Raw genomic sequence first — 115,343 nt, forward strand, 5'->3', positions numbered from 1 at the left:
TTGGTCAGTGATCGCTGCCGCCAGTTGCGCTGCGGTCAATTTGAACCCCTGCGCCATATCACAGGTCAGCACCACCGGCGTACCACCCGCCATTGCGACAATATCAGAATAGCTGGTCCAGTAAGGCGCGGGCATGATCACCTCGTCCCCGGGATCGAGGGTGGCCAACATGGCATTGGACAGCACTTGTTTCGCACCTGTGGACACAATCACCTGCGCAGCGGACACCCCTGCCTGATCGGCAATCGCCGCGCGCAAATCGACGGTGCCCATCGTTGGCGGATAGGTGGTTTTCCCGTCCAGCGCGGCGCGGTGTGCAGCAGCAATCACATTGTCGGGGGTTGGGAAATCCGGTTCCCCTGTTGAGAGGGCCACAACATTCCGCCCCTCGGCACGCAAAGCGCGTGCGCGTTCGCTGATCTGCACAATCTCGGACAGCTGAATCCCAGACATCCGTGCCGACCGGCGGAAGGAATGTGAGGGATCTGTTTGGATCTGGGACATGGGGCAAACCTAGTATCTTTTCTATTTGCGCAAGATAACACTTCGGCACAAAGAAAAATAACGCTAAGAAATCGCAGAAGTTGGAGAAAAACTCACATGATAGCATCGCGCCGGTTTCTGCCCTCGATCAACTCTCTTACCGCGCTGGAGGCTGTAGACCGCCTTGGCAGCGCCACAGCCGCAGCGCAGGATCTGTCGCTGACCCATTCAGCAGTGTCGCGGCAGCTGAAAGTGTTGGAAGATCAACTGGGCGTCACCCTGTTTGTGCGTGAAGGAAAGGGTTTGAAACTGACCTTGGCCGGTGAAACCTACGCCCAATCCGTGCGAGAGGTTTTAAAACAGCTGGCGCAAGCAAGCCTGAAAGTAAAAGCAACCGGATCACGCAGCAGCCTGAACCTTGCCGTATTGCCGACCTTTGGCATGTACTGGCTGACACCGCGCTTGCGCGCCTTTTGTCAGGCGAACCCTGGCATTCAGATCAATCAGGCGACCCGAGTGTTGCCATTTGATTTTCAGCAAGATCCCTTTGATGCTGCTCTGCATTTTGGAACGCGCAACTGGCCGGGCGTGCATTACCTACCACTGGCGCCAGAACGGGTCATGGCTGTTTGCGCACCTGATTTTACATCCAAGCTGCCAATGGCGCCTGAACACTTGCTGGAATACCCCCTCCTACATCTCGAAAGCCGCCCCGGTGCATGGGAGAACTGGTTTTCACAACAAGGGCTGACCGCAAGTCGATTGCGCGGAATGCTGTTCGATCAGTTCACCAACATGACCGAAGCCGCCGCCGCTGGTTTTGGCGCGGCGCTTCTGCCGGACTTTCTGGCACAGGCGGAAATCGCCCGTGGGCGTGTGGTCGCCGCCTGCGATGAAACCAGTGATGCCGACGGCACCTACTATCTGGTCTGGCCCAAAACCGGCGACCAGAGCGATGCGTTGTCCAAATTGATCGACTGGCTCAAGAATGATGGAAAGATCGCACCATAGCCTATATAATGTCTCCACCATGTGCAGCTGCTGCGCTTGGATTAATTGATTTTAAATATAGGACATAAGCCCATCGGTGTGCAGATTGCACAGAGCCGCCGTCTGGTGCTGTCCGTCAGTCCCGAAAACGAGACAGAAATGACTACCACTCAAAGACCTTTTGTCATCAGCCTGACAACTACCCCCCCTCGGATCGACAAAATCGCCCCAACCTTGCGGGACCTGTTGAACCAGACAGCCAAACCGATCGAAGTTCGCCTAAACCTGTGTCGTAATTATCGGCGTTTCCCGGGCGAACAAGTATCAACCGACAGCCTGCCCGAGGGCATCACCGTGCGCTGGCAAGACGAAGATTTCGGGCCCGCAACCAAAGTGCTGCCTGCGCTCCGCGACTATCAGGGGCAGGACATCGACATCCTATTTTGCGATGACGATCAGAAATACGAACGCGACTGGGCAGCGAAATTTCTAGCTGCACGTCAGGAACACCCCGACAAGTGCCTCGTTGGCAAAGGCTATGATCTAGACGATCGCCCCGTCGGACACCGTTACCTGCGCGACTTTGAAAATCTGCCCCGAGCAAAACGCCGCGAGAAGGGCCGCATCTATCGACTGGCGCGCGCTGCCTCCTTGCTGGCTTACAAACCACAGCCTTACGTCGAAAGCGGCTATGTCGATATCCTCGAGGGGTATCGCGGCGTTATGGTGCGACCGTCGTTTTTCGACGAACAGGTTTTTGACATCCCTGACATCCTGTGGACCGTCGATGACCCATGGCTGTCAGGACATTTGACCCGACGCGGTGTGCCCATCTGGCTGGTGCAGCCCGCCAGCATCCTTAAATCGCCCTATGGGGCACATTACACACATCGCTTGGGCAAGTTTGTCTACCGTGACCACGGCCGTTTGGCCGCGGACAACGCTTGCATTGAATACTTCAGGAACAATTACGGTATCTGGCCCGGGCAACACGAAGCTCCACGTGCAGACTATAAACGCCCGATCTTCCACTGGCTCTATCCGCCAGAACCGATCCTGATTGAACAGGGCGGCAAAACGGGCAGCTGACGCTGCCCGTGTACAAAACAGCGTCAGACCTGTGCGCCATGTCGTTTTAGGAAGGCCGAGATTCGTGCCAGCCCGGCTGTCAGATCGTCAGTCGGGTTGGTATAGCCAATGCGCAGCCATCCCTCCATATCCATTGCGGAACCGGGGGTCAGCATCACGCCTTCCTCTTGCAGTAGCGTGACACAGAAATCACGCGATGACATATCAAGGTCATAACGCAAAAGCGCAGTGGTACCGGATTTCGGCTTCACCCAGCTGATCAGCGGCTCGCCCGCAATCCATTCCTCAAGGATCGCAAGGTTGTCGCGGGTGATCTGACGTGAACGGGACAGAATCTTGTCCCGGTTTTCCAGTGCGATTGCGGCCAGAAACTCGTCAATCTTACCCACTGAAATGGTGTTGTAATCGCGGTGCAGCATCACCTCGTGCAGCATATCCTTGGGCCCAGCAACCCAGCCAACACGCAGTCCCGCCAGCGAATAGGCCTTGGACATGCCCGCGGTGCTGATACCCTTTTCATACAGATCAGCAATCGCAGCCGTCATGCCATCGCCCACCTGATCCGTGCCGCGATACACCTCATCACATAGCAGCCACGCATCGACGGAACGTGCAATTTCCACGATCTGTTCCAGACACGCGCGATCCATCAGCGCGCCAGTGGGGTTGTTGGGATTGTTGATCGCGATCAACTTGGTGTCAGGGCGCACCATCTGGCGCAACTCTTCCAGATCGGGGAGGAAATCGTTTTCCGCCCGCAGGTGCAGCAGCTCAACCTCGGCCCCGATGCTTTCGGGGATGGAGTAGTGTTGCTGATAGGTGGGAATGACGGAAATCACATGATCACCGCGCGCCACCAGCGTCTGATGCACCAGCGAGTTGGCACCAATGGTGCCGTGGGTGGTCAGGATGTTGTCGCGGGTTTGGCGATCATACAGACCGCAGATCGCATCGCGCAGGCGGTCTGATCCTTCGATCGCGCCGTAGGTCATCTGCATCGCGGTCAGTTGCGGCCACAGGGCATCGCCCTGCCCCGACAGTTCTGCCAGATCGCCAAGGGTCATGGCGGTGACACAGGTTTCGGCCAGGTTCAGTTCGCATTTCGTCTCGAACTCATTCATCCACATCTCAACGCCAAAGGGTCGGATATACATGTGCTTGGTCCTTTCGTCCTATGGGGCGTTTCCGCCTTATTTCTGTGCAGCGCGCGCTGCGGTATAAACCGCGCGGGCCATAAAGATGTCTTCCAACCCCAACCCGATGGAGCGGAAGAAAACAGGCGCATCGCCTGTGGGGCGGGCGCAGGCATCGGTTTGCAATTCGGCCAGATCGCCCTTGATCGCGTCAGGGGACCAACCGGCCTCAGCCGCCAGTCGCATTTCACCGGCCGAGGCAGGCGTGGTGGCGCGGTAATCACAATAGACCTCAGCCGCCGACAGGAAGGCCGGATCGACCTCATGTGCGTTGGCCACATTGGTGCTGATTGAGGTGACAAGCGTACCCGGCGCAATCGCGCCCGCGTCAATCACCGGCTGACCGGAGGAGGTGCACAGCATCACAACTTCTGCACCCTCAATCGCCTCTGCCGCGCTGGCAGCAGCCGTCGCGCCCAGATCCTGCCACGCCGTCTGGCGATCCGCATTGCCCGACAGCGACGGCGAATAAACCCGCACATCCGCCCAGTCGCGCAAACCCTTCACGTGACGCAGGTGCGCCTCTGCCACGGCGCCGGACCCGATGATGGCCAAACGTGTCGCCGCAGGGCGCGCCAGATGATCCACTGCCAGCGCGGTGGTGGCAGCGGTGCGTTCGGTGGTCAATCGGCCAGAATCGCACAACATCAGCGGCTGACCGGTTTCTGTGGACATCAGCAGCGTCCATGCGGTGATCAACGCGCCGTCGGGCTGCGGCAGGTAGGGCGACAGTTTGGCGCCAAAGACACCGGCGCCAGTGCTGCCCCCCTGATAGGTGATGAAATCACCCTTGTCTGCGGGCAGCAGGGTCAGGGTTTGGCCGGGCTGAACCGCCTGCCCCTGTCCCAATTCAGAAAACAGATCGCGCATCGCCTGCAACACATCAACCTGCGGCAACAGCTGCGCAACCGCTGGCGCATCAAGGACGAGGGGGGCATTCGGCGAGGTAGGGGCATGTGTCGACATGGGGCATTCCTGCAAGTGGTATTTTGCCCTGCCTACCCCCGATATTCATCACGGAAAATCAGAAACATAAAATGTTTACATCAAATTTTCCGATGCAAATTAGCGATCCAGCGGCACCACGGCCCCTGTGTTCAACAGCGCGCCCTCTAACAGCGGTTGCTGACGTACCTCATCAACAAAACGGCGTAGGATCAGGCTGGGCGCGGATTGGGTGCGATAGACCAGATAGATCGGCGACAGATATTGCAGATCCGGCCCCGTAGGTAGCTTGCACAGATCCGCCAGACTGGCGCCGAAGTAGTCAGGCAGAAAGCCGACGAAACGCCCTGATCGGATCAAGATCGCATGGGTTTCCATCTGATCCACCGTCGCCGCCGGGTGGATATTGCCTGCCTCGCCCCGCGTATCTGTCTTGCGGCGGATAAAGGGGAAGCGGCGCAATTCACCAGCGGTGACAATCAGGGCATGACGGCTCAGCGCCTCAAACCCGATGGTGCCCGCCGCGGCCAGCGGATGATGCGCCGCCGCATATAGGGAATGGCGCTCCTGAAACAGCGGCACATAGCTAAGGCCCGGACGCTTTTCCGGGAACGGACCAATGACCGCGTCGCGTTTACCGCTGTGCAACTGCTCCTCCATCACGGCGGGGGAGACAAGTGCCAGATCCACATGGGTTTGCGGTGCCTTGGTGCTGAACCGCCCCAGCACCTCTGGCAGAGGCCAGGCGCTGTTGTTGAGCATCGCATCCATAATGCCCACCCGCAACACGCCGCGCATGTCGCCTGATATGGTGGCCGTGGCGTTCTGGAACCTGTCAGCGGCGGCGAACAGATCCTCTAACGCCGCCAAAACCTGCTGACCTTCGGGCGTCAGTGCAAAGCCGCCGCGTCCGCGCTGGCACAGGCGAAAACCCAGCCGCGTTTCCAGATCAGACAGTTGGGTCGACAGTGTCGACTGCGACACGTTCAGCGCCGCCTGCGCGGCCACCAGACTGCCCGCGTCAGCAATGGCGCGAAAGGTGCGCAGCAGTTTCAGGTCAATATCGTGAAGGGATCGCATAGATCCTGCCTAATACATCGGCCATGCCGATGCAAAGGCAGGACAAGCCAACAATCACGCAGGATAGGCCTTGGTCATGTAGCCATCCATCGGGGCGCGGTAAGCAGCAAATTCATCCGCGACCGCAGGATGCGCCATCAGCCGTGCCTCATAGGCCAGCACCCCTTCGGGCCATGTGACCTGCAAACCGCAGCCCTTTTCAAATTCGCGGATCCAGCCCAGCGTCACCGCAAACCCACAATCCGCGATATAAAGCGCATCTGGATCCAACGGGCTATGCTCCAACAGCAGTTCCAGCGCCACCATGATGGTGCTGAGGGCATCGCCCAGTTCCTTGACCTTGGCAGGATCGCGCCCCTCATAGGCCACCTGAGGGAAAAACGCGCGTACAGCGGGTTCCAGTTTGGTATCGTGAAAACGGCTCTTCTCTCGTGCCTTGGCGCGCAGCTGCAGATCCTCTGGCATCATCGGCACGTCTGGAAACGCTTCATTCAGGTATTCGGCAATCGCCTCAGAATCCGCCAGCTGCATGCCCTCATGCAGGATCGCAGGCAGGGTGCCCGACGGCACGATCCGGCGGTATTCGGCAGAGCCATAGCCACCGGGCGGGGGCAACTCTTCAAACTCGATGCCTTTGTGGCGCATCAGAATGCGCAGTTTCGCACAATAAAGGGACACCGGATCGGAATACATCTGCAACATGGGGGATCTTTCGTGGTCGTGGAAAATGGAAACGGGGCAGAGGTTCCCCCCTGCCCCGTTCTGTCAGATTAAGAAACGGATCACTCCGCCAGCAGCTGCCATTTGCGGCCCAGCTCATCAAAGAAGCCGCGCTCCTCTTTCAACGCGATCCAGGTGTTCACGTAGTTGATCCAGACCTGATCATCCTGCGGCAACAGCATCGCGATCGGGGTGGGCGAACGGCCTTCGCTTACGGGGACGATCATCAACTGGTCATATTTGGCCACCAGTTTGTTCGCCTCAACGTTAGAGGTGATGTTGGCATCCGCGCGGCCTGCCAGCACCTCTTGGAAGTCACGCGCAGGCGCTTCGACGATGCGGTGGTTGGCGTTGGGGAAATACTGCTTCACCTGCGTTTCCTGCGTGGTGCCCAGCGTTGCGGCAACGGAAACGTCGGCAGTGTTCAGATCGTCCCAATCGTTGAAACGGCCTTCGTTCTTCTTCAGCGTCAGCGGCACGGTCGCCAGCGAGAAGTAGCTGTTGGAATAGCCCGCAGTCTTCGCGCGCGACGGCGAAACAGAGGCGGACCCGGTGATGTGATACTGACCAGAGGTCACACCAGCGACCAGCGTTTTCCAGTCTGTGGGGACAAATTCGACCTCAACCCCCAGATCAGACGCCAGTTCGGTCATCACATCTATGTCATAACCTTCATAGGAATTGGTGGCGACATTGCGCATGGTCATCGGGTTCCAATCGCCCGTTGTGCCCACTTTTAGCACGCCAGTGCTAAGGATTTCGCTCAATGCGGACTCTGCCGAAGCCTGAACACCAGACACAGCCATGACCGCAACCGCGGCAGCAATCTTGAAGAATTTCATATCTTTCCCTTTTCAACCGTTTGCGCATAGCTAGTTTGGCAGAGAGCCGTGGAAAGAGCGACCTTTTAAGGTATCAAATTTTTGTGGCGTAAACTGCACACTGCCAATCCTGCCAAAAGGCCGACCCATCCAATGACCGTAGCCGCCCCCGTACCCGCGCCTGATCACACCGCAGACACACCTCCGGTGATTTCGATGCGCGATGTGTCCAAGTATTTTGATGATTTTCAGGCGCTGAAATCCGTGTCCTTTGACGTGCAGAAAGGCGAGCGTGTGGTCGTCTGTGGCCCATCCGGTTCGGGCAAATCGACCCTGATCCGCTGCATCAACCGCCTAGAGGCGCATGAGGCCGGTGAGATCATGGTCGAAGGCACCACGCTAGACGACACCCGCGCCAGTCTGGACCAGATCCGCGGCGCCGTTGGGATGGTGTTTCAACAGTTCAACCTGTTCCCGCACCTGACCGTTTTGCAAAACCTCACCCTTGGCCCCCGTCGTGTGCTGGGGTTAAGCGAGGAAGAGGCACGCAAACGTGCCATGACCTATCTGGAACGGGTGCAGATTCCCGATCAGGCGGAAAAGTTCCCCCGCCAACTGTCCGGCGGTCAGCAACAGCGCGTCGCCATTGCGCGCTCCCTGTGCATGGAACCGCGTATCATGCTGTTTGACGAACCCACGTCGGCCCTTGATCCCGAAATGATCGCCGAGGTGCTGGAAGTGATGACCGAACTGGCAGACAGCGGCATGACCATGATCGTCGTCACCCACGAAATGGGATTTGCCCGCCGCGTAGCCGATCGCATGGTCTTTATGGACAAGGGAGAGATCGTCGAAACCGGCACGCCCGAAGCGTTCTTTACTGCGCCAAAATCCCAGCGCTGCGCCACCTTCCTGCAACAGATCCTGAACCACTGAGGCGCAGATATGAAACGTTTCCTCCTTCTTCTGCCTGTGCTGTTTTTGCTGTCTGGCTGTTCCGGCAACTGGGGCTGGTATGTCGTTGACCCCAGCACGTCCAACGGCGCGGCGAACCTGCGGTTTCTGATCAGCGGCGCCTATAACACGGTGCTGATGTCGGTCACCGCAATCCTGATTTCCATCACGCTGGGTCTGTTGATCGCACTGCCCGGTCTGTCGGACAAACGCGGCTGGCGGGCGCTGAACCGCACCTATGTCGAGATCGTGCGCGCCGTGCCCATTCTGGTGCTGATCCTATGGGTCTACTACGGTCTGCCGCAGCTGAGCGGTATCACCCTGAACGTGTTCTGGGCCGGTGTACTGGCGCTGGCACTATCAGACAGCGCCTTTCAGGCCGAGATTTTCCGCGCAGGCATCCAATCGATCCACAAAGGCCAGTATGAGGCGGCGCAATCCATATCCCTCAGCTACCGCGACACCATGCGTTATGTGATCCTGCCACAGGCCATCCGCCGCATCCTGCCCGCACTTGGCAACCAGTTGGTTTATATGCTGAAAATGTCATCCCTTGTGTCGGTGATCGGCATGCAAGAATTGACGCGCAAGGCAAACGAACTGGTCGTATCTGAATACCGCCCGTTGGAAATCTACACCGTGCTGGTGCTGGAATATCTGGCACTGATCCTGATCGTGTCGGCCGGTGTGCGCTGGCTGGAACGCCGGATGAACGCAGCAGAAAGCTGACGCCTGACAAAGAAATGCGGGCTGGCGCACTCACTCACCAGCCCGCATTCAACAATTTACGCAAAAGTTCTGCCCGATAATTGCCAGAACCATACCTTCTACAAAAACTCGTCACACATTCCGACCGCCCCCCTAAGGCTGCGCCGCAACGGCACTCTTACCGTGCAGCTTGTATCCAAATTGAATTGCATTAGACATACCGGAAAGCTGTATTCAGCTTGGCAAAGACACGGAATAGAAGCGTCAAAGAATGAGCATTTCTGAAACAGACCAAGAACATGCAGGACATGCTCTCTCCAACATTCGCAACACCTTTGGCTGGTCACAGGATGAACTGGCGGATGCGCTGAAGATCTCGCCTTCGACTTTGTCGCGCTGGGAGCGATCCCCCAAAGTGCTGAACCATCTGGCCGTATCACGGCGCCACCCGAACCGAACGCTGGCCTATCTGCGGGCGATGATTGAACCCAGCATTCTGGACGGGGTGATGGAATCTGACCGGATCGGCGGGCTGTTTTATGGCGAAAACTACGTTCTGGTCGCGGTGACGCAAGGCATGGCGCGGCGCTATCACCTGACCAATGCGGCTGTCGGGTTTCCTGCGATGCCCTTTGTGCGGGGTGTCGCGGCGAAGGTGATTGAACAGCATATCGACCAAATCCGCAGCGTCGCCAAAACACCCGGCGCGGGCGCGATCTGGCGCATTCCTGCGGATCTGTCGATGATCGTCAAGGATGGCTGGACCATCTCCTTCAACGCTATCGGTCAGGGCCTTGTCTCTGCAGATGTGGAACTGATGCGCGACGACGAGGCCCACCTGCACGACGGCGCACCCGTCGAATTTTTCGGGCTGTGATAACCCCATAGCCTGACGACATTTTATCACCGTCAAAGCGATCCAGACACGGCGGCGCTGCGTATAAGGTACAACGTTCCTGAATTCCGGTGCAGCCCATGCCAGACGCCCCCGCCCGCCTGATCCTGATCCTTGGCGATCAACTGTCCCCCGATCTGTCGGCGCTGAAACAGGGCGATCCTGCCCGCGATGTCATCCTAATGGCCGAAGTCTCGGCAGAAGCCACCTATGTCAAACACCACAAGAAGAAGATCGCCTTCCTCTTCGCCGCGATGCGCCACCGCGCCGCCGAATTGCAGGCGGCGGGCTGGCAGGTCCGATACGCGCGGCTGGATGATCCTGAAAACAGTGGCACGCTGCCGTCCGAAGTGGCCCGCGCAATGGCGGATTTCAACTGCGCCGACGTCCTGATGACCGAACCGGGGGAATATCGACTGAAGGCCGCGCTGACAGATTGGGCCGCAGGTACAGGCACCACGCTAGATATGCTGCCGGATGATCGGTTCCTAAGTGATCACGCGCAATTTCAGGCCTGGGCCGCAGGGCGCAAACAGTTGCGGATGGAATACTTCTATCGCGATATGCGCCGCCAGACCGGCCTGTTGATGGCGGGGGATCAGCCAGAGGGCGGGCAGTGGAACTATGACGCCGAAAACCGCAAACCGGCCAAAGGTGATCTGTTCATGCCGCACCCGCTGCAGTTTGCCCCTGATGAAATCACGGCAGAGGTTCTGGATTTGGTTGCGGACCAGTTTGATGATCACTTTGGCACGCTGACACCGTTCTGGTTTGCAGTCACCCGCGATCAGGCGCTAGCGGCGCTGGATCATTTTGCCGACACCGCACTGCCGCTTTTTGGCGATTATCAGGATGCGATGCTGACGGGTGAGGCGTTCCTATACCATTCCGTTCTGGCGCAATATCTGAACGCAGGCCTCCTAACCCCGATGGAGATCTGCCGCCGTGTTGAACGCGCCTATTACGACGGCCACGCGCCACTCAACGCGGTGGAGGGCTATATTCGCCAGATCATCGGCTGGCGCGAATATGTGCGCGGGATCTACTGGCTGAAAATGCCGGGGTATACAGCGGAAAATGCGCTGGGGGCACAGCGCCCCCTGCCCCAGTATTATTGGAGCGGTCAGACCGATATGGCCTGCATGAAATCCGCCATCACCCAAACACAGGAAGAGGCCTACGCCCACCACATCCAACGCCTAATGGTGACCGGTAACTTTGCCCTGCTGGCAGGTGTTGATCCCCATGAGGTGCATGAATGGTATCTGGCCGTCTACGCCGACGCCTACGAATGGGTCGAGGCGCCGAATGTGATCGGGATGAGCCAGTTTGCAGATGGCGGCCTGCTGGGATCCAAACCCTATGCGGCCAGCGGCAACTATATCCACAAAATGTCCGATCATTGCGGCAGCTGTCGCTATAACGTGCGGCACAAGACAGGCCCGCAAGCCTGCCCGTTCAATCCCCTGTATTGGGATTTTCTGATCCGCAACCGCGACACGCTGGGCAAGAACCCGCGCCTAGGCCATCCCTATCGCACATGGGACCGGATGAGCGCTGAAAAACAGCAGGACTACCTGACCAGCGCCGCCAAAGTGTTGGACAGGATTGAAACCCTTTAGCCCGCCAGGCCCTAACCGAACGCGCCTGCCACATCCTTGGCCTTAACCAGTGACCGCCCTTCGCACAGCACCGTGCCATCCGGCGCGGTGCAACTAGCCCACAGATCAACAAGATGCTTTTCAGGTCGCAGACGGGTGATTTCGACCCGCGCCAACAGGGGCGTATCCAGCGGTGCGGGCGCTTTGAACGCCAGTTCCTGCTTTAGATAGTTCGTGCCCGACCCCGGCAGATCGACCCCCAAGAGGTAGGAAAACAGCGCCGCAATCAGCGGTTCCGGCACGGTATCACCGACGCTGCCGCTGAGGGCGGCAAACTCTGCCAGATCGGATTGCGTGTAGGTGCGACGGATTTCTGCCGCCTGTCCAACTGTCAGCATGTGACTTCTGCCTCCCCAATCAGACACTCTGCGCCATCTGCACTGCGCGTCACGCGCATCGTCAGGATGTTGGGGCGCTCTTCGGTAATTTTTAGCTGCAACTCCTCACCGGTGAAGGCGGGGTTGGGGAACATCATCTGCTGGCTGACCTGCCGCAGCGACGGATCAATGCGCCGCACCATACCCCAGAGTTTTGAGTAGATCAGCATCCCGTGACTGACCGTGCGCCCGAAGGTGGTCGCGGCACAGAACGCTGGGTCAACGTGGATCGCGTTGTCGTCACCAGACACCCGCGCGAATGCGTCGAAATCGCCCTGCGTCGGGGTCCATACCTCTGTCAGATCAATCATGGTCAAAAGCCTCTCGCAAATCAGGTTTGCAGATCTTGCCCGCCGCGGTGCGCGGGAAATCGTCGACGATGCGCACATGGGCGGGCACCTTGTAGCCCGCCAGCCGCTCACGACACCACGGGCGCAGGCTGTCTGCATCAAGCGTCGCCTCGGGGCGCAGCATCACATGGGCGGCCCCCACTTCGCCCCAGCGCTCATCCGGCACGCCAATGACCGCCGCCTCTAGGATCGCGGGGTGGGCGTTCAGCACCCGCTCCACCTCTGCCGGATAGACGTTTTCCCCACCAGAGATGTACATGTCCTTGATCCGATCCACGATGTAGTAATACCCATCCGCATCGCGCCGCGCGACATCACCGGTGGCCAGCCAGCCATCATCGGTGAAGGTTTTGGCCGTAGCCTCGTCGTTCTGGAAATAACCGGGCGTGATGCCGGGGCCGCGCAGGTGCAATTCGCCTGCCCCCTCTACCCCGTCGGGCACACCGTCCAGCCGCACCTCGGCCATAGATTGCGGCTTACCGACCGACCCGATCTTGTCGCCTGCATGAGCGGCATCCATCAGGAAAACGGTTGGCCCGCTTTCGGTCATGCCCATGCCGTTCAACACATCCGCGCCGCGTTCGGCAAAGAAGCGGATCAACGGTTCCGGCAAGGGCGCACCGCCGCAACCACAGCGCACCTTGGACCAGTCCACATCGGCAATTTCAGGCATCAACGACAGCGCCTGATAGACCGCAGGCACGCCAAAAAACTGGTTGATCCGCCCCGAGGCTACGAGCGTTTGAACCGGCCCCTCCTCAAACTTCGCCAGAACGGTGGAGCTGCCACCCCACAGAAACACCGGCAGCGTGTAAAGGTTGATGCCAGCGGTATGAAACAGCGGCAGGAAACACGCCGCGCGATCACCCGCCGCGATATCAATCGCCTGCCCGATGCTGATCGCATTGGCCCAGGCCATGCGCGCGGTCTGGATCACCGCCTTGGGCGTTCCCGTGGTGCCAGAGGTGAACAACAGATACCAAGGCCGCGTTGCCGGAATGGCCGCGTTCAGCGCAGGCCCACCTGCGTCGATCCATGCCGCCAGATCGGTTTCGATACTTAGGGTCGCGGTTTCCGTCGCCCCCGCGACCTCCGCCGCGACATCGCTAAACCCTGCATCGCTGAGGATCAAAGACACGCCGACCTGGGCCACGATCTCTACCAGTTCAGGTGCAGGCAGGCGCCAGTTGAGCGGGCAGAGGATCACGCCGGTTTTCTGGCAGGCAAAAAGCGTGATGAAAAACTCCACCCTGTTCTGGCACAGGATGGCCACGCGGTCGCCCTCTGCCAAACCGCGTGCGGTCAGGCCAGCAGCAACAGCATTCGCTGCCGTATTGACCTCGGCAAAGGTCCAGTCTCGGGCAGTCGCCAGATCGTGAAAGGCCAGCGCATCGGGGCTCAGCTCCGCCCGTTTGGCGGCCATATCGGGGATCGTATCAAACATCACTCAGCCCTTTTTGGGTGTCAGAAAAGCAGCCATGCGCGTCAGGGTGTCCTGCCGCGTGATCAACCGGCGGAAGGCGGCGGTTTCCGCGTCCAAACCTGCACGTACGCGCGCGCGGCGTTCATCCGTCCAGATCATCGCCTTGGTCGCCAGCGCAGTGCCTGCATCTGTATCGTCAAGCAGCGCCAGCGCGCGTTCCTCTGCCGCGTCATCCACCGCCTGCACCAGACCCAGCGCTAAGAGCTGATCCGCATCATGGCGCAGGTTTGCGTGCAGCCAGCCCTGTGCAGGTCCTGCGCCGATCAGCTCCGGCAACACGGCCGTCCAGCCACCATCGGGAGCGAAACCCATGACGCCATAATAGGGCTGCAAAAACGCATCCTGCGCCGCCACCACGAGGTCGGAGGCAAAGATCAGACCGCCAGATCCCCCCGTCGTTGCGCCGCGCATGGCAGCGGCAAACAGAACAGGCATGTCAATCATCCGCATCACCAGATCCTGCAGCACCGGCACCACCTGATCGGCATAGACATCCGCGCGGCCTTCTTGTGCGGCGCGATAGAACCCCGCTACATCGCCGCCGGACGAAAAGTTGCGCCCCGCAGTCCGCAGCAACGCCTTGGCTGCGCCGGACTGCTGCAGCGCATCAAGTGCTGCATGCAGATCGCCCAGCACTTCAGGCTCCAACGCATTGGCGCGCGGTGCTTGCAGGGTGATCTGAAAACAGATCTCCCCACTTGGCAATGCCCCCTCTGTGTAGGCGACCTTTTCCCCAATGATGTCAGCCATATCCCCCCCTATGGAGCCAAACCGTTGCAGATAAACTGATGCGCCTCTGCCACCACACGTTCGATATCCACCTCGCCCTCTTCCCAGAGGACAAAACGTTCACCGAGTGTCTTTGCGATGCCCATCAAAGCCCAGGCGCGCACTTCGGCGTCGCCTGCCGAAATCTCGCCGCGTTCGGCGGCCTGTTGCAGTTGGTCTGCGTAGGCCTTGCCGAATTCGCTGTAGTAAGTGCGGTAGGCATCTGGATCGACGAAACGTGCCTCTTCGACGATGCGGTATTGCATCGGACGGTCGCGCACGACGATCAGATAGGCCTCTAGACCCGCGCGCTCTGCCTCTAGGCGATTGGCCGCTGTAGCGATGCGTTCAGCGGCCTGCGATCTGGTGGCGCGGCCCATGTCTTCGACCAGTTCGCGGAACAAAACGTCCTTGCCGGAGAAGTAGATGTAGAAGGTGCCAGATGCCGTGTCGGCCGCGCGGGTGATGTCCGCGATAGAGGCGGCGGCAAATCCCTTTTCGCCGATCACCTGTTCGGCAGCGGCAAGGATTTTGGCGCGGCGTTCGATACCGCGTTTGGTTTTAGGTTGGCTAGAAACAGCTTTGGTCATGGGGTCGGGGCTTTCTGTGCAGGCTGGGTCTGTGAGGATGCCAGCCCTTTTGCCGCAACAAAGCGGCGAATGGCATCACAAAACGCCTCTGGTTGTTCCAGATGCGGCGAATGGCCTGCCTGTTCGATAAGGGCGAGGGTTGCATCCGGCGCAGCGTCAACCAGCCACTGGGCGGTGGTTCGCGGGTAAAGGCCGCTTTGCCCGCCTGCGCAGACCAGATAGGGCACATCGATTTTTCGAACGACATCGCGCGCGTCAGCCTCCACCAGTTCCTCCCAGACGGGGCGTAGATTAGCTGGATCTTGGGCGCGCAAGAAAAGCGTGATCTCTTCGCGCGTCGGAACAGGATCGCTGACGTCTGCAAACATGCTGTTGACGATGCTGCTGGCCATGCGGCTCCAACCCGGCACGATGCGGGCGGCGGTGGCGTGGATGGCTTCCGCATCCCGCGCGATCAGCCCTTGCGTCCAGCCCTGATCCGGCAACATGCGTGGGCTCATATCGATGGTGACAAGCCCGCGCATGCCGCTGGAGCCGATCCGTTCGATCAGCCGCCATGCAATCGCCGCCCCCATCGACCAGCCCACAACGATGGGCCGATCCAACCGATCAATCCACGCCGCTGCCACATCGGCGCAGGCCTCCAGCCCGCCGGCCTGATCCGCTGCTGCGCCGTGGCCGGGCATATCGGGCATATGGCAGTCAAAATCAGGGCCAAGGCGGCGGGCGACATCGGCAAACAGATCACCGCGCATCGCCCAGCCATGTAGGAATAGTACCGGTGTTGTCATGCCTTGCCACGCTCCCGCAGGCGGCCAACGATACCGGTGGGGAAGAAATACACGCTGAGGATAAACAGGATCCCCAGCCACATCAGCCAGCGGTCCGGTTCCAGCAGATGCGGCAGTAGCGGCAGGTTATGCGTTGCTTCGGACGCCACGCCCATCAGGTTTTGCAGATAGGTCTGCGCCATGATGAACAGGGTCGCGCCAATCACCGCGCCATACATCGTTCCCATACCGCCGATCACCACCATCAACAGGATGTCCAGCATGATCTCAAAACTCAGCGTGGTGTCCGGCCCGACATAGCGCAGCCAGATCGCAAACAGGCTACCGGCCAGCGCCGCCGTGGCCGCCGACAGGCAGGTGGCGGCGGTGCGATACCAGACCACGCGATAGCCAATTGCCTCGGCCCGGAAATCGTTTTCACGGATCGCCTGCAAGACCCGCCCGAAAGGGGAATTCACGATGCGCAGCAGCAACAGGAACAGTGCCAGCGAGGCAAAGAAGATCAGATAGTAGTTCAGGATCTTACCGCTGATGCGGGTGCCCAGGAATTCGCCCATCCGGTTGGCAGAGGTCAGCACGCGCGGGATCTTGTAGGTCAGCCCGTCCTCACCCCCCGTCAGGCCGGAAAACTGCGACACCAGAACCGCCACGGCTGACGCAACCGCCAACGTGATCATCGCGAAAAAGATCGCCCTGACCCGCAAACTAAACAGCCCGATCATCAGCGCCAGCACCACTGCCGCCAGCGCGCCCGCGACGCTGCCCACGATCAGCGCATCAAACCCGCGCCCCATATGGGTCGAGGCCAGCGCAACACCATATGCGCCAAGGCCGAAGAACATCGTATGGGCAAAGCTGACGATGCCCGCATAGCCCAAAAGCAGATCATAGCTGGCCACCAGCACGATAAAGATGCAGATACGCGCCGCCGTATCCAAAGGACGCACCCCGTCAAACAGGAAGGGCGCACCGGCCAGACAGATCAGGATCAACAGCAGGATCGCCGTCAGCGCGCGGGACCGGGGTTGATCGCCGGAAAGAAGTTTCGTCAGCATATTATTTCGCCTTCACAACAGGCAGCATCCCCTGCGGGCGCCACATCAGGATTGCGGTCATCAGCGCGATATTGGACACCAGCGCCAGTTTCGGTTCCAAAAAGGCCACATAGTTCTGCGTCAGCCCGACCAAGAGCGCACCGATGAAGGCGCCTTCGACCGACCCCAGTCCGCCGATGATTGCCACGATAAACACCAGCACCATCATCCGTTCGCCCATGCCTGCGGTGATCACCTCTTGGTACAGCCCCCACATCACCCCGCCGAGGCCGGCCAGCGCCGATCCGGCGATGAACACCCCGACAAAGACCATGCGCAGGCGATACCCCAGCGCCTCGACCATCGGGCCATTTTCAACGCCTGCGCGCACGATCAGCCCGACCTTGGTGCGGCGCAGGACCATGCGCATGGCGATGAACAGGACCAGCCCGATTGCCACGGCCAGCAGGCGGTATTTCTCCATCGCGGCGCCGGCGAAGGTGATCGCGCCTTTCAGGGTTTCGGGGCGGTTGATGAAAATCTCATCCGGTCCCCAGACCACATGGATCAACTGTTCCACCACGATCAGCCCGCCAACAGTGACGAGGATCTGTTTCAGGTGGGCGCCATAAACGGGTTTTACGATCACCCGTTCAAACCCCCAGCCCATCACGCCAGTGACCGCCATCGCCGCAACCACCGCCAGCAACACCGCCGCGATATTGAGAAGGAGCGAAGGCGTTCCAGTCCAACCGCCTAGCGCGATCAGGACAGACACGCCCACAAAGGCCCCAACAGAAACAAAGGCGCCATGGCCAAAGTTGATGACATCCATCAAGCCAAACACCAGCGTCAGGCCAGAGGCCATGATGAAAATCATCATCCCCATCGCCAGCCCCGACACCGTCAACGTCAACCACGAAGACGGCGCGCCAATAGCAAAGAAGCCCAGCACAACAAGGATCGGGATCAGCAGAACAGGCATCGCCTTGTCCAGCTGTTCGCCCAGCGACATCTTGGCGAATGTCGGTTTATGATCGGGTGCAACAGTCATCTTAATGCGCCTCCATGCTGAGACCCATCAGCTGTTCTTGCAGGTCTTTGTTACCGGCCAGTTCGGCCATGGCGCCGGACCAGACCACCGCGCCGTCATCCATCACCACCGCGCTGTCACCCAGCGCCCGCGCGACGGAGAAGTTCTGTTCCACCAAGAGGATCGACGCGCCCTGCTCTTTTAACTCGCGCAGCGCCTGCGCCATGGTCGACACAATCGCTGGCGCCAGACCCTTGGTCGGTTCATCAATCAGGTAAAGCTGGCGATCCTCTGCCAGCGCGCGGGCGATGGACAACATCTGTTTCTGCCCGCCAGAGAGGTTTCCTGCCTCACTCTTCCAGAAGGTGGCCAGCGCGGGGAAGGCTGCAAGCAGCCAATCCTTGCGCACAGCGTCCAGCGGGCCAGAGGTACAGCCGAGGATCATGTTTTCCTCTACCGTCAGGTCGCCAAAAATGCCCATGTCTTCGGGCACAAACCCGATGCCAGCACGCGCACGGGTGGCGGTGGGCAGGGTGTTGATATCGCGTCCCTCAAACAGGATGGCGCCAGATTTGGCGCGCCACTGTCCCATGATGGTTTTCAAGGTCGTTGTCTTGCCCACGCCGTTGCGGCCGAGCAACATCGTCACCTGCCCGCGCGGCACGGTGAAATTCACGCCCTGCAGGATGTGGTATTGCGCAATGTCGGTATAAATATTGTCCAGTGTCAGGATCGGGTCAGACATGATCCAGCTCCTTGCCCATATAGGCTTCTTGCACCACGTCAGAGGCCATCACCGTTTCCGGTTCCCCATCTGCGGCCAGTGCGCCGTTGTGCAAAACAATGATCCGATCTGCGAGGGTGCGGATCACGTCCATCTTGTGTTCAACCAGCAAAACGGTGCGTTCGCGGTCGGCCTTAATCTCGGCGATCAGGTCCAGAATGACAGGGGCTTCGTCCACGCTCATCCCAGCGGTGGGTTCGTCAAACATGTAAACCATCGGGTCGAGGCCGATCATCAGCGCCACCTCCAGCTTGCGCTGGTCGCCATGCGACAGTTCCGACACCAGAAGATCCTTTTGATGATCCAACCGAACCCGTTCCAGAATAGCCATCGCGGCCACGGTCAGTTCGGTGTGGCTGTCGGCCATGGAAAACAGGCCAAACCCCTTGTGCTGACGCGACTGGATCACCAGCCGGATGTTCTCCAAAACCGACAGGCTGGGAAACAGGTTGGTCAGCTGAAAGGCACGGCCCAGCCCACGACGGCAACGGTCCGCAACGCCGAGGCGGCTGATATCCTCACCCATCAGGGTGACGCGGCCTGCGCTGGCAGGGATCTGGCCAGAGATCAGGTTGAAATAGGTGGTCTTGCCCGCGCCGTTTGGGCCGACAATGGCGGTCAACTCGCCCGCGTGGAAGCTGCATGAAACGGCATCCACCGCCACATGCCCCCCAAAGCGCACGGTCAACCCGTCCGTCTGAAGAAGTGTCTGTGTCATGGTCCTGCTCTCAGAGGTCCTGCGTTTGGGGTAATGTCTTTCAATCGGCACAAGGCGCGTGCCTGAAATGTGACCTGCGGCACACGGGGTCGCCCGCCGCAGGTCCATCGCATCCAAGCAACGGGATTACTTGTTGCGCACGGGGATCGCCATTTCGTCCATCCCAATCTCACGCACCAGAACCGGCACGCCGTAATCTTTGCCCTCCTGCACCTCGGTGCGGAAGTGGTACATGGTCTGCATCGCCTGATGGTCATCCGCGCGGAAGGTCATCTGCCCCTTGGGTGTATCCCAGGTCATGCCTTCCATCGCTTCGATCAACGCCTCTGTGTCTTCGGCGCCACCGGCCTTTTTGATCGCCTCAACAATCGCCATGCCCGATGCCATGCCACCCGCAGTGAAGAAATCCGGCGGGCTATCGAAACGTTCGAAATGGGTTTTCACCAGCCAGTCGTTCACCGGGTTCTGCGGGATTTCGTAGTAATAGTAAGTCGCACCTTCCATGCCCGGCAGCTCTTTGTATGCCTTGAGCGCGGCCAGAATGTTGCCGCCTGTCGCGATCTCCACCCCGAAACGGCTGGGCTCCATCGCGTTGATCTTGCTCATCGGGTTGCCGCCACCGGCCCAGATGATGAACAATTTCTTTTCGCCCTCAACATCGCCCATCGCGGTAAAGATACGTTCTGCCGCCGCGGTGAAATCGGTGGTGTCGGTGGGCACGTATTCCTCGTGCGCGACCTTGGCGCCAGTGGCTTCCAGTGCTTCCTTGAAGGCGGCAACGCCGTCACGGCCAAAGGCATAATCCTGCGCCAGCGTCGCGATGGTGACACCCTCGCCGCCCAGCGCTACGGCGTTTGCAATCGCATCCTGAGAAGAGTTGCGGCCAGTGCGGAAAATGTAGCGGTTCCAGTTCGATCCGGTGATCGAGTCAGCCACTGCAGGCTCGACAATCAGCACCCGTTCGTATTCTTCGGCCACCGGCAGCATCGCCAATGCCACACCCGAGCTGACCGGCCCCACAGCGATATGCGCGTCGTCATCGCCATAAGCCTCTTCCAGCTGGGCACGCCCGATATCCGGTTTTAGCTGAGTGTCCTTTTCGATCAGCACGATCTTTTCGCCGTTCACCTCCATGGTGCCGCCAGTGGCATATTCCAGCCCCAGCTTCAGCCCGTTGTGAGACTGCGCGGCGTAGGCCTCAAACGGGCCGGTCTTGCCGTAAACATGGGCAATGCGAATTTCTGCACTGGCTGCGGTTGCCATCAAGGCACCGATCGCCGTCATCGCGAATGTACGAAACATTTGTCTTCCTCCCTGGGTTCTCCTCTTTCGCGATATGAAATGTGAATCATGATTCATGTCAACGATGTTTTCGCCATCACCGTGTTTTCCACAGCCTTGGTTCAACGATGAAAAAATGCGCACAGGACCAGCAGGCGCAGAAAGCCGCGCCAACAATTGTGGCCCCAAATAACTGATATTATTTTATTTAGTGACAGTTACGCAGCTAAGGATCACCCACGGCTGGTTCGTTAGCCCAGCACTGTGACCTCTTTGGCCCGCTCACTTAGGATCTTGCGAATTTCATCGCCCAACTCACCATATTCAGCCCCGCGTACAGATGTGCGCCGCCAAACCATGCCAACGGTCCGCGATGGCGGCACCCCTTCAAAGGGCAGTGCCGCAACCAGGTTTTGGGTCGCAACCTCGGACTTCACATAAAGGGCGGGCAACAATGATACGCCCATCCCCATCGCGACCATCTGCCTGAGCGTATCAAGGGATGTGCCAGCGAAATCATTCGACACCCGCGCACCGTAACGATCACAGATCCGCTCCACCTGTTCATTCAGACGATGCCCTGCCTCCAGCGCCATAATCGTTTCACCCTTCAACATTTCAGCCCGCACCGCTTGTTCAGTGGTAAAGGGATGATCCTGCGGCACCACCACGGACAGCGGCTCGCGAAACAGAGGCAGCGTTTCAAAGTCGGTCTCTTTGACAGGCAACGGATAGAACAGCAAATCCAATGCACCATCTTTCAGGCTGTTCAGCAGATTGGCGGGCAAACCTTCGCGAATATAGAGTTTCAGGCGCGGGTGGCTTTGGTGCAGGTCGGGCACGATCAACGGCATCAGATACGACCCTAGCGACTGGACCACACCGACCCGTATCGTACTGGCAAGGTTCCCCCCCTGCAGCTGCGCAAGGGCGCGAATTTCCTCAACCTCGTTGAGCGCGGCGCGGGCGCGGGCGACAATTTCGGCCCCTAGCGGGGTCAAAAGGATACGGCTGCCCCCCCTCTCTACCAGCGTTGCGTTCAGTTTCTCTTCGAGCAGTTTCAACTGCGCACTCAGCGTCGGCTGTGTCACGTTACAGCGTTCAGCGGCGCGGCGGAAATGGCGGGTATCGGCCACGGCGACCAGATAACGCAATTGTTGCAGTGTCGGCATCAGATCCCCCAAGTGATAGATAAAATCTATCAAGATCATGCAAAAATTCAATTTGAAACTGTCAGCCGTCGCTCCTTTTTAAAGGGCAGACAGGAGGTAACGGTGAAACGTTTCAAAAACATATTGGTCATTTTGAACAGCGAAGGCCTATCGCACGCCGTGCTAGCGCGCGCGGTTTGGCTGGCACACGCCAATGCCGCAACCCTGACCCTGTTTGCCGTGCAGGAAAGCGGTGACGTGGACCTGAACTGGCTTGCCGCCAACCTGTCGGGATCCGGGGCGCCGGGTCTATCGGCGCGGTTGGCGGCTGCATTGCAGGATGATCTAAACGAAATCGCCCATAGCCTGACCACCGCTGACGGCATCGCACCAGACCGGATCCGCACCGTGGTCACCAGAGGGTCGGGCCACACGGAAATCATCCAGCAAGTGCTACGTGCCCAACACGATCTGGTGCTGAAGGGTGCAGATCAATCGTTTGACTGGCGTACGCTTGGCGGGGCGGATTTGAACCTACTGCGCAAATGCCCGTGCCCGGTTTGGATCCTGAACAGCGCCGTGGAACCCAAGGCCGAACGGATCATGGCAACCGTGGTGCCCGATAGCGAAAACACCATGCGCACAGCCCTCAATCACAAGGTCATGCAAGTTGCGACCTCTCTTGCCGTTCAAGATAGCGCGCGGTTGGATGTCCTGAACGCTTGGTACCTCTACGAAGAACACCTGCTGCGCGGTCGACGCAGCTATACCCCCGGCAAAGAGGTTGACGCCCTGCTGGAAGAAACCCGCCGCCAAAGCCGCTGGGCACTAAACCAGTTAACGCAGGACTATGGCGGAATTGCCCCTGAAACACAGGTGTTGCACGTCAAAGGCCTGCCTGCAGATGTCATCACCCAACACGCCGAAGATCAACGCATTGACACATTGGTCATGGGCACACGCGCACGCGACGGGCTGACCGGCATGTTGATCGGGAACACATCTGAAACCGTTTTGAACCGGGTGAAATGCTCGGTCCTGGTCGTGAAACCAGACAACTTCATCTCTCCGATAGGGCTATAGACATGGCAGATCCCCAACATACACAAACATCATCGCAGGCAGGCTGGATCGGTCTGGTGCCCGCGGTTTTGTCGTTGGCACTGTTTGCGGCCTTTGCCAGCCAATTGCCCGCAATCGCAGCGGGCGACGTTCAGCGTTTGGTTTGGGAATGGGTGCCCGCATTGGGCATCTCTTTGTCATTCCTTCTCGATGGGTTGAGCCTAACGTTCGCGCTGTTGATCAGCGGTATTGGCGGCATGGTGTTTCTCTACGCAAACACCTATCTGGCAGGCCACCCGCAGCTGACCCGTTTCATGCTGTTTTTGACCGGTTTCATGCTGGCCATGCTTGGGCTGGTGCTGGCGGACAACCTAATCGCGCTGTTTGTGTTCTGGGAACTGACGACCATCACGTCCTACCTGTTGATCGGGTTCGGCCATGCCACGGAAAACGGCCGCCGATCCGCACTACAGGCGCTGTTTGTCACCGGCGCAGGGGCCTTGGCCTTGCTGGCGGGATTTATCCTGTTGGGGATTACCGCCGGCACATTTGAAATTTCGGCGCTGATGGCCCAAGGCGATACCTTGCGCGCCCATGCGCTATATCTGCCGATCCTGATCTTGATCATTGCAGGCACATTTACCAAATCGGCGCAGTTTCCGTTCCACTTCTGGCTGCCCAACGCGATGGCAGCGCCAACGCCGGTGTCGGCCTTTCTGCATTCCGCCACGATGGTGAAGGCCGGGGTTTACCTGATGGCGCGACTGTATCCAACGCTGTCAGGGACCGACGTTTGGTTCTGGACGCTGACAATCGCGGGCGCCTTTACCGCGCTGTTTGCCAGTGTGTTGGCCTTGCGCCAAACCGATCTGAAACAGGCGCTAGCCTATACCACGCTGATGGCACTGGGTACGCTGACACTGTTTCTGGGGCAAAGTTCGTCCTACGCGATAACGGGATTTGTGACCTTTCTGGTGGTGCATTCCCTCTACAAGGCAGCACTGTTTCTTGTGGTGGGATGTATCGATCACGCCACAGGCAGTCGCGACGCCGAGACATTGGGCGGACTGGGTCGCGCGATGCCAGTCACCGCAGCGGCGGCAGCGCTCGCGGCGCTGTCGATGGCCGGCTTGCCTCCCTTCCTGGGCTTTATCGGCAAAGAGCTTCTCTATGCTGGGATCCTTGCCCTTGATGCCAAGGTTCTGATCTTCGCCGCGGCGCTGATCGCATCCAACGTCCTGATGTTTGCAGTGGCTGGCATCGTCGCACTGCGCCCTTTCTGGGGACGCGCCCACGGCGTCCCCCCGCGCGCACCAACTGAAGCTCCGCTTTTCATGTTGATCGGGCCAGTGATATTGGGCGCACTTGGGCTGATGCTGGGCCTGTTTCCCGCAGGATTGCAAACCGCACTGGTGGACCCAGCGGTGGCCAGCCTGCTGGGGCAGGACACCAAAGCCAAAACCCTTACGCTGTGGCATGGCGTCAACCTGCCATTGATCCTATCCGGCGCAACGATTGCAGCGGGTGTTATGCTATACCTCACCCACCGGCCAGCCCGCGCCGCATTGGTTTGGCTGGATGATCGCACGCCCAGTTTTGATGCAGGATGGGACCGTTTCCTAAAGGGACTGAAAGCGCTGGCCGCTTGGCAAACGCGATACCTTCAGACCGGAGTTTTACGAAACTACATTGCAGCAACACTCGCCACTGTTCTGGTCGCCATCGCAGGCACAATGTTTGCCAGAAATGCATGGCCCCAGATGCCCGACATATCGGATGCCAGCTGGCCATTGATTGCGATCTGCCTTTTCACCTGTGCAGGCGCTGTGATGACCGCCCTGACCAGTTCGCGGATTGCTGCAATGGCTGCGCTGGGCGTGGTCGGTATTGGCGTGGCCCTGGTCTTCATCGTCTTTAGCGCCCCCGATGTTGCGATCACCCAGTTGCTGGTGGAAACACTGGTTGTCGTCTTGGTCGCGGTTGCCCTGCTGCGGCTGCCGCTTCTGGATCAAAACGGCCGCGACACGCGCCCCCGAGATGCGGCGTTGGCCATTGGCCTCGGCGCTACGGTAACGGCGGTGATCCTTGCAGTTCTAGAAGCGCCGCTCGACCGCCGCCTGACCAGCTTTTTCGAAACGGCCAGCTGGCCCGAAGCCTTCGGCCGCAACATCGTGAACGTCATTTTGGTGGATTTCCGTGCGCTGGATACCTTTGGCGAAATTGCGGTGGTGGTGATTGCGGCCTTGTCCGCCTACGCGCTGCTGAGGGCCACATCCCCCGCCCCCAACACCCCGCCCCGCGACACCCCAACGCGCCAAATTGCAACGCCCAGTCGCGCTGAGAGGAGCAATTCATGAATTCGATCATCCTACAGGTGGGCACCCGTTATCTGGCGGGCATCCTGATCCTGTTTTCCCTCTACATGCTGCTGCGTGGTCACAATGAACCGGGCGGCGGGTTTATCGGTGGTCTGATCGGATCGACCGGCTTCATTCTCTATGCACTGGCCTGCGGCACTGCACAGGCCCGGGCTGCGCTACATATCATGCCGCAGAACATCGCCGTGGCGGGGCTGGGGATTGCCCTGCTGGCGGGCATTGCCGCCGCCCTGTTTGGCGATGCGTTGTTCACCGGGCAATGGCTGTTCCTGAATGCAACGGAGGACAGCAAGGGTCTGCCCCTGTCTACAGTGCTAATCTTCGACATCGGCGTCTACCTTGTGGTGTTCGGTGCCATCCTCAGCATTGTCTTCGCGATGGAGGAGGAAATCTAATGGAAGCTCTCCTTGCTCTCACCATCGGCGTCCTTGTGGCAACAGCGGTGTATCTGATGCTGGCGCGCAATGTGCTGCGCTTCATCTTCGGGCTGGTGCTGATATCCAACGCTGCGAACCTGACGATCTTTGTTGCGGGCCGCCTGACCGCAGGCGCACCGCCTTTGATCCCCGAGGGCGCCAAGGCCCCAGTGGGTGAGGTTGCGAATGCCCTGCCGCAGGCACTGGTGCTGACCGCGATCGTGATCGGCTTTGGCCTTTTTGCCTTTGCGCTGGTGCTGATGTTTCGCGCCTACACGCACCTTGGCACTCTTTATTCCGACGACATGCAGGTGGCTGAACCTCGATCCACAGCCTCCACACCTTCACACCTGACAAAGGACACCCAGATGACCGAGAGGCCCGCCGAATGAGCTGGTACCTTGCAACCCCACTTGTTTTGCCCTTCCTGACGGCGGTGCTGTCCTTCCTGATGCGTTTTGGCGTCTGGGGGCGCTGGATCAGTGTGGGCGGCAACGCCCTGTTGCTGATCGCCGCCACCTTGCTGATGGTTGAGGTGCTAGGGGCCGGTGTTGTCGCTGGCCAAATGGGCAGCTGGGCCGCGCCGTTTGGCATCACGCTGGTCGCTGATTACCTCAGCGCGGTGATGGTGGTGATCACTGCGATCACCGCCTTGGCCGTATCGATCTACGCGCTGGCCGATATTGACGCCCGCAAGGAACACCTTGGCTATCACGCCCTGTTCAACGTGCTGATCGGTGGCGTGATCGGCGCCTTTCTGACGGGTGATCTGTTCAACCTCTACGTCTGGTTCGAGGTCATGCTGATTTCGTCCTTTGGCCTGTTGGTGCTGGGTGGCAGCCGCGCCCAGATCGACGGTGGCGTGCGCTATGTGGTTTTGAACCTCATCTCGACCATCCTGTTCCTGACCAGCATTGGCTTGCTTTACGGGATGACCGGCACACTCAACATGGCGGATATCGCGCGGGTTCTGCCGAGTGTAGAAAATCAGCCCCTCGTCACTGTTATTGCGATGATGTTTATGGTCGCTTTCGGTGTGAAGGCGGCAGTGTTTCCACTGTTTTTCTGGCTGCCTGCGGCCTATCACACGCCTGCTTTTTCCGTATCTGCCGTCTTTGCGGGGCTCCTGACCAAGGTTGGGGTCTATGCGCTGATCCGTATGTTTACGCTGATTTTTGATCATGACGTCGGCTTTACCCATCAGATCCTGCTGTGGGTTGCGGCCCTGACAATGATCACCGGCGTTCTGGGCGCAGCGGCGCAGAATGATATCCGCAAGATCCTGTCCTTCCACATCGTCAGCCAGATCGGCTACATGATTATGGGATTGGCGCTGATGACGCCCTTGGCGCTGGTGGGGGCTGTGTTCTATCTGGTCCACCACATCATCGTGAAGGCCAACCTGTTCCTGATCGCAGGTGTCGTCGAGCGGACAACAGGATCGACTGATCTAAGTAAGATCGGCGGTCTTTACCGCACGGCGCCCCTCTTGGCGATTCTGTTCTTTGTGCCCGCGTTCTCGCTGGCGGGGTTCCCACCGCTGTCAGGGTTTTGGGCCAAGTACGTATTGATCACTGCCGCATTGGAAACCCATGGATGGATCATCGCCGCGGTGGCGTTGCTGGTGGGGCTGTTAACCATCTTCTCGATGACCAAGATCTGGGCCGAAGCGTTCTGGAAACATCACCCGGCGGGGATTGATCCCAAATTGACAACGCTGTCGCCAGCAGAACGCCGGGCATTGTTATTGCCCATTGCCGCGCTTGCGGGACTGACGCTGATCATCGGCTTTTTCCCACAACCGTTCATCAGCTTTGCCGAAACGGCCGCCGAACAGTTACTAGATCCCAGCGCCTATCTCACCGCCGTTCTGGGAGGTCAGGCATGAACACCCTTGTTGCCAATATTTTCCTAACCCTAATCTGGGTCTTGTTTTTTGGCGGGTTTACTTGGCTCACGGCCCTGTCGGGTCTTGCGGTGGGCTATGCCATTCTGTGGCTCCTGCAACCGCTCAAGGGCGCGCCCAGCAGCTACTTCCGGCGTGTCTGGTATTGGGCGCGGTTGATCGTGATGTTTCACTACGAACTGCTGGTTTCCAGCCTGCAGGTTCTGTGGGACATCTTCACGCCCACACATCTGTCCAATCCAGCGATCATTGAAATGCCGCTGGATGTGAAAACAGATGCGGGCATTTTGCTGACCACCAACCTTATTTCTCTGACTCCGGGTACGCTCAGCATCGATGTGAGTGAGGACCGCAAGACCCTGATCCTGCATGTGATGTTTGCCGATGATCCAGATGCAGTGCGCCAGCAATTGAAGCAAGGGATGGAGCGTTGGGTGATCGACGCCGTGGAAGGAGACATGACATGACTAGCCTAACCGCCCCTGACATTGCGCTGATGGTATCACTGGGATTGGTGTTTTGCGGGATCGGCCTTGCCTTCCTGCGCCTGTCTCTGGGCCCCACGATGCCGGATCGTGTTGTGGCGCTGGACAAAATGACCGTGTCGATTGTCGCGTTTTGTGGATTGGCCGCGATCTGGTCAGGCGATGCGGCCTTTCTGGATGTGGCGCTGGTGCTGGCCCTTGTGGGGTTTCTGGCCACCGTTGCACTGGCACGCTTTGCTGAACGCGCTGTGATCCGCCGCAACCGCGCCGCGATCAACACATCCGCCACGACCAATGAGGGGGAAACCGACCATGAGTGAACTGATTTCTGCCGCTCTCATCCTACTTGGCGGACTAATGGTGGCCGCTGCGGGTGTTGGAATATGGCGCCTGCCTGATGTTTTTACCCGAATGCATGCCGCAACCAAGGTGGGCACGCTAGGATCCGGCCTGATCATGGCCGGAACAGCGGTTCATTTCGGTGATCCGGCAATTTTGCTGCGCTGCGGGTTGATCGTGTTTTTCCTGCTGCTGACCGCGCCAATCGGGGCACATATGATCGGCCGCGCCGCATTGCGGTTGGGTGTCCCGCTGTGGCAAGCCAGCACACCAGACACCAAAAGATAACCTATTGGGCTGCGGGGCGAAAATGCCGCAGCCCAATCCCGGCCTAAGGCACAGAATGTCGCGCGCTATGCGGTCGCATCCCCCTTATTCCCTCTGCCAAAGCCCCATAGATGTATCCCAGACACAAGTTCTGACACATAGGCTCAATAGGTGTTCCCATGGATACGCTGCTGCTGTCCCGCATTCAGTTCGGGGCGAATATCTCTTTCCACATTCTGTTCCCGACGATCACCATCGCGCTGGGATGGGTTTTGTTGTTCTTCAAGCTACGCTTCAACGCGACTGGTGAGGCGAAGTGGATGGACGCCTACCGGTTCTGGGTAAAGGTCTTTGCCCTGTCCTTTGCCATGGGCGTTGTGTCGGGCATCACCATGTCGTTCCAGTTCGGCACCAACTGGCCCGGATTTATGGAAACCGTCGGCAATATCGCGGGGCCGCTGCTGGCCTATGAGGTGCTGACCGCGTTTTTCCTAGAGGCGGTGTTTCTTGGCATCATGCTGTTCGGATTTTCCAAGGTGCCGAACTGGCTGCATTCATTGGCGACGTTTCTGGTGGCCTTCGGGACCACGATGTCGGCCTTCTGGATCTTGGTGTTGAACAGTTGGATGCACACCCCCGCCGGGTTTGAGCTGCGCGATGGTGTGGCCCATGCAACCGATTGGTGGGCGATCATCTTTAACCCGTCGATGCCCTACCGTCTGGCGCACATGCTGATGGCCAGCGGGTTGACCGTGGCGTTCCTGATCCTTGGCCTGTCGGCCTTTCGCTGGCTGCGCGGTGATCGCGGCGCAGATGTGCGTGCGGTGTTTAAAACCGGCGCATGGCTGGCGGCGTTGTTGATCCCTGTGCAGATCTACATGGGGGACATGCACGGGCTGAACACGCTGAAATACCAACCTCAGAAGGTCGCCGCGATGGAGGGTAACTGGGACACGCAATCGAACGTGCCTCTGCTGCTCTTTGCCCTGCCGGATGAGGACGCGCGCGAAAACCGGTTTGAGGTGGCGGTCCCGAACCTTGCCTCAATCATCCTGACCCACAAGGCGGATGGCGTGGTGCCGGGCCTGAACGATTTTGTGGCCGAGGATGGCACGCATTTGCACCCGCCGGTGGCGCCAGTTTTCTGGTCCTTCCGCATTATGGTGGGCACTGGCATGGCGATGCTGCTGCTCAGCTGGTCGGCCCTGTGGTTCATGCGCCGTGGCCGTGGCCCTGCAGGGGTGCCGAAACTGATGCAGGTGGCGCTGGTGCCGATGGCCTTTTCCGGCTGGGTGGCAACGCTGGCGGGCTGGTACACCACCGAGATTGGCCGTCAGCCCTGGCTGGTGCAGGGCGTGCTGACCACCAAACAGGCCGTCGCGGATGTGCCTGCGCCGATGGTGGCCAGCACCTTAGCGGTCTACCTCAGCCTCTATGCGCTGTTGTTGATCGCCTACATCAGCGTCCTGTTCTATCTGGCGCGCAAGACGGGCAGCCCTGATGGGCCCACCCCCAGCGCGCCCCAAACCCAACCCGTTCCTGCGGAGTAAGCGCCATGATGACCCTATTCGGAGACCCCGCCCAATGGCTGCCCGTCGCTTTTGCCACCCTGATGGGGGTGTCGATCCTGATCTACGTGATCCTAGATGGGTTCGATCTGGGTGTCGGGATCCTGTTTCCCTTCGCTGATGAGGCAGAGAAGGACCGCATGGTCGCCTCCATCGGACCGTTCTGGGACGCTAATGAAACATGGCTGGTGCTAGCCATTGGCCTGTTGCTGGTTGCCTTCCCAGCGGCGCATGGCGCGATCCTGACGGCGCTGTATCTGCCGGTGGCGATCATGCTGGTGGGGCTGATCCTGCGTGGCGTGGCATTTGAATTTCGGGTGAAGGCACCGGGGCACCACAAGGTCTACTGGAACACCGCCTTCTACGTCGGATCCCTGATTACAGCGCTGTCGCAGGGGTTCATGCTGGGCAAATACATCATGGGCCTGGAGAGCACGATGGGCATCTGGATTTTTGCGGTGATGACCTCGGTGTTTTTGGCGGTGGGCTATTCCTTTATCGGCGCCTGCTGGTTGATCCTGAAAACCGACGGCGCCTTGCAGCGCAAGGCGGTGGCTTGGGCGCGGGGTGGAATCTGGGGGCTGATTATCGGCCTGGCCCTGATTTCCATCGCAACACCGCTGGTGAGCGAGAGGATTTTTGCCAAATGGTTCACCTTCCCCGAAGTGCTGCTTCTGCTGCCACTGCCGTTGATGTCAGCGCTGCTGGTCGGGTTGTTGTGGTTTGCCCTGCGCCAGTTGCCCACGCGCAATGACAGTTGGGCATGGTTTCCCTTTGCTGCGGCCATTGCGCTGTTCACGCTGGCGTTCTTTGGGATGGCTTACAGTTTTTACCCCTACGTAGTGCCCGAACAACTGACCATCTATGAAGCCGCCAGCGCACCGGAAAGTCTGTTCATCATTCTGGTAGGCACCGTCTTCGTGTTGCCAGTGATCGCGGGCTATAGCGTGCTGTCTTACACAATCTTTCGCGGCAAGGCGACGGAACTGCGCTACGACTAGCCCTCTAGCGCTGGCGGCAACCATCTGTCGCCAGCGCCACGCTATTTGTAACCGCAGAGGCGCGACACAATCGGTGCGCCCAAAATAACCAACACCATGCGAAACACATGGTGTGACACCACAAATGCCACATCGGCCCCAACAATCAGTGCCAGAACCACCATTTCAGCCTGCCCACCCGGCGCCAGTGCCAGCAATGCCTCGCGCCCCGGTGCCAGATCCAGCAAAACTGCTGTTTCCACCATCGCAAAGGTCAAGGCGATCAACAGCAGGCAAAACCCAACCCCCGCCAGCAGGTCGCGCCGCACCTCGGCAAGGGTGATGCCGGAATATTTTGCACCGACCGTCAAACCGATAAAGAACTGCGCCAGCCAGATCGCCTCAGCCGGGGGGCGATGCGCCAGAAACCCGCTAAGGGTCATCGCCGCTGCCGCAATCATCGGCCCCAGAATAGAGGCACCGAAGAGGTTCACCTGTTCAGCCAGCTTCCAGCCACCGATGGCACAGATCACCATCAGGGCCAGTTCGCCCAGCGGGATCGTCGCTGCAGGTGCCCCCGGTGGGTTGGTTAGATCAACGTTCCAGATCATCTTCAGGATGAAGGGCAACGCGACAACGATCAGCAACACCCGTGTCGCGTGGATCAACGACAGTGTGCGTGGATCACCGCCAGCCTCTTCGCCAAAGGCCAGCATATCCTGCAACCCACCGGGCATGGCCGAATAATATGCGGTCGGGAAATCATAGCCCCAGACGCGGCGAAAATAGGGAACACCGACACCGCCAATGATCAGCACACTGAGCGGGATCATGATCAGCGTCGGCCACATCGCGGGAAACCCCGCCAGAACCGCGGGTGTCAGTGTGGCGCCCACCGCAACACCCAATATGGTGCGCATGGTCTGGTTAATGGGCTTCACACCCTTCAGGCGTATGCCAAGCGCCGCCCCCAACAGGCAGGCCATAATCGGCCCCAGCAACCAAGGCAGTGGCAAATCCAGCAGATGGAATGCCCCCACCCCGATCAGGGCAAGAGCAAAGGTTTGCAAGATATGGCGCCAATGAGGGGTCACAGCATCAGTCTACTGTGAAGTTGCCACAAACCTGCGCGGTGGAAAAACGGGCGCGCACATCCTGCAGGCGTTTGGTCGAAATGGTTCCCATCACCGATCCGACCTGATCAGGGGCCATAGTGGTGGCAACACCCCAAGGATCCACGATCATCGACCGCCCGCCAGTGGGGCGCGATCCATCTGGGAAACTGCCAAACTGGTTCACACCAACCATATAACACTGGGTGTCGATCGCACGGGCGCGCATCAGGGTTTCCCAATGGTCGCGGGTGGTGTTGAAGGTGAAACAGGCCGTAACCATAATCACATCCACCCCAGCACGGGCCATCGCCATATAGAGATCGGGGAAGCGCAGGTCGTAGCAGACGCTACAGCCGAAGGTCAGACCGCCCGCCTCGTAGGTGACAACCTTGGTGCCCGGACCGTTCATCGACGATTCAGAATAGACCGTGCCGTCAGGCGCCACGTAATCAAACAGGTGGATCTTGCGATAGGTGGTGACCAGCTCACCCTGCGGATTGATCACGGCGGTGGTGTTGAAAAAGCCGTCTTCGGCCTTTTCAGCAAAGGATCCGCCATGAACCCAGACGTTGTTTTTCTGCGCAGCCTCTTGCAGCATCGACAGAATACGACCGCCGGGAATGGCCTCTGCCTCGGCGCGGCGGCGCTCTTTGTCGGTTTCACGCAGGGCAAAGTGTTCCGGCAGAACCACCATTTCAGCGCCTTCTGCGGAGGCTTCGTCAATGGCCGCACGGGCATTGGTCAGGTTTTCGGCAACATCTTTTTGGGCCGCCAGTTGCAGCAGGGAAATACGCATGAGAGCGTCCTTTCATATTGGGGTCATTGGCGCCCCTCTTGGGGGTCGCGGGCGCCAGATGGATTGCTTATTCGTCTTCGATAACCGGAGGGGTGATCAGGGCTTTGCGCACGCGCATCACAACCATGATCGCTGTCAGGATCAGGATGGTCAGCGAAATCGGGCGCTGAACGATGATCCATAGGCCGTCATTGTCCAACAGCATGGTCTGACGCACCGCCCTCTCCATACCGCCACCCAGCAGCAGCGCGATCATGAAGGCGGGAATGTTGTAGTCATACCGGCGGAACAGGTAACCGATGATGCCGAACACCACCATTATCCACACATCAAACAGCGATGAGTGCAGCACATATGCAGATGAGACCGAGATCATCAGGATGAGCGAATAGGTGATGCGCGCAGGCACCGCCAGAATGATCCGGCCAATCATCGGGCTGAACCAGAACCCGACGATAAAGTAGGTGACGATACAGAACAGACCGGCACTGAACAGGGCGTAGATCAGCAGGCTGTCTTCGGTGAAAACCTGTGGGCCAACGGTGATGCCGTGGATCAGCATCGCCCCCGCCAACAGTGCCGCCTGTGTCGACCCCGGGATACCCAGTGTCAGCAGCGGGATCAAGTTTGCACCCGATGTGGCGTTGTTCGCCGCCTCAGACGCAGCGACGCCTTTGACCTCACCGTTGCCCCATTCATCATCCGGTTTCGCCTGACGGCGGGCTTCGCCAAAGGACAGGAAGGATGCAACCGATGCACCAATGCCCGGGAACATCCCGACGGATGCACCAATGAACATCGACCGGATGATGGTCGGCAGGACGCGGATATAATCCCACAGGCCAAATCCGTCATCTGGTTTGCTGACGCCTTCCTTGCGGGTGCTTTCATCCTTGTGTGAAGTGGCGCCGAAATCCTTGACGTCAAAACGGTGGAACACCTCACCCACAACAAAAATACCAATCAGCGCAGGCACCAAAGGTAGGCCGTCCATCAGCGGCAATTGATCAAAGGTCATACGCAGGTTGCCAGAAATCGGGTCAAACCCAACCAGCGCCAGCGTGATGCCAAACAGTGTGGAAATGATACCCTTGAGCATCGACGTACCGATGATGCTGGAAATCACCACAAAGGCCATGATGTAGATGGTCACCAGCTCTGGCGGGCCGATCTTGACCGCGTAGACCGCCAGATAGGCCGCACCGAAAATCAGCAAACATTCCGAAAAGAAATCCCCCGTGGCCGAGGCGGCAGTGGCCGCGCGCAGCGCTTTGACCGGGTAGCCTTTGCGCGCTAAGGCGTGCCCTTCGATCATGGTGGCCGCCGCCGATGGGGTGCCGGGGGTGTTGAACAGAATTCCGGGGATCGAACCACCGAAGTCTGACGATTTCGAAATCGTATACATCAGGATCAACGCGATCAGCGGATCCAAATAGAACGAAAACGGCAGCAGTAGCGCCACAGCGGTGGTCCCGCTCAGGCCGGGTACCGCGCCGACCAGGATACCCGCGACCGACCCGATGATCGCGACGATCACTGCGCTGGGGCTGGAGAGGAAAGCGCTCAGGCCTTCGAGAAAGGGCAAAGACATTGGTAAGTTCCTTTCTGACCTGATTAGAACGCGTTGAAGAAGTCACGCCGCCACGTGGGCAGCACATTGTTCAAACCGGTGGACAACAGCGCGCCATCCTGTTCGGTAATCCCCAACAGGAAGAAGAACAGCAGGTACGATCCAACCGCAAAACAGGTTGCGATCATCAGCGGTTTGCGACCAAAATTTTCGGTAAACAGCGCCAGCGCAATATAGCCAACCGCAACGGTTGCGATCAGATATTCCACCGCCCAGAACAAAACCGGATAAGCGAGGCCCACCAGCGCAATCACCACGCCACGACGCCCCATAAAAGCCTGATCTCCGCTTTCGCGTTTGTGGGAGGTGACAGAAACGACAACCAGCAGCGCGACTGAAATCGCCACGATGATCAGGGCAAACATGATGCCGTTGTCCTGCAATGCACCTTGCCAGCCATACGGTGTTAGCAGATCATACGCACCAGCGCCAAACAGCGCGATCATGAAGGCCCCGAAAAGCACCTCACCATTTAACCACTTGGTCATGTTTTCCCTCCCCTGCGCGCGGCGCATCAACCAGCCGCGTTCTGATCGTTTCATGTGGGATCAGGGCCGCATGTCGCGGCCCCAATCTTATGTGTGATCCATCACCGGATTACAGCGCGCCTGCGACTGCATCGGTGGTCGGACGCCAGCTGTCCATCAGCTCTTTCATGTGCTCAAGGGTTTCAGCACCGTCCATGAACACCACGTTCAGGTTGGCCTTTTTGACCTTTTCCTGAGTGGCCGGATCGTCGATGGCGAATTTGAATGCTGCGGTCAGTTCGGCCACAACATCATCCGGCGTGTCGCGCGGGGCCAGCACGATGTAAGGTGCAGGCATTGCAACAAATTCGGTGCCCTGTTCGGCAAATGACTTCATGTCGGGCGCCAGACCATCACGTTCGTTGGCCATAACGCCGATCGCGCTCATGGTGTCGAGGTTGGCAAGGTAGTGGTGGGTGCCCACAACACCAAAGGCGACCTGATCGCCAATGATCGCCGCACGCGCCGGGGCGCCGCCTGCAAAGGGAACGTCCTGCACTTTGTCTTCCAGACCGTTGCTGATCAGCCAGCTGGTCATCGCAACATCGGTGATCGACCCTTTACCGGTGTGGGCCCAACGCAGCGGGTTGCCTGCTTCGTAGGCGTCTTCGATTGCTTTCTTCATATCCGCAACCGAATTCAGGTTGCGCGCCTTGGGCGCAACAACTGCAAGGTTGGCAACAGCAACATGCGCAACAGGTTTGAAGTCTTCCAGTACGTTCACACCGGTTTCTTTCACCATGGTCGCAATCATCGCGGAACCGGAAATCATCACAACGGTCTGACCGTCGGCTTTGGCCGGTTTGGTGAACTTCAGACCGATCAGCTGACCCGCGCCGGGACGGTTGGCCACAACGATGGGCTGATCATCCAGTGCCTCGGTCAGAGCAGGCGCAAAGATGCGCGACAGCGTGTCCAGACCGCCGCCGGGTTTCGCGCCAACAACGATGGTCACGGGACCGTTGGGGAAATCATTGGCCATGGCCGGGGCAGATGCCCCGATCACGGCAATGGCCGCGCTCGTCAGTAGGGTTTTAAGATGTCCAATCATGGTGTCCTCCCTTTCGTGGAACTCAGTGATAGTGGTGGTGGGCAAAGCGTGTCAGTTTTTCCAACACATGGTTAAACAGCACCTCACCACGGGCCGCGGAAAACGGCACATGGCGGGGATTTGTCTTGGCGTCCGGCGAAACATCCTCGACATAGATCGGTAGTTCGACGTTCAGGTTTTCGAACCGACCCTGAGACATGCCCTTGAACTCCAGACCGAAAGGCGCAGCCAATTCAGTGGCGCCTGCATCAAGGTTGGATTTGCAGTCTTCGGGGAACAGGTATTCGCTAAGCGATCCCATCGGTTCGGTGCCGTGTCCTTTTGCGCTGGGTCCCAGATCGGGGTGGATGTCGTGCCAGACAGCATCGTCAAAGGCCGCCCAGATATTCACTGAGGGCACTACGATATCATGTTTTGCACGGATCAGGCGCAACTGGTTTGCAATCAGTCCGGTGTTGCCGCCATGCCCGTTGAGAACCAGAATGTTCTTGGCCCCGTCACGGATCAGGCTGGTGATGATTTCAGAAAAGACGGCCGCGTATGTTTCGGCGCTCAGCGCAATGCCGCCCTGACAGTTCTGGAAATAGGTGGCGTGCCCAAATGGCAGCACAGGCACGGCGACACCGCCAACCCGTTCGGCCAGCGCTTCGGCCATGCGATCCGCCAGACGATAATCCCCCATCGGTGTGTAATTGCCATGCGGTTCGGTTGATCCAACCGGCACGATAAAGAGCGCCTCTTTGGCAAAGGCGTCTTTGGCCTGATCAAATGTCAGACGTGCCAGGCTGTGTTTGTCGCGGCTCATTGGCCTTGCTCCTGATTTTTCTTGATTGTTGGATCCACCGCCGCGTCCGCGGCAGGGATCAGGTATTTTGCAACACGCTCTTCTGCACCGGTCAGAACCGACAGATTGGCGCCATCGCGCAATTGCTGCTGACGGCCACCGCTGACCGCCTCTTTCTTGCTGGCGGCAGCCGCCACAGTCATGGCATTCGCACGCGGCACGCACAGAACGCCGCTTTCATCGGCAATGATCACATCGCCCGGATGCACAGTGACACCCCCGCAGGTGACAGGCACATTCAATTGTCCCATCGGCGGGTCCATACGGCGCGTTGTGATTGGGGACACCCCGTTCGACCAAACGGCAAACCCGTGTTCGCGAATTTCGTCAGGATCGCAGATCGGGCCATCAACGATGGCACCAGCGGCGCCAGCCACAGCCATTGCCAATCCGACATTCCCACCAAGGCAGGCCATGCGCGTATCACCGCAGCGATCAATCACCACAACATCCCCCGGACGCAGTCGCGCCGTCAGATAATGCAACAGCGCCGTATCCGGCGACGGCAAACGGATCGTAACCGCTGTGCCGATGATACGCGTATCCGGTTGGCGGGCCGTGATCTGACGATGATCCAGAAACCCATCCCACAACAAATGACCGACGGTCGCCACTGACACACCGTCAAAGGCCTCGATCACTGCGGCGGGCAGCTGCGCAGGCATCGGTGAGATGTGGTAGCCATTTTCCATTTGTACGTTCCTATGCAAAATGTTCGAACATTTTTATTTAGGCTAATCATAAGCAAAATTTCAGTCAAATAAATTTTTACCTGTTCGATTGACTGAAAAAGGCGCTATGCTTTGACTATGGAAAATCACAGCGTCTCTCCCGCCGAAACAAAGGTGAACACCGCAGATTCCCCCAAAGAATCCGTGACCTTACGGATCTATGAGGAAGTTCTGGAGGATATCCGCTCGGGCAAACTGGCCCCGGGGAGCAAGTTGAAGGTGCGCGATCTGTCCACCACCTATCGGGGTAGCGTCGGTTCCTGCCGCGAAGTGATGAACCGCCTGATGGGCGAACGGTTCGTCGAATCGCGGGGAATGACTGGATTTAAGGTGAAGGGGCTGTCAGCCGTCGACTTTGCCGAAGTGCATGACCTGCGTGACGCGCTGGAAGCCCACGCGCTGCGCACCGCAATCGACATTGGCGATACCGCTTGGGAAGAAAACCTGATCCTTGCCTATCACCGACTGACCCGTGGGGGCGGCATCGAAGACGATATCGTCTCCCGCGAGGCGCGCCATAGGAACTTCCACCTTGCGTTAATTGATGCGGGATCGTCGGACTGGCACAAATTCTACGTGCGGGTTCTGAACCTACATGGTGAACGCTATCGCCGCATCCTGCTGCCCAAACGCATCCAAAACCCTGACTATGTGGCCGAAGTGGACGCAGAACATCGCCAACTGATGGAGCTATGCCTTGACCGCGATGCCGATCGGGCTGCGGTGCTGCTAAAACGCCACCGGTCGCGGTCGCGGGCGGACCTGTTGAACGAATTGCACAAACTCGCCCCAGACAGCTAAGCGGCGGACGTAATTACGTAGTCTCACGGATCACAAGCAGCGACCGAACCTATTATCCTGCCCGCCAGTTAAGGGAGGTCCGCATGAACGTAAAACAACCCCAAACGGTGCCACAATGAACCCGGCAGAATGGCTGGCCCGCACGGCAAGGCGCGATGCTGACCGCCCTGCCCTGCTACATGGAGAGGTCATCACACATACCTACAGCCAATTTCACACCGCCGCCGCACGCCTTGGCGCTGGTCTGCTGTCGCGCGGCATCGGCAAAGGGGACCGTATCGCGGTATTTATGAGCAATCGGATCGACTATCTGATCGCACTCTATGGGATCTGGTTCACTGGCGCGGCTGCAGTTCCGATCAATGCCAAGCTACACCCGAAAGAAGCCGACTGGATCATCGAAAACGCCGATTGCGCCCTAACACTCAGCGATGACGCGCGTTCGGCGGATCTCACGCGCCCCGCCATTTCGGTGGATGGGACGGAATGGGCGGATTTGATAGCCATGCCCCCCATGCCCCGACCGGTGGACATGGATAGCAGCGATATGGCCTGGCTGTTTTACACCTCTGGCACCACAGGCAAGCCCAAAGGTGTCATAATCACCTGTGGCAACATCGCGTCGATGGTCAGTTGCTATTTCATCGACGTTGATGACGTGCTGGAAGGCGACGCCATCCTTTATGCGGCGCCGATGTCACATGGCGCGGGGCTGTACAATTTCATGCATGTAATCCGCGGCGCACGTCATGTGGTGCCAGACAGTGGCGGTTTTGAACCCGCCGAAATCCTGTCTCTCGGTCGCGCTCTCGGCTCGGTCACGATGTTTGCCGCGCCGACAATGGTGCGGCGTTTGGTCGATTGCGCCAAGGCGAGCGGCTCAACTGGTGAGGGGTTACGCACCATCTGCTACGCAGGCGGCCCAATGTATGAGGCCGACATCCTAGAGGCCGTCGCGGTGATGGGCCCACGTTTTGTCCAGATCTACGGTCAGGGGGAATGCCCGATGGGGATCACCGCGTTGCCCCGCCATGACGTGAGCGACCGCACCCACCCCAACTGGCGCGCGCGGCTCAATTCAGTTGGTAAGGCGCAGACAACCGTGCAGGTGCGTATTATGGATGCGGCAGGCGTCGAATGCCCCATTGGCACCAGCGGCGAAATCACTGTACGCGGCGATACGGTGATGCCCGGCTATTGGCGCAATACTGACGCCACGACCAAAACCCTCCGCGAGGGGTGGCTGTGGACGGGCGACATGGGAACGATGGACACCGATGGGTATGTGACCCTGCAGGATCGGTCAAAGGACATGATTATCTCGGGCGGATCCAACATATACCCCCGCGAAGTTGAAGAGGTGCTGCTATCCCACCCCGAAGTGAGCGAAGTCGCTGTTGTCGGTCGTCCTCATGCCGATTGGGGTGAGGAAGTCGTCGCCTTCATCGTCGGCACCGCCACTGCTGAGGGTTTGGATGCGCTATGCCTAGACCAAATCGCGCGTTTCAAACGGCCCAAGACGTACCTAAACGTCTCTGAGCTGCCCAAAAACAACTACGGCAAGGTGCTAAAGACTGAATTGCGTACAAAACTGGCACGCAGGCCAGAGGGGAACTGATCAAATCAGGGTATCCTGCGATATTTCAGTCGCCACCTCCAGAATGTGACGTTCCAACAACCGCGCCGCTGGTGACAGGGTCGAATCGGCACGCCGCAGCAGGTGAATCTCACGCTTTACCTGTGGGCCGCAAAGGGGACGAAAAACAAGGTTGGCGGAATTAATCGCATTGATCACCATCTTGGGCAAAACAGTGATGCCGATATTCGCATGTACCATCCCCATAATAGAGGTCAGGTTATGCGCCGAAATCAATGCCCCGGCATGCAGTTGAATCGATGGTTCCGCGCCAATGCTCGCCGACAGAGAATTGGCAATCAGTCGCTCGTTCGCCAACGCCTCCCATGGCACGGGACCTTCCTCTTGGGCCAATGGATGAGTGGGGGCACAAATCACGCCAAAGGTGTCAGATAGCAAATGCTGGCTACTCAACCCTGCCGTTTGCTGACCGATGGTCGCAATGCCGATGTCGATGCGATCTCGGGATAATTCGTGCAGGATCGACGTAGAATCCATATCGCGCAATTCGATATCGACATTGTGGTAGTCGCTGATATGGCGTGAAAAAACCTGCGGTATAATCGTGCCCGCAACAGAAGGCACTGTGGCGATGCGCACGCGACCATGGGTTGCCTTGGCAAAACCTTCGATAGCTTTGACAGTGTTGTCGAACTGTTGCAGTTCGCGTTCCGCTTGTTCCAGAACGTAGGCACCCAAAGCAGTCAGTTTGCTTTTGCGATCGGTTTCAAACAACGGTTCGCCCAGATGGGTTTCCAACTGCTTCAGCATCATCGAAACAGCCGAAGGCGTGCGCCCCAGCGTTTGGGCCGCATCGCTGAGGTTGCCGCTGCGGGCAACGGTGGCGAACCCCCGCAGCATCTCGATTTTGAGCGCCATGCCGACACCTTCAATTTTTCTTAAATTGCCTTCAATAATTTTAGTTTGATTGAACTATAAAAGAAAGTCCATACGCAGGGAAACTGACTTCTAAATGAGGCGATACCGCTATGGCTGATCTGCAGAAAAACCTAATTGCCGGCGAATGGCTGGCTGGCGTAGGCGAAATTGAAAACCGCAACCCTTCGGATCTGTCCGATCTGGTGGGCATCTTTGCTCAGGCCAGCGGCGACCAGCTGGAGGCAACGCTTGATCAAGCAAAGATCGCACAGAAAGAATGGGCCGCATATGGTATTGAGCGCAAGCAAGCCGTTCTGAACGCCATCGGCAACGAATTGATGGCACGCTGCGAAGAGCTGGGCACCCTGCTGGCGCGTGAAGAAGGCAAACCCTTCGCCGAGGGTAAGGGCGAGGTTTATCGCGCGGGCCAATTCTTCACCTACTATGCGGCTGAATGCCTGCGCCAGATCGGTGAAAACGCCGACTCCGTACGTCCCGACATCGAAATCGACGTCCGCCGCGAAGCGGTAGGTACTGTTGCGATCATCTCGCCCTGGAACTTCCCGACGGCAACCGCATCGTGGAAAATCGCACCGGCGCTTTGCTATGGCAACGCCGTAGTGTGGAAGCCCGCGAACATCACCCCGGCCTCTGCCGTTGCATTGACCGAGATTATCAACCGTCAGGACATCCCGAAGGGTCTGTTCAGTCTGGTGATGGGCGCAGGCCGTGAAATCGGTCAGCGTCTGGTCGAAAGCCCGAAGGTCAACGCCATCTCCTTCACCGGTTCGGTTCCTGTGGGCAAAGGTATCGCCGCCGCTGCCATCCAGAACCTGACCAAGGTGCAGATGGAAATGGGGTCGAAAAACGCACTGGCCGTTATGGACGACGCGGATCTGGATCTGGCCGTTTCGCTGGCCCTTGGCGGCGCCTTTGGTGGCACCGGTCAGAAATGTACTGCCTCCTCGCGTCTGGTCGTGCATGAAGCCGTGCATGATACCTTCGTCGAAAAGCTGATTGCTGGCACGCAGGCGATGAAAGTGGGTCACGCGCTGGAAGAAGGCACGCAGATGGGCCCCGTTGTCAGCGAACAGCAACTGAACGAAAATCTGGCCTATGTTGATCTGGGCAAATCCGAAGGCGCAGAGCTGGCCTGTGGCGGCGTGCGCTTGGAAATGCCGCACAACGGTTTCTACATGTCGCCCGGCGTGTTCCTGAACACCACCAACGACATGCGCATCAACCGTGAAGAGATGTTTGCGCCGCTGACCTCTGTGATCAAAGTTGGCAGCTATGACGAGGCGCTAGCCACCGTCAACGACACCAACTTTGGCCTGACCTCGGGCATTGTGACCAAATCGCTGGCCCGCGCGACGCACTTCCGCCGCAATGCGCAGACCGGTGTTGTCACCGTGAACCTGCCTACCGCAGGCACGGACTACCACGTGCCGTTCGGCGGTCGTGGCGACAGCTCCTACGGTCCGCGTGAACAGGGCAAAGCCGCGGCAGAGTTCTACACCACCGTGAAAACCGCCTATATCAGCGCAGGTGCTGTCTGATGCTGATTGATGGTCTTCAATACGCCAACTGGTCGGAGAAGATCTTCCGCCAGCTTCGTGAAGGGGGCGTGGATGCAATCCACGTCACCATCGCCTACCACGAAAACTTTCGTGAAACGGTTCTGAACTTTGAAAAGTGGAACCGCTGGTTCGAAGAGTATCCGGACCTGATCATGAAAGGCCTGTGGGCCAGCGACATCGACAAGGCGCGTGAAACTGGCCGCACGGCAGTATTCTTCGGGTTTCAGAACCCCTCGCCCATCGAAGACGACATTGGGCTGGTCGAAATCGTTCACACCCTTGGCGCACGCTTCATGCAGCTGTCCTATAACAACCAGTCGCTGCTGGCGACCGGCTGTTATGAGGCCGAAGATCCCGGCATCACCCGCATGGGTAAAAAGGTCATCAAAGAGATGAACCGCGTGGGTCTGGTCATCGACATGAGCCATTCTGCCGATCGTTCCACCATCGAAGCGGCAGAGCTGTCCGAACGTCCAATCACCATCACCCACGCCAACCCGCATGAATGGGCACCGGCATTGCGCAACAAACGGGACAACGTGTTGCGCGCGGTGACGGAAAACGGCGGCATGCTGGGCTTCTCAGTCTACCCGCACCACCTGAAGGACAAATCCGACTGCACGTTGGAAAGCTTCTGCGAAATGGTGGCGCGCACTGCCGACAAATATGGTGCGGAACATCTGGGGATCGGCACAGACCTGTGTCTGGATCAACCCGACAGCATCGTCGAATGGATGCGCGTTGGCCGCTGGACCAAGGAAATCGACTACGGCGAAGGATCCAAATCCGCGCCCGGTTTCCCGCAAATGCCCAGCTGGTTCGAAGACAACCGCCACTTTGGCAACATCGAGAACGGCCTGAAGGCCGTGGGAATGAACGACGACGAAGTCGCCGGGATCATGGGCGGCAACTGGTACCGCTTTTTTGCAGAAAACTTCGAGCCACAAGCCAAAAGCTAACGGATTCGAAGAAATATTGTGGCCCCGGGTGAACAGGAGGGGCCACCACCAAGGAGGGAAGTATGACGGACAAATCGTTGGAAACAAACGGTCAGGAAGGCAAGGTGAACAAGCCGCTTTTCCTGATCTCAGGGGGCTTTATCGGGCTGTTCTGTATCGCTGCGCTGGTCAACCTTGACGCGCTGTCAGCGGCTGTAGACTGGGGTTTTAACATCTCTGCCACGTATTTCGGACTGTACTGGCAGGTTCTGCTGCTGGCGACATTCCTGATCGGTCTACTGCTGTGCGTTCTGCCCGGCGGCAAAGCGATCCTAGGCAATCTGGCCGCGCCGGAATTTACCACATTCCAGTGGGGTTCGATGATCATGTGTACGCTGCTTGCTGGCGGCGGCGTGTTCTGGGCTGCAGGTGAGCCGATTGCGCACTACCTGTATTCCCCGCCACTCTACGGCGCTGAAGCAGGCACGCCTGAGGCCGTAAATGCAGCCATGGCACAGAGCTTCATGCACTGGGGTTTCCTAGCCTGGGCCATCCTTGGTTCGCTGTCGACCGTAATGCTGATGCACTACCACTATGAAAAGGGTCTGCCTCTGGCGCCGCGCACCCTGCTATACCCTGTGTTTGGGGACAAAGCGATCAACGGCCCGATTGGTCTGATTGCTGATGCCTCATCGATCATCGCTGTGGTTGCGGGCACTGTTGGTCCTATCGGTTTCCTTGGGCTACAGGTCGCCTATGGTCTGGAGGATCTGTTTGGCATCCCGAACGGGTTTGCAACGCAGTTCATGGTGATTGCGGCACTTGTCAGCATCTACACCATTTCTGCAATGACTGGCCTGTCGCGTGGCATTCAGCTCTTGTCCAAGATCAACGTCATTCTGGCCGCTGCACTGCTGCTGTTTGTGTTGATCGCAGGGCCGACCGGTTTTATCTTTGGCTCGTTCTTCTCTGGTTTTGGCACCTACATTGCCAACTTCTTCCAGATGGCGCTGTATCGTGGTGATGCGGGTCTGTTTGGCGCACCTGGCTGGCTGGGCTGGTGGACTGTGTTCTTCTGGGGCTGGTTCATGGGCTATGGCCCGCTGATGGCGATGTTCATCGCCCGTGTCTCGCGCGGCCGTTCGATCCGTTCGATCATCATCATGCTGTCGATCATCGCGCCGATCGTGACCAACTTCTGGTTCACCATCATCGGTGGCACCGGCATCTCGATGGAACTGGCTGATCCGGGCACCATCTCGAAAGCCTTCGAAGGGTTCAACCTGCCTGCGGCGCTGCTGGCGATCACGTCAAACCTGCCGATGGGCTTCCTGATCTCGATCCTGTTCCTTATCCTGACCACGATCTTCGTAGCCACCACCGGCGACTCGATGAGCTATGTGATCTCCGCCACCATGACCAAAGGCGACAACCCGCCGGCGGCTGTGCGTGTTTTCTGGGGGATCGCTATGGGGGTCATGGCCGTGATCCTGATCTCCGTCGGATCGGGCGGTGTCTCCAAACTGCAGAGCTTTATCGTTGTCACAGCAGTACCTGTGTCACTGATTTTGCTGCCTTCGCTGTGGGATGCCCTGCGCATCACCTTGGCGAAAGGGAAAGAGAACTAAGTTATGGTTGGGCGCCTTTGGGCGCCTAACACTCTCGTCGTGTATTCGCGGCCTGTTTCCGGCATGTCGCCTTACCCCCCGAATGCACAACCGTTCTGACTGCAAAGGCCAAGAGCATGACCGATATTCAACGCCGTGCCCCCAACACCGTTATGCGCCTCGCGCGTTTGGGTTCCATCCACCAATCCCGCCTGTCATTCATGCGCGTGCTGACCCGTCGTCTGGCCCGTGAAGGCTGGCGTTTTGAGAAAACCGCATTTGATGTGAATGACGCAGGCGAAGGCCATGCGGTTTACACCGTGCACGGTCCCGAACGTTCGTATTCACTGATTGCATTCGCCCACGATCTGCCAGCTGAAAAACGATCCGACCGCGTGATCGCGGAGGCATGGGATGCGACCTTTACCCTGTTTGATGGCATCCCCACTGCCCAAGACATCGAACGCCTTAGCAACAACATCCCGGTTCAAGAAGCTGGCCGCGTCACCGGAACAGAATTGTCCGTGTCGCGCGCCAACCGTTCCGTGCGACTGTGGGAACATGTGGTGTCCTGCCTAGCAGATGGACGCCAACCTGACCCCGAACAGATTAATGCCGTTGGCTATCTGATGCGCACCACTGCGGTCTATGGATCCGGCAAGCTGGGCGCGGCTGATCGCGAAATGATTGCCGACCGCCCCGAATTCGCCGCCCCGTTTCAGGTGGAAATGCTGTCGGTCTACCTGACCCGCTGGTTCGTGCTGGATTTGGTACAGCATATGGCAAACCGTCGCGCTGCCGCAAACGGCACCACCGCTGCAAGCCTGTCGCCTGAACTGGGCCGTTCGATGGGGATCGGCAACTCTACCGGCCTCGGCATGGCACCGTTTCTGCTGAACCATCCGGTTCTGTTCAACAACTGGATTTCCGCCCGCGAAAACGCAATTCAGACCGTGCGCAGCCTGGCATCCGCCAGCCCTGAAGACGTGGCACTGTTCAAGTCGCTGGTCGCGCGCAGCAAAGTCACTATCGCTAAATGGCATTCTGAACATCCGATCCAGATCGAGAAGCTACAGGGCCTGCGATCTGACGTGGCCAAGGTAGACGCCTATCTGGCTGCAGCAGATCTGACGGATGACCACCCTTGGGATAAGCTTTATCGTTGGGCAGCGGACACGCTCTCGCTGGAGGGGCAGGAATGGATTGCCTCCCTGATCCTTGAACCCTACGGGGCATTGGTGGACGACTTTGCATGGGATATGGCAGCCGACAACACCGCCACCTTCCGTATCGCTGGCGCGATGAGTGTGCGCGATCTGCGCGCCCTACTGACCGACGTGTATTCTTGGGCGATCGATACTGACTGGCAGAGCCCAGCCAACCGCGCCCGTGCGTGGTATGTTTCCGAAGAAAAACTGGAACCGCGGCTGGGTGAACGGTTCGAAGAGCCGATCGAGGAATATGAACAACCGCTGGCACCGGGTCGCGATGCCGCGCAGCTGTTCAAAGCGCTGTCCCACTGGCCGGATGAGGCACAGGTAGCCGACTTCCTACTGCGCCACCCCGAACACCGCCACGTACTGCGCCGTGCCCAGATCGTTGGCCGTGCGCCTTATGCGGAAATTCGCGACAACACGATTTCCGATCAGGTTCTGCCAATCGACATGCTGCGTTGCAAACTGGCCTTCTTTGGGGCCACGCAATTTGACCCGCGTTCGGATCGCTGGGTGCGCATCTGCATGTACGGCAACGCGCCGCTGCCGATGGAACTGACCCCTGAAAACGCCGACTTCTGGGTATTCCCGGCTGCTGACACCAAACTCGAGGAGAGCGCAGCATGAGCCACTCATTGAACGAAATCGAAGCGATGAGCAAACGCGCCGCACGCGGCGCTGGCCTGTCCTGGGGCCTGTCCGAAGAGGCCGCCAAAGGTACGCGCTGGCTGTCGGCATTCGGTTTTCCGGGAACAGAAATGCTGACCGAGCTGTTGCAGATGAACGACCGCATCCCGCCGATTGATGTATCGCCCGTCTCTCTCAGTGCGGATATCTGGCACGCCCCAACCCGCCGGATGAGCCCGTTGATCGCAGGCGCATCGCTGTCGGACTGCGCCGTGCGCCTGTTGGAACGCGGCACCATCACCATGCAAAACGTCAGCCTGCCCTTGCTGGCGGTGCCCTTCATGGGCGGCGCGGCATTGCGCCTTGGCGTGCCCGTCGCCGCCGAATGGGACGGTGCGCGGGTTGCCACTGATGGCAAGCAACTGTGCGTGCAAGGCGAAGCAGAGGCGTTGCGATCCAAACATGCCGCCACGCTGGTCTTTTCTGCCCCTGCAGAAATGACCGGAAAACGCGAACCCGTCATGCGCGCCGAAGTGTGCGAAGATAGCTGGGACCAGCTGGGCAAATTTGCCCACCGCACCTTTGCCCCCGCCACCGAAGAAAGCCGCCTGCGCGGCGCGGGCGCGGGCGTTAGCGACAACGACTAATCTCTTGTGCGGGTGGATCCTCCCCCACCCGCATCCGATGTGTGAAATAGAAAGATCAAACATGACCGCCACGGAAACACTCTCCCTCGCAGAAATCGAAACGCTCGCCTTTGACGCACTGGTCAAGGCAGGCACATCCGAAGAGAATGCCCGCCCCCTCGCCGTTGCCACCGCCATGACAGAAGCGGATGGCGTTGCATCGCATGGCCTTGCCTACATCCCGATCTATGCCCAGCACGTTGAATGCGGCAAGGTTGACGGGCAGGCAAAACCTGTTGTGGATCAACCCCGCCCTGCCGTCGTCACCGTGGACGCGGCCACGGGTTTTGCCCATAGCGCCATCGATCTCGGCTTTGAAAAACTGATCCCGCTGGCCAAAGAAATGGGCGTTGCGGTTCTGGCTGTGAACAATTCCTACAACTGTGGTGTTCTGGGTGTGCACACCCAACGTCTGGCACAGGCAGGCCTGATGGGCATCGGTTTCACCAACGCGCCAGCCTCCATCGCACCGTCGGGCGGCGCCAAGCCTGTTGTAGGCACCAACCCATTCTCCATCTCGGCCCCCGACGCTGAAGGGAACGCCGCGCTGCTGATCGACCAATCTGCCAGCACCATCGCCAAAAGTGAGGTGATGAAACACGCCCGCGAAGGCCAACCCGTGCCCGAAGGCTGGGTTCTGGATGCAAACGGCCAGCCCACCACCGATCCTGAGGCAGGCCTGAAAGGGTCCATGGTTCCCTCTGGCGGCTACAAAGGCGTGGGCATCGCGCTGACCGTGGAACTGATGGCCGCAGCCATGACTGGCGCGACCCTCGGCTCTGTCGCCAGCCCGTTCTCTGGCACCGCAGGTGGCCCGCCGAAGACCGGCCAGTTTTTCATCGCGATTGACCCCGAAGCCACATCCGGCGGTTTGTTCCAGGAAAAACTGGCGGCGCTGGTCGCATCGTTCCGCGACCAAGACGGGGCGCGCCTGCCCGGCGATGGCCGCCAGACTGCCCGCGTGCGCGCAGCAACAGACGGCGTGGCCGTAAACGCCGCCCTGCTAGAGAAAGTACGTGCACTGCTGTGAGCGACGGATAACAGCAACGCGACAGCGCAATAAAAAGGCCGGTCATCCCATATCGGGAATGACTGGCCTTCATTGTATTTGCAGACAGCACGTGGGCTTATCCCAACGTGATCATGCCAAACGAGATATCAACTCTCTGTCCAATTCAGGGTCTGCCCATTGTAGTAGGCGGTCAGTTCATCCGCGAAAGTTTTGTAGATATCCATGACCTCATCAACCGATGGTGCCTGCAGATTATCAATGCGTTCCATGTAAGGACAGTTCACGACCGAAATCGCGCGACAATCCTTATCGAACACGGGAAATACCAAGTTGGTGACCCCCAGAACGGTAGATGAGGGCATCCGCTCATATCCGACTTCGCGGATCCGTGCGACATGGTCCATAAACTCCGCACGGTCGATTTCTGGCTCTCCGGGTGCCAGCTGGTGGTCATCCAGCAGCTCGTCGATTTGCTCATCCGTTCGAAACGCTGCAAGCACACGACCAGTACCAGTATTGCCCAGACCGACAACGGATCCCGCCCGCAGCGAAAGCCCCCAACTCCACGGCGAGGAAACCGAGGCGACGATGACAATGCTGCCATTGCTTTCCATCCCCATATGGCAGGACTGCCATGCCCGTTTGGTAATCACCCGCATCCGGGGAATCGCTATTTCCAACAAACGCTCCACCGGAGGGAGCCGCTGAGAGACCGCAAATAGCTTCAGGCTGAGCGAATAGAGGTCATCTTCGACGGAACGAATGACATAGCCACGCTGAACCAGCGTGGACAGCATACGGTAGATTTCACTCTGCGAGCGGTCCAGCGCCTTTGCAATGTCACCCTGGGACATACCGCTACCGCTAATCGACAAAAGTTCAATAATATCAAGGCCCTTTTCAAGGGCTGGCGCACTGTATTTGGTCGTTTTCTGTGTCAATTCGCGCTCCTCCGCGGGTGGTTATAGCAAACTCGGCTCGTCTCTCAAGGCTAGCAACGGAAACTGACATGTTAGCACTTCTTTCATGTTAGTATTTACAGATAAATGAATTATTTGTATTTGGATAAAAGAGGAGTTGCTTGGAGGAGGAAAATTGGTGGCGCGTGAGCAACGCGCATCCGCAGCATTCGAGGAGGGCACAGCCCTGCCGTCACAACGCAAAGCGCACCAAATCCCCTTCATCTGAAATCGAGGACGAAATGCTACAATCGAAGTACCGACTGGCCGGAAAACGGGCCCTGATTACGGCCGCAGGCCAAGGCATCGGACGTGCAAGCGTCGAACGCTATGTCGCCGAAGGGGCCAAGGTCATCGCCTGTGACATCAACGAAACCGCTCTGGCTGAATTGTCCGCCCTTGAGGGTGTCACTGCGCTGAAACTGGACGTCACAGATGCCGAAGCCGTCACACAGGCCGTGGCAGAGGCAGGCCCGCTGGACATTTTGTTCAACTGCGCTGGGTTTGTCGGCGCTGGGTCCATTCTGGAATGTGACGACGACCAGTGGGATTTCAGCTTCAACCTGAACGCCAAGGCGATGTTCCGGCTGGCCAAACTGGTACTGCCCGGAATGCTGGAAAACGGAGGCGGTGCCATTATCAACATGGCATCGGTTGCATCGTCGGTCAAAGGTGTCCCCAACCGCTTTTCCTATTGCGCCTCGAAGGCGGCGGTTGTTGGCCTGACCAAGTCCATCGCCGCGGATTTTGTCACCAAAGGCATCCGCTGCAATGCGATCTGCCCCGGCACCGTTGATAGTCCCAGCCTGCATGACCGCCTGCGCGCCACAGGTGACTATGAAAAATCGCTGCAAGACTTCATCGCGCGCCAGCCGATGGAACGCATCGGCAAGGCCGAAGAGATCGCCGCGCTTGCCACATATCTGGCCAGTGATGAGGCCGCCTTCACAACGGGTCAGACGTTCGCCATCGACGGCGGTTGGACCATCTAACCGAGGAAAAGAATATGAAACTTCTGCGTTATGGCCCTGTTGGGCAGGAAAAACCGGGCCTGCTGGATACAGACGGCAACATCCGCGACCTATCTGACAAAGTCGCTGATATCTCGGGCGCTGTGCTGTCGGATGCTGGCCTTGCTACGATCCGCGACTTGGACGTAGACGCCCTTCCCTTGGTCGAAGGTTCCCCCCGCATTGGGGCCTGCGTCGGGCAGGTGGGCAAATTCATCTGTATCGGTCTGAACTATGCCGATCACGCCGCTGAAAGCGGCATGGAATTGCCCGAAGAGCCGGTGATCTTCTTCAAAGCAACCTCAGCGATTACCGGTCCCGATGACACCGTGGAAATCCCCCGCAATTCGGTCAAAACCGACTGGGAGGTCGAACTGGGCGTCGTGATCGGGAAAGAGGCCAAGTACGTATCCGAAGCAGATGCGCTGGATCATGTCGCTGGATACTGCGTCGTGAATGACCTGTCTGAACGTGACTTCCAGCTGCATCGTTCGGGCCAATGGGTCAAAGGTAAATCCGCTGACACTTTCGGCCCAATCGGTCCGTGGTTGGTAACACGCGACGAAATCACCGACCCGCAGAACCTGCCAATGTATCTGGAAGTGAACGGGCACCGCTATCAGGACGGTTCCACCAAAACTATGCACTTTGATGTCGCGACGGTCATCTCGCATCTGTCGCAATTCATGTCGCTGCAACCCGGCGATGTCATTTCGACCGGCACCCCTCCGGGCGTCGGGCTGGGCCAGACACCCGAGGTCTACTTGAAACCCGGCGACGTAATGGAATTGGGCATCGAGGGTCTGGGCGTACAACGCCAAAAGGTCGAGGCAAGCGCATGACCAAGATCACAGGTCTCAGAACCGAAGATCTGCGCTTCCCAACCTCGGCCAGCTTGGATGGGTCGGACGCAATGAACCCCGATCCGGACTATTCCGCGGCCTATGTGGTTCTGGAAACAGATGGTCCTCATGCAGGCCATGGCCTTACGTTTACAATCGGTCGGGGCAACGAAGTGTGCGTTGCCGCGATCGAAGCATTGGGCGCGCTGGTCATCGGTTTGGACCTGGACTGGATCACTGAAGATATGGGCCGGTTCTGGCGCCATATCACCAGCGACAGCCAATTGCGCTGGATCGGCCCGGACAAGGGCGCGATCCATCTAGCGACCGGTGCCGTGGTCAATGCCGTTTGGGATCTGTGGGCCAAAGAGGCTGACAAACCAGTGTGGCAACTGGTCGGTGAAATGAGCCCCGAAGAAATCGTGCGCCTAGTCGATTTCCGCTATCTGACGGACGCGATTACCCCCGACGAGGCGCTGGCTCTGCTGACAAAGGCCGCCAGCGGAAAACAACAGCGCATCGCGTCGCTACAGGCCGAAGGATACCCCTGCTACACAACCTCGGCTGGTTGGCTTGGCTATACTGATGAAAAGCTGCGCCGCTTGTGCCGCGAAGCGAAAGCGGCTGGTTTCACCCACACCAAGTTCAAGGTGGGCCGCGACCTGGCCGATGACATCCGCCGCCTGACCATCGCACGCGAAGAATTGGGCGACGACATGAATATCATGATCGACGCCAATCAGGTCTGGGAAGTGGATCAAGCCATCGACTGGGTCAAGGCGCTGTCGTTTGCGCGTCCTTTCTTTATCGAAGAACCGACAAGCCCTGATGATATTTTCGGCCACAAGACCATTCGCGAAAGTGTGGCACCGATCAAGGTTGCGACGGGCGAGATGTGCCAGAACCGCATCATGTTCAAACAGTTCATCCAGCAAGGCGCGATTGACATCGTTCAGATCGACAGCTGCCGGATGGGTGGCCTGAACGAAGTGCTGGCCGTCATGCTCATCGCCGCAAAATACGATCTGCCCGTCTGGCCTCATGCTGGCGGCGTGGGCCTGTGTGAATATGTGCAGCACATGTCGATGATCGACTATGTCGCCATATCGGGTGAGAAGGACAGCAAGAGGATCGAATTTGTCGATCATCTGCACGAACACTTTGTGGATCCCTGCGTTGTCAAAAATGGTGCCTACATGGCCCCGCAGCGCCCTGGCTTCTCGATCCAGATGAAACCCGAAAGCATCAGAAATTTCCGTTTCCTGCCAAAACTGGCAGCGGAATAACCCCTGCCGCCTGACACAACAACAAAACAAACAGGCGGTTCAAAATCTTCATGGAGGAAAAGAAATGTTCACTTTCAAACAAGCTGTCTTTGGTGCGGCCTGCCTGTCTGCGTTTGGCGCAACCGCGGGCGTGGCACAGGAAACCCTGCGTTTTGGCCACGTTTATGAGGCGTCTACCCCTTATCACGCGGCAATGGTCAATGCGGCCGAACTGTTAGAAGCAAAGACCGACGGTCGCTACACAATGGAAGTGTTCCCCGCATCCCAGCTCGGCAAAGAAGCCGCGCTGAACGAGGCGTTGTCGCTTGGTACTGTTGATGCGATCTATACCGGCGTTGCCTTCCTCGGTCAGTCATATGGCCCGATCAGCATCTCGGATTATCCGTTCACAATGCGCTCGTTTGAGCATTGGAAAGCCTATGTAAACTCTGACCTCTTTGATGAGATGGCAGGCGAATACAAAAACATCTCAGGCAACACCATTGCCACGATGACCTACTATGGCGCCCGCCATGTGACATCGAACAAACCGATTTTGGCCCCCGCCGACATGGACGGCCTGAAAATCCGTACCCCCAACGCCCCTGCGTATCAGATGTTCCCGAAAGCAACCGGCGCCAACCCGACACCGATGGCATTTGCCGAGGTGTATCTGGCCCTGCAGCAAGGTGTTGTGGATGCGCAGGAAAATCCGCTGCCGACCATCCAGTTCAAGAAGTTCTACGAAGTGCAGTCCAACATCAACCTGACTGGCCATATCACCAACTCTTTGGCAGTTGTGGTATCGCCAGTCACGTTGGGCAAAATGGGCGACGATGGACAGCTATTGCTGGATGCACTGGCTGAAGCTGCCGCTGCCACTTCGGAAGAAATAGTTCAATCCGAAGCAGAGCTTGTCAGTTGGTTCCGCGACCAGGGTGTAAACGTGAACGAAGTAGACCGCGCACCGTTCATGGCAGCTGTCTCACCAATGCTGACCAGCGGCAATGTTCCGTGGGACAAAGAAATCTTTGAACGCCTGCAAGCCATCCAAGAATAATCCTTGTGACGGGCCCGGATCATCTCTGGGCCCGCCTTTCTTTCTGGGAGGAGAGAACAATGTCGAGGGACGAAACCCCACCTGAAATTGACTTCGATGCGCTGGCTGCCGAAGACGAAGCACACTTTCAGACTTACAAGATCACTTTCGCCGACTACGGGCTGTTGTCGATATTCGCGGCGTTGTTCGGGGTGGTCTTCTTGCAGTTTTTCACACGCTACGTGCTTAACGACTCTGTCGCGTGGACCGAAGAGGCGGCGCGCTATTTGCTGATCATCTTGGGCTTTGCTGGTGCGATCCGCTGTCAGGCGGTTGGCAGCCACATCGCACTGGAATTCGTCGACAAATACTACGGCCGTAAACTGGGGCTGGTTCACCTGTTTGCCTTGGCCGCATCTGTCGTGTTGTTCGCTGTTATCATTTGGTCCGCCTATGAACTGATCCAACGGACATCTTTTCAGCAGATGGTCTCGCTTCCATTCCCGAAATACTACCTGCACATCGCCGTTATGGTCTTAACCACAGGCAACCTTGGCGTCGTCGCCTTTCAAATCGTGCAGCGCCTGAAAACCCTGAAATCCCGAGGTGCAACATGGGCCTGATCATTCTCTTTGCATCGCTCTTTATTCTGATGGCGCTGCGGGTGCCGATTGCGTTCTCTCTGGCGCTGTCGTCTTTTGCTTACATCCTCTATTCCGGTCTGCCGCCCGTCTTGCTGATGCACAATATGGTCAATGGCATGGACAGCTTCCCATTGCTGGCGATCCCGTTCTTTATCCTTGCTGGGGCGCTAATGAACTCGGCGGGCATCACTGCGCGCATCTTTGGATTTGCCCGTGCCATTGTCGGCTGGATGCACGGCGGTTTAGGCCATGTAAATGTCGGTGCCAGCATCATCTTTGCCGGCATGTCCGGTGCCGCTGTAGCAGATGCCGGTGGATTGGGGGCTATCGAAATCAAAGCGATGCGCGAAGCGGGCTATGACGACGATTTCAGCGTCGGCGTAACCGCGGCCTCTTCTACCATTGGGCCGATCATCCCCCCCTCTCTGCCGCTGGTGATTTTTGGTGTTATGGCCTCTGTCTCCATCGGGAAACTCTTTGTCGCGGGCATTATCCCCGGGCTGTTGATGGCACTGTCGCTATCCGCAATGATCTGGTGGATGTCGCGCAAACGGGACTATCCGCGCGACGTCAGCTTTAGCCCCACCGTGATCGCCACCCGTTTCAAAGCGGCTTTCCTACCGCTGATGACCCCCGTGATCATCGTCGGTGGCATCGTATCTGGCGCGTTCACACCGACCGAAGCCGCGATCGGCGCCGCCGCTTACGCGTTGTTCCTTGGTACAATCGTGTACCGCACACTCAGCGTCCGGAAACTGGCGGTCATTTCACTGGAAACCATCGAAACAACTGCTGCGATCATGATGATTGTTGGCGCAGCCTCGGTCTTTGCGTGGATTTTGACCGCCAATCAGGTCGCCGCCCAATTTGCCGAATTTGTCCTGTCGTTCACCGACAGCAAAGCGGTCGTACTACTATTGATCATGGCGGTGGTGTTGATTGTCGGGCTGTTCATGGAAACCATCGCAGCGATTTCCATTCTGGTTCCGGTGCTGATGCCGGTCGCCGCACAGTTCGGGATCGATCCGGTCCACTTGGGGATCATCGTCATCTTGAATCTTATGCTGGGACTGTTGACCCCGCCGGTCGGCATGGTGCTGTTTGTTCTGTCGCGCGTTTCGAAGGTGCCGTTTGAACAATGCGTCCGTGCCACCCTGCCCTTCCTAATCCCACTGATCGGGGTGCTATTACTGCTGACGTTCGTGCCCTCACTGGTGCTTTGGTTACCGGAGCTGCTTTACGGCGCCTAACGGCCATCCATGTCCCGAAAACATGCAACCAGCCTGTCGCTGTGCAAAGCGGCAGGCTGGTTTTTTAGTTCAAAAGCAGCGTCATAGACCACGCGTTGCCTCCGCCTACAAGCTGACGCTACGAAATGCTAACAAAAATTGAATTTCGCTCCATCCCTGCCAGAGCACGGCACAACTATTGCACCTTCGCCCTGCAAGGTTGCTCAACCAAAAACACGACAGCATCCAAGCTTCAGAATTTCAGCTTTAGCGGATCGCCCAACACAGGGTGCACCAAATAAATTATTGCGTGATCAAGGGGTAAGTTGCATCCAATGCGCATCAAAAATTCTGCCGTAAAGGCAATCATTGATTTCCGTTTCATTAAAAAACAGTCCCTGCGAACGCTAAAAACCTGAGCTACCCCTCGAAATTTGGACACTGATATAAGCTACGATTTGCTGTCCGCTGATCTTCGACAAAAAGGAGATCAGCGATGTCGAAACGGAAACAACACGCGCCTGAGTTCAAGACGAAAGTCGCGCTTAAGGCTGATCCTCCCCCCACTGAAGTGATCCGCGCTTATAGTTAGGAAACGGAGGATCACATATGGGAAACAAACGACACAAGCCGGAAGAGATTGTCACGAAGCTTAGGCAGATTGAGGTGCTGTGCTGCCAGGGAATGCCGCGCATTGATGCAATCAGGCAGGTTCAGATAACGGACAGACATTCCATCGCTGGCGTAAACAATACGGCGGTATCCATGCCGCCCTGCGCGGGTTTGACTGCGCAGTCAAAAAGCTCAGAAATGCCCCACTCAGGAAACCGCACATATAAGGTTAACTGAAGCGCTGTCAGGTGAGCCGGGGGGGAGAGTAATGATCGGGCAAGTCGCGACTAAACCGAAAACAAACCCAACGCCGCCCACAAGGGGGCAGCGCAGGGGCTTGAGCGTCAAAAAAACACAAGTCATTGATTTTTATTAATATATGGCGGAGGAGGTGTCCCCCTGCATCTAACTTATATGAACCTATCTGCACGCATATGCACTCATATGAACCGGTCATTTGTACTTTAAGTACTTGTTATTATGTGTTATATTTTAGATGAGCTGTCTCATACCGTGCCACGGCGCCTCAGCCAATCTTAATCTTTATAATGGGTAGGATATTGGGTAATGCCAAAGATCGCAAAAGAACTGTCTCCACTTGAAGTTTCGCGCCTGAACAAACCTGGGTTTAAGGCTGTTGGCGTCGTTCCCGGACTTGGGTTACAAATTCGAGGGCAAGCGCGCTCTTGGATATTGCGGGTTAAGATCGCTGATAAGGTTAGAGATATTGGCTTAGGTGGATATCCGGGTGTCACGCTAGCGATGGCACGCGAAGCAGCTCGGCAACTACGAAGCAAAATCGAATCTGGGATAGATCCGATCCAGGAGCGCAAAGTCCGTAACGACGAGTTGCGAGCAGCACAACGAAAACGCCTACTTTTTGTGGATGCCTGTCGTCAGTTTCTTGAAGACAAGCAAACTGAATGGGGCAATGCCAAACATCGGCAACAATGGGAAAATACCCTCCGAACACATGCTCTGCCAGTCTTGGGTAATCTCGCAGTGGACGACATCGAATTGGCCCATGTCTTGGAGGTTCTTAAGCCTATTTGGCACAAAACACCCGAGACGGCTAAACGCACACGTGGCCGGATAGAAAAGGTTTTAGACTGGGCCAAGGTACATGGACACCGAGATGGCGAAAATCCTGCTCGATGGCAGGGAAATTTGGAGAACGCGCTACCTTCCATTGCTAAGGTCCGCGTCGTGAAACACCATCCAGCGCTACCCTATCATGAAATTGGAGCATTCATAAAACGACTGAGAGAGCGCAACGGAACAGCGGCAGTTGCTCTAGAGTTCCTCATTCTGACATCTGCACGGTCAGGAGAGGTTCGAGGAGCGACGTGGCAGGAATTTGATTTGAAAAAGCGTGAATGGATAATTCCCGCAGAGCGTATGAAAGCCCGTAAAGAGCATCGCGTCCCGCTCTCAGATCGCGCGGTCGAAATTCTTACGGAAATCCCAAAGGGCCAAGGTGATGAAATTGTGTTTAAAGCAGTGCGAGGTGGGGTTTTGTCAGACATGACACTCGGTGCAGTTCTGAAGCGCATGGAAGTGCCAGTCACGACTCATGGTTTCAGAAGTACTTTCCGAGACTGGGCTGGCGAAACGACAGCATTCCCAAGAGAGGTCATCGAGCATGCGCTTGCGCATCAACTCAAGGATAAGGCCGAAGCTGCATATGCCAGAGGAACGCTGATGGAAAAACGGCGGAAATTAATGGCTGCTTGGGCAGAATATTGCGAACAAGCCACAAATGCTCCGGGCACTGTCATCCAGATACGTACATCGCATTAAGGGATTATAGATTTTCCCGAAACGCCTACCTATACACAATATTTAGTTGCTCAAAAAATTTACAATACACTATATTGACATGCACTGGGTCTATCTGGCACACTCAAGAAAGGCACATGTATGGGCGCTTCGTTGCATACCCATTTCTACCGCACCACGGAAGTAACCAAGCTGACCAGATTATGCTGGAGCTTCGTTATGATGCCTTCCCACACTGGAAACAACCCGGAGGTCATAGAAATGGACCAAAACCAAAATACATTGCGTGCGCAATTGGATTGCATTCAAATCTTTGGGGCACTGCCAGATGACGCGCTGGTTGACCTAAAAACGGTAAGTACGCTCGCATCTCGAAGCCGTTCTTCAATCTATCGCGACATACGACTGGGCTACTTCGTGAAGCCCCTACGTCTCGGCAAGATATCAAGCCGATGGCGTGTTGAAGATGTCCGTGCCTATCTCAATGGCAACTCTATGTAAAAACCGCGCGCTCAAAGGCAGCTGTAGAACGGTTTACCGTCTGTTATTTAGCTTCTCTACGGCGCGCCTCCAAATAACATGGAGAGTCAAATGTCATACGTTACCGTCATCAAGTCGGTCCAACTGTCGACGCTGATCCAACGCTTCTTTTTAGACGGCGAAGGTAAAGTCAAAAAATACTTACTCAGTGGAATTTGGGACGGAAAATTTCCCAAATCGCAGAAATTTGGCCATCGGCCGATCTTGGCTAACGAGGGTTTACAGAGTCGTTGTGAGTGGTGGTTGGAGGATGAGAAATGAGCAAGTCTACGATTTTATCTGTTCTGCCGGATAACATCCCTGATCTTCTTAAGCGCATTCATCGTTGGGGGGTATGGGCGACTGATGGTGAAAAGCCCGGTGGGCGTTTCGGAAAAGTCCCGGTTCACCCAGTTACAGGTGTGAATACAAATCCCCACAGTCCGAATGCTTGGCGCGACATCGAGACTGCAATAAATATTTATAAGGGCGGCAAAGCTGGGTACCGTTCGGTTGCCGGTATCTTTTTTGACCTGCCCTCCGAACCCGAACCGATCATGGAAAGGGAAGACGGCACGCCGTTGTACCTAATTGGCCTGGATTTTGACCAATGCGTTACGTCAGAATGCGGTAAACCTTTCATAAGCCAAGATGTTCAAGATGTGCTCGCGTCGCTCGGCGGTTCATATCACGAAATTTCGCCGTCAGGCACCGGTGTCCGCGCATTTGTCACCTACTCGAAGCCCCTAAAAGGAGGGAACAAAAACAACCGAGAAATGTACTCCAAGGGGCGATTTCTTACCGTTACCGGGCATGGGTCTGGCAAGGTTGTCGAAGCAGGAGAGGCGCTTGAACAGTTCGAACAAGAGTGGTTCGGTAGTTCGAAGCGACAAGAGGAGAAGCCAACTGCTTCCCAGGTCCGTAACCCGTTCGAAAACGCAGGTTGCGGGTTTGAATTGCCCGCCTCAGTGGGCGAGGGATCACGTAACGCAACTATGCTGGCCTATATCGGGTCACTGCGTGGTCGCGGTATTCCTGAAGACGTTCTTACGCTTGCGGCACGTCAGGCGAACCAAGAGCGGTTTAGGCCACCCATTGACGATGATGAGCTGAAAGGTTTGATAAACAGATACGCGGAGCAAGCCAAAGGCGAACCTGAGGGAGCACAAATAGACCCTGCTTCATGGCCCGATCCGAAGCCCATCGAATTTGGTCTTCCAGAAGTTCCGCCTTTCGATTTGGAATTGTTACCCAACGCATACCGTTCGTTCGTTCAGGATGCCGCCGAGAGGATGCAGTGCCCAGCGGATTTTATTGCCGCACCGCTAATTGTCGCCAGTGCAGCTGCACTGGGGAACCGGGTAGTTGTCGCTCCCAAGGCCCGAGATATCGGGTGGCTTGTCCCTGTAACGCTTTGGGGCGCGATAGTGGCGCGTCCCGGCATGATGAAGTCACCAGTGATTTCAATGGCGCTTAAGCCATTGCATGCTCTCGAAAAGGATATGCTTCAAGAACACGAATTACGTTTGCGACAGCACGAACTTGAGAAACTGCGATACGATGTGGAAAAGAAGTCGATCGAGAGTGCGATAAAGAAGGGCAACCCCATTAATGCCGATGCGATGCCGGTGGCTCCGTCTCAACCAGAACCGGAGCGGCTGGTGACAAATGATGCTACGGCACCAAAATTGGCGATGCTCTGTGCGGCATCGCCACGTGGTATAATTAATGTGCGCGATGAACTCACTGGGTGGATGGAAAATCTGCGTGCCGAGGGGCGTGAGGCAGATCGAGCTTTTTATCTTGAGGGTTGGAACGGCTTAAATTCATTTCAGGTCGATCGCGTTGGTCGTGGAAGTGATCATATCAAAACCTTGAACATTCTTATGTTCGGCGGGATTCAACCCGGCAAGTTGCAAAACTACGTCCGAGCAGCAACCCAAGGTGGGGCTGGCGATGATGGATTGATGCAGCGGTTTCAGATGTTGGTTTGGCCGGACCTCCCCAAGGATTGGAAAAATGTCGATCGAAAGCCTGACATCGCGGCTGAAGACGCAGTTTTAGAGGTTTTTCGAAAACTCCGAGGTGTTGATACGACTGTAATCGGCGCAAAGCGAGGAATGGACCTTGAATCACCCGCTTGGCTGCACTTCACGGATGAGGCGCAAGAAAGTTTCGACAAGTGGCGCGAGAAGGTGGAGTTGGCGCTACGCTCAGGGGAACGACATCCAGCTATGGAGTCGCACCTTGCTAAGTACCGCAGTCTGATACCAGCCTTGTCGCTTCTGGTTCATCTGATTGACGGCGGAACTGGGCCTATCACCAAACTGGCGCTTGGACGCGCTATCAAGTGGCACAAATATTTGTGGGCTCATGCGCGCCGCGTTTACGCTAGCGCAAAGAACAGTGCTGATCTCTCCGCGAAGTCGCTCGCAGACAAGATCGAGGCGGCAAAAGTGCGTGATGGCTTCACGATACGCGATGTGTATAGGAACGGTTGGGCCAACCTCACGTCGCGTGAAGATGCCACAGAGGCGATTGCAATCCTGATCGAACATGGGTGGTTGTGTGCTAGCCGTCAGGAAACCGGTGGCAAGCCTTTGGAGACCTTTCTCATTAATCCGAAGATAAACGTAAAAGGAGGGTGAGGGACCTTTTGTCAGTAATGTCAGTAGGGGGTACCCTCTTATTATTACAAAAATCTGCGTTTTCTTCGTAAAAACGGGCGGGGGGCACACTGACAAAACTGACAAAAGCCCCCTTTGATCTCCCTAGAAAGCAATCCGGCTAATTTTGTTTTCTTACAGCAGATAGACGATTCACATCGCTTCGATTTTGTTATATTATAACAGCAACGCGACGAACAAAATTATACCCACACCGAGTGATCACAACAGGAGGTGAAAATGGACGAAACATTCAGAGACAACGAACAGTTCAGGGACGGGCTTTTATCTGCATTGCTGTCGTATCAGACAAGCCAGTCAAATCACCTAACACCGGAAGCATCAGAAGCGCAGACACTCGCTCCGCTGCACATGAGGCTTCAAAAAAAAGTGGATGCTATACCAGCCACAACAAAACAAAAAGGGCTCAGCCTGCTTGAGATTCAAGTGCGCATGAAAGGCCGAAAAGGTGGCATGCCTCACATTGGAGAGCTTGCTGCTGCTCTCCGAAAGCTCGGATGGAAACGGCGACGACAGTGGTCAGACAGTGAAGATGGCTTTCGAGCTAAATGGTATCCGAATTGAACAAACACAACACACGAAAATCAGGGACAAGAAAATGGCCAATTTACAAATTTCGGTACACAGCGACTTGCGCGAACAAGCTCAACCTCTACTAGACGCATTGCAGCATATCTCAGATTCTATCGAGGGCTTTTACGGCTACAAGTTAGGCTGTCAGGATAAAATGGAAGCGAACTATGATGCTATGATCTGGGGCTCCAATCATTTAGCTGGTCTAGTTTCAAAAGAGCGCCCCAGTGATGAATTTGGGTATAGCGAAGAACAAGATGAAGAACTCAAAAAGCTACTTTTTGGGATACCTTTCCCCCCAGATACGCCATATGACTAGCCTACTCAGCCACTGTGGATTATTGTGGCTTCTGATACACACGCGCAAAACAGAACTTGGTAAAGCCGCGATCATCTTTGGTGAGATTTCCCAACGTAATTCCATGCGTAATATTGAACACTTCAAGCCGTGCCCGGTTGCCAATATTAGCCGCGATATCGCACCAGAGATCGTAATCGTTCAAAATAACTGGAACGAAAAGGAGCTATCGAGATGTCAGTTACTCTCCTCTCGTAATGCGGCTAAAATTGCGCGCGCACGGATGCGCACCGGCTCGTCGACCATGGCACCATCCACAGACACCGCATTGTCCCCCGACTCAAGAACGCGTTTTGCCCAGTAAATCTCATCTTCTGAAGGGGCGAACGCACGCTTTACCTCGGCTATCTGTCTGGGGTGAATGCAAAGCTTGCCGGTGAACCCAAGATCACGGGCATGGCGCGCGTCCTCAAAAGTGACTACTGGTTCGTTGAGCTGAACCGTGACCCCGTCTATCGGAGGGGCAATACCGCCCAAGCGGGAGGCGAGCACCAGTTCGCTGCGCGCCGGCAACAGAATTTCGCGCAGATGCGCACATCCTAGGTCGGCGCAGAAATCGACCGAGCCGAACGCCAGACGCGCAACCCCGTCAACCGCCGCGATCGTGCGCGCATTGGCAAGGCCGAGCGCGCTCTCGATTAGCGCAATGACCGGTAGCCCCGGCAGGGCAGCCACAACCTGCGCCACCGCTTCGGCGGTCTCGGATTTCGGCAGGATGACAGCGGCAAATCCCTTGCCAGAGACTGCGGCAAGGTCTGCCGCGTGCCACGGCGTGCCGATGGCGTTGATGCGCACGATCACTGGCAAATCGGTGAACGCCGCATCAAGCGCTGTGCGGGCCGTCTCCTTGTCTGCGGCGGCGACGGCATCTTCGAGATCGAGGATTACCGCATCCGCGCCGCAAGCTGCGGCCTTGACGAACCGCTCGGGCTTGGAAGCGGGCACGAAAAGCGGCGTTGCGATAGAACTTACCATTGTGCCGTCGCCTCCATTGCAACGGGACCGCCGGTGCGGGCGGTCCAGAGCTTGAGCGCATCGCCTTCCTCCGCCGCGTTCACCGTGAAATTGGCGTTGTCATAGATCGGCGAGAGCGAACGGAACGCAAAGGTCTTCGGTGCCTGCCCGCGCAGGTCGGCTGCGAATTGACAGAGCATAGTGGCCTGCATCGGGCCGTGCACCACGAGACCGGGATACCCTTCGACATCGATGCAGAACGGTTTGTCGTAATGGATGCGGTGGCCGTTAAAGGTCAATGCGGAGTAGCGAAAAAGCAGCGTCGGGTGCGGTTCCACGACCCGTGAATGCTCTCCGACCGCCGCAGGCTTGGGCTCGGCCTTGGGTTTGCCTTGCGAAGCGGCGGGGATGTCGCGGTACACGATGTCCTGGCGTTCACTCAGCACGGCGCGGCCATTGGCGGAGACCTCGTGCTGGACCGTGACAAAGCACAGTGCGCCCGAGCGGCCTTCTTTCAGTTGGACATCGACGATCGTCGAATGGCGCGTGACCTCTTCACCGATGCGTATCCCACTGTGAAAGGTAAAGGAGCCACCAGCCCACATACGTCGCGGCAGAGGCACCGGCGGCAAAAAGTCGCCAAGTGCGGGGTGACCGTCGCGACCGAGTTCAGACATGGGCGCGGTCGGCTGGGCAAGACACAGGTGGATCAAGAGCGGTGCCTCGTGTTCCTTCTCGGTGCCGGAGGTCCGGTCAAAGGTGGCGTTGAACTGACGCACAAGCATGGTCGAAAGAACTTCACTGTCTTTTTGCTCGCGCCCGATCCAGCCTTGCAGCTTGGCGATATCGATTTGCATCGTCACTCCTCCAGGGGTTTCAAGGCGGGCACGGCGCCGTAATTGCGCTCTTCGCCGACGAAACGCGCAGCGGGCGCGGGAAAGCTGACAGGTCCGTTCGGGCTGTCGACGGTGATACGACGCAGGTGCGGATGCTGGGACAGACCGGCCATGTCGTTGACCGATGCCAGGGCGATACCCGTGACTGACAGCCGTTCCAGCGCGGCGGCGGAATCCATCTTGCTGAAGGCTGCCGCGACGACCGTATCGGTTTCCGTACGGTTGTTGACGCGGGCCACGTTGGTGGCGAACCGAGGATCGCTGGCCAAAGCCTCGTCCCCGATGAAATCGCGGCAGAGCATCCGCCATTCGCGGTCGCTTTGGATAGCGATCAGGATCGCGGAGCCGGACTTGGGCTGGAACGCGCCGTAGGGCGCGATCGACGGGTGCGCCAGACCGATGCGTTTCGGGCTCTTGCCACCCTCGTGGTTCAGGAGCGGAACGGTCAGCCAGTCGGCCATGACGTCGAACATCGACACCGAAATGTCGGCGCCCTGCCCCGTGACGCCACGACGGATCAGCGCTTCGAGAATGGCCGCATATGCCGTCGCGCCGGTCGCGATATCGACGATGGAAATGCCGACACGTGCAGGTTCGGACGGTCCGCCAGTCAGCGAGCAAAGGCCGCTTTCGGCTTGGATCAGAAGGTCATAGGCCTTTCGGTCCGCCATCGGGCCGTGGTCGCCGTAGCCGGAGATCGAACAGGTGACCAGACGCGGATAATCGCGGCGCAACCGTTCGGTCCCAAACCCGAGTTTCGCCAGAGATCCTGGTTTCAGGTTCTGGATCAGAACGTCGGCGTCAGCGAGAAGCGCTTCGAGCGCCTCCTTTCCCTTGTCCGAGCCTAGATCCAGCGTTACTGCGTCTTTGCCACGATTGAGCCAGACAAAATAGCTCGATTGCCCTTTGGCGACATCGTCGTATCCGCGGGCAAAGTCGCCTTCGGGGCGCTCGATCTTGAACACCTTGGCCCCTGCGTCTGCAAACTTGGACGTTGCGAACGGAGCTGCGACGGCCTGCTCAATGGCAACAACGGTAATTCCTTCAAGCCGCAGCATTAGAACGACCTCGGCATGCCGAGGATATGCTCGGCGACGTAGGAAAGGATCAGGTTGGTCGAGATCGGCGCGACCTGATAGAGACGCGTTTCACGGAACTTGCGTTCAACGTCGTATTCGTTTGCGAAACCAAAACCACCATGGAATTGAATACAGGCGTTCGCAGCTTCCCAGCTTGCCTTTGCGGCAAGGTACTTGGCCATATTCGCTTCGGCCCCGCAGGGCTGGCCCGCGTCGTAAAGCGCGCAAGCCTTATAGCGCATCAAGTTGGCGGCCTCGACTTCGATAAAGGCCTCGGCGATAGGGAACTGCACGCCCTGGTTCATGCCGATGGGGCGGCCAAAGACCTGACGATCGCTGACATAGGCGGTGACTTTGTCGGTGAACCAATAGCCGTCGCCGATACACTCCGCCGCGATCAGGGCGCGTTCGGCGTTCAGGCCGGTCAGGATGTATTTGAATCCCTTGCCTTCTTCTCCGATCAGGTTCTCTTCGGGGATTTCTAGGTTATCGAAAAACAGCTCATTTGTTTCGTGGTTGACCATGTTCGGGATAGGCTGGACCGTCATGCCCGATTTCATGGCCTCTTTAATATCGACAAGGAAGATCGACAGGCCTTCGGATTTCTTCTTCACCTCGGCCAGCGGCGTGGTCCGTGCCAGAAGAATCATGTAATCCGAGTGCTGCACCCGGCTGATCCAAACCTTCTGACCGTTGATCACATAGCGGCCGTCTTTCTTGACGGCGGTGGTTTTGATCTTTGTGGTGTCGGTGCCAGTGGTGGGCTCGGTCACGCCCATAGACTGAAGACGTAATTCACCTGCAGCAATCTTAGGTAGAAATTTTTGCCGTTGCTCTTCAGATCCATGCCGAACCAATGTGTTCATGTTGTACATCTGCCCATGACACGCGCCAGAGTTTCCACCTGCGCGGTTTATTTCTTCCATAATGACGCTTGCCTCTATCAGACCGAGGCCCGCACCGCCGTATTCCTCTGGGATCAGGGCAGCCATCCAGCCTTCCTTGGTCAACGCATCAACGAAGGTTTCGGGGTAGGCTTTTTCTTCGTCAACCGTTCGATGATATTCAGCAGGAAACTGTGCACAGAGTGCCTTCACGCCGTCCCGGATGTCTTGATAATCGTCAGTCAAAAAATTCATGTCTGGATTCCTGTCATTATTTTTAGACAAAGTATTGGTAGTGCTAGCATTTCGCAAATATATGTTTAGTATTATTCCCATATATAATTTGTATGGGACTGGGCGCATGCTTGACACACGGCAGCTGCGATATTTTCTGGAAATCGCGAAACAAGGATCAATTACAGCAGCATCTGTGACTTTGGGAGTGGCACAACCGGCGCTTTCATTGCATCTTCGAAAACTCGAAGATCAGTTGGGGACGCCTCTGATGCACAGACAGCGCAGTGGTGTGATTCCGACTGAGGCGGGGCTGTTATTGATCGAACGGGGCCGCAGGATCGTGGATGAGATGTCGCGCACGATCGACGACATTAGTACACTAGGGTCTGATCCCTCAGGCATCGTTCGTATTGGTTTACCCGGCACAATCAGTGCCATTGTGTCGCTTCCATTGATAACCGCTGCACACAAGCGCTATCCACGTATTACAATCAACATAGCAGAAGCGATGAGCGGATTTATTAGCACATGGGCGGCTGAGGATAGGGTAGATTTGTGCATTCTCTATCGCGACATCGGGTTACCAGGATTTCGATCTGAACTTTTACTTGAGGAGAATCTTGTTGTCTTATCGCAGGCTAGAATTGATGCGGCAGAGCACGTGTCCCTAAAAAAGTTGTCCAAGCAAATGATGGTTCTACCCAGTAAAGGACATGGCCTGCGTGACTTAATCGACAAAGAGTTCCAAGCTATCGGAATTAACGCTAGCGTGGCCCTAGAAATCGATTCCTACGCCAACATTAAGAGCTTGGTAGCAAACGGGTTCGGTGCTTCAATCCTACCAGCCCATGCGGTAAGGGACGAACGAGATACCGGGACGTTGTTTGTCAGCCAGATTGAAGAGGGCGGGCTGCGCAGGCAAGTTCACTTAATCACTCCAACTAGGAGGCCAGTCACACGGGCTCAGTTGTTGGTGACGGAGTTGCTGCGTGAAGTAGTAAGTGACCTAATCAACACGGAGACTTGGTCTGGAGCCAAACTGCCGGATGGCTCTATAAAGTTTCCGTAGTTTATTTATGCTGGCTTTCCCTGCAAATTTAATCGATATTAAAAAACTAAAAACCAGCTAAAAAGTACCTTCGGACTACTATGAAGTCGTCTTTGTTTGATCAATACTATGCTTCGGTTTGACCGTTTTAAGACTGCATAACTCGATTAGATTGGCAGGTATAAATATCCTTAATTCTCAGAGATGAGTATTACCATAGTAGTGATAGAAGTGATAAAACACTGGAAGCGTGGGCAGAAGTTAATTTTTTTAAACCTCGCATTTGCCGAATCCACTGTATAACACTTTCTTTTAACCACTGGTCAATGTATTGCGAAATAAAGCAATCTTGAGTTGTTTTTTGAAGATTAATGCGCGCAATGAACAGAATACACATTTGTACGGGCACACCCACCCCGATCGGTCCCTGTACCCCCTAAACCAAATGAGTTCAGTAAAAATAGCTATAAATGATTACATAGCCATTTGTTAATTAGAAGTCCGGAAGCCGACCCTTGGTTAAATTTGAGAAAATCAAGCATCCGCATTATCAATGGGTAAGAGAATGGGTAGCCGCATAATTAACGCATAACACATTGATTTTTCCAGGGTTATGGCGGAGGAGGTGGGATTCGAACCCACGGTAGACTTTCACCTACGTCGGTTTTCAAGACCGGTGCATTCAACCACTCTGCCACTCCTCCGACTGGAATGGACTTAACGGTAGCGAATTGATTCTGAAAGACTGTTCTAGGCAGAAAATCTGCCAGGCGCGGCTTTTGCCCCTACCTGGACCAGGCACAGAGGCCCGCACACCTACGTGCAGCCTCGGTTAGAATGCGTCACATTCGCGTCAGGCATCGGGGAAATTTGCCGATTGCGCATGCCGATCTGGGCTTGTGGGTTTTCTTGACAGGCGCTTGCGGCTAAGGTTTCGCGCAACGGACACCCGCAGGCAGCAAAGACCGGACCAAACCGGCGGACCTCACGGGGCAAAGGACAGAGGCGAGAGAGATGATCAAAACAACCGCAGTATCCAATCGCAGCGGCGCAGCACGACTGGGCCTGATCCTCGCTGGTGCGGCGCTAACGCTCAGCGCCTGTCAGGATGGGGCCAACGGATCGCTTTTTGCCAAAGCACCGCGCGAAGCTGCGGCAGATAGCGTTACTTTGGTTGAACGCGATATCGAAGCGCCGGATGTCTTCCAACAGACCGAGGCGGGCCTTTGGGATGGTCGCCCGTCGCTGGGGGGGGTGTGGGTGGCTCATCCCGATGTCAGTGAACCTGAGCGCGTTATCATCCGCAACGAGGCGAACGGTAAATTTGTCATCGGTGCCCTGTTCCGCCGTGAACGCGCCAATCCTGGCCCGCGCTTCCAGACTTCGTCCGATGCTGCAGCCGCGCTGTCGATGCTGGCCGGTCAACCGGTTCAGCTGAGCGTCACCGCCCTGCGCCGCGAAGAAGTCCCAAGCGAGGCGCCCGTTGCCCCGCCCGCTGATCAGGTGGCCGCTGCCGCCAAACCGATCGAGGAAAAGGCGCTGGATCCGATTTCGTCCGCCGCTGCGGCAATTGACAATGCCGAGGCCAAGGCAAATCCCGCTTCCACAGCCGCCGCGGCCCCGAAACCAGCGCCCAAACCCGCACCCAAACCTGCCGCGTCAAGCCTGAAGAAGCCGTTCCTGCAGCTCGGCATCTTCTCGGTCAAGGCGAACGCTGAAAAGGCCGCCAACCAGATGGAGGCCGCAGGCATGCCATCGGTGCTGAAAGAGGCTAGCCTGAAGGGCAAGACCTACTGGCGTGTTCTGGTCGGCCCTGCCCAGACCAGCGCAGAACGCACCAGCCTGTTGAACAAGATCAAGGCCAAAGGCTTTGCCGATGCTTATGCGGTGCGCAACTGATCCCATTCTGGTCCCCTGCGCGATGCTATACGGTTTCGCACAGGACCCTAATTGACGGAGGTTGATCCATGATCCCCCTGCTACGTAAATCCGCACTTGGCGCACTGACCGCGCTGCTGATGACCACCAGCGTGCATGCATTTGAGACGCAGGCCAAATCTGCCTATGTGGTGGATCTGAAAACCGGCACGGTACTGTTGAACAAAAACGCCGACATCCCGCTGCCGCCCGCGTCGATGTCCAAGCTGATGACGCTTTACATCGCGTTTGAGGCCGTGCGCGATGGCCGCCTTAGCCTTGATGAAAAGCTGCCGGTTTCTGAACACGCGATGAGCTTTGGCGGTTCCACCATGTTCTTGGACACCACCGACCGCGTGCGAGTCGAGGATCTGATCCGTGGCATCATCGTTCTGTCTGGCAACGACGCCTGTGTGGTCATCGCCGAAGCGCTGAGTCCCGATGGAACCGAGGCAGGCTTTGCCCGCTACATGACCCAACGCGCGCAGGCACTGGGCATGACCAATTCCACCTTCGCAAATTCCAGCGGCTGGCCCGCCATTGGACACCGCATGTCGATGCGCGATCTGGCCCTGCTGGGCACCCGCTTGATCGAGGATTTCCCACAGTATTATGCCCTGTTTTCCGAGCGCGAGTTCAAATTCGACGGTCGCGCCCCGCAAAACACCCGCAACCGCAACCCGCTATTGGGTCTGGGTATCGGCGCGGACGGCCTGAAAACCGGTCACACCGAGGAAGCGGGCTTTGGTCTGGTGGGCTCTGCTAAACAGGGCGAGCGTCGGGTGGTTTTCGTCATTTCCGGTCTGGAAACAGCCAAAGCCCGCGCCAAAGAAGCGGAAACCATTGTGAACTGGGCCTTTCGTCAGTTTGTGATGCGTGACGTGGCCAAACAGGGTGAGGTGGTCGCCAATGCCGATGTCTGGATGGGCGATGCGCCTAGCGTGGGCTTGACCCCCGCAGCGGATATTGCTGCACTTTTGCCCGCGCTGGACAGCAAAACCGTCGAGGCAGAAGTTGTTTACAACGGCCCGATCGAAGCACCGATTGCCGAAGGTCAGGAGCTGGGCCAGCTGATCCTGACACCTGACGGACTAGAACCGCTGTCCTTCCCACTGGTCGCGGACCGTGCGGTTGCGGCTGGTGGCTTCCTGACCCGTGTCGGCACTGCTGCAACCATGTTGCTGCGCCGTCTGGAACAAGGCCCAGAGGACGCATCGTGACCACGACGAACGCAACGGCGACAGCTGGCCCGCAATCAGGTCTGTTCATCAGTTTTGAAGGCATCGACGGATCGGGTAAATCCACCCAATGCCGCCGCCTTGTCGCAGCGCTAGAGGCGCAGGGGCGCGAGGTTGTGCTGACCCGCGAACCGGGCGGATCGCCGGGGGCCGAGGAAATCCGCGCTCTGGTCCTACAAGGCGACGCTGACCGCTGGTCGGCTGAAACAGAGATCCTGTTGTTCACCGCCGCCCGCCGCGACCATCTGGAACGCACCATTCTGCCCGCGCTGGCCGCTGGTAAAGTGGTGATCTGCGACCGTTTTGCCGACAGCACGCGGATGTATCAGGGGCTAAGCCGTGGGGATTTGCGGGGCACGGTGGATCAGCTGCATGACCTGATGATCGGGCGCGAGCCGGATCTGACCATCCTGATCGACATGGACCCAGAGGTGGGCCTGTCCCGCGCCCTGTCCCGTCAGGGGGTCGAGGAACGCTTTGAAAGCTTCGGCGCGGATCTGCAACGCCAGATGCGGGCGGGCTTTCTGGCGCTGGCTGATGAATTTGCCGACCGCTTCCGTATCATCAATGGCGCGCAAGATATGGACGGCGTTGCCGCCGACATTCTGGCCGCTGTCAACGTTGCACTGGCAGAGGCGTGATCCGTGGCGGACGTTGACCTACCCGAACCTGACCGCGTCGAAGGTGCGCCGCATCCGCGTGAAACCCACCGCCTTTACGGTCAAGAAACGGCACAGGCCGAATTTCTGCAGGCGTTCAATTCTGGCCGTCTGCATCACGGCTGGCTGATCACCGGCCCCAAGGGCATCGGTAAGGCCACGCTGGCCTGGCAAATCGCACGGTTTCTGCTGACCCAGCCCGTTGATCAGGGCACTGGCCTGTTTGGCGCACCGGAAAAGCCCACCACCCTCGACAGTCCCGAAGATCATCCGGTTAACGCCCGCATTCAGGCGATGTCGGAACCGGGTCTGTTCCTGCTGCGCCGTGGCCCCAACGACAAGGGCGACAAGCTGGCCGCCGAAATCCTTGTTGGTGAGGTGCGCAAGCTGAAAAACTTCTTCGCACTGTCGGCGGCAGATGGCGGACGGCGTGTGGTGATTGTGGACGCTGCAGACGAAATGAACGTCTCTGCCGCCAACGCGCTGCTGAAAGTGTTGGAGGAACCCCCTGCCAACACCACCATGCTGCTGATCTGTCACCAGCCCTCGCGCCTGTTGCCAACTATCCGGTCGCGCTGCCGCGAACTGCGACTGGCCCCGCTAGGACCGGATGCGATGGAACAGGCGCTGTCACAGGCGGACGTGCATGAAATGGAACAGCCCGCCGCGCTGGCGGAACTGTCTGCCGGTTCAGTGGGTGAGGCGATCCGCCTGACCAGCCTTAACGGGCTGGGCATTTATCAGTCGCTGGTGGACCTCTACGCCACCCTGCCCCGTCTGGACCGGGGCCGCGCATTGCAACTGGCCGAAAGCGCAACCGCCCGTGGGGCGGAGGCCAAGCTGGACCTGCTCTTTGCGCTCAACGATCTGCTGCTGTCACGACTGGCCCGTTTTGGCGCCCTAGGCATGCCTCCCATGGTCGAGGTGGCGCGCGGCGAGGCAGAGCTGATCGCCCGCCTATGCCCCTACCCTGCAAAGGCCCGCGCTTGGGCCGAACTGGCGCAAGAGATTGGCGCGCGCAGCCGCCATGGCCGGTCGGTCAATCTTGACCCTGCCGCGCTCATCCTAGATACGATTTTTAAGATACAGAAAACCGCAGCCGCCTGAACCTCGTCGTCAGGCGACAGGCAGAGACGATAGATGACCCAGACCATTCAGATCACCGACAGCCACTGTCACCTCGACTTCCCCGACTTCGACGAAGAGCGCGATCAGATCGTCGCCCGCGCGGTCGAGGCAGGCGTGACCCGCATGGTCACCATCTGCACCAAGCTGGAGGCAGAGCCGCGCGTGCGCGCCATCGCTGAAGCGTACGATCCGGTGTTTTACGCCGCAGGCACGCACCCGATGTCCGCCGCCGAGGTGCCGCTGGTGTCGGTTGAGGAACTGGTCAAACTGGCCGCGCACCCGAAATTCGTCGGCATCGGTGAGAGCGGTCTGGATTACCACTACACCGCCGACAGCGCCGAGGTGCAAAAAGAGAGCCTTTTGGTACATATCGAGGCCGCGCGTCAAACCAAGCTGCCACTGATCATCCACGCCCGCGCTGCGGATGAGGATATGGCAGATATCCTCAGTTCAGAATACCGCAACGGTGCCTATTCCTGCGTGATGCACTGCTATTGCTCTGGCCCTGAGCTGGCGAAATCGGTGCTGGATCTGGGTTTCTACCTGTCGATGTCGGGCATCGCCACCTTCCCCAAATCGCAGGACGTGCGCGATATCTTCGCGAGCGCCCCTGTGGATCGCATTCTGGTGGAAACGGATAGCCCCTATCTGGCGCCGAAACCCTTCCGCGGCAAACGCAATGAGCCGGGCTATAGCGTCCATACCGCGCAGCTGGGCGCCGAGGTGTTCGGCATGGACTACGCCGATTTCGCTGCCCGCACGCAGGAAAACTTCGACCGGCTGTTCTGGAAAGCCGCCGCCTATGAGGTGGCCGCCTGATGGCTCAGTTGCGCTTCACCATCCTTGGCTGTGGATCGTCGGGCGGGGTGCCGCGACTGGGCGGTATCTGGGGGGATTGCGACCCCGAAAACCCCAAAAACACCCGCCGCCGCTGTTCGATGCTGGTGGAACGTGTGACGGATCAAGGCACCACCCGCGTGCTGATCGACACCACGCCGGATATGCGCCAGCAGTTGCTGGATGCAGGCGTAGGGGAATTGGATGCGGTGCTGTGGACCCATGCCCATGCCGATCACGTACATGGTCTGGACGATCTGCGCATGGTGGTGTTCAACATGCGCGCGCGCCTGCCCGTCTGGGCCGATGCACCGACGCAAAAGGATCTGTCTGACCGCTTCGGCTATGCCTTTGTACAGCCCGAAGGCAGCTCTTACCCCCCCATCCTCGACATGCACACCATAGACGGTGACGTGGTGATCGACGGCGCCGGTGGTCCGATCACCTTCACCCCCTTTGCGGTCAATCACGGCAGCATTGACGCGCTTGGCTTCCGCATTGGTGGTCTAGTATACCTGCCCGACGTGGCCAAAATCCACGAAGAGGTGGTGCCGCATCTAGAGAATTTGGATGTCTGGGTGCTAGACGCCCTGCGCCGCACGCCGCACCCAACGCATCTGCACTATGATGCCGCGCTGGAATGGTTCGCGCGGATGCAGCCCAAACGCGGCATCCTGACCAACATGCATGTGGATCTGGACTACGCCACGGTCGAGGCGGAGACACCCGATCACATCAACGCCGCCTATGACGGCATGGTCATCACATTAGCTGATTAAGACACGCGGCACCGCCCGCATGAGGGCCGCACATACAAGGCCCTGAGCAATGCAAGATCTGTTCAACATCATCCTGCCGGTCTTCCTCGTCATTGGGGTGGGCTACGCGGGCACCCGTGGCGGCTATATGAGCCGTGACCAGATCGACGGGCTGATGAAGTACACCCAGAACTTCGCCATCCCCTGCCTGCTGTTCACCGCCATCGCCCGTCTGGATCTGAGCCAGAGCTTTGACTGGCGGCTCCTCACCTCATTCTACGTTGGCGCGGGTACCAGTTTTGTCCTCGCCATGCTGGGCACACGGTTCCTGTTCAAACGGGGCGCGGTGGACAGTGTGGCGATCGGCTTCATCGGCCTGTTCTCAAACTCAGTCCTACTAGGACTTGCGATTACCGAGCGCGCCTATGGGGTGGAGGCGTTGGCGTCAAACTTTGCCATCGTGTCGATTCATGCGCCGTTTTGCTATTTCCTGGGTATCACCGTGATGGAGGTGGTGCGCGGACGCGCCAATGGCAGCGGTCAGGGCGTCGGGCGCACTGTTCTGAATATTGGCAATGCGATGTTCAGAAACGCGCTGGTGGTGGCACTGGCGCTGGGGTTCATCGTGAACCTCACCGGATTGGTAATGCCAGAACCTGCGCAGGTGGCGCTGGATCTAATTGCCCGCACCGCCCTGCCCGCAGCACTGTTTGGGTTGGGCGGTGTGCTGGTGCGCTATAGGCTAGATGGGGATCTGCGGGTGATGGGCTATGTGCTATCGATGTCGCTGATCGTGCATCCGGCGCTGGTGATCACCCTTGGCACCGCACTAGGACTGAGCGACGGCGCGCTACGTTCTGCCGTGGTGACGGCAGCAATGGCGCCGGGGATCAATACCTATCTCTTTGCGTCGATCTACGGCGTCGGACAGAAGGTTGCCGCTTCGTCGGTTCTGATCGGAACAGCCGCCAGTATCCTGACCGTCTGGGGCTGGCTGCAGCTTTTGCCGTAACCCTTTCTGATCCAGAAAGGGGCGGCGGAAAGTGGATCACTTTCCGCGCAGCGTGCCCCGCACCCCGTCGCCTACAGACACGGCAAGGAAGATCAGCGCAGCAACGCAGACGATGCTTGGCCCTGCCGGGGCGTCAAAGACCAACGCCCCCTGCAACCCGCCAAGGACAGAGCTAACGCCAATCACCGCCGCCAGAACCGCCATGGCCTCTGGCGTGCGCACCAAGGGCCGCGCAGCAGCGGCTGGCACGATCAACAAGGCCGCGATCAACACCACGCCCACCACTTTGATCGCCACCGCAACCACAACCGCCAGCGACAATGTCAGCACCAGCTGTTCACGTTTGGGATCAATGCCACTGGCATGCGCCATGTCGGGATTGAGCGTCGACATCAACAGTGCAGACCAGCGCCAGCAGACCAGTGCCAGCACCAATAGCGCCCCGCCCCAGATCACCGCCAGATCACCACGGCTGACCGCCAGAATATCACCGAAGAGATAGGCCATCAGGTCGACCCGCACACCTTGCAGGAACGACACGGCCACCAGGCCGAACGCCAGCGCCGAATGGCTCAGCACCCCGAGGAGCGTATCCATCGCATAGCCGCGCCCAGACAGCGTGCTGACCGTCACCGCCATCGCCAGCGACACGCCCAACACACCAGCGAAGATCGAAATCTCAAAGCCCAGCGCTAGCGCGACGCCCAAAATGGCCGCATGCGCGGTTGCGTCGCCAAAATAGGCCATCCGCCGCCAGACCACAAAACAGCCCAAGGGCGCGGCGGCGATCATCACGCCAACGCCGGCCAGCATCGCGCGCATCATAAAACTGTCGAGCAGATCCATCAGTGTGCCCCCTCATGCTTAACCGCCGCACCATGCGCCTGCGTATGATCATGGCTATCCTCATGACCGCAATCGTGATCATGCAGGCAGTTGCCTTCGCTATCGTGCGAATGATCGTGGTCATGACGATACAGCGCCAGCGCCCCACCGGTGCCCGACCCAAACAGCGCACGATATTCCGGCGCAGAGGCGACGATTTCAGGCGCCCCGTGACAACAGACATGCCCGTTGAGGCAGATCACCCGATCCGAGGCGGCCATAACAACATGCAGCTCATGACTGACCATCAGTACCGCGCAGCCCTCTGCCTGACGGATCTCTTCAATCTGGCGATAGAACGCAGCGGATCCCGGTTGATCGAGACCCTGCGTCGCCTCATCCAAAATCAGCAAATCCGGCTTTTCCAGCATCGCCCGCGCCAGCAGCACCCGCTGGAACTGCCCCCCAGACAGGGCCGCCATCTGCCGATCCGCCAGATCCGGCACGCCTGCCTGTTCCAGAACGGCGCAGACCTTGGCCCGTGGCAGACGGCGCGGCAAGCCGAGAAAGCGTGCCACGGTGATCGGCAGCGTCGGATCAATCTGCAGGCTTTGCGGCACATATCCAATGCGCAGTCCGGGCGCACGGGTGACGCGGCCAGAACTGGGTTTCAACGCACCGATCACGGTTTTCATCAGCGTGGATTTACCCGACCCGTTGGGGCCGACCACAGTGACAATCTCCCCACGATCAATGTGGAAATCCACGTCACGCAAGGCAACCACCGCGCCCTGATGCACAGCGGCGCCTTCAATCTCGATCAAGCGGGTCATCTTACGCTCCGTCGGTACAATCGGGGCACAGCCCCTCTACTTCGACCACCGCCTGTTCAATCTGGAACCCAACGGCGGCGGCAGCTTTGCCCAACTGACCATCGGTGCCGGGCGCCTCTGCCTCGGCGACTTTGTTGCAGGAACGGCAAATCAGAAAGGCGGGACTATGATCCGCGCCCGGATGGGTGCAGGCGACAAAGGCATTGAGCCGTTCGACCTTATGCACGAACCCATGTGTGGTCAGAAAATCCAACGCCCGATAGGCCACAGGCGGCTGTGATCCCAGCCCTTCGCCACGTAGCACATCAAGGATTTCATAGGCCCCCATCGCGCGATGTTCAGCCAAAAGGATTTCCGCCACACGCCGACGCACAGGGGTGAGTTTAACCCCGTTTTCGCTACAATAAGCCTCTAGCGCAGCAACCGCATCTGCGACGCAATGGGAATGGTCGTGCGGCTGAAAGCTCTTGGCGGGGTCTGCGGGCTGTCCGTCGCTGGGCATGAGCGCTCCTCTTCTGGATCAAAGGGCTTGTAATGTTATGTTATACACTATACAAGCCCCATCTCAAGATATGTTATATGATAACAAAGGATCCTCAGATGGCGTTGTCCCTGTTCCGGTTCACCCTTTCCTCTTCCGCGCTCTTGGCTGCCAGCACGGCAGTTGCAGAGGTGCCCAAAGTTGTCACCGACATCGCGCCCGTCCATGCGCTGGTGTCGCAGGTGATGGGCGATCTGGGCCAGCCCGATCTGCTGGTGGATCCTGGCAACTCCCCCCACCATTACAGCCTGCGCCCTTCGCAGGCACTGGCGCTGGAACACGCCGATATGGTGGTCTGGATCGGCGAACCGCTGACCCCATGGCTGCATGAGCCGCTGGAAACACTGGCCGAAGGCGCCACCCATCTGGAACTGCTGGAGGCAGACGGCACCATCCAGCACAACTTCCGTGAAACCGTTGTTTTTGGCGGTGGGGCACACGACGATCACGAAGGCCATGGGCACGACGACCACGCGGATCATGACAAGCATGATGATCACGACGATCACGGGCACAAAGATCATGATGACCACGGCCATGAAAAACACGACGATCACGAAGGCCATGATCACGACAGCCATAAAGAACACGATCATGACGAACATGCGCACAATGATCATGCAGAGGGTCACGACGATCACCACGATCATGACCACGACGGTGTCGACCCCCACGCTTGGCTGGACCCGGAAAACGGCCGTATCTGGCTGGATGTGATCGCCGGTCAACTGAGCGCGCTGGATCCCGAAAACGCCGCGACCTACCGAGCCAATGCCGATGCAGGCAAAGCGGAGCTGGCAGAGGTAATCGCGCAGGTTCATGCGCAGTTGGAACCTGTCGAAGGCAAACCCTTTGTCGTTTTCCACGACGCCTACCAGTACTTTGAAACCCGTTTCCATCTGCAGGCTCTGGGTGCGATCCGTGTTGGCGACGCGACGGATCCCAGCCCCGCCCGCATCGCAGAAATCCAAGAGGCAGTGCGCGACGCAAATGTTGCCTGCGCCTTCAGCGAACCACAGTTCAGCCCGCGCCTGATCCAAACCGTTTTCGATGGCTTGGACGTGAATGTGGCAGCTCTGGATCCGCTTGGTGCCGATCAGCCCGAAGGCGCGGCGCGCTATGCTGGCATCATCAAATCAGTGGCCGATGAAATCGCAGGCTGCCTAAACTAAAATCGGCCAGACTTTATCTGCCCACTGGGCCATACGAACCTGCGCCCCCCTGTTTCCCACACGGGGGCGTTATTTTTCGGGCACCTTTTTGCCGAAAAGCCGAAAGTGATTGGTCCTTACTGGCAACAAGCCCTAGGTTGAGGCTAACTGATCTATTCACACGGCCCGATCTCTATTGTCATTTTTCCACTTCAAACATCTCTTGCACTCTGGCGTCGGGCTTGCGTTTTGCATCGCAACCCTCAGCACACTGTCAACGCTGCCTGCAAACGCACAGGAAACTGAAAAAGTTGACGTCACGCTGAACGTGCTTGCGACCACCGATAGTGGATTGCAGGGCAAGCTTAGGGCCGCATCGCTGCTACGACAGGCCGCAACGGAAGAGGCCCCAACCGCGCAGGATTACTTTGCCGCCGCGCTAGCGGATTACCGGCGCCTGACCGAGGTGCTTTATGCCAACGGTTACTATTCTGGACTGATCGAAATCCGGCTCAACGGTCAAGAAGCGGCCCTGATCCCGGTCACTGCCCCACCAAAAACGATCCGCAGTGTGGCGATCAATGTCCGCCCCGGCAAACCCTTCCGCTTTGGGACTGCGCGCATCGCCCCGCTGCCCGCCAACACTGCCCCCACAGAGGGTTTCCAAAAGGGCGCACGTGCAAACGCAGAAACCGTGATCCGTGCCGCGCGCGATGCTCAGACGGCATGGCGTGATGCTGGTCACGCCAAGGTGCGTGTCTCAAGTCAGGACCTGAGTGCTGACCACGCCCGCCAACAACTAGATGCCACAATCGCGCTAGCCCCCGGCCCCAAGGTGACATTCGGGCGCTTATTGCCTGATGGCGAAAAACGGGTGCGGGCCGAACGTATTCAGGAAATCGCCGGCCTGCCCAGCGGGGAAACATTCACCCCAGCCGCTGTAGATCAGGCCGCGACCCGACTGCGGCGCAGTGGCGCCTTTCGATCTGTTTCGCTACGAGAAGCGGATGCGCTACGGGCTGGCGACGTGCTGGATGTCGAAGCAAGTCTTGTTGATGCTGCCCCCCGCCGATTTGGTGCAGGCGTGGAAATCGCGACTGAAACCGGCCTACAGCTCAGCGGGTTCTGGATGCACCGCAACCTCTTGGGTGGGGCCGAACGACTGCGCATCGAAGGTGCTGTACGCGACATCGGGACCGATACTGAACGCCTTGACTACAGCCTCAGCGCCCGTCTGGATCGCCCCGCCAGTTTCGGACCAGACACCACCGCATTCCTCAGCTTTGATATTTCTTCGGAACAAGAACCCCTGTTCGATCTCGATGTGTTGGATCTGGGCTTTGGGGCAAGCCGCCAGTTGCGGGACGATCTGAAGGGCGAGGTTGAACTGTCTTTCAGTCGAGCAGAGGCCGACACTGCATTGGGAACGGCACGATTCACACTGGCCAGTGTGGCGCTCAGCATGGAATGGGACCGGCGCGACAACACGCTGAACCCGACAAACGGCCATTTCCTACGCGGGTCCCTGACGCCCTATCTGGGTCTGGATGGCACCGAAAGCGGCGCGCAGGCGACACTAGACGGTCGAATCTATCGCCCCGTGTTGAACGACCGCTTGATCGCGGCGGCCCGATTGCAGTTTGGCGCAGTGGCAGGATCATCAATTGCGGGCACACAGCCCAATCTACTGTTCCAGTCCGGCGGCGGTGGCACCGTGCGCGGCCAACCGTTTCAATCGCTGGGGGTGGGCACAGGCAGCAACCGCACAGGCGGGCGCAGTTTTCTGGGTCTTTCGGGCGAATTACGCGGCAAGATCAACAATAAATTCAGCCTCGTCGGGTTCGCAGATGCGGGCTACATCGGCAGCGAAAGCTTTGTGAATGGTGATGGCGACTGGCACGCAGGCGCGGGTCTGGGGCTGCGTTATGATACGGTGGTGGGCCCCATTCGACTGGACGTCGCCACCCCGATCCGCGGCGATAGCAGCGACCGCGTGCAAATCTATGTCGGGATCGGGCAGGCCTTTTGATGATGACGAAATCCACTCAGCACCCTGACCGCATGCGCCGCACACTCTGGCTGGGCACAGCCATGTGCGCCCTGCCCCTGCTCAGCACGCCGGTGCCCGCGCAGCAGGCAGTCCCTGCAGAGGAAGACGGCGGCAGCTACCTAGAAACCCTGCTGGAAGACAACCTATCCAGCCCAGGTCGCGCGGTAGAGATCACCGGCTTTAAAGGCGCACTGTCGTCAAAGGCGCAGCTAGACAGCCTGAGCATTGCCGACGCTGAAGGTGTCTGGCTCCGCCTTGAAAACGTCGAGTTGGATTGGACACGCAGCGCCCTGCTGCAAGGCCGCGTCGAGGTAAACGCCCTGCGGGCAGAAAATCTGGACTGGCCGCGCATGCCCCTGCCTTCTGATGCGCTACCCAGCCCAGAGGCACAGCCCTTTGCGCTGCCAGAACTGCCAGTTTCAATCACCATCGGTGATCTTGGCATCGAGCAGGCGAACATCGGCGCATCGATTTTGGGGCAGGATGTTCAACTGTCACTGTCGGGCACAATGATGCTGGCTGATGGTGCTGGCCAAACACAGCTAGAAATAACCCGCAGCGATGAGGTTCAGGGCGATTTCACCCTGAACGCCAGCTATCATAACACCAACCAAGAAGCCGCAATCGACCTGCGTATTCGCGAAGGCAAAGGCGGATTGCTGAGCCAAAGCCTGAACCTGCCCGGTGCCCCATCTGTCGCCTTTGAAATCAACGGCGCAGGGCCATTGTCGGATTTTCAGGCCACGACAACCCTATCCAGCGATGGCGCGGAACGGCTGCAAGGCACGCTGCGCTTGGGAACGCAACAACCGACCTCTGCTCCACAAACGCAGGGCGACGCGGCACCGCCGCGCCAAACCTTCAGCGCCAGTCTGGGCGGGGATCTGACACCGCTGTTTGCCCCCGAATACCGTGATTTCTTTGGCACAGATCTGCGGCTGAACGTCAGCGGCAGTCAACTGGCTGGGGAATTGCGCCTTGATCAGCTGTCCCTGCGCAGTCAGGCAATGCGCCTTAACGGCATGGTGACGCTGCAGAACGGATGGCCGGAACTGATCGCCATCGACGGGCAAATTGCAGCCCCGGCGAAGAATGGCCGCGCTGCCCCTGTCTTGTTGCCGCTGGGCGATACGCCAACGCAGGTGGAACGTGTTCAGTTTACGATAAACCACGATGCCGCGCACGGGGACGACTGGCAGTTGGATGCCGATATCATCGGGCTGCGACAGACAGATTTTCCCCTGTCAGAGGCACGCCTTGCAGGACGCGGGCAGATCACAACCGGCGACGGTCTTAATCAGGTCGCAGGGGATCTGACCCTCACCGCCGAAGGCATTGATCCGAAAGATCCCGCGTTAGCGCAGGCCTTGGGTCGGGTGATCGACATGACAACCCGCTTCGCGCTGAAAGAGGGCGATGCGCTGACACTGAGCGATATGCAAATGCGTGGGGCGGATTATCAACTGACCGGTGATCTGTCCCTGGGCCGCAACACCGATGGCGCCCTTACACTCACCCCTGACCTGCTGGTAGAGGCGGACGACCTCAGCCGCTTTGCGATGATAAGTGGGCAATCGCTGTCAGGGCAGGCGCGGCTGACAGCGACGGGCACCCTGCAGCCCCTGTCGGGTGCTTTCGACCTCAACCTCAGCGGACAGACAGACGATCTGACACTGGGTCAACCACAGCTAGACACCCTGCTGTCCGGCACCAGTCGCCTGACACTGAACGGACGGCGCGATGCCAATGGCACCACTATCGCGCCGCTCCAGCTGCAAAGTGAGGCGGCCCTGATCCGCGCCGAAGCCGCGCTGAAATCCCGCGACAGCACGCTGGATCTACGGGCCGAGCTGACCGATGCCGCGCGCCTGACGCCGGAACTGTCCGGTCCTGCCAGCCTGACCCTGACGGCCCGCCAAACCGATGCAGACGACTGGCATGTGCAAACCACCCTCAACGCGCCGGCACAAATGCGCGCCGAGACAGAGCTGACGCTTTCACAAGTGTCGGGCGATGCACCCACGGTGGCAGGCACCCTGTCCCTATCTGCATCCGATCTGTCCCCCTACAGCGCGCTGGCTACCCTGCCCGTGCCACTGTCTGGCGCGATTGATCTGTCGCTGACAGGATCCGGTCAGCCACTGCAACAGCTGTTTGACGTCTCAGCAACCCTCAACAGCCGTGATCTGGCGATTACCAACCCCATTGTCGATGCCCTGCTGGCCGGTGCGTCGACCCTGCGTGTTGAGGCGCAGAAGACCTCAGACGCCCCGATCTTCCTGCGGGATGTGGTGATCAACACGCCAGAACTGCAATTCACCCTCACAGGCAGTGGCGACACCCAATCCGCGGACGTTCAATATACCGCGCGATTGCGCGACATGGCCCTTTTGGGCGCGGGGATCAACGGCGCCCTCAGCACCGCAGGTCAGGCCAAACTAGCGGACGGGCAATGGCAAATTGATAGCCGCCACAGTGGACCGGGGGGCGCCAGCCTGCGCACCACGGGGCGCGTGGCGCAAGATTTTGCTGACACTGCGCTGGCAATTGCAGGGGATCTGCCCCTCAGCCTGGCAAACGCATTGATCCAACCCCGCAACATCAGCGGTTTTGCCCGTGTGGACCTGCGCGTTGATGGGCCGCCTGCGCTATCTTCGCTTTCTGGGCAGATCACCACCCGCGACGCGCGCCTGTCCTTGCCAACCCTGCGCCAGTCGATCGAGGCCATCAGCGGCAGTGTCACATTGGGGGGCAGCCGCGCCACATTGGATCTAAGCGCACGACCTGCATTGGGTGGGCAGGTCACGCTGGACGGACAGGTTGCGCTGGACCCCACCCTGCGCGCGGACCTTGAGGTTGCGCTGCGGGATGTGATTGCCCGCGATCCCAGCCTTTATGACACCACGCTCTCAGGCCGCATGTCCTTGACGGGCAATGTCGGGCAAGGTGGCGCTGCGCTGCGCGGCCAGATTGATCTGGGCGCCACAGAGTTGCGCCTTCCCGCCAATTCCGCCCCCAGTTTTGCCAGTCTGCCGGGACTAAAACACCGCAATGAACCCGCAGCAGTGCGCCGCTTGCGCGGGTGGGCTGGCCTGATCGAGGCACCGACCACAGGTGGCAACGGCCGCGCCAGCGCCATCGCATTGGATCTGCAGGTAAATGCACCATCGCAGATTTTTGTGCGTGGCCGCGGACTAGACGCTGAACTAGGGGGCGCGCTGCGTGTCGGCGGCACCACTATCGATGTCATTCCCGAGGGGCAATTCGATCTGATACGAGGGCGACTGGACATTCTGGGCAACAGATTGACCCTGACCGAGGGGCTCATTCAGCTGCAAGGTGCCTTTGATCCTTTCATCCGCTTTGTCGCCGAAACCCAAGCCGACGACGTGACCGCCATGATCTCTATCGAAGGTGAAGCAAGCGCGCCCGTGCTGGGGTTTTCGTCCACACCAGACTTGCCTGAGGATGAAGTGCTGTCCCTCTTGCTGTTTGGACGTGAAATCAACTCCATCTCACCGTTGCAAGCGGTGCGTCTGGCAAATGCGCTGCGCACATTGTCTGGGCAAGGTGGCGAAGGGCTGACCAGTGGCGTGCGTCGGGAACTGGCGCTGGATGATCTGGATGTGACCACGGATGAGGATGGCACCGCGCAAGCGCGGGTTGGCAAGTATATCAACGAAAACATCTACACAGAGATTACCGCCGACACCGCTGGAAACAGCCGCATCGACCTGAACCTACAGCTTAGCCCCAGCGTGACCGCGCGGGGACGGTTGGGATCGGATGGCGACACTGGCATTGGTCTGTTTATCGAACGCGACTACTGATCGCGCGCAGCGGCGAAGCGGTGCTGAATATGGGCCTGCGCTGCACGGCACGCATCCGGCAGCGTATGGTTCTGTGACAGACCACAGGCAATCGCTGCTGCCAGCGCACAGCCCGTGCCGCGCAGGCTGCCCTGCTGACGCGGAACAGCGAAACGATGCGCCGTTTGCGGGGTGATCAGGTGATCGACCACCTCGGCGCCGTCGCCATGCCCCCCCTTAATCAAAACGGCGCCTGCCCCGCGATCCATCAGCGCTTGGCTCACCGCATCCTCCGCCACGCCTAACCGCGCGGCCAGCTGCGCAGCCTCGGGCAGGTTCGGCGTGATAAGGGTGGTCAGGGGCAGCAAGCGGTCCAACAAAACGTCCAGCCCCGCCTCATCAATCAACGCCTTGCCGGAGGAGGAGGCAATCACAGGATCAAGGACAACGGGGACCTCAGGGCGTTCCACAAGTGCGCCCGCTACCTCTTCGACCGCCGCGCCTGTGCCCAACATGCCGATCTTGATGGCGCCTACCGGCCCTTGCGCGAACGCCGCGTTGATCTGTGCGGCCAATGTCGTGGGGCTGCACATTTCTGCCGCCAGAACAGCGCGATCCGTCTGCGCCGTGACCGCCGTGACCGCGACGCGTGCGCCAACGCCGAAGGCGACGGCGGTCGCACAATCGCGCAACACCCCTGCACCGCCAGAACTGTCGATGCCACCGATCATCAAAACCGCCATTGCCTACTCTCCTGCGGCCCAAAGCACCAGATCGCTATGGCCCAGCGCCACCAGTTGATCCGCCGCCGCCCAAGCACGCAGGCCAGAGCGGCAGGTCAGAACGGTGCGTGCTTGCGTGATCGGCAAGGTCGTCAGCGCCTCCATACCCAAGCGTATGGATTGCGGGTGGGGCAGCGGCGCCTCTGCCTCGGGGCGCAATTCGATCACCCGATCCTGCGCGGTGATCTGATCCACACTGACAAAGCGATGCCCCGTCACCTCTGGCGCGCCCTCAAATCGGAAGGATGACACGCGCCAAGCAGCCAGATCCACCTGCATCATCTGCCCCAATGGCGAAGGTTCCAGCCCCAACAGACACGACAATGCCATCTGCGCCTGCAACGCGCCCAGCGTGGCGACCGCTGGCCCCATAACGCCCGCCTCGACGCAGGTTTGGCGCTGGGTCGGCAGGTCAGGAAACAGCGCCCGATAGGACGGCGCCCCACCACAAAATCCGCCCACATAGCCTGAACGCCCTAGGACCGAGGCAGAGATCAGCGGCACCCCAGCCGACAGGCAGGCATCCGACAGCGTATAGGTGGCGGCAAAACTGTCAGCGGCGTCCACCACCAGATCGACGCCCTGCAAACTCGCCGCGACCGACGCCGCATCCAGATAGGCCACTTGCGCAGACACAGAAACCTCTGGGTTCAGGCCCAGCACCGCCTCTGCCGCCACAACCGCCTTGGGGCGGCCCAGATCAGCGTGGCGAAACAGGGTTTGACGGTGCAGGTTGCTCTCTTCGATGACGTCCCCGTCGATCAATGAGAGGTGCCCAACACCCGCCCCCGCCAGCGCCGGAATCACGGTCGCGCCCAGTCCACCGCAGCCCACCACCAGAACCCGCGCCGCCCGCAGGCGGGCCTGTCCCGATGCCCCGACCTCGGGCAATTGTTCCTGGCGGCTGTAGCGGCTCACCGGCCTGCCTCAGCACCAGTGATCTTCAGCCATTCCTGCGTGCGCGCCTCTGGCGTGTCTGACAGCATGATGTCGGTCACCACGGCCGCGCTATCGGCGCCGGCAGCAAAAACGGCAGGCAAACGGTCCGGCGTCAGGCCACCGATGGCCACCAGTGGCAGATCACCCACCCGCGCCTTCCATCTGCTGAGTTTTTCCAGACCCTGCGGCGCCCACTTCATCTTCTTCAGCTTGGTTTCATAGACCGGCCCCAGCGCCACATAGGCAGGATCGGCGGCCAAGGCGCGTTCCAGCTCCGCCTCATCATGGGTGGACAGGCCAAAACGCACCCCCTTGCGGCGCAACGCGTCGAGGTCGGCGGTATCCAAATCCTCCTGCCCGAGATGGACGAAATTGCAGTTCAGATCCAACGCCAGCTGCCAGTAGTCGTTCACAACCAATTGCGCGCCATGCACGGCGCAGAAATCACGCGCCCGCGCGATCTGGCGGCGCAGCTCTGCCTCTGGCAGGTCTTTCAGGCGCAGCTGCACCAGTTTCACGCCATGCGGTACCAACAATTCAAGTTGGCTGACATGACCAACGATCAGATAAAAGGGATCCATTACATGCCCTCACTTGCACTAAAATCTGCCATTCCAAAAATCGGGGTCGAGGCGGCGGCCATATCGCGCCGTGGCATCAACCCCGCCTGTGCCGCCATCTGCCCTGCACGCACCGCCTGACCAAAGGCGGCGGCCATCGCGACAGGATCCAGCGCCTTCGCCACAGCGGTGTTCAACAGGACCGCGTCATAGCCCAGTTCCATCGCCTGCGCGGCCTGCGACGGCGCGCCGATACCGGCGTCTACCACCAGCGGGATATCGGGGAAATGCGCCCGCATCGCGCGTAGACCGTCGATGTTTCGCAGCCCCTGTCCCGACCCGATGGGCGCCCCCCAGGGCATCAGCACCTGACAGCCGGCCTCCACCAGTTTTTCGCCAAGGATCAGGTCCTCCGTGGTGTAGGGAAAGACCTCAAACCCATCCGCACACAAAACCCGCGCCGCTTCGACCAAGGCGAAAGGATCGGGTTGCAAAGTGTCGGCGTGGCCGATCACCTCTAGCTTGATCCAGTTGGTTTGAAACACCTCGCGCGCCATCTGGGCAGTTGTCACCGCCTCAGCCGCAGTGTGGCAACCGGCGGTGTTGGGCAGGATGCGGCAGCCGCTGGCGGCGATCAGATCGCGAAACCCCGCACCGCCCTGCCCCTCGCGGCGCAGGGAGACGGTGATCACCTCTGTGCCGGATGCTTGAATCGCCTGCTGCAACACAGCGGGTGAGGGATATTGCGCGGTGCCCAGCATCAGGCGGCTTTCCAGTTCTACGCCGTAAAACATCACTCAGCCCCCCTGCATGGGCGACAGGACCTCGATCCGGTCGCCATCCGATAGCGTATGGTTTGCCCGCGACGGGCGCGGCACAAACTGACCGTTCACCGCTGTGGCGACCGCTGCCGCCTCAAACCCCTGTTCGGTCAACAGATCCGCCAAAGTCACGGCCTGAACGGTGACGCCTTGCCCGTTTACATCAACCTGCATTTTGCAATCCTCCCATCAGGGTATCGGCCAATTGTTCCGCCAAATGCGGCGCCATGAGGAAGCCGTGGCGATACATCCCGTTGAGGTAAAACCGCCCGTCCAACTGACGCAGAACGGGGATGTTGTCGGCAAAGGCGGGGCGCAGACCTGCGCTGACCTCAATCACCCGCGCCTCGGCAAAGGCGGGGTGGACGGTGTAGGCCGCCGACAAAAGCTCCATCACCGCGCGCGCCGTAACCGGCCCGCTATCGGCGCTTTCCACCATTGTGGCGCCGATCATATAGCGCCCTTCGCCACGCGGAACGATGTAGCAGGGGAACCGTGGATGCAGCAGCCGCAGGGTCCGGCTAAGGGTCACATCAGGTGCGTCCACCAACAGCATTTCGCCCCGAACGGCCCGCAGGTCCGGCAGATGATCACGCGCGGCCCAACCGCGACAATCGATCACCTGACCGACCTCATCCCCATCGGTGGCAAAGGTCACGCCCAGCCCATCCGCACGGGTGCGCAACAGGCGCAGCGCGGCGCGCGGGTCCATATGTGCCTCTGCGCCAAAAAACAGACCACGTGCAAAGCGCCCTTCCAGCGCCGGTTCCAGTTCGGCGGGCCTAGACCATACGTGACCGGATGTTGCGCGCGCGAAACGGTCCAGCTCCACCTGATCGCGGCTGGGGGCAATGACCAACGTGCCGCGCCGGGTGATCGGGCCGATGCGGTCCTGCCACCAGTCAGCAGCGGTTTGGCCGATCTGCACCACCAAATCCGGCGCGCTCTCGCCTTCGCAGAAGGGGGCGATCATGCCGCCCGCCAACATCGAGGCCGGTTGCGCAAGGCCCGGGTCAATGACCCGAACCTCCGCGCCCCGTTCCGCCAGCACCGTGGCAGCGCACAGCCCCGCCACGCCAGCGCCCAGAACCGTGCAGATCATTCCGCCGGCTCCACCTGATCAGCGGGAATATACAGCTCCCCACCTTCTTGGAACTTCGCCGCCATTTTGGCGAAACCCTCGGCCTTTTCTGCCTCAGCCCGGATGTCGTGGGAAATCCGCATCGAACAGAACTTCGGCCCGCACATGGAACAGAAATGCGCCACCTTATGGGCCTCTTTCGGCATGGTTTCATCGTGGAAATCACGCGCGGTTTCAGGGTCCAGCGATAGGTTGAACTGATCTTCCCAGCGGAATTCAAACCGCGCGCGGCTGATCGCATCGTCACGGTCCTGCGCGCCCGGATGCCCCTTGGCCAGATCCGCCGCGTGGGCGGCCAGTTTGTAGGTGATCACGCCAGTTTTCACGTCATCACGGTCCGGCAGGCCAAGGTGTTCCTTGGGCGTCACGTAACACAGCATCGCGCAACCATACCACCCGATCATCGCCGCGCCGATGGCGCTGGTGATGTGGTCATAACCCGGCGCGATGTCCGTGGTCAGCGGGCCAAGCGTGTAGAACGGTGCCTCATGGCAATGTTCCAGCTGTTTGTCCATGTTGGCTTTAATCTTGTGCATGGCGACGTGGCCCGGACCCTCGATAAACACCTGACAGTCACGGGCCCAGGCGATCTTGGTCAGCTCACCCAGTGTTTCCAATTCGGCAAACTGCGCCTCATCATTGGCGTCCGCGATGGAGCCGGGGCGCAACCCGTCACCCAGCGAGAAGGAGACATCATAGCGGCGGCAAATCTCGCAGATCTCCTCAAAATGTTCATAGAGGAAGCTTTCGCGGTGATGATGCAGGCACCATTTCGCCATGATCGACCCACCGCGCGACACGATGCCCGTCACCCGTTTGGCGGTCATCGGCACCATGTGCAGGCGCACACCGGCGTGGATGGTGAAGTAATCAACGCCCTGTTCGGCCTGTTCGATCAGCGTGTCGCGGAACACTTCCCATGTCAGATCTTCGGCAATGCCGTTCACCTTTTCCAGCGCCTGATAGAGCGGCACGGTGCCGATCGGCACGGGGCTATTGCGGATGATCCAATCGCGGATGTTGTGGATGTTGCGGCCCGTGGACAGGTCCATCACCGTATCCGCACCCCAGCGGGTGGCCCAAACCATTTTATCCACCTCTTCCTCCATCGAGGAGGTGACAGCAGAGTTGCCGATATTGGCGTTGATTTTGACCAAGAAGTTGCGCCCGATGATCATCGGTTCCAACTCGCGGTGGTTGATGTTGGCGGGAATGACGGCGCGGCCTTGGGCAATTTCCTGACGGACAAATTCCGGCGTCACCAGATCGGGGATGGAGGCGCCGAAATCATGACCGTCGCGTTCCTTTTCCCATGCTTTGATCCGGCCGTTGTTTTCGCGGATCGCCACGAATTCCATCTCAGGCGTCACGATCCCAGCACGGGCATAGGCCAGCTGGGTAACGGCCTTATCCCCCACCGCACGCAACGGCGCGCGTTGCTGTGGGAAGGCAGGGACCAGCTTGTCACCCTTGGCAAAGCCATTGTCGGCGTCGGTGACGGCGCGGCCCTCGTAGGTTTCAACATCACCGCGCTCTTGCAGCCATGTGCCACGGTTGTCAGCCAGACCTTCGCGGATGTTAATCTCTGCCGCTGGATCGGTGTAGGGGCCAGAACTGTCATAGACCGTGACCGGCGCCTCGTCGCCGCCCACATGGATCTGGCGCATCGGCACGCGCAAGCTTTGGTGCGTCTGGCCGTGGACGTAAATTTTATAGGATGCGGGCAGCGGGCCAGTGGTGATTTTGGCGGCGGTCTGATCCACGGCATTTTCTGCGGCGGTTTTGGTTTCAGTGCTCATGGCGTCTCCTCAAGCGTTGATCTCGAAAAGACCCAAGCCGAACGATGAGGCAGAAAGAGACCGCACTGATCCCATGAAAACAGGGCCCAAATGCGGCCCAAAGAACGCACTGCGTCCCTTGGTCTCCCTACGCCAGTGTCAACTGGGTCAGGTTCTAAGGGTCGCGTCGCCGGTGCAAGGTTGCCCTTGCGCCTGTCAGCCTCTCAGTCTCCTTGGTGAGACTCCCCCGACAAGGCGGAACATGGGCCGCAGGTGCCCTAGTGTCAACGGGCTTCCCGCCGCTCTTGCGTCGGGGGCGGCAGCGATGGCATGAAAAGATCAGTGAAATCAGGGGCAAAGCATGGTGAAATTTTCTGCGAACTTAGGATTTCTGTGGGCGGACCTGCCGCTGCCAGAAGCGATCCGCGCTGCCAAACGTGCCGGATTTGATGCGGTTGAATGCCATTGGCCCTATGATGTCGATCCAGCAGAGGTCCGCGCCGCGCTGCAGGAAACGGGCCTACCGATGTTGGGTCTAAACACCGTTTTGGGCGATCCAGCGGCGGGGGAATTTGGCCTAACTGCGCTGGTAGATCGTGCCGAAGATGCGCTGGCGGCGATAGATCAGGCCATCACCTATGCAGCCAAAACAGGCACGTCGAATATTCATGTCATGGCAGGCAAAGCCGCAGGAATTGAGGCTGAGGCCGCGTTTATCACCGCCCTGAAAACAGGCTGTGACCGTGCGCAGGCGTATGGTTTGACCCTGTTGATAGAGCCGATCAATGATCACGACGTGCCGGGCTATTTCCTGACCACACCGGATCAGGCGGCGGCGATCATTGATCAGGTCGGCGCGCCCAATTTGGCGATGATGTTTGATTGCTACCACGTCGCCCGCATGGGTCTGGATGTGATCGCAGAGCTGGACAAACATCTGCCCCGCATTGGCCATATCCAATTTGCAGGTGTCCCAAATCGCGGCCGGCCGGACCAAGGGACGCTCAACTACAAAGTGGTTTTTCAACATCTGAGGCAGCGCGGTTACAACGCGCCATTGGGGGCAGAATACCGCCCCCAAGGCGAAACCGAAGCCTCTCTCGCTTGGATGCAAACACTGGTTTAGGCGGCCTGCGCGACCGCGCCCAATGCTGCCATCACCCCAGCGGTATCCAGCATCCGGTTTGAGAAGCCCCATTCGTTGTCATACCAGCTGAGGACGCGCACCATGCCGCCCTCGGTCACTTTGGTCTGATCAACAGCAAAGATAGACGAATGCGGGTTGTGGTTAAAGTCGGTTGAAACCAAAGGCAGGGTGCTCTGCGCCAGCACGCCCTTCAACGGGCCGTCCGCAGCAGCCACACCGATTGCTGCATTCACCTCTTCGACCGTGACCGGACGGGTCGGCATAAAGGTCAGGTCCACCACCGAAACATTGGGCGTCGGCACCCGAATAGCGGATCCGTCCAGCCGCCCTTTCAGGTGTGGTAGCACCAGCGCTACCGCCCGCGCTGCACCGGTTGAGGTGGGGATCATCGAAACACCCGCGGCCCGCGCGCGATAAAGATCTTTGTGCATGGTATCCAGCGTTGGTTGATCGCCAGTGTAGGAATGCACCGTGGTCATATAGCCGGTCTCAATGCCAAAGGCGTCATCCAACACCTTGGCCACTGGCGCCAGACAGTTGGTCGTGCATGATGCATTGGACACAATCCGATCTTCGACCGTTAGCGTGTGATCATTCACACCATAAACCACGGTACGATCCGCATCCGTACCCGGCGCCGAAATCAATACACGGTCAGATCCGTTTTCCAGATGTTTGGCTGCCAGTTCGCGCTTGGTGAACAAGCCTGTGCATTCCAACGCGATATCTACATCCCCCCAAGGCAGAGCAGCAGGATCACGTTCGGCAGTCACACGAATTTTGTGGCCGTTCACAATCAACATGTCACCGTCGACGTGTACGTCGGCATTCAATGTGCCATGGACGCTGTCATACTGCAGCAAATGGGCATTGGTCGTGACCGGACCCAAGTCATTGATCGCAACAATTTCGACGTCTTTACGGCCGGATTCGATCCAAGCACGCAACACACAGCGGCCGATGCGGCCAAATCCATTGATGGCAAGTTTCGTTGTCATTTTGATGTTCCCTCCTCGGCTTGCCCGAATAGCGCGCCAGCGATGCACCGTGCCCGGCAGGCAGGTTTGCTTCATCCGACGCTCGAATCATGATAGCGCTAACATCATCTAGAGGCGCAGCCCCTAGAAAGCGAGTAAAATTTTCACGACAGTTGGTTTTCTGCGATTTGCTGCACATTGGACGCCCACCCAACACCCGCCAAACGATCCAGACCGCAAGAGTTGTAGGCACAAGCGATTGACACGCGCGGCGAAAGCGGCAAATCAAAGGAAACCCCGCCCGCCGGAGCCCAAAATGTCTGCGTCTAAATCCCTCCTTCACGACACCGCCCCCGCCGAAGTTCTCGCTCTGGGGCAAACAGGTATTTTGGTGCGGTTCGGTCGCCATGCGTCAGATGCGGCGACAGCGGCCTGCCTTGCCTTCAACGATGATGTGCGCGCGGCAGCGTTTTCCGGTGTCACCGATGTGGTGCCCTCTCTCACATCCGTTCTGGTTCAATTTGATCCCACAGTGACAACACGTGCCACCCTCGGCGCAGCCTTGCAGCCATTGATCGACGCCCGACCCACAAACGCGCAGCTGCCTGCCGCCAAAAGGCGTTGGCACATTCCTGTAGCCTTCGGCGGTGAACACGGTCCTCAGCTGCAGGATTTTGCCGAACACAGCGGCCTAACGCAGGCACAGATCATCGCTGATGCACAGGCTACAGACCTGCGTGTTCTGGCAATCGGATTTGCCCCAGGACAACCTTATCTAGGTTATTTGCCAGACACTTGGCAGGTTCCCCGCCAACGCGAGCTGACGCCGCAGGTTCCTGCGGGCGCCATTGTCACGGCAGTGCGCCAGATGGTGCTGTTTTGCAATGCCTCGACAACTGGTTGGCGGCAAATTGCACAAACAGGGTTTCGGCCATTTCTACGCGAACGCAGCGAGGCGTTTGTACTGCAACAGGGCGACGCACTACGACTGCACCAAGTCAGCGACAGTGAGTATCGCGCCTTGATTGCGCAAAACAACGACGGCTTGGGCGGCGCCCGGCTGGAGGTGCTGACATGAACGCGACCCTTCACATTCACCGCGCGGGTCCCGCAATGTCGGTTCAGGATCTGGGCCGACCGGGCTACATGGCACAGGGCATCGCAACAGGTGGGGCAGCTGATCGTTTGGCCCTGCTGGAAGGTGCCGCATTGCTGCAGTCGCGCAGTGTTTTACCCGCAATCGAAATGGCCGGTATGGGGGGCAGTTTCAGCGTCACCGCCCCCTGCCGCTTTGCCCTGACAGGCGCACCTATGCGCGCCACATTAGACGGTGAACCACTGGGCTGGAACGAGAGCCACTTGATCACCCCCGGTCAACGTCTGGATATCGGCAGGGCCAATGCTGGGGTTTATGGCTACCTTATCTTTGCCGCGATGCTGGATGTGCCTGCATGGCTGGGGAGCGTCGCGACACAGGCTGCATTGGGCATCGGCGCCCTTTTGCAAGCTGGCGATAGTTTAATGATGCACGCAGACCCAGATCCAATGGCCGCCACCCGCCGCCTGAAGGTCGAGGATCGCCTTTCCGGTGGCACATTGCGCATGTTGCCCGGCCCGCAGACATCGCTGTTCGCCCCTGAAACGCTTTCGCGCGCACTGGCGACGGAATTTCAGCGCGATGCAGCCGCAAACCGCCAAGGCGTGCGCCTGCACCATGATGGCGCACCTTTCCCAGCTGATGATGCGGCGGCGCTGGCGTCGGATTTCATCTGCGCGGGTGATGTGCAAATGACAGGCGACGGGGTGCCCTATGTGTTGATGGCAGATTGTCAAACGATGGGCGGTTATCCACGCCTTGGCACTGTGCTTCCGCAGGATTTACCCAAGCTGGCCCAGTCCTCACTTGGGGCCAAATTGCAACTGTCACTGATCACACTGGACGAGGCAGATCGCCTGTACATGTCAGAGGCAAGCCAGCTGAACACCTTAATGGCCAAGGCCGACGTGAAAATTCGCGATCCCCACCAAATCCGTGATCTGCTGAGTTATCAGTTGATCAGTGGTGTGACCAACGGCGACGACCTGGACCGCGGGGGAGAGGCGTAAACCCTTACCCAGCCTCGCGTTGCTTGGGGCTGGCGTCACGTCGATGCTCCAGCGCCACGCAATATTCGAAGAAATCCCCAACACTGCCCCATCCGGTTTTCATGCCCCCGTCCACAGTCGCCAGAGCAACCGCTTCAGGGGCGGCATCGGGCAGGATCAGGTCCAGCCGTTTCAAAACCGTTGCCAGATCAGACAAGATCACCGCATCCCCCGACTGGGAACGGGCGCATTGCAGACCAACACCTGTTGCGCCTTCAGGGCAGTGTTCGTTACCAGCAAGCGCCCACAACGCCCCCTGATGGCCCGCGCCATATAAAGCAGCGCCGGCGTGCGCTCCTGTGGGGGTTTCACGCAGCAGGATACCCTCCATATCAACGCAGCAAAGGCTTCCGTCGCTATTTTGATAATGGCGACGATAAATTCCGATACCATCCACCGATGCGGTCACACCCTCACCGCGTCCGAAACGGCGCAGTGTCATGCCAATCGCTGCGGGAGCGACAGCGCGCGCGATGACCGTACTGGTCTGCGACACGGACTGGCCAGCCAAGGCACTATGCCAGCGCCGTCCGGTTTCCAGTGTGGCAAAGGCCCCATCACCATCCCAATCCCGCATCCAACGGCAAAGGTTGGCAATATGATCGCTATCCGAAATATCTGCATCTGCGAGCCCCGGATGCACAACCGGATCACCGCGACGCGCGCATTCCCCTGCCAACACTTGCCAGCTGGACAGCACACCGGGCTGGCGGGTTTGCCGATCCAAAACCAACAAACCGGCCGTACCTGTCGCCCCACACAAACGCCCAATTGAATTGCCCGACTGCACTCTTGCACTTGCCACTGGGGCTGCAACAGCGGGGCGCGTCGCATCGACGCCACTATAATAGCTGGCGCAGACCTGATGCACAGCGATGCCAGCCACAACAGTAGGGATCATCGCTCGCTGCCCGCGTGACAGAACGACATCGTCGCGCAGGTGCAAACGTAAAACGATCTGATCACCGTTGGCAGAGGCCGTGGTGGGCGGCAGGCCCAGATCAACACCGGACACCCAATCAAAAACAGACAGCCGCGCCCATAATGCGTCGCGCGCCTGCACAAACTGGCGGAGCGTTGACTGTTGCAATGCAGCGGCGGCAGACATTTCCTGTCCTTTCGATGATCATCCAATTGCGCGCGGCGGCACCTTGGCCATCACACCGCATTGAGTTGCGAATAGGTTCACACAAACTGAGACTGGTTCATCGCGTCGAGCGTTCGACAGGACCAAGAGGCCATGTCCTCATGAGTTGGGGCGCGTCCAGTCGAACGCTCGACAGTCGAGTTTGTGACATATCTCCGTGAAGCCAGCGTGATCTGAAAAGGCCACGGTCCCCTAATGAAGCACGGACCACACCAAAACCCTGCCGCGAGGGCGCATCAAAATTCTGACCCTTCGGTTCAGAATTGTGTTAAGTTGAATTAATATTCTTATGGCTTATGAGAGTTTTAGAACGTGTCGCGGCAGGGGGACGCCCGCACAGATCTAGCTTTCAGTCGATTTTTACTGCTCAGCCCCCGATGCGAAAGACGGTTTATGACCAAACCAGCAGAACGCATGGCCAATGCAAATCGCGCCATCCGTGCCACGATTGTGGTGCGGGGACGGTTTGTGCTGTCTGCGTCCGAAGGGCAGGATCTGACACCGCAACACCGCAAAGTACGAGGCATTCTGGCACTACTCGCTATGACACCCGGGCGGCGGTGTTCACGCGCTTGGTTGCAGGCCATGTTGTGGTCGGACAAACCCCCTGAAAAGGCAGCAGCCAACCTACGTCGTGCCCTCGCCAATCTGCGCAAGGATCTAGGGGATAACGCCGATCTGATCGGCGCCGACCGGCTAGAGGTCTGGCTGTGCAACAGCATTGCAGTCGACGATAAGCCCGCGCTGGCGGGACGCGCTGAACTGCTGGAACTGGTGGATGCCCCTGACCCCGCCTTTGACGATTGGTTGCGCGATCTGCGCGCAGGTGATGTTGCACGCAGCGCGAATTCACCCGAACCGCCAACACCGCCCAAGACGGCGCCGGAAAACGCCGCTAAGGCCATAGGAAATCAGATTACCGCCCCCCACGGACACAGCGAACAGGGGGGAACCGTGTTCGTGATCCGCCCGCTGGAACGCAATGGTGGCGGCGAAGCGCAGTTTCTGGAAATGATGCTGGTTGATACCCTGTCATCCCGTCTGGAAGCTGAAGGCGCAGATGAGATCTTTGCCGCCGAAGAACCGGATCCCGAACGGCTGGGACGGGCCAGCGCAGTTGTCTATCTGGAATTGACGTCCGTGGTTGCTGCAGGGTGGTGGAATGTGCATTTGCGCGCCCTTGCCGACCGCGAACGGCGGTTTCTGTGGTCCGGCCGTTTGCGTCTGCCGATGGATATGGGCCAATTGGCCGATGGAGCAGAAGTGCAGGCATTTGCCTCTCGCGCATTGGCGCAGGTTTTGTTGCGGTTCAGGTCACTGCGCCCGGCCCAACAGTCCCCGCTGATGTCAATGCACCGGGCCATTTCGCGGCTTTATGTATCCGACCTAGACCAGTTGAACAAAGCCGAGGGCGAGTTGATCACCCTCAGCAGTGGCGAAGGTGCGGCTGTGGCACTGGCATGGAGGGCATTTGCGCGTTTGGCCCAGTCAATGGAATTTGCCAACGGCAACACCGATCTGGCCGCCGAAGCCGAGAGCCTGGCGAATGAGGCGTTGTCGCTACGCCCGGCCAATCCTTTGATCTGTGCAATGGGCGCGCGTGTTGCGCTAGATTTAAAGGGCGATCTGGACCTTGCCGAACACCTATCGCGCGCCGCGCTTTATAGCGATGACGGCAATCCCTATGCTCTTCAGGCGCAATCGCGTTTTGCCCTGCTGCACGGCGATGTGGATGCGGCACATCGTGCGGCACTGTCTGCACGTAAGGCAGCGGATGGGCTGCCACATGTGTTCGCCTGGGATATGGAGTTGCCTGACCGCATTGGGCAAAGGCGACATGCGCGCCGCACTGGACGCCGCGCAATCCGCACACCGCAACAATCCCTCCCATCGTGCCGCACTGCGCTATCTGGTTGCCCTACGGCTACTGGTCAATGACCGCACAGGCGCCGAAGAGGCCGCGCAAAAACTGCGCCGCTATGAGCCCGGCTTTACCTTTGATCAGCTGCGCGACGAAGATTACCCCATGCTAACGCTGCGCAATACCGGGTTTGCCGCCCAATTGGTGATCTAGACGGCCGCCCCCCGCGCAATGACCAACGGATAGGCGGCGCGCCAATGCAACGCGCCGCCTTTTGCAATCACGCACGCTGGCCAGCCACCAACGCCGCGGCAAGCGATGTGCCCGCAGCGCGGTAGCGTCGTGGGCTGCCATTGCCCAGAACCGCACGACGCCCGAACGGCCCGATCGACCGATACTCAGATTGTGCCCCATAGCTTAGGTCTGCCCATTGATCCGGTGGCATCCCGTTTAACGCGTTGCCGCTGTACCAACTCTGGGCGGTGGTCGGGTCCGGCTTGGCAGACCATTGCGCGCCAACTGAGGTGATCTGCGCCTGTTGATGAGTGGCCAGCAAAGATGCCGAACCATCCCGCAACACCAATGCCCCCGCCGGCGCCGCACTGTCGTCTAGGAACGGATATCCTAGCGGGTCCCGCAGGGGGCGCACCCCATCCTCCACCCAGCTGCGCCGTGACGGGGCCGAGGGATCGGGATCGAACCCGACCTCATCGCGCAGCACCCAGGTCTGAACCGCGCGACCTTTGCGCAGTTTCACCTGCCAGCGGCCAAAAGGTGCGTGCGACAGTCCGGTGTTTCGGGTGGCAGACGGGGTGAGACTGATCCGTGTGCGCCACATGCCACGGCCCAATGGCTCATCCCAAACGGCACCAATCGCGCGACCCTGATACAGAATTCGCCCCAATGCTGCACGTTTGCGGCGCAGTTTCAACTTGCTTCCATCCGGCGCGGTAAGACGTAGACGGGCGGGCCGGCCTTGATAGATCAACTCCAATGTGTTGGCAGAATGATCATCAGGCTGGATCCGCCAACCAACACTGCGCCCAGCTGTCAGCCGCGCATGGGCCTGATCCTGCAGGTGATTGCCCATTGGCACCACCATTTCAACATCGACCCCAATATTGCGATAGGACGCCAACAGCGCACTTAGCGCCGAAACCAAAGGCGCGGGCACGCCCATGCCCTCCTGTGGACCACCAAGGAAGCCGAAGGCAACCAGCATCACCATACGGAAGGGTTTGGTATCAGACCGGGCGGCGATCACCTGATCAATCAACGCCCGAACCGCAGGCACCAGAACGCCGGTCATCAAGCCACCTGTCAGATCACGCACCACATCTTGGGGCAACTCCATACCGTGCAGGCGTGCATCTGCAGGCGCAGTGGACAAGATCATCTCACTCATCGCGGTACCGTGCGCCATCTCATCCGGTGGAAACAAATCGCGCCCCTTTGGGCCAGGTGCATAGACCGAACTGGGCATCAAAATCGCCAACTGACGGCGATTTTCACGATCGCCGGGGATCGAATGTCCCCGCGCCACCATGTCGGACAGCTGCTGTGCCGTCAGGACCTGCGGCCCAACAACCTGCCCCGCCTGCAAACGCAACCCACTGAATGTGGCAAAACGCGACTGCCCGTTCGGGTCCGTAAACGCAGGGTTCCAGAAGGCAATCCCCGCATCCAGCACCGCCATTTCGGCTACACCCTGGTCCGCTTGGCCGGTACGCGATGGCGGCAACGCTTGTGCCAGCGCGGAACTACCGGTCGCTGCGGCCGTATCACGGCCTGCCAGAAACGATGGCTCCGACGGGTCACCGCCCATATCGACAATCGCCTGCGCCAGGCGGTCCTCGGCCATCAGCGTCGCCAACGGTTCCGCCAGATGGTCCACCGCATAAGCCCCTGTGCCGGCCGCATTCACCTGTTGATACAAAAGCCGCGTCACCACCGGCTGCCCGGCAGCAGGCGGTGCCAGCAATTCCGGTACGCCTGCAGGCAGCAGATTAGCGGGGACGTGACTGGGATTTGAAATATCCTCGAACGTCAGCATGTTATGCCCCGATTTCCTGAGCAACCTTTTGCATGGCAATGGCCAACACATCATCGCGCCCCGTCGGGGCCGGCGGGTTCAGACCCCCGGTTTTTTCAGGAGCGCCGCTCAACCACTCCACCGTCTGCGAAGGATCAGCCTGATGCGCGGCATAGGCCGACCAGACGCCCGTTTCACCGGATGCCGACCAATACTGGTCCACCTCCGCCACAGTCGGCGCGGTTGATGTCAGTCCCAAACGCTGCGCAAAGATCGGCGCCACTGCCGCAGCCAGTTTGCGCCCCATCCACCCATCATGTTCATAATGCACGCCCGAAAAGATACGGTTTTCCTCAATCCGGGCTGCGATCAGACGCAATTCTGTGCTGGCACACCCAAACATCAACGCCTCCATTGCAAAGGCCATTGCATAGGCTTCGCTGGCGTGTCCACTGGGACAGGCGGCGTGCGCCGGCGTCGCAATGATCGGCGATACGGCAGACGACAGCTGGATCGGGCGAGGCGCATTCAAAAGGTGTTTCGCCTGCACCACCACCTTACCAATCGCTGCCAAGACAGCATCCAGAACAGCCATGGTCATCGGATGGCTGTAGCGGCTCATCGGATAGCTAAGCCCAAGAAAGCTGAGAATATCCGTTTGCTGTGCCACAATTTCACCCGCGCGTTCAGCACGCAGCCACCGACGGTCCAGAACAGGCTGCAACGCGGCCTTGGCCTTGGCCGCCCCATCAGGCGCGTTAGGATCGCTGGGAAATGGGCTGGTCATTTCACAAATCACCGCGCCATCCAGTTTCACCTCAACCGTGTCGGCGGCGCTGTTAGACATGGCAACGCTCAGGCCCTCAGCCAGTTTTTCTGTCATCATGATATGACGATGTAGCGGCTGCAAACGCGCCCACGCCATTTCCCAACTGGGCAGCGGCACATGGTTTGACACGCTTGGATCCGCCTGGCCCGGCAGGGTCAACGCTACAGAATCCAAGGTCAAACTCAATCCCAGGGAGCCCCCCTGCCCCGCATGCGCCATCCCCGGCCCACCCTGTGTTTGTTGGGTTTGCTGCGTCTGTTGGGTTTGCTGTGTCTGCTGGGTCTGTTGTGTTTGTGCAAATGGCATTGGGGCCTCCCTTAAATTTTATCCAGCGCGGCGAAACGAGATCATCAAATATTCAATCTGCGCCTACGCGCGGTCTGCAATGCCCAAAAGCTTAACCAGCAAATCCACACAGGTCGCCAAAAAAATGTGCCCGTACTAAGCCGCTTGGCAAAGACCGTGTTTTGCGCCACTCATAGGGCAAACGGGCAATCCCCTAGAAAATTGGACGACATGATGTTGAGTATTGAGACCATTCTGGCCTTTAGCGCCACCAGTGCGCTCTTGGCTTTGATGCCGGGGCCGGACAACCTGTTCGTGCTGACGCAATCGGCGCTGGTGGGACGGCGTGCCGGATTGATGGTGGTGCTGGGCCTGTGCTGTGGGCTGGCGGTGCATACAGCGGCGGTGGCGCTGGGGCTGGCGGCAGCGATGCAGGCGATGCCCGCGGCATTCACCGTACTGAAAACGGTTGGCGCGGCCTATCTGGTCTATCTCGCTTGGGGCGCGTTTCGCGCGGGCGCGTCGGGCGGACCTGGGCAGGACACGCCACGTTTGAGTTCGGGCAAGCTGGTTGCACGGGGATTTGTGATGAACATCACCAATCCCAAAGTGGCGATTTTCATGCTGGCATTTCTACCGCAATTTGTCGTCGCCGATCAGGGTAATATTGCCGGACAGATCCTGTCTCTGGGTCTGATTATGGCGCTGGTCACCCTGGTGGTCTTTGGCGGTATTGCGTTGGCCTCGGGATTTGCCAGTGAAAAGATTGCCGGTTCAAGCCGCGCGCAGGTGATCATGAACCGGATGGCCGGCGTTGTCTTTCTGGGGTTGGCATTCAAACTGGTGACGCAGAAATAGGGTCTACGCCACCCACACGAACCACACACGAAAAAGGGCCACCCAAACGGGTGGCCCTTTCTATTTCTACAAACGCAGCGTTTAGCCTTTGGTCGAGATCAGCTGCTGGGCGACCAGATCGTGATCCAGCCACAGAACGGGACCGGCGGGATCGCTGGCTTCGCCGAACATCAGCTGACCAGTGGCATTCACCACCTCATGGCTCAGCACGTCGCTGACCAGCACTTTGCGGTCCTTGTGCAGAGCAACAATCGCCTGCGAGGTGCCAACAGTTTTTTCAACCTGTTCGCCGCTGTTGGGCATGGGCCAAGCTTCGAAATTGTTGAAGGGCTGCATCACCGGATCCAGCTGATAGTCGTTCACGTCTTTCAGCAGACCTTCGACGGTGGCGCCATCCTTCAGCAGATCCTGACATTGCTGCCACAGGGCATCCACCCATGCACCGCCACCTTCCTTGCGCAGCGCTTCCAGCAGAGGCAGCAGCGACAACTCGATGCCCGCAAACACGTCGGACGAGTTGGTGCGGATTTCAGGGCAGTTGAAGACGGTCGCCTTGATGCCCTTTTCGAACGCCGCTTGCGCGTGGCCTTCGAGGTTCATCTTGGCGTAGCCTTGGGTGTAGTTGGTGTAGGTCTGCCATTTGTATTCGCCGTCAATCAGCACGCGGGTGCCGTGATAGCCATAGGCGGTGTAGCGAACCTGACCGCCCTCGCCCTCAATACGGGTGCGAATGGCGCTGCTGGCTTCGATCAGGTGGCCGAAGGTGTGCGCAGTCACCTCATCAAAGTTTTGCAGGATCAGCTTGCCCAGATCGCTATCCACCAGCGACTGCGACGGCATGTAACGCGCGCCGCGACCTTTGTAGATGCGGTTGGCGATCGCCATGAACACCTTAGCCCGCGGAATGCCGCCGGCCATGGTGTGGGCAAAGAACACGTTCTTGCCGGCGGGGATCAGCGCGTCCAGCTGCGCCATAACGTCGGCCAGCGCAGCTTTGAAACGGGTGACGCCGATTTCACGACAACGGTCGATCAGGTCAAAGTCCAGCTTGTGGTCCTGCCAGCCATCGATGGTCATTTCGCCCACCAGATCGGTCGGGTTTTTCTCGCCCTCAGGCGCGTCCATGTCGAAACCGGCCATCAGAGGCACGTTGATGATCTTGCCGCCCAGGTTTTCCTCGGCTGCGGCGTGCTCTTCTGCGGTCAGCGCGCGCAGGCTGCCGTCGTCTTCGCGGCGGCCAACGGTAATGCCGACAACGGTCATGCCCGCCGCTTTGGCCGCATCAATCAGGCCGGTGGCATAGCCCCGACCAAACAATTCACCGAACAGGACGAAAATGTCGCCCTCACCATAAAGGCTGTTCTTGCGGATGGCGGTCAGCGGAATGGAGTTTTTCATCTCGGCCTTCTACTCTTGCTCTTTAGCGTTTGTTTCGCGCACAGCCAACGACAGCACGCTGCAATAATGACGTTACGACAAGCGCAACACTTGCCCCCAGATACCGCGCTTTTTCGCCCTGTACCATCAACAAGATCACATTCTTGTAATTTCATCACGATTTATACGCGTTTCAACCGGAAAACGCAGAGTTTTCCGGTTAGCTTCCCAGTGTTAGCAGCAGATGACAGCCTAGAAATGAATACTCAGGCCGCTTTGCCCGCAACATTCGGAGTTGCTGAAGCAGAATTTGCACCCTTGGTGCAGGCCTGATGCAGTTCCGTTGTGGTCGCAATCGCCTTGAGCCGCAGTTCAGAAACCGCAGATTTCTGAACCGACATTTTCTGTGCCACCTCTTCTAGGTTTTGCGGCAGATCATCCGCCAGATCAGCGGCGCAGGCCGCGCTCAGGCGGGCAGACAGGCGGTCTATCTCGGACCGGTGCTTTGCTGCTTCATCCGCCAATTCGGCAAATGCATTGTGGCAGCGCGCCTCTAATGCCGCGGTTCTGGCGCGCAGCGCCTTGGCCGCCGCAACCTGTTCAGGAGTTGGTCCTTCCTTGGCGGCGGCACGCATTCCGGGCCGCACAACCTTTCTACGCCCCGCTTCGGCAGTTTTGGCAGGCCCCGCAATAGAGCTGCCACCGTCCAGCGCATCAAGCTTTTCCAGAAAGCGCACTTTCTCTGTCAGGATCGCTTCGATCACTTTTTCCAGATCCTGAACCAATCGCACAAGATCACGCCGCAATACATCCTGACGCTGCTGCAATCGCAGCGACGGCCGGAAAAATGCCAAAAGGGGTCTCAGAAACTCAAACACAACGACCTCACACAGGCCCGCTGGGTATGGGCCTATGCATCCGGTAACGACATGCTGCGGTCTTTGTTTAGGACAAAATGCGCAGCGATGCGGCCTCAGGCCGCTTTTGCATCCGGGTCAAGGAATCGTGCCATCCACGCCACGCTGGTCGCGGTATCATCCTGTCCATCGCAAGACGCCAGCGCAGGATCAGCAACGGCCGTGCCAATACGATCAACCCGCTTGTTGATCAGATCACGGTTGATATCGGGATTGAAATCAGGGTGCTGCTGAATGGCCAGAAAATGATCCGCAATCGTGAAACCGCTTATCGGACAGAACGCACTGGACAGGAACACATCCGCCCCTTCCGGTGCTGCAGACACCTGATCCTGATGCATCGCATGCAACATCACACCCTCGGCCTGTCCTGCAAACGATGTTTCGCGAACCACGTTGACCGGCATAATGCCCACGCCCCAGCCTTTGGGGCTACGCACCACTTCACCACCCAACGCATGAGCGATAGCCTGATGGCCGTAGCACACGCCGATCAGTTTGATCTGCTGCGCGTGTACCGCGCGGATGAAGTCAAACAGGCGATGCTGCCAATCCAGATCCTCAAACACCGAGTATTTGCCGCCGGTGATGATGTAGCCATCATAGGCATCAGGTGCAGGCAGATCGTCCTTCACCGCGCTGATCACAGTCCATTCAGCCTGTGGCATATGGCGAATCAGGGCCTGTTTGAACCGTTCAGGCGATGGCAGGTGTTTCGGTTTTTCGCCCGGTTCGGTGTGGCCAATGTGAAGAATGCAGATTTTCATGATCGTCCTCGTACGGCGCCAATGCGCCCTGACTGAAGTCCAAATGCTGCCCTGTCCCTACTGCGGGCGGCAAAACATGAAAACGTTATTCAAAAAGCTTATTACCCTATAATCCACAAGGCATAACGAAATCTTATGCCTACTTTGAGCTAATCAATAAGATTTTCGATGAAGCGCGCAGCAAATAAGGTCGAATCGCAACTCGAACCCAGAACAGGCGCACAAACGTTATGTCTTCGCACCCATCAATCATAAGCAGAAACACCCCACATCCGGCACTGACGGTATCCCACGGGCAATCCCCGCTTATGCTGTCCTTCCCTCATTCGGGCGACGTTTACCCCGATGATTTCGGGTACCGTGAGGATCTCAGCTATTCTGACATCGACCATCCATCCGACAAATACATGGATGAGATTTTCGCCGAGGGCCGCGAACTGGGCCTAAGCACGATTAAGGCAAACTTCCCCCGAGCTTATGTGGATGTAAACCGCCACCAGCATGACATCGACAAGGATATGCTGGATGATCCTGACAACTGGTTTGGCCGGTTCCTGCCCGGTTCCGTTCAGGCAGGCGCCACGCTGTTCTGGTCGAAATCCTATGAAAAGCCACTCTATGACCGTAAGCTGACGCTGGCAGAGGCAAAGGCGCGCATCGCCAAATACTTCATCCCCTATCACCAAACCATGACCAGCATGGTTGAAGGTCTGCGCCAAGAGCACGGTGAAGTTTATATCGTCGATTGCCATTCCATGACCCGCTATGATCGCAAGATGCGCGGCGGCACCGAACGCCCGCAGGTCGACATCGGGACCCGCAACGGCCATTCCTGCGCACCGGATCTGACCGAAAAGATGGCCCAACTGTTCACCGATCGCGGCTACGAAGTCGGGATCAACAAACGGTTTATTGGCGGTGAGATCACCCTGCGCTACGGCTGGCCCGACATCGACCAGCATATCTTGCAGGTCGAATTGCGCCGTGACCTCTACATGAACGAGGCCACCCGCGAGCGGAACGAAAATTTTGCCAAGGTTCAGGCCGACTGCGCCGAGATCCTGCGTGAATACAAAACCTACGTTGAAAACAGAACGCCGAAACAAACGGCGCGTGTTGCCACCTAACCCCACGGGAGACACCATTATGAAAACCACCCTGTCCCTTCTGGCACTGGCCGCCACTGTGGCGCTGCCCAGCGTTGCCTCTGCTGACACGCTGCGCATGGCCTTTTCGTCCGCGCCGCGCTCTATCGACCCCTATCCCTTCGGCGGCGCCCCGACCGCATCGCTGAAAGAACACGTGTTCGAAGCACTGGTTGCTGCCGATGACAGTCCCCTTCTGGCCGAAGGCTGGAAATGGACCAGCCCCACCACGCTGGAAGTGAAGCTGCGCGACGGCATCAAATTCCACAATGGCGCCGATCTGACCGCGCGCGACGTTGTCTACAGCGCCTGCCGCATGGCCTACAAAGTTGACGGTAAACGCAATCTGCTGACCAGTTCCATGGGTCCGATTGCGGATGTTGTCGCGGTAGATGACCTGACCGTCCGCTTTGAAACCAAAGCCCCCTACCCGCTGTGGGTCCAAAAGATGAAGTTCCTGTCGATCCTGACAGCATCTGACGCGGATGTCCCCGCAGGCCCGATCAAATTTGACGCCGAAGGCGACTGCGGCATCGCGGCCTATCCGACCCGTTCGGATTTCGAAAAAGGCGATGCGGCGATCGGCACCGGCCCGTTCACCATGGTCAGCTTCGACAAATCTGGTGAGGCGGAACTGGCCCGTTTTGACGGCTACTGGGGCGAAAAATCCGACTGGGAAAAAGTCGAAGTGCGCACCATCGGTAACGCAGGTGCCCGTCTGGCTGGTCTGTTTGCAGGTGACTTCGACCTGATCGAAAACCCCACCACCGAAGATCTGGCCGCACTAGAAGCAAACGACGACTACGCCTTCACCTCGATGCCGTCGTGGCGTTCGATCTTCCTCGTCATGGATGTGAACCCCGAAGGCGCCAAAGGTGTGACCGCCGAAGATGGTTCTGCCCCGCTGGCCAACCCGCTGGTACGTCAGGCTATGTCGCTGGCAATCAACCGTCAGGCAATCGCAGATCGTCTGTTTGGTGGTAACGCGACCGTGGCGAACCAATTCTCGCCCTCTTACCGTGCTGGTGCGCCTGAAATGCCCGCACTGGAATATGATCCGGTTAAGGCCAAAGAACTGCTGGCAGAAGCAGGCTATCCCAACGGGTTCTCCGTTGATTTCGCCGCCCCCGCAGATCGCTATGCAAACGGCGCCCGTGTGGCGCAGGCGGTGACGCAGTACCTGTCGCGCGTTGGCATTCAGGTGAACCTGAAAACCCAACCTTGGTCGGTCTTTGCCGGTCAGCGTAAAGAGCGTGAATTGGGCCTGTTCCTCTATGGTTGGGGTCACCCGCAGGGTCCGGCGCAGATGATCTCCTTTGCCTTTGCATCGCGTGACAAGGCGCTGGGTCTGGGATCGTCCAACTATTCGAACTACGCCAGCCCCGAATTTGACGCAGCGATCAAGGCATGGGCCGTAGAAACCGATCAGGCCAAAGCAGACGGTTATGTTGCAGACGCAATGAAAGCCGTAATGACTGACCTGCCCGGCATCCCGCTTTACTACCAGCACAGCATCTGGGCGCACCGTTCGGATCTGGAAGTAAAGGGTCGTCAGGACGAGCGGACCAACGCAGCAATGGTCAGCAAAAAATAAGAAAAACTTACGCGCCGGATCACTCCCCGGCGCGTCTTTTTAAACGGAGGGGGCAGGAATGCTAAGTTTTGTTCTACGACGATTGGGCCAGAGCTCTATTCTGATCCTGATTATGTCGATCCTAGTATTTGTCGGCATGTATGTCGTATCGGATCCGGTCGCCGTTCTGGCCGGTGAGGATTTCACCGAAGAGGACCGGATTGCACTGGCCGAAGAGCTGGGCGTGAACCGCCCCCTTGTGGTGCAATATCTGTCGTTCCTGAAAAACATCGCGCAGGGCGATTTTGGCACCTCCTTTGTTTATAACCGTCCGGTTCTGGACCTGATCCTTGAACGTCTGCCAGCCACATTGGAGGTGGCCGTGCTGGCAATCGGTATCGGCCTGACCATCGGTATTCCGCTGGGCATCTATTCCGGCCTCAACCAGCGCAAACCTGCAACCAAGGCAATCAGCTTTACCACCACGGTAGGTTATTCGATCCCGAACTTCTGGCAGGCGCTGCTGTTGATCCTGTGTTTTTCGGTCTGGCTGAAATGGCTGCCCGCTTCGGGCCGTGGCGACACCACCGATCTGTTCGGCATTCCGGTGTCTTTCCTCAACTGGGACGGGCTGTCGCATATGCTGCTGCCAGCGATCAACCTTGCGATCTACAAGATCTGTATGCAGGCGCGCCTGTCGCGGTCCGGCACACAGGAAGTGATGTATCAGGACTATATGACCTTCGCCCGCGCCAAGGGTATTGGCCGTGATCGCCTGATCCGCCGCCACCTGATGCGCAATATCCTGATCCCCATTGTGACCATCACCGGTCTGGAACTGGGCGGGCTGATCGCGTTTTCGACTGTGACAGAAACCGTGTTCTCCTGGCCCGGCATCGGCAAGCTGCTGCTCGACAGCATCCACCATGCGGACCGTCCGATTGTGGTCGCCTATCTGATCCTGATCACGCTGATGTTCGTGACCATCAACTTTATCGTCGACGTGCTTTACGCGCTGCTCGACCCGCGCATTCGCTATAAATAAGGGGGCCGAGAGATGAACAAACCAGAACCCACAGCGCTGCAGCGCTTTGCCAAGATCTTTCGCGGTCATCCGATGGCCATTGCGGGCCTCTTTGGGATCACCTTCTTTATCCTTGTGGCAATCTTTGCCCCGTGGATTGCACCGCAAAACCCCTATGACCAGATGCAATTGGACATTCTGGATGGCCTGTTGCCCCCCGGTTCGACCCTTGGCACTGGCATTGTCAGTATCTTGGGCACCGATGCACTGGGCCGCGATATTCTGTCGGCGGTGATGTATGGCCTGCGCATTTCGCTCTTCGTCGCCTTTGTCGCGGTGCTGGTCGGATCGGGGATCGGCGTGATCCTTGGCCTGCTGGCCGCCCAAAAACGCGGCTGGGTCGAAACCGTAATCATGCGGGCCGTTGACCTGAAAATCAGTTTCCCCGGTATTCTGCTGGCACTGATGCTTCTGGCGATGTTCGGCACCGGCGTGGACAAGGTGATCTTTGCCCTGATCATCGGTGCATGGGCATCCAAAGCGCGATTGGTGCGCGCGGTCGCCTTGTCGGAGATGAAGAAAGAATACATCGACGCCGCCCGTCTGGCTGGCCTCAGCGATTGGCGCATCATGACGCGCTTCTTGCTGCCGAACTCCATCTCGCCCGTTTTGGTCGTCTTGCCGATGTCCATTTCTGGCGCGATTGGGGCGGAGGCAACGCTGTCCTTCCTCGGTGTGGGTGTGCCTATCACCGAACCTTCGCTGGGCCTGTTGATCGCCAACGGCAACGACTACCTGCTGTCGGGCAAATGGTGGATCAGCATCTTCCCCGGTCTGGTGCTGGTACTGATGGTGCTGTGCATCAACGTCGTCGCTGACCGCCTGCGCGATCACGCAAACCCCTACCTGCGCGGAAAGGACTGATCTGATGAGCATGATCGACACCAACACACTGATCGAAGTGCAAGACCTGACCATCGCCTATCCGATGGCCGACGGCGAAGTGTTCCGCGCCCTCAAAGGCATCTCGCTAGAGGTGGCGCGGGGACAGATCGTCGGCGTGGTCGGCGAAAGCGGCGCCGGCAAATCCACCATCGGCAAGGCCACGCTGGGCCTTTTGGACGACAACGCGGTGATTGAAACCGGTGGCGTCCGTCTGGATGAGGCACGCGTGTCCCACTTTGAGGAACACATGTTCGCCGACGTGCGCGGCAAGAAGGTGGGTTATATCTATCAGAACCCGATGACCGCGCTGAACCCGGTGCTGACCATCGGCGAACAGATCATCGAGGCGATCACCGCCAACACCGACAAACGCGGTGATGCAGCGCGCGCCTATGCGATCGAACTGCTGGAACAGGCCGAGGTGCCCCTGCCAGAGGATCGGCTGGACAAATACCCTCACCAGCTGTCCGGTGGTCTGTGTCAGCGGATTGTCTTTGCCATCGCCGTTTCTGCGAAGCCAGATCTGATCATCGCGGATGAACCGACAACAGCGCTGGATGTGACCGTGCAAAAGGCGGTTCTGGACACGCTGAAACGTCTGGCCAAGCGGGACAACATCGCGATCATCTTGATCACCCACGACATGGGCGTGGTGGCAGAGATGTGCGATTACGTCTACGTCCTGCGCCACGGTGCGATGGTGGAACATGGCCCGACCGCCGATCTGATGCAGTCCCCGACGCAGGACTACACCCGCGAACTAATGGCCGCGATCCCGCGCATCGACCGCAAAGTGGAGCGTTTCGCCGTACCTGGCGGCCTTGGCAACGCCACCGACCGCCAACGCGCCATTGATTACCTGATGGGCAACAAGGCGGATCGTCAAACGGCGAACGGTGACGAACCTCTGTTGCAGGTCCGTGGCTTGTCCAAGGTCTTTACCACCGCGGCCACCCTTGTTTCGGCGGCCAATTCCTTCCGCGCGGTGGATGACGTCAACTTTGACGTCTACCCCGGTGAAACACTGGGCATCGTGGGCGAGTCTGGGTCAGGCAAATCCACCGTTGGGCGGATGATCCTTGGCCTGCACACACCCGAAGCGGGGGCCGAGATCGTCTATCGCGGCCGCGATGTGTCCAGCATCACCTCGAAAAAGGATCGCCTGGAACACTGCAAATCGCTGCAGTGCATCTTTCAGGATCCCTATTCCTCGCTGAATCCGCGGATGAGCGCCGGTGAAAACATCACCCACGCCCTCAAGGCGCATGGCACACTGGGCCGCAAAGAGGCGGATCAGCTGGCCGGTGACCTGATGGAACTGGTGGGCCTGCCGCGCGCATCGCGCCGCAAGATGCCGCATGCGTTTTCCGGCGGGGAACGCCAGCGGATCGGCATTGCCCGCGCCCTGTCGTTCCGTCCTGACTTCATCTTCTGCGACGAACCCACCTCGGCGCTGGATGTGACGGTACAGGCGGAACTGCTGAACCTGTTGAAGGATCTGCAGGATGAACTGGGGCTGACCCTGCTGTTTGTCAGCCACGACCTATCGGTTGTGCGCCAGATGTGTGACCGCGTGTTGGTGATGAAGTCCGGTCAAGTGGTTGAATCCGGCCCCTGTGACAAGGTGCTGGTCGATCCCGACGCCGAATATACCAAGGGCCTGCTGGCCGCGATGCCCAAGTTCGAGTTCTCCTGAACCCTGAACCGCCCCCCGTATCCGCAGCGACGCTGCATTGATCACGGGGGGCAAACACCTTTAGACTGATCGTTATGGCAAACACCCCGAACCGCATCCGCCGCCTCAAACATATCGAGGCCTTTTCCGCCGTGATTTCCAACGGCTCCATCTCGGGTGCAGCGCGGCAGTTGGGGGTGTCACAGCCCGCCGTCAGCCAGCTGATCAAATCGCTGGAAGATGCCATCGGCGCGCCCCTGTTCATTCGCCGCAACGGGGCCATTTTCCCCACCAGCCGCGCCGAAAGCCTGCGCGAAGACGCGATTGAACTGCTAGCCCATCTGGACCGGTTTCAGGCCCAGCTAAGCCATCAGAAAACCGGCCATCTATCAACGATCCGCATTTCTGCCAGCATGAGTGTGACCAGCGAACTGCTGCCATCTGTGCTAAGCGAGCTTTCGGGTCACAGCCCAGACATCAAATACTATGTCAGCTCTGTCCCGCTGGGGACGATGGTGCCGTCACTGGTGCAAGGCCATATTGATTTCGCCATTCACACCCGCAAGCTGGAACACCCAACGCTTTACAACGATATGCTGTTCGAGGCGCAGCAGGTCGCGGTGATGAGCGCCTCACACCCCTTGGCGCAGAAAGACGATCTTTGCATCGCTGATTTCAAAGGGTGTCGCATCATCACATCGACCAAGAGTGACCCGTCCTATCACTACTTCGAACGCCTTTGGCGCGAAGAAAACCTGCCAACACAAACAGTTCTGCAATCCCCTTTTGCCAGCTTCGCCATCCAGATGGTCGAACCTATGCGCGCTGTCACCTTCAACAACGAGGTCATGGCCCGTGTTGTTGTCGACCGCACGCCGGGTCTGGTGATCCGCAAAGTCGAAGGCCTGAAGCAGATGACGCCGTTCTTTCTAGCCTGCGCGGAATGGCAGTACGGGTCTGAAACACATCACCTACTGCGCGACAGTTTCCTTAAGGCCGTGCAACCCTAGGTCCGCCCGCCCAAAGCAACATCACCATAAAGCCGCCAATTGGGCGGCTTTTGCGTTTTCTGCGGCCGCCCGCAAAAACCTGAGTATTATTGTTGACTTTGATTTTTTAAAACTTATTAAAAGCGTCAGATTTTAATTCGACTCAAAATAAGACCTCGAAAAGGACACCAAGATGCGTTCTATCAAACTGCACACCACCGCATTGGCGCTGATCGCGATGACCGCAACCGGCGCCGTAGCGGCGGACAGCTACGGCCCCTTCCCCGTGACCCTGAAGGGTTACGCTGGCGACAAAACCAACTCGGTTTCCTATTCCGGCCAGATCGCACGTCACGCGCTGCATGACAGCCTGAAGAAAGCGGCGGCACTGGGCAACGGTGGCGCGAACGCGGCTGAAGTTGAAGCGGTGATGCTGTCCTACTTCAACGGTTCCGACGCGGATCTGGACATTCTGGCGCCGAAGTCGAAAGACGGCTTCCCGATCAAACAGACCACTGTGAACGCCATCTCCAAGGGCAAAAACATCTCGGGCAAATTCTACGGTGGCGCGATGCCCGCATGGCCCGGCAACGGCACCGGCAAAGACGCCGTGATGCACATGATCAAAATGGCCGCCAAGTCGGACAAAGGCTTTGACGCTGAAAACGGCTATGACTGGGGTCAGGTGATTTCGAAATTCACCATGGGCGCGATGATGTACAACCAATCGGTTGACAACTACCTGGACGAAAAGCTGGCCGCTGACGTCAAACCCAACGACAAACCCTACAAAGACGGCGCTTACTACACCGGCAAAGAGCACAGCTGGGACGAAGGTTTTGGCTACTGGGGCGCACCGGCGCACGCCATGAGCCTGACCCCGCAGCAGGCCTACGCCATTGCCAAAGGCAAGGATCTGGCCGCCGCGGACGCCAACGGCGACGGCATGGTTGACCTGAAAACCGAATACGTCTTTGGCCCGGCCTACTACGCCGCTGGCGCAGACAAGGGCGGCACCAAGTCGACCAACTACATGCACACCATCATGCAGGCCTTCATCGATGGTCGTCAGGTGATCGCAGACGCCAAAGGCGAAGCGCTGACCGATGAGGCACGCGCACAGCTGAAAGCCCACGCTGCCACCATCGAAAGCAACTGGGAAAAAGTGCTGGCCGAAGCCGCGTTCAAATATGCCGGTTCGGTTTACAAAGACATCAACAAGATGGCTGAGGCCGAAGGCGAAGACAAAGCGAAAGCTTACCGCGCCTACGTGAAGCACTGGGGTGAACTGAAAGGTTTCGCCATGGCGCTGCAGTCGGGCCGCAACAACCTGGGCGCCACCGCGGTTGAGCTGAACAACCTCGTGGGCTTCGGTCCTGTGACCATGGACAACAGCTACGTCACCGGCGTGGACGCAGAGGGCAACTTCGTCCGTGATCGCCGGATGAGCTGGAACGACTATCAGCTGAACATGCTGAAAACCCAGGAACTGCTGAAAGGTAAGTTCGGCCTGAAATCGCTGGCCAACGACCAACTGGCAGAGCTGGAAGCACTGGCCGGCAAACTGGAAGCCGAAGCCAGCGCCGAAACCGACTAAGTCGCAGACCAAAACAGATCCGGTCACCGGATCTGGCACAGACCTCAAGGCGGCCCCACACGGGCCGCCTTTCGCTTTCGCCGCCAAGGGCATAAAAGGTGCACCATGGACTATTTTGCTGAGGTATTCGGGGATTTCTGGGATCCAAAGAAACGTATTTTCTTTGGCTATCTGATCCTGTCTCTGGCAATCGGCCTTGTCTGGCTGGTGGCCGTGAAACACAAATCCCTGCGCGCCGGTCTGGCGCAGGTCTTTGACCGACAGGTCTTCCTCTCCCCCTCGGCCAAGGCGGATTACAAGATCTTTGTGATCAATCGTTTCTTCACGATGTTCATCTCGCCATTGTTGATCACTCAGCTCAGCATCGCAACCGCGATCTACTATTTCCTGCATGGCATCGACGGTCTGCAAAAGGGGCTATTTGCCGACGCACCGACGGCGCTGGTGGTGACGCTGTTCACCGTGACCATGTTCATTTTTGATGACTTTACCAAGTTTCTGCTGCATCGCTGGATGCACCGCTGGCCCCTGCTGTGGGCCATCCACAAGGTTCATCATTCCGCCGAAACCCTGACCCCAATCACCGTCTACCGCGTACATCCGCTAGAGGGGGTGCTGTATGGTTTGCGCAGCGTCTTTGTGCAGGGCAGCGTGATTCCGGTGTTTCTGTTTTTCTTCGGTGGTGGGGTCGATCTGGTCACCATCGTGGGCGTCAACGCGGCGGTGTTTGTGTTCCATATCACCGGATCGAATCTGCGCCATTCCCATATCAATATCCATTACTGGCCTTGGCTAGAGCGTATCCTGATTTCGCCAGCACAACATCAGCTGCACCATTCCACTGCGCAGGAACACTATGACAAAAACTTTGGCGTGGCTCTGGCGATCTGGGACTGGCTGTTTGGGTCCTTGCACCTGTCGGAAAAGGACCGCGACCTCGACTTTGGCCTCTCACCGGAAGAGGCCAGCGCCGATCAGCTGCTAGACATTTACCTGCGCCCGTTTCGCGACATGGCGAATGTGATCCGCCGCCGCGTCCGTCGCTTGGGCCAGCGCCTCAACGTGCTGCGCGGCAACTAAAACGCGGCAGCACGAATATACAGTCGTATACAATGCATGGTCGGTCGCCCAGCGCGCTTGACAGGCCCTCCCCCTTTTGCCATTCACCAAACCTGTGATCGGTTCCGTCAAGGCCCAAGGCCGGGCGGAAGCAATAGGGAACACGGTGAGGTGTAGCCATTAGGCGCCAAATCCGTGACTGCCCCCGCAACTGTGAGCGGCGAGCGACGCTGAAACGCCACTGGGACATGCCAAATCGGCGCCCGGGAAGGCCAGCCAAGCCAAGACCCGTAAGTCAGGAGACCTGCCGGACACAAGTCGATGGGTGATTTTGCCCGTTGCACTTTCCACCGGACGCCGGGGTGCGCGTCTGGCACGGCGGTTCAAACGAACAATCCGCGCCATTACTCCCCGTTGTTCATTCCTGATTGCAGGGTCATCGCCCTGTTATTGTCGAATGAGGACGATATGAAATTGATGTCTCTGGTCGCTGCTGCGGCCATTTCCCTGCCGATGACTGCGTCGGCGCACTTCCTTCTGCATCACACCGATGAGGTGCTGATCGACCGTCCCGGCGATGTGCCGATGGGCCTGATCTTCTGGCACCCGATGGAAAACGGGCACGCC

At 58.4% G+C, this 115,343-nt stretch carries 109 protein-coding genes, 1 tRNA gene, 1 pseudogene and 1 riboswitch (2 of these 112 cut by a window edge); of the genes and pseudogenes, 62 read left to right on the forward strand and 49 right to left on the reverse strand.

Features of this window, described 5'->3' with window-relative positions; translation table 11 throughout:
• Positions 1–504: the 5' portion of a pyridoxal phosphate-dependent aminotransferase gene (locus TM5383_RS06415; protein WP_058318184.1), read on the reverse strand. It extends 687 nt beyond the left edge of the window; only the first 504 of its 1,191 coding nucleotides appear in the window; the start codon lies at positions 502–504; its stop codon lies off the left edge, out of view.
• A 96-nt stretch (positions 505–600) separates the two neighbouring features.
• Between TM5383_RS06415 and TM5383_RS06420 the strand changes: the two genes are divergently transcribed.
• Positions 601–1,494, forward strand: a complete 894-nt coding sequence (locus tag TM5383_RS06420) for a LysR family transcriptional regulator (protein WP_058318185.1) — start codon at positions 601–603, stop codon at positions 1,492–1,494.
• A 138-nt stretch (positions 1,495–1,632) separates the two neighbouring features.
• Positions 1,633–2,562, forward strand: coding sequence for a glycosyltransferase family A protein (locus TM5383_RS06425; RefSeq protein ID WP_143570195.1), 930 nt, complete (start codon positions 1,633–1,635; stop codon positions 2,560–2,562).
• A 23-nt stretch (positions 2,563–2,585) separates the two neighbouring features.
• Here TM5383_RS06425 and TM5383_RS06430 read toward each other — a convergent pair whose 3' ends face one another.
• The 5 genes from TM5383_RS06430 to TM5383_RS06450 all read right to left on the reverse strand — a co-directional run bounded on the left by TM5383_RS06430 (position 2,586) and on the right by TM5383_RS06450 (position 7,342).
• The gene (locus TM5383_RS06430) at positions 2,586–3,716 is read right to left on the reverse strand and encodes an aminotransferase (protein ID WP_058318187.1); all 1,131 of its coding nucleotides are present in this window, start codon (positions 3,714–3,716) and stop codon (positions 2,586–2,588) included.
• A 36-nt stretch (positions 3,717–3,752) separates the two neighbouring features.
• The gene (locus tag TM5383_RS06435) at positions 3,753–4,721 is read right to left on the reverse strand and encodes an ornithine cyclodeaminase family protein (protein ID WP_058318188.1); all 969 of its coding nucleotides are present in this window, start codon (positions 4,719–4,721) and stop codon (positions 3,753–3,755) included.
• 99 nt (positions 4,722–4,820) lie between these two features.
• Positions 4,821–5,780: a LysR family transcriptional regulator gene (locus tag TM5383_RS06440; protein WP_058318189.1), complete on the reverse strand. Its 960-nt coding sequence runs from the start codon at positions 5,778–5,780 to the stop codon at positions 4,821–4,823.
• A 54-nt stretch (positions 5,781–5,834) separates the two neighbouring features.
• The gene (locus tag TM5383_RS06445; protein WP_058318190.1) at positions 5,835–6,482 is read right to left on the reverse strand and encodes a glutathione S-transferase family protein; all 648 of its coding nucleotides are present in this window, start codon (positions 6,480–6,482) and stop codon (positions 5,835–5,837) included.
• Between the two features lie 80 nt (positions 6,483–6,562).
• Complete coding sequence (locus TM5383_RS06450) at positions 6,563–7,342, reverse strand: transporter substrate-binding domain-containing protein (RefSeq protein ID WP_058318191.1); 780 nt, start codon at positions 7,340–7,342, stop codon at positions 6,563–6,565.
• A gap of 132 nt (positions 7,343–7,474) precedes the next feature.
• On the opposite strand from TM5383_RS06450, the gene TM5383_RS06455 reads away from it, so the two are divergent.
• The 4 genes from TM5383_RS06455 to TM5383_RS06470 all read left to right on the forward strand — a co-directional run bounded on the left by TM5383_RS06455 (position 7,475) and on the right by TM5383_RS06470 (position 11,500).
• Entirely contained in the window at positions 7,475–8,257 is a 783-nt protein-coding gene (locus tag TM5383_RS06455) for an amino acid ABC transporter ATP-binding protein (RefSeq protein ID WP_058318192.1), read from the forward strand.
• A gap of 9 nt (positions 8,258–8,266) precedes the next feature.
• Positions 8,267–9,004, forward strand: a complete 738-nt coding sequence (locus TM5383_RS06460) for an amino acid ABC transporter permease (RefSeq protein WP_058318193.1) — start codon at positions 8,267–8,269, stop codon at positions 9,002–9,004.
• 250 nt (positions 9,005–9,254) lie between these two features.
• Positions 9,255–9,860 (forward strand): helix-turn-helix domain-containing protein, encoded by a 606-nt coding sequence (locus TM5383_RS06465; RefSeq protein WP_058318194.1) that lies wholly within the window; start codon positions 9,255–9,257, stop codon positions 9,858–9,860.
• 98 nt (positions 9,861–9,958) lie between these two features.
• Entirely contained in the window at positions 9,959–11,500 is a 1,542-nt protein-coding gene (locus tag TM5383_RS06470) for a cryptochrome/photolyase family protein (protein ID WP_058318195.1), read from the forward strand.
• 11 nt (positions 11,501–11,511) lie between these two features.
• On the opposite strand, the gene TM5383_RS06475 is transcribed toward TM5383_RS06470, so the two are convergent.
• The 12 genes from TM5383_RS06475 to TM5383_RS06530 form a co-directional block, all read right to left on the reverse strand.
• The gene (locus TM5383_RS06475; RefSeq protein ID WP_058318196.1) at positions 11,512–11,877 is read right to left on the reverse strand and encodes a hotdog family protein; all 366 of its coding nucleotides are present in this window, start codon (positions 11,875–11,877) and stop codon (positions 11,512–11,514) included.
• Positions 11,871–12,227: a MaoC family dehydratase gene (locus TM5383_RS06480; RefSeq protein ID WP_058318197.1), complete on the reverse strand. Its 357-nt coding sequence runs from the start codon at positions 12,225–12,227 to the stop codon at positions 11,871–11,873. The genes TM5383_RS06475 and TM5383_RS06480 overlap by 7 nt, the downstream gene beginning before the upstream one ends.
• Positions 12,220–13,710 (reverse strand): AMP-binding protein, encoded by a 1,491-nt coding sequence (locus TM5383_RS06485; protein ID WP_058318198.1) that lies wholly within the window; start codon positions 13,708–13,710, stop codon positions 12,220–12,222. Before TM5383_RS06485 ends, TM5383_RS06480 begins: the two co-directional genes overlap by 8 nt.
• A gap of 3 nt (positions 13,711–13,713) precedes the next feature.
• A complete protein-coding gene (locus TM5383_RS06490) occupies positions 13,714–14,499 on the reverse strand; it encodes an enoyl-CoA hydratase/isomerase family protein (RefSeq protein WP_076399927.1) in 786 nt (261 codons plus the stop codon).
• An 8-nt stretch (positions 14,500–14,507) separates the two neighbouring features.
• Positions 14,508–15,107, reverse strand: coding sequence for a TetR/AcrR family transcriptional regulator (locus tag TM5383_RS06495; RefSeq protein WP_058318199.1), 600 nt, complete (start codon positions 15,105–15,107; stop codon positions 14,508–14,510).
• Positions 15,104–15,898, reverse strand: a complete 795-nt coding sequence (locus TM5383_RS06500; protein WP_076399925.1) for an alpha/beta fold hydrolase — start codon at positions 15,896–15,898, stop codon at positions 15,104–15,106. Before TM5383_RS06500 ends, TM5383_RS06495 begins: the two co-directional genes overlap by 4 nt.
• Positions 15,895–16,953 carry a branched-chain amino acid ABC transporter permease gene (locus TM5383_RS06505; RefSeq protein ID WP_058318201.1) on the reverse strand — a complete coding sequence of 353 codons (1,059 nt, stop codon included), beginning with the start codon at positions 16,951–16,953 and terminating at the stop codon, positions 15,895–15,897. The genes TM5383_RS06500 and TM5383_RS06505 overlap by 4 nt, the downstream gene beginning before the upstream one ends.
• Before the next feature lies 1 nt (position 16,954).
• Positions 16,955–17,986, reverse strand: coding sequence for a branched-chain amino acid ABC transporter permease (locus TM5383_RS06510; protein ID WP_058318202.1), 1,032 nt, complete (start codon positions 17,984–17,986; stop codon positions 16,955–16,957).
• Position 17,987: 1 nt separating this feature from the next.
• Positions 17,988–18,710 (reverse strand): ABC transporter ATP-binding protein, encoded by a 723-nt coding sequence (locus tag TM5383_RS06515; RefSeq protein WP_058318203.1) that lies wholly within the window; start codon positions 18,708–18,710, stop codon positions 17,988–17,990.
• Positions 18,703–19,467 carry an ABC transporter ATP-binding protein gene (locus tag TM5383_RS06520; RefSeq protein ID WP_058318204.1) on the reverse strand — a complete coding sequence of 255 codons (765 nt, stop codon included), beginning with the start codon at positions 19,465–19,467 and terminating at the stop codon, positions 18,703–18,705. The genes TM5383_RS06515 and TM5383_RS06520 overlap by 8 nt, the downstream gene beginning before the upstream one ends.
• Before the next feature lie 126 nt (positions 19,468–19,593).
• Positions 19,594–20,769 (reverse strand): substrate-binding domain-containing protein, encoded by a 1,176-nt coding sequence (locus tag TM5383_RS06525; protein ID WP_058318205.1) that lies wholly within the window; start codon positions 20,767–20,769, stop codon positions 19,594–19,596.
• 230 nt (positions 20,770–20,999) lie between these two features.
• On the reverse strand, positions 21,000–21,920 hold the full coding sequence (locus TM5383_RS06530; RefSeq protein ID WP_058318417.1) for a LysR substrate-binding domain-containing protein: 921 nt from the start codon (positions 21,918–21,920) through the stop codon (positions 21,000–21,002).
• Positions 21,921–22,022: 102 nt separating this feature from the next.
• Here TM5383_RS06530 and TM5383_RS06535 point away from each other — a divergent pair, with 102 nt between their 5' ends.
• From TM5383_RS06535 to TM5383_RS06580, 10 genes are all read left to right on the forward strand, one after another.
• Positions 22,023–22,982 (forward strand): universal stress protein, encoded by a 960-nt coding sequence (locus tag TM5383_RS06535; RefSeq protein WP_058318206.1) that lies wholly within the window; start codon positions 22,023–22,025, stop codon positions 22,980–22,982.
• A gap of 2 nt (positions 22,983–22,984) precedes the next feature.
• A complete protein-coding gene (locus TM5383_RS06540; RefSeq protein WP_076399924.1) occupies positions 22,985–25,318 on the forward strand; it encodes a putative monovalent cation/H+ antiporter subunit A in 2,334 nt (777 codons plus the stop codon).
• Positions 25,315–25,734, forward strand: a complete 420-nt coding sequence (locus tag TM5383_RS06545) for a Na+/H+ antiporter subunit B (RefSeq protein ID WP_058318207.1) — start codon at positions 25,315–25,317, stop codon at positions 25,732–25,734. Before TM5383_RS06540 ends, TM5383_RS06545 begins: the two co-directional genes overlap by 4 nt.
• Positions 25,734–26,147 carry a Na+/H+ antiporter subunit C gene (locus TM5383_RS06550; protein WP_058318208.1) on the forward strand — a complete coding sequence of 138 codons (414 nt, stop codon included), beginning with the start codon at positions 25,734–25,736 and terminating at the stop codon, positions 26,145–26,147. Before TM5383_RS06545 ends, TM5383_RS06550 begins: the two co-directional genes overlap by 1 nt.
• Positions 26,144–27,643, forward strand: a complete 1,500-nt coding sequence (locus tag TM5383_RS06555; protein WP_058318209.1) for a Na+/H+ antiporter subunit D — start codon at positions 26,144–26,146, stop codon at positions 27,641–27,643. The genes TM5383_RS06550 and TM5383_RS06555 overlap by 4 nt, the downstream gene beginning before the upstream one ends.
• Positions 27,640–28,128 (forward strand): Na+/H+ antiporter subunit E, encoded by a 489-nt coding sequence (locus tag TM5383_RS06560; RefSeq protein WP_058318210.1) that lies wholly within the window; start codon positions 27,640–27,642, stop codon positions 28,126–28,128. Before TM5383_RS06555 ends, TM5383_RS06560 begins: the two co-directional genes overlap by 4 nt.
• The gene (locus TM5383_RS06565; RefSeq protein WP_058318211.1) at positions 28,125–28,466 is read left to right on the forward strand and encodes an MrpF/PhaF family protein; all 342 of its coding nucleotides are present in this window, start codon (positions 28,125–28,127) and stop codon (positions 28,464–28,466) included. The genes TM5383_RS06560 and TM5383_RS06565 overlap by 4 nt, the downstream gene beginning before the upstream one ends.
• Positions 28,459–28,773: a monovalent cation/H(+) antiporter subunit G gene (gene mnhG / locus TM5383_RS06570; RefSeq protein ID WP_058318212.1), complete on the forward strand. Its 315-nt coding sequence runs from the start codon at positions 28,459–28,461 to the stop codon at positions 28,771–28,773. The genes TM5383_RS06565 and mnhG overlap by 8 nt, the downstream gene beginning before the upstream one ends.
• A 158-nt stretch (positions 28,774–28,931) precedes the next feature.
• A complete protein-coding gene (locus tag TM5383_RS06575; RefSeq protein WP_058318213.1) occupies positions 28,932–30,302 on the forward strand; it encodes a cytochrome ubiquinol oxidase subunit I in 1,371 nt (456 codons plus the stop codon).
• 8 nt (positions 30,303–30,310) lie between these two features.
• Complete coding sequence (locus TM5383_RS06580) at positions 30,311–31,321, forward strand: cytochrome d ubiquinol oxidase subunit II (protein WP_058318418.1); 1,011 nt, start codon at positions 30,311–30,313, stop codon at positions 31,319–31,321.
• Between the two features lie 41 nt (positions 31,322–31,362).
• On the opposite strand, the gene TM5383_RS06585 is transcribed toward TM5383_RS06580, so the two are convergent.
• The 7 genes from TM5383_RS06585 to TM5383_RS06615 form a co-directional block, all read right to left on the reverse strand.
• A complete protein-coding gene (locus TM5383_RS06585) occupies positions 31,363–32,373 on the reverse strand; it encodes an AbrB family transcriptional regulator (protein WP_058318419.1) in 1,011 nt (336 codons plus the stop codon).
• Between the two features lie 25 nt (positions 32,374–32,398).
• The gene (locus TM5383_RS06590) at positions 32,399–33,211 is read right to left on the reverse strand and encodes a carbon-nitrogen hydrolase family protein (RefSeq protein WP_058318214.1); all 813 of its coding nucleotides are present in this window, start codon (positions 33,209–33,211) and stop codon (positions 32,399–32,401) included.
• A 67-nt stretch (positions 33,212–33,278) separates the two neighbouring features.
• Positions 33,279–34,802 carry a tripartite tricarboxylate transporter permease gene (locus TM5383_RS06595; RefSeq protein ID WP_058318215.1) on the reverse strand — a complete coding sequence of 508 codons (1,524 nt, stop codon included), beginning with the start codon at positions 34,800–34,802 and terminating at the stop codon, positions 33,279–33,281.
• A gap of 23 nt (positions 34,803–34,825) precedes the next feature.
• Positions 34,826–35,329, reverse strand: a complete 504-nt coding sequence (locus tag TM5383_RS06600) for a hypothetical protein (RefSeq protein ID WP_143570194.1) — start codon at positions 35,327–35,329, stop codon at positions 34,826–34,828.
• A gap of 109 nt (positions 35,330–35,438) precedes the next feature.
• Positions 35,439–36,419: a Bug family tripartite tricarboxylate transporter substrate binding protein gene (locus TM5383_RS06605; RefSeq protein WP_058318217.1), complete on the reverse strand. Its 981-nt coding sequence runs from the start codon at positions 36,417–36,419 to the stop codon at positions 35,439–35,441.
• A gap of 22 nt (positions 36,420–36,441) precedes the next feature.
• Positions 36,442–37,224 (reverse strand): creatininase family protein, encoded by a 783-nt coding sequence (locus tag TM5383_RS06610; RefSeq protein ID WP_058318218.1) that lies wholly within the window; start codon positions 37,222–37,224, stop codon positions 36,442–36,444.
• Positions 37,221–37,955 carry an RraA family protein gene (locus TM5383_RS06615; RefSeq protein ID WP_058318219.1) on the reverse strand — a complete coding sequence of 245 codons (735 nt, stop codon included), beginning with the start codon at positions 37,953–37,955 and terminating at the stop codon, positions 37,221–37,223. Before TM5383_RS06615 ends, TM5383_RS06610 begins: the two co-directional genes overlap by 4 nt.
• Before the next feature lie 117 nt (positions 37,956–38,072).
• Between TM5383_RS06615 and TM5383_RS06620 the strand changes: the two genes are divergently transcribed.
• Both TM5383_RS06620 and TM5383_RS06625 read left to right on the forward strand, forming a co-directional pair.
• Positions 38,073–38,795 (forward strand): GntR family transcriptional regulator, encoded by a 723-nt coding sequence (locus TM5383_RS06620; RefSeq protein WP_058318220.1) that lies wholly within the window; start codon positions 38,073–38,075, stop codon positions 38,793–38,795.
• Positions 38,796–38,910: 115 nt separating this feature from the next.
• Positions 38,911–40,413, forward strand: coding sequence for a class I adenylate-forming enzyme family protein (locus TM5383_RS06625; RefSeq protein WP_058318221.1), 1,503 nt, complete (start codon positions 38,911–38,913; stop codon positions 40,411–40,413).
• On the opposite strand, the gene TM5383_RS06630 is transcribed toward TM5383_RS06625, so the two are convergent.
• Positions 40,414–41,310, reverse strand: a complete 897-nt coding sequence (locus TM5383_RS06630) for a LysR family transcriptional regulator (RefSeq protein ID WP_058318222.1) — start codon at positions 41,308–41,310, stop codon at positions 40,414–40,416. It lies immediately after the preceding gene.
• Between the two features lie 110 nt (positions 41,311–41,420).
• On the opposite strand from TM5383_RS06630, the gene TM5383_RS06635 reads away from it, so the two are divergent.
• The 6 genes from TM5383_RS06635 (at position 41,421) to TM5383_RS06660 (ending at position 48,992) form a co-directional block, all read left to right on the forward strand.
• Positions 41,421–42,869, forward strand: a complete 1,449-nt coding sequence (locus tag TM5383_RS06635; RefSeq protein ID WP_058318223.1) for an aldehyde dehydrogenase family protein — start codon at positions 41,421–41,423, stop codon at positions 42,867–42,869.
• Complete coding sequence (locus tag TM5383_RS06640) at positions 42,869–43,849, forward strand: membrane dipeptidase (RefSeq protein ID WP_058318224.1); 981 nt, start codon at positions 42,869–42,871, stop codon at positions 43,847–43,849. Before TM5383_RS06635 ends, TM5383_RS06640 begins: the two co-directional genes overlap by 1 nt.
• Positions 43,850–43,911: 62 nt before the next feature.
• On the forward strand, positions 43,912–45,456 hold the full coding sequence (locus tag TM5383_RS06645; protein ID WP_058318225.1) for a BCCT family transporter: 1,545 nt from the start codon (positions 43,912–43,914) through the stop codon (positions 45,454–45,456).
• 116 nt (positions 45,457–45,572) lie between these two features.
• The gene (locus tag TM5383_RS06650) at positions 45,573–47,276 is read left to right on the forward strand and encodes a hypothetical protein (RefSeq protein WP_058318226.1); all 1,704 of its coding nucleotides are present in this window, start codon (positions 45,573–45,575) and stop codon (positions 47,274–47,276) included.
• Positions 47,273–47,923: a DUF3726 domain-containing protein gene (locus tag TM5383_RS06655; RefSeq protein ID WP_058318227.1), complete on the forward strand. Its 651-nt coding sequence runs from the start codon at positions 47,273–47,275 to the stop codon at positions 47,921–47,923. The genes TM5383_RS06650 and TM5383_RS06655 overlap by 4 nt, the downstream gene beginning before the upstream one ends.
• A 61-nt stretch (positions 47,924–47,984) precedes the next feature.
• Positions 47,985–48,992: an Ldh family oxidoreductase gene (locus TM5383_RS06660; RefSeq protein ID WP_058318228.1), complete on the forward strand. Its 1,008-nt coding sequence runs from the start codon at positions 47,985–47,987 to the stop codon at positions 48,990–48,992.
• A 128-nt stretch (positions 48,993–49,120) separates the two neighbouring features.
• On the opposite strand, the gene TM5383_RS06665 is transcribed toward TM5383_RS06660, so the two are convergent.
• A complete protein-coding gene (locus TM5383_RS06665) occupies positions 49,121–49,915 on the reverse strand; it encodes an IclR family transcriptional regulator (protein WP_058318229.1) in 795 nt (264 codons plus the stop codon).
• A 260-nt stretch (positions 49,916–50,175) separates the two neighbouring features.
• Between TM5383_RS06665 and TM5383_RS06670 the strand changes: the two genes are divergently transcribed.
• From TM5383_RS06670 to TM5383_RS06725, 12 genes and pseudogenes are all read left to right on the forward strand, one after another.
• Positions 50,176–50,925, forward strand: coding sequence for an SDR family oxidoreductase (locus tag TM5383_RS06670; RefSeq protein WP_058318230.1), 750 nt, complete (start codon positions 50,176–50,178; stop codon positions 50,923–50,925).
• Between the two features lie 14 nt (positions 50,926–50,939).
• Complete coding sequence (locus TM5383_RS06675) at positions 50,940–51,785, forward strand: fumarylacetoacetate hydrolase family protein (RefSeq protein WP_058318231.1); 846 nt, start codon at positions 50,940–50,942, stop codon at positions 51,783–51,785.
• Complete coding sequence (locus tag TM5383_RS06680; RefSeq protein WP_058318232.1) at positions 51,782–53,071, forward strand: L-fuconate dehydratase; 1,290 nt, start codon at positions 51,782–51,784, stop codon at positions 53,069–53,071. Before TM5383_RS06675 ends, TM5383_RS06680 begins: the two co-directional genes overlap by 4 nt.
• Positions 53,072–53,135: 64 nt before the next feature.
• On the forward strand, positions 53,136–54,110 hold the full coding sequence (locus TM5383_RS06685) for a sialic acid TRAP transporter substrate-binding protein SiaP (protein ID WP_058318233.1): 975 nt from the start codon (positions 53,136–53,138) through the stop codon (positions 54,108–54,110).
• Positions 54,111–54,169: 59 nt separating this feature from the next.
• Positions 54,170–54,712 carry a TRAP transporter small permease gene (locus TM5383_RS06690; protein WP_058318234.1) on the forward strand — a complete coding sequence of 181 codons (543 nt, stop codon included), beginning with the start codon at positions 54,170–54,172 and terminating at the stop codon, positions 54,710–54,712.
• Positions 54,703–55,983 (forward strand): TRAP transporter large permease, encoded by a 1,281-nt coding sequence (locus TM5383_RS06695; RefSeq protein ID WP_058318235.1) that lies wholly within the window; start codon positions 54,703–54,705, stop codon positions 55,981–55,983. The genes TM5383_RS06690 and TM5383_RS06695 overlap by 10 nt, the downstream gene beginning before the upstream one ends.
• A gap of 588 nt (positions 55,984–56,571) precedes the next feature.
• Positions 56,572–56,726, forward strand: a pseudogene (locus TM5383_RS06700) (IS3 family transposase); the annotation flags it as partial.
• A gap of 415 nt (positions 56,727–57,141) precedes the next feature.
• On the forward strand, positions 57,142–58,374 hold the full coding sequence (locus TM5383_RS06705; RefSeq protein WP_058318236.1) for a tyrosine-type recombinase/integrase: 1,233 nt from the start codon (positions 57,142–57,144) through the stop codon (positions 58,372–58,374).
• 120 nt (positions 58,375–58,494) lie between these two features.
• Entirely contained in the window at positions 58,495–58,854 is a 360-nt protein-coding gene (locus TM5383_RS06710; RefSeq protein WP_231725056.1) for a helix-turn-helix transcriptional regulator, read from the forward strand.
• A gap of 296 nt (positions 58,855–59,150) precedes the next feature.
• Positions 59,151–61,520 (forward strand): DUF3987 domain-containing protein, encoded by a 2,370-nt coding sequence (locus TM5383_RS06720; protein ID WP_058318238.1) that lies wholly within the window; start codon positions 59,151–59,153, stop codon positions 61,518–61,520.
• 258 nt (positions 61,521–61,778) lie between these two features.
• Positions 61,779–62,123, forward strand: a complete 345-nt coding sequence (locus TM5383_RS16705; protein ID WP_143570193.1) for a hypothetical protein — start codon at positions 61,779–61,781, stop codon at positions 62,121–62,123.
• Complete coding sequence (locus TM5383_RS06725; RefSeq protein ID WP_143570192.1) at positions 62,092–62,451, forward strand: hypothetical protein; 360 nt, start codon at positions 62,092–62,094, stop codon at positions 62,449–62,451. The genes TM5383_RS16705 and TM5383_RS06725 overlap by 32 nt, the downstream gene beginning before the upstream one ends.
• Before the next feature lie 216 nt (positions 62,452–62,667).
• Here the strand turns inward: TM5383_RS06725 and TM5383_RS06730 are convergent, their stop codons facing one another.
• From TM5383_RS06730 to TM5383_RS06745, 4 genes are read right to left on the reverse strand one after another with little or no spacing between them, the layout of a single operon-like run.
• The gene (locus tag TM5383_RS06730; RefSeq protein ID WP_058318240.1) at positions 62,668–63,465 is read right to left on the reverse strand and encodes an HpcH/HpaI aldolase/citrate lyase family protein; all 798 of its coding nucleotides are present in this window, start codon (positions 63,463–63,465) and stop codon (positions 62,668–62,670) included.
• Positions 63,459–64,301: an HTD2 family dehydratase gene (locus TM5383_RS06735; RefSeq protein ID WP_058318241.1), complete on the reverse strand. Its 843-nt coding sequence runs from the start codon at positions 64,299–64,301 to the stop codon at positions 63,459–63,461. Before TM5383_RS06735 ends, TM5383_RS06730 begins: the two co-directional genes overlap by 7 nt.
• A gap of 2 nt (positions 64,302–64,303) precedes the next feature.
• Positions 64,304–65,398 carry a CaiB/BaiF CoA transferase family protein gene (locus tag TM5383_RS06740; protein WP_058318242.1) on the reverse strand — a complete coding sequence of 365 codons (1,095 nt, stop codon included), beginning with the start codon at positions 65,396–65,398 and terminating at the stop codon, positions 64,304–64,306.
• Positions 65,398–66,558 (reverse strand): acyl-CoA dehydrogenase family protein, encoded by a 1,161-nt coding sequence (locus tag TM5383_RS06745; protein WP_058318243.1) that lies wholly within the window; start codon positions 66,556–66,558, stop codon positions 65,398–65,400. Before TM5383_RS06745 ends, TM5383_RS06740 begins: the two co-directional genes overlap by 1 nt.
• Between TM5383_RS06745 and TM5383_RS06750 the strand changes: the two genes are divergently transcribed.
• Positions 66,557–67,609, forward strand: a complete 1,053-nt coding sequence (locus TM5383_RS06750; RefSeq protein WP_058318244.1) for a LysR family transcriptional regulator — start codon at positions 66,557–66,559, stop codon at positions 67,607–67,609. The two genes, TM5383_RS06745 and TM5383_RS06750, sit on opposite strands and share 2 nt — an antisense overlap.
• 593 nt (positions 67,610–68,202) lie before the next feature.
• Here TM5383_RS06750 and TM5383_RS06755 read toward each other — a convergent pair.
• Positions 68,203–68,292, reverse strand: a tRNA-Ser gene (locus tag TM5383_RS06755).
• 310 nt (positions 68,293–68,602) lie between these two features.
• Between TM5383_RS06755 and TM5383_RS06760 the strand changes: the two genes are divergently transcribed.
• From TM5383_RS06760 to TM5383_RS06790, 7 genes are all read left to right on the forward strand, one after another.
• On the forward strand, positions 68,603–69,487 hold the full coding sequence (locus TM5383_RS06760; RefSeq protein WP_058318245.1) for an SPOR domain-containing protein: 885 nt from the start codon (positions 68,603–68,605) through the stop codon (positions 69,485–69,487).
• A 68-nt stretch (positions 69,488–69,555) separates the two neighbouring features.
• Entirely contained in the window at positions 69,556–70,725 is a 1,170-nt protein-coding gene (locus tag TM5383_RS06765; RefSeq protein WP_058318246.1) for a D-alanyl-D-alanine carboxypeptidase family protein, read from the forward strand.
• On the forward strand, positions 70,722–71,384 hold the full coding sequence (gene tmk, locus TM5383_RS06770; RefSeq protein WP_058318247.1) for a dTMP kinase: 663 nt from the start codon (positions 70,722–70,724) through the stop codon (positions 71,382–71,384). Before TM5383_RS06765 ends, tmk begins: the two co-directional genes overlap by 4 nt.
• Before the next feature lie 3 nt (positions 71,385–71,387).
• Complete coding sequence (locus TM5383_RS06775) at positions 71,388–72,509, forward strand: DNA polymerase III subunit delta' (RefSeq protein WP_058318248.1); 1,122 nt, start codon at positions 71,388–71,390, stop codon at positions 72,507–72,509.
• 33 nt (positions 72,510–72,542) lie between these two features.
• Positions 72,543–73,349 (forward strand): TatD family hydrolase, encoded by an 807-nt coding sequence (locus TM5383_RS06780; protein ID WP_058318249.1) that lies wholly within the window; start codon positions 72,543–72,545, stop codon positions 73,347–73,349.
• Positions 73,349–74,146: an MBL fold metallo-hydrolase gene (locus TM5383_RS06785; RefSeq protein WP_058318250.1), complete on the forward strand. Its 798-nt coding sequence runs from the start codon at positions 73,349–73,351 to the stop codon at positions 74,144–74,146. Before TM5383_RS06780 ends, TM5383_RS06785 begins: the two co-directional genes overlap by 1 nt.
• A gap of 49 nt (positions 74,147–74,195) precedes the next feature.
• The gene (locus TM5383_RS06790; RefSeq protein WP_058318251.1) at positions 74,196–75,137 is read left to right on the forward strand and encodes an AEC family transporter; all 942 of its coding nucleotides are present in this window, start codon (positions 74,196–74,198) and stop codon (positions 75,135–75,137) included.
• Between the two features lie 36 nt (positions 75,138–75,173).
• Here the strand turns inward: TM5383_RS06790 and TM5383_RS06795 are convergent, their stop codons facing one another.
• From TM5383_RS06795 to TM5383_RS06805, 3 genes are read right to left on the reverse strand one after another with little or no spacing between them, the layout of a single operon-like run.
• Positions 75,174–75,977 carry a metal ABC transporter permease gene (locus tag TM5383_RS06795; protein ID WP_058318421.1) on the reverse strand — a complete coding sequence of 268 codons (804 nt, stop codon included), beginning with the start codon at positions 75,975–75,977 and terminating at the stop codon, positions 75,174–75,176.
• Positions 75,978–75,982: 5 nt separating this feature from the next.
• The gene (locus TM5383_RS06800; RefSeq protein ID WP_058318252.1) at positions 75,983–76,795 is read right to left on the reverse strand and encodes a metal ABC transporter ATP-binding protein; all 813 of its coding nucleotides are present in this window, start codon (positions 76,793–76,795) and stop codon (positions 75,983–75,985) included.
• Position 76,796: 1 nt separating this feature from the next.
• Positions 76,797–77,297 carry a Fur family transcriptional regulator gene (locus TM5383_RS06805; RefSeq protein ID WP_058318253.1) on the reverse strand — a complete coding sequence of 167 codons (501 nt, stop codon included), beginning with the start codon at positions 77,295–77,297 and terminating at the stop codon, positions 76,797–76,799.
• A gap of 98 nt (positions 77,298–77,395) precedes the next feature.
• Between TM5383_RS06805 and TM5383_RS06810 the strand changes: the two genes are divergently transcribed.
• The 3 genes from TM5383_RS06810 to TM5383_RS06820 all read left to right on the forward strand — a co-directional run bounded on the left by TM5383_RS06810 (position 77,396) and on the right by TM5383_RS06820 (position 84,367).
• Positions 77,396–78,508 carry a zinc ABC transporter substrate-binding protein gene (locus TM5383_RS06810; RefSeq protein WP_058318254.1) on the forward strand — a complete coding sequence of 371 codons (1,113 nt, stop codon included), beginning with the start codon at positions 77,396–77,398 and terminating at the stop codon, positions 78,506–78,508.
• Positions 78,509–78,815: 307 nt separating this feature from the next.
• The gene (locus TM5383_RS06815; protein WP_143570191.1) at positions 78,816–80,516 is read left to right on the forward strand and encodes an autotransporter assembly complex protein TamA; all 1,701 of its coding nucleotides are present in this window, start codon (positions 78,816–78,818) and stop codon (positions 80,514–80,516) included.
• Entirely contained in the window at positions 80,516–84,367 is a 3,852-nt protein-coding gene (locus tag TM5383_RS06820) for a translocation/assembly module TamB domain-containing protein (RefSeq protein ID WP_058318256.1), read from the forward strand. Before TM5383_RS06815 ends, TM5383_RS06820 begins: the two co-directional genes overlap by 1 nt.
• On the opposite strand, the gene thiD is transcribed toward TM5383_RS06820, so the two are convergent.
• Genes thiD through thiC form a run of 7 tightly spaced genes read right to left on the reverse strand, consistent with a single transcriptional unit; the run spans position 84,361 to position 90,388 of the window.
• Complete coding sequence (thiD, locus tag TM5383_RS06825; protein WP_058318257.1) at positions 84,361–85,089, reverse strand: bifunctional hydroxymethylpyrimidine kinase/phosphomethylpyrimidine kinase; 729 nt, start codon at positions 85,087–85,089, stop codon at positions 84,361–84,363. The two genes, TM5383_RS06820 and thiD, sit on opposite strands and share 7 nt — an antisense overlap.
• Before the next feature lie 3 nt (positions 85,090–85,092).
• Positions 85,093–86,046 carry a HesA/MoeB/ThiF family protein gene (locus TM5383_RS06830; RefSeq protein WP_058318258.1) on the reverse strand — a complete coding sequence of 318 codons (954 nt, stop codon included), beginning with the start codon at positions 86,044–86,046 and terminating at the stop codon, positions 85,093–85,095.
• A complete protein-coding gene (locus TM5383_RS06835; protein ID WP_058318259.1) occupies positions 86,043–86,648 on the reverse strand; it encodes a thiamine phosphate synthase in 606 nt (201 codons plus the stop codon). The genes TM5383_RS06830 and TM5383_RS06835 overlap by 4 nt, the downstream gene beginning before the upstream one ends.
• Complete coding sequence (locus TM5383_RS06840; protein ID WP_058318260.1) at positions 86,648–87,421, reverse strand: thiazole synthase; 774 nt, start codon at positions 87,419–87,421, stop codon at positions 86,648–86,650. Before TM5383_RS06840 ends, TM5383_RS06835 begins: the two co-directional genes overlap by 1 nt.
• A 3-nt stretch (positions 87,422–87,424) precedes the next feature.
• Positions 87,425–87,622 (reverse strand): sulfur carrier protein ThiS, encoded by a 198-nt coding sequence (gene thiS / locus TM5383_RS06845; protein WP_058318261.1) that lies wholly within the window; start codon positions 87,620–87,622, stop codon positions 87,425–87,427.
• A complete protein-coding gene (locus TM5383_RS06850; protein WP_058318262.1) occupies positions 87,612–88,550 on the reverse strand; it encodes an FAD-dependent oxidoreductase in 939 nt (312 codons plus the stop codon). Before TM5383_RS06850 ends, thiS begins: the two co-directional genes overlap by 11 nt.
• A complete protein-coding gene (thiC, locus tag TM5383_RS06855) occupies positions 88,547–90,388 on the reverse strand; it encodes a phosphomethylpyrimidine synthase ThiC (RefSeq protein WP_058318263.1) in 1,842 nt (613 codons plus the stop codon). Before thiC ends, TM5383_RS06850 begins: the two co-directional genes overlap by 4 nt.
• A 340-nt stretch (positions 90,389–90,728) precedes the next feature.
• Here thiC and TM5383_RS06860 point away from each other — a divergent pair, with 340 nt between their 5' ends.
• On the forward strand, positions 90,729–91,493 hold the full coding sequence (locus TM5383_RS06860; protein ID WP_306345449.1) for a hydroxypyruvate isomerase family protein: 765 nt from the start codon (positions 90,729–90,731) through the stop codon (positions 91,491–91,493).
• Here the strand turns inward: TM5383_RS06860 and gap are convergent.
• On the reverse strand, positions 91,490–92,512 hold the full coding sequence (gap, locus tag TM5383_RS06865; RefSeq protein WP_058318264.1) for a type I glyceraldehyde-3-phosphate dehydrogenase: 1,023 nt from the start codon (positions 92,510–92,512) through the stop codon (positions 91,490–91,492). The genes TM5383_RS06860 and gap overlap by 4 nt on opposite strands.
• A gap of 295 nt (positions 92,513–92,807) precedes the next feature.
• Between gap and TM5383_RS06870 the strand changes: the two genes are divergently transcribed.
• Both TM5383_RS06870 and TM5383_RS06875 read left to right on the forward strand, forming a co-directional pair.
• Positions 92,808–93,569, forward strand: coding sequence for a 5-oxoprolinase subunit B family protein (locus TM5383_RS06870; RefSeq protein ID WP_058318265.1), 762 nt, complete (start codon positions 92,808–92,810; stop codon positions 93,567–93,569).
• The gene (locus tag TM5383_RS06875; protein ID WP_058318266.1) at positions 93,566–94,597 is read left to right on the forward strand and encodes a 5-oxoprolinase subunit C family protein; all 1,032 of its coding nucleotides are present in this window, start codon (positions 93,566–93,568) and stop codon (positions 94,595–94,597) included. The genes TM5383_RS06870 and TM5383_RS06875 overlap by 4 nt, the downstream gene beginning before the upstream one ends.
• 4 nt (positions 94,598–94,601) lie before the next feature.
• On the opposite strand, the gene TM5383_RS06880 is transcribed toward TM5383_RS06875, so the two are convergent.
• Positions 94,602–95,744 carry a hypothetical protein gene (locus TM5383_RS06880; RefSeq protein ID WP_058318267.1) on the reverse strand — a complete coding sequence of 381 codons (1,143 nt, stop codon included), beginning with the start codon at positions 95,742–95,744 and terminating at the stop codon, positions 94,602–94,604.
• A 432-nt stretch (positions 95,745–96,176) separates the two neighbouring features.
• On the opposite strand from TM5383_RS06880, the gene TM5383_RS06885 reads away from it, so the two are divergent.
• Complete coding sequence (locus TM5383_RS06885) at positions 96,177–97,721, forward strand: hypothetical protein (protein ID WP_058318268.1); 1,545 nt, start codon at positions 96,177–96,179, stop codon at positions 97,719–97,721.
• Positions 97,621–97,857 (forward strand): hypothetical protein, encoded by a 237-nt coding sequence (locus tag TM5383_RS06890; protein ID WP_058318269.1) that lies wholly within the window; start codon positions 97,621–97,623, stop codon positions 97,855–97,857. Before TM5383_RS06885 ends, TM5383_RS06890 begins: the two co-directional genes overlap by 101 nt.
• A 67-nt stretch (positions 97,858–97,924) precedes the next feature.
• Here the strand turns inward: TM5383_RS06890 and TM5383_RS06895 are convergent, their stop codons facing one another.
• Positions 97,925–99,697, reverse strand: a complete 1,773-nt coding sequence (locus TM5383_RS06895; protein ID WP_058318270.1) for an FAD-dependent oxidoreductase — start codon at positions 99,695–99,697, stop codon at positions 97,925–97,927.
• A gap of 1 nt (position 99,698) precedes the next feature.
• A complete protein-coding gene (locus tag TM5383_RS06900; protein ID WP_058318271.1) occupies positions 99,699–100,811 on the reverse strand; it encodes a phosphatase PAP2 family protein in 1,113 nt (370 codons plus the stop codon).
• Between the two features lie 210 nt (positions 100,812–101,021).
• On the opposite strand from TM5383_RS06900, the gene TM5383_RS06905 reads away from it, so the two are divergent.
• Positions 101,022–101,648, forward strand: a complete 627-nt coding sequence (locus TM5383_RS06905; protein ID WP_197407370.1) for a LysE family translocator — start codon at positions 101,022–101,024, stop codon at positions 101,646–101,648.
• 81 nt (positions 101,649–101,729) lie between these two features.
• Here TM5383_RS06905 and TM5383_RS06910 read toward each other — a convergent pair whose 3' ends face one another.
• From TM5383_RS06910 to TM5383_RS06920, 3 genes are all read right to left on the reverse strand, one after another.
• Entirely contained in the window at positions 101,730–103,046 is a 1,317-nt protein-coding gene (locus TM5383_RS06910) for an enoyl ACP reductase FabMG family protein (RefSeq protein ID WP_058318272.1), read from the reverse strand.
• A gap of 245 nt (positions 103,047–103,291) precedes the next feature.
• Positions 103,292–103,816 (reverse strand): hypothetical protein, encoded by a 525-nt coding sequence (locus tag TM5383_RS06915; protein ID WP_159438551.1) that lies wholly within the window; start codon positions 103,814–103,816, stop codon positions 103,292–103,294.
• A 182-nt stretch (positions 103,817–103,998) separates the two neighbouring features.
• Positions 103,999–104,709, reverse strand: coding sequence for a type 1 glutamine amidotransferase (locus TM5383_RS06920; RefSeq protein WP_058318274.1), 711 nt, complete (start codon positions 104,707–104,709; stop codon positions 103,999–104,001).
• 308 nt (positions 104,710–105,017) lie between these two features.
• Between TM5383_RS06920 and TM5383_RS06925 the strand changes: the two genes are divergently transcribed.
• The 9 genes from TM5383_RS06925 to TM5383_RS06965 form a co-directional block, all read left to right on the forward strand.
• Entirely contained in the window at positions 105,018–105,836 is an 819-nt protein-coding gene (locus TM5383_RS06925) for an N-formylglutamate amidohydrolase (protein WP_058318275.1), read from the forward strand.
• A gap of 19 nt (positions 105,837–105,855) precedes the next feature.
• Complete coding sequence (locus TM5383_RS06930) at positions 105,856–107,448, forward strand: ABC transporter substrate-binding protein (protein WP_058318276.1); 1,593 nt, start codon at positions 105,856–105,858, stop codon at positions 107,446–107,448.
• Between the two features lie 58 nt (positions 107,449–107,506).
• On the forward strand, positions 107,507–108,472 hold the full coding sequence (locus tag TM5383_RS06935) for an ABC transporter permease (RefSeq protein ID WP_058318277.1): 966 nt from the start codon (positions 107,507–107,509) through the stop codon (positions 108,470–108,472).
• A 12-nt stretch (positions 108,473–108,484) separates the two neighbouring features.
• Entirely contained in the window at positions 108,485–109,375 is an 891-nt protein-coding gene (locus TM5383_RS06940; protein WP_058318278.1) for an ABC transporter permease, read from the forward strand.
• A gap of 4 nt (positions 109,376–109,379) precedes the next feature.
• Positions 109,380–111,092 (forward strand): dipeptide ABC transporter ATP-binding protein, encoded by a 1,713-nt coding sequence (locus TM5383_RS06945; protein ID WP_197407371.1) that lies wholly within the window; start codon positions 109,380–109,382, stop codon positions 111,090–111,092.
• A 74-nt stretch (positions 111,093–111,166) separates the two neighbouring features.
• Positions 111,167–112,081 carry a LysR family transcriptional regulator gene (locus TM5383_RS06950; RefSeq protein ID WP_058318279.1) on the forward strand — a complete coding sequence of 305 codons (915 nt, stop codon included), beginning with the start codon at positions 111,167–111,169 and terminating at the stop codon, positions 112,079–112,081.
• Positions 112,082–112,253: 172 nt separating this feature from the next.
• On the forward strand, positions 112,254–113,657 hold the full coding sequence (locus TM5383_RS06955) for a DUF4856 domain-containing protein (RefSeq protein ID WP_058318280.1): 1,404 nt from the start codon (positions 112,254–112,256) through the stop codon (positions 113,655–113,657).
• A 105-nt stretch (positions 113,658–113,762) separates the two neighbouring features.
• Complete coding sequence (locus TM5383_RS06960; protein ID WP_058318281.1) at positions 113,763–114,737, forward strand: sterol desaturase family protein; 975 nt, start codon at positions 113,763–113,765, stop codon at positions 114,735–114,737.
• Positions 114,738–114,819: 82 nt separating this feature from the next.
• Positions 114,820–115,042: riboswitch (cobalamin riboswitch) on the forward strand.
• 142 nt (positions 115,043–115,184) lie between these two features.
• Positions 115,185–115,343 carry the start of a DUF4198 domain-containing protein gene (locus tag TM5383_RS06965; protein WP_058318282.1) on the forward strand. The gene runs 627 nt beyond the window's last position, so only the first 159 of its 786 coding nucleotides appear in the window; its start codon is at positions 115,185–115,187; the stop codon falls past the right edge of the window.

It is taken from the genome of Thalassovita mediterranea, from assembly GCF_001458435.1.
Classification (GTDB): domain Bacteria; phylum Pseudomonadota; class Alphaproteobacteria; order Rhodobacterales; family Rhodobacteraceae; genus Thalassobius; species Thalassobius mediterraneus.

Coding starts and splice junctions, on each gene's coding strand:
- TM5383_RS06420 (WP_058318185.1), top strand. CDS start 601: ATGATAGCATCGCGCCGGTTTCTGCCCTCGATCAACTCTCTTACCGCG.
- TM5383_RS06425 (WP_143570195.1), top strand. CDS start 1,633: ATGACTACCACTCAAAGACCTTTTGTCATCAGCCTGACAACTACCCCC.
- TM5383_RS06430 (WP_058318187.1), bottom strand. CDS start 3,716: ATGTATATCCGACCCTTTGGCGTTGAGATGTGGATGAATGAGTTCGAG.
- TM5383_RS06435 (WP_058318188.1), bottom strand. CDS start 4,721: ATGTCGACACATGCCCCTACCTCGCCGAATGCCCCCCTCGTCCTTGAT.
- TM5383_RS06440 (WP_058318189.1), bottom strand. CDS start 5,780: ATGCGATCCCTTCACGATATTGACCTGAAACTGCTGCGCACCTTTCGC.
- TM5383_RS06445 (WP_058318190.1), bottom strand. CDS start 6,482: ATGTTGCAGATGTATTCCGATCCGGTGTCCCTTTATTGTGCGAAACTG.
- TM5383_RS06450 (WP_058318191.1), bottom strand. CDS start 7,342: ATGAAATTCTTCAAGATTGCTGCCGCGGTTGCGGTCATGGCTGTGTCT.
- TM5383_RS06455 (WP_058318192.1), top strand. CDS start 7,475: ATGACCGTAGCCGCCCCCGTACCCGCGCCTGATCACACCGCAGACACA.
- TM5383_RS06460 (WP_058318193.1), top strand. CDS start 8,267: ATGAAACGTTTCCTCCTTCTTCTGCCTGTGCTGTTTTTGCTGTCTGGC.
- TM5383_RS06465 (WP_058318194.1), top strand. CDS start 9,255: ATGAGCATTTCTGAAACAGACCAAGAACATGCAGGACATGCTCTCTCC.
- TM5383_RS06470 (WP_058318195.1), top strand. CDS start 9,959: ATGCCAGACGCCCCCGCCCGCCTGATCCTGATCCTTGGCGATCAACTG.
- TM5383_RS06475 (WP_058318196.1), bottom strand. CDS start 11,877: ATGCTGACAGTTGGACAGGCGGCAGAAATCCGTCGCACCTACACGCAA.
- TM5383_RS06480 (WP_058318197.1), bottom strand. CDS start 12,227: ATGATTGATCTGACAGAGGTATGGACCCCGACGCAGGGCGATTTCGAC.
- TM5383_RS06485 (WP_058318198.1), bottom strand. CDS start 13,710: ATGTTTGATACGATCCCCGATATGGCCGCCAAACGGGCGGAGCTGAGC.
- TM5383_RS06490 (WP_076399927.1), bottom strand. CDS start 14,499: ATGGCTGACATCATTGGGGAAAAGGTCGCCTACACAGAGGGGGCATTG.
- TM5383_RS06495 (WP_058318199.1), bottom strand. CDS start 15,107: ATGACCAAAGCTGTTTCTAGCCAACCTAAAACCAAACGCGGTATCGAA.
- TM5383_RS06500 (WP_076399925.1), bottom strand. CDS start 15,898: ATGACAACACCGGTACTATTCCTACATGGCTGGGCGATGCGCGGTGAT.
- TM5383_RS06505 (WP_058318201.1), bottom strand. CDS start 16,953: ATGCTGACGAAACTTCTTTCCGGCGATCAACCCCGGTCCCGCGCGCTG.
- TM5383_RS06510 (WP_058318202.1), bottom strand. CDS start 17,986: ATGACTGTTGCACCCGATCATAAACCGACATTCGCCAAGATGTCGCTG.
- TM5383_RS06515 (WP_058318203.1), bottom strand. CDS start 18,710: ATGTCTGACCCGATCCTGACACTGGACAATATTTATACCGACATTGCG.
- TM5383_RS06520 (WP_058318204.1), bottom strand. CDS start 19,467: ATGACACAGACACTTCTTCAGACGGACGGGTTGACCGTGCGCTTTGGG.
- TM5383_RS06525 (WP_058318205.1), bottom strand. CDS start 20,769: ATGTTTCGTACATTCGCGATGACGGCGATCGGTGCCTTGATGGCAACC.
- TM5383_RS06530 (WP_058318417.1), bottom strand. CDS start 21,920: ATGCCGACACTGCAACAATTGCGTTATCTGGTCGCCGTGGCCGATACC.
- TM5383_RS06540 (WP_076399924.1), top strand. CDS start 22,985: ATGGCAGATCCCCAACATACACAAACATCATCGCAGGCAGGCTGGATC.
- TM5383_RS06545 (WP_058318207.1), top strand. CDS start 25,315: ATGAATTCGATCATCCTACAGGTGGGCACCCGTTATCTGGCGGGCATC.
- TM5383_RS06550 (WP_058318208.1), top strand. CDS start 25,734: ATGGAAGCTCTCCTTGCTCTCACCATCGGCGTCCTTGTGGCAACAGCG.
- TM5383_RS06555 (WP_058318209.1), top strand. CDS start 26,144: ATGAGCTGGTACCTTGCAACCCCACTTGTTTTGCCCTTCCTGACGGCG.
- TM5383_RS06560 (WP_058318210.1), top strand. CDS start 27,640: ATGAACACCCTTGTTGCCAATATTTTCCTAACCCTAATCTGGGTCTTG.
- TM5383_RS06565 (WP_058318211.1), top strand. CDS start 28,125: ATGACTAGCCTAACCGCCCCTGACATTGCGCTGATGGTATCACTGGGA.
- mnhG (WP_058318212.1), top strand. CDS start 28,459: ATGAGTGAACTGATTTCTGCCGCTCTCATCCTACTTGGCGGACTAATG.
- TM5383_RS06575 (WP_058318213.1), top strand. CDS start 28,932: ATGGATACGCTGCTGCTGTCCCGCATTCAGTTCGGGGCGAATATCTCT.
- TM5383_RS06580 (WP_058318418.1), top strand. CDS start 30,311: ATGACCCTATTCGGAGACCCCGCCCAATGGCTGCCCGTCGCTTTTGCC.
- TM5383_RS06590 (WP_058318214.1), bottom strand. CDS start 33,211: ATGCGTATTTCCCTGCTGCAACTGGCGGCCCAAAAAGATGTTGCCGAA.
- TM5383_RS06595 (WP_058318215.1), bottom strand. CDS start 34,802: ATGTCTTTGCCCTTTCTCGAAGGCCTGAGCGCTTTCCTCTCCAGCCCC.
- TM5383_RS06600 (WP_143570194.1), bottom strand. CDS start 35,329: ATGACCAAGTGGTTAAATGGTGAGGTGCTTTTCGGGGCCTTCATGATC.
- TM5383_RS06605 (WP_058318217.1), bottom strand. CDS start 36,419: ATGATTGGACATCTTAAAACCCTACTGACGAGCGCGGCCATTGCCGTG.
- TM5383_RS06610 (WP_058318218.1), bottom strand. CDS start 37,224: ATGAGCCGCGACAAACACAGCCTGGCACGTCTGACATTTGATCAGGCC.
- TM5383_RS06615 (WP_058318219.1), bottom strand. CDS start 37,955: ATGGAAAATGGCTACCACATCTCACCGATGCCTGCGCAGCTGCCCGCC.
- TM5383_RS06620 (WP_058318220.1), top strand. CDS start 38,073: ATGGAAAATCACAGCGTCTCTCCCGCCGAAACAAAGGTGAACACCGCA.
- TM5383_RS06625 (WP_058318221.1), top strand. CDS start 38,911: ATGAACCCGGCAGAATGGCTGGCCCGCACGGCAAGGCGCGATGCTGAC.
- TM5383_RS06630 (WP_058318222.1), bottom strand. CDS start 41,310: ATGGCGCTCAAAATCGAGATGCTGCGGGGGTTCGCCACCGTTGCCCGC.
- TM5383_RS06635 (WP_058318223.1), top strand. CDS start 41,421: ATGGCTGATCTGCAGAAAAACCTAATTGCCGGCGAATGGCTGGCTGGC.
- TM5383_RS06640 (WP_058318224.1), top strand. CDS start 42,869: ATGCTGATTGATGGTCTTCAATACGCCAACTGGTCGGAGAAGATCTTC.
- TM5383_RS06645 (WP_058318225.1), top strand. CDS start 43,912: ATGACGGACAAATCGTTGGAAACAAACGGTCAGGAAGGCAAGGTGAAC.
- TM5383_RS06650 (WP_058318226.1), top strand. CDS start 45,573: ATGACCGATATTCAACGCCGTGCCCCCAACACCGTTATGCGCCTCGCG.
- TM5383_RS06655 (WP_058318227.1), top strand. CDS start 47,273: ATGAGCCACTCATTGAACGAAATCGAAGCGATGAGCAAACGCGCCGCA.
- TM5383_RS06660 (WP_058318228.1), top strand. CDS start 47,985: ATGACCGCCACGGAAACACTCTCCCTCGCAGAAATCGAAACGCTCGCC.
- TM5383_RS06670 (WP_058318230.1), top strand. CDS start 50,176: ATGCTACAATCGAAGTACCGACTGGCCGGAAAACGGGCCCTGATTACG.
- TM5383_RS06675 (WP_058318231.1), top strand. CDS start 50,940: ATGAAACTTCTGCGTTATGGCCCTGTTGGGCAGGAAAAACCGGGCCTG.
- TM5383_RS06680 (WP_058318232.1), top strand. CDS start 51,782: ATGACCAAGATCACAGGTCTCAGAACCGAAGATCTGCGCTTCCCAACC.
- TM5383_RS06685 (WP_058318233.1), top strand. CDS start 53,136: ATGTTCACTTTCAAACAAGCTGTCTTTGGTGCGGCCTGCCTGTCTGCG.
- TM5383_RS06690 (WP_058318234.1), top strand. CDS start 54,170: ATGTCGAGGGACGAAACCCCACCTGAAATTGACTTCGATGCGCTGGCT.
- TM5383_RS06695 (WP_058318235.1), top strand. CDS start 54,703: ATGGGCCTGATCATTCTCTTTGCATCGCTCTTTATTCTGATGGCGCTG.
- TM5383_RS06705 (WP_058318236.1), top strand. CDS start 57,142: ATGCCAAAGATCGCAAAAGAACTGTCTCCACTTGAAGTTTCGCGCCTG.
- TM5383_RS06710 (WP_231725056.1), top strand. CDS start 58,495: ATGGGCGCTTCGTTGCATACCCATTTCTACCGCACCACGGAAGTAACC.
- TM5383_RS06720 (WP_058318238.1), top strand. CDS start 59,151: ATGAGCAAGTCTACGATTTTATCTGTTCTGCCGGATAACATCCCTGAT.
- TM5383_RS16705 (WP_143570193.1), top strand. CDS start 61,779: ATGGACGAAACATTCAGAGACAACGAACAGTTCAGGGACGGGCTTTTA.
- TM5383_RS06725 (WP_143570192.1), top strand. CDS start 62,092: ATGGCTTTCGAGCTAAATGGTATCCGAATTGAACAAACACAACACACG.
- TM5383_RS06730 (WP_058318240.1), bottom strand. CDS start 63,465: ATGGTAAGTTCTATCGCAACGCCGCTTTTCGTGCCCGCTTCCAAGCCC.
- TM5383_RS06735 (WP_058318241.1), bottom strand. CDS start 64,301: ATGCAAATCGATATCGCCAAGCTGCAAGGCTGGATCGGGCGCGAGCAA.
- TM5383_RS06740 (WP_058318242.1), bottom strand. CDS start 65,398: ATGCTGCGGCTTGAAGGAATTACCGTTGTTGCCATTGAGCAGGCCGTC.
- TM5383_RS06750 (WP_058318244.1), top strand. CDS start 66,557: ATGTCTGGATTCCTGTCATTATTTTTAGACAAAGTATTGGTAGTGCTA.
- TM5383_RS06745 (WP_058318243.1), bottom strand. CDS start 66,558: ATGAATTTTTTGACTGACGATTATCAAGACATCCGGGACGGCGTGAAG.
- TM5383_RS06760 (WP_058318245.1), top strand. CDS start 68,603: ATGATCAAAACAACCGCAGTATCCAATCGCAGCGGCGCAGCACGACTG.
- TM5383_RS06765 (WP_058318246.1), top strand. CDS start 69,556: ATGATCCCCCTGCTACGTAAATCCGCACTTGGCGCACTGACCGCGCTG.
- TM5383_RS06780 (WP_058318249.1), top strand. CDS start 72,543: ATGACCCAGACCATTCAGATCACCGACAGCCACTGTCACCTCGACTTC.
- TM5383_RS06785 (WP_058318250.1), top strand. CDS start 73,349: ATGGCTCAGTTGCGCTTCACCATCCTTGGCTGTGGATCGTCGGGCGGG.
- TM5383_RS06790 (WP_058318251.1), top strand. CDS start 74,196: ATGCAAGATCTGTTCAACATCATCCTGCCGGTCTTCCTCGTCATTGGG.
- TM5383_RS06800 (WP_058318252.1), bottom strand. CDS start 76,795: ATGACCCGCTTGATCGAGATTGAAGGCGCCGCTGTGCATCAGGGCGCG.
- TM5383_RS06805 (WP_058318253.1), bottom strand. CDS start 77,297: ATGCCCAGCGACGGACAGCCCGCAGACCCCGCCAAGAGCTTTCAGCCG.
- TM5383_RS06810 (WP_058318254.1), top strand. CDS start 77,396: ATGGCGTTGTCCCTGTTCCGGTTCACCCTTTCCTCTTCCGCGCTCTTG.
- TM5383_RS06820 (WP_058318256.1), top strand. CDS start 80,516: ATGATGACGAAATCCACTCAGCACCCTGACCGCATGCGCCGCACACTC.
- thiD (WP_058318257.1), bottom strand. CDS start 85,089: ATGGCGGTTTTGATGATCGGTGGCATCGACAGTTCTGGCGGTGCAGGG.
- TM5383_RS06835 (WP_058318259.1), bottom strand. CDS start 86,648: ATGGATCCCTTTTATCTGATCGTTGGTCATGTCAGCCAACTTGAATTG.
- TM5383_RS06840 (WP_058318260.1), bottom strand. CDS start 87,421: ATGTTTTACGGCGTAGAACTGGAAAGCCGCCTGATGCTGGGCACCGCG.
- thiS (WP_058318261.1), bottom strand. CDS start 87,622: ATGCAGGTTGATGTAAACGGGCAAGGCGTCACCGTTCAGGCCGTGACT.
- TM5383_RS06850 (WP_058318262.1), bottom strand. CDS start 88,550: ATGATCTGCACGGTTCTGGGCGCTGGCGTGGCGGGGCTGTGCGCTGCC.
- thiC (WP_058318263.1), bottom strand. CDS start 90,388: ATGAGCACTGAAACCAAAACCGCCGCAGAAAATGCCGTGGATCAGACC.
- TM5383_RS06860 (WP_306345449.1), top strand. CDS start 90,729: ATGGTGAAATTTTCTGCGAACTTAGGATTTCTGTGGGCGGACCTGCCG.
- gap (WP_058318264.1), bottom strand. CDS start 92,512: ATGACAACGAAACTTGCCATCAATGGATTTGGCCGCATCGGCCGCTGT.
- TM5383_RS06870 (WP_058318265.1), top strand. CDS start 92,808: ATGTCTGCGTCTAAATCCCTCCTTCACGACACCGCCCCCGCCGAAGTT.
- TM5383_RS06875 (WP_058318266.1), top strand. CDS start 93,566: ATGAACGCGACCCTTCACATTCACCGCGCGGGTCCCGCAATGTCGGTT.
- TM5383_RS06880 (WP_058318267.1), bottom strand. CDS start 95,744: ATGTCTGCCGCCGCTGCATTGCAACAGTCAACGCTCCGCCAGTTTGTG.
- TM5383_RS06885 (WP_058318268.1), top strand. CDS start 96,177: ATGACCAAACCAGCAGAACGCATGGCCAATGCAAATCGCGCCATCCGT.
- TM5383_RS06890 (WP_058318269.1), top strand. CDS start 97,621: ATGCGCGCCGCACTGGACGCCGCGCAATCCGCACACCGCAACAATCCC.
- TM5383_RS06895 (WP_058318270.1), bottom strand. CDS start 99,697: ATGCTGACGTTCGAGGATATTTCAAATCCCAGTCACGTCCCCGCTAAT.
- TM5383_RS06900 (WP_058318271.1), bottom strand. CDS start 100,811: ATGCCATTTGCACAAACACAACAGACCCAGCAGACACAGCAAACCCAA.
- TM5383_RS06905 (WP_197407370.1), top strand. CDS start 101,022: ATGATGTTGAGTATTGAGACCATTCTGGCCTTTAGCGCCACCAGTGCG.
- TM5383_RS06910 (WP_058318272.1), bottom strand. CDS start 103,046: ATGAAAAACTCCATTCCGCTGACCGCCATCCGCAAGAACAGCCTTTAT.
- TM5383_RS06920 (WP_058318274.1), bottom strand. CDS start 104,709: ATGAAAATCTGCATTCTTCACATTGGCCACACCGAACCGGGCGAAAAA.
- TM5383_RS06925 (WP_058318275.1), top strand. CDS start 105,018: ATGCTGTCCTTCCCTCATTCGGGCGACGTTTACCCCGATGATTTCGGG.
- TM5383_RS06930 (WP_058318276.1), top strand. CDS start 105,856: ATGAAAACCACCCTGTCCCTTCTGGCACTGGCCGCCACTGTGGCGCTG.
- TM5383_RS06935 (WP_058318277.1), top strand. CDS start 107,507: ATGCTAAGTTTTGTTCTACGACGATTGGGCCAGAGCTCTATTCTGATC.
- TM5383_RS06940 (WP_058318278.1), top strand. CDS start 108,485: ATGAACAAACCAGAACCCACAGCGCTGCAGCGCTTTGCCAAGATCTTT.
- TM5383_RS06945 (WP_197407371.1), top strand. CDS start 109,380: ATGAGCATGATCGACACCAACACACTGATCGAAGTGCAAGACCTGACC.
- TM5383_RS06950 (WP_058318279.1), top strand. CDS start 111,167: ATGGCAAACACCCCGAACCGCATCCGCCGCCTCAAACATATCGAGGCC.
- TM5383_RS06955 (WP_058318280.1), top strand. CDS start 112,254: ATGCGTTCTATCAAACTGCACACCACCGCATTGGCGCTGATCGCGATG.
- TM5383_RS06960 (WP_058318281.1), top strand. CDS start 113,763: ATGGACTATTTTGCTGAGGTATTCGGGGATTTCTGGGATCCAAAGAAA.